The organism is Methylorubrum aminovorans (genome assembly GCF_022179725.1).
GTDB classification, from domain to species: Bacteria; Pseudomonadota; Alphaproteobacteria; order Rhizobiales; family Beijerinckiaceae; genus Methylobacterium; species Methylobacterium aminovorans.
Map to the genome: position 1 here is coordinate 169,820 of NZ_BPRC01000005.1, position 89,257 is coordinate 259,076.

Consider the following 89,257-nt stretch of genomic DNA (forward strand, 5'->3'; position numbering starts at 1 on the left):
GACGCGGTCGGCGGGCGCCTCCGCGTCGAAGGGAAGCCAGGCGGCGCCGGATTTGGCGATGCCGATCTGCGCGATCAGCAGTTCGGTGCCGCGGGCCATCCATAGGCCCACCACATCCCCCGGCCCGATACCGCGGGCGGACAGCCCTGCGGCGAGGGCGTCGGAGCGGGCATCGACCTGCGCATAAGTCAGGACCGGGCGGGGACCGTCCGCGCCGGGCGCGGCGGCGTCGATCAGGCAGGGCGCATCGGCCCGCTCCCGCGCGCTCGCCCGGAACAGGGCGGCGAGCGTCTCCCGGCGGATCAGGTCGGGGCGCGCGGCCCCCCGCAGGATAGCCCGGCCGCCGCGGCTTCCGCCCGGTCCCTCGTCGTGCCGCCCCGCCTCGGCGAGGCCGCCCCTCCGATGCTCTGCTGCCGATTCCACGTGCTGCTCATTCCCGGATCGGTCGAACCTCGCGCCGACGCTCACGGCGCGCGCGGTCACCCGCCCCATGATCGGCACCCTTGGCGGTTTTACGACAGGATCGGGCCCAACGAATGATCGTGGGCCGGCAACCCGCCCGGATGTCCCGCACGCTCTTCCTATACGGGATGGGCGGCCAGGGAACCGGTGCTGCCGAACACGCCGAAGCCGCGGCGCATGCGCGGCTCACCCGGTCACGAGGTGCAGGGCCCGCTCGGCCGGTGCGATCCGCACCTGTCGGCCCCAGCCGAACCCCAGAAAGTCCTGCTCGATCCCGTCGGCGAAGACCACGCCGCCCTCGTTCATCCGCGAGGTGACGTGCAGCGGCGTGTCGGTGATCTTGCCGGCCCGCAGCCGTGTGGCGGTGGCAACGCTGGGGAACGGCTCGCGCACCCAGTAGCCCACCGCTCGCTCGCCGGGGGCGAGCGACAGGTCGAGCCCGGTCGCCTCACGGATCGAGCGGGCCCAGCCGGTGGCGCCGGTGCCGGAGGCGACGATGAGCCCGCTGGAGGAATGCTCCTCGCCCTCCTCACGCGCCTCCATGCCCTCTTGCCCGACCTCGATCCGGTAGCGGGCGGATTGGTGGCTGCGGTGGCCGACGAAGATCTCGTTGAGGGCGAACAGGCGCTCGGTCCCGTCGATCACCGCCTCGACCATGGTGCGTCGCTCAACGGCCACATCGCCCGCGACGCTCGCCGGCAGCAGCCGGGAGAGCCGCTCGACGGGGTTGCGGACCAGCACGCCGTCATAGAGGTCGGGCGCCGGGTTCACGCCGATCACCGGCTGCGCACCGAGATATTTCGCGACGTTGGCGATCAGACCGTCCTGTCCAACGGCGACGACCACGTCGTCGGGGCCGAACAGGAAGCGGTCGAGATCGGCCCGCCGCACCAGAGCCTGGCGCCACTCGCCCGGCACCGCGGCCCGCGCTTGCGCCAGCACCGCGTGGAAACGCTCGTGGCGCGCCTCGACCGCGGCGAGCCCCTGACCACGGCTCTCCAGGAAGAAGCGGGCCTGTCCCCTGGTGGCGTGCCGGGCGATCAGGAGTTCGTAATCGGTCTCGCGGGTGACGAAGACCGCCCGCGGGGTGAGCGCGGCCATGGAGCCCTCCTTCAGCGGGCCGGGAGGCCGGGGGATCGGCGGACCTCGCCGAGCAGGCTGGCCAGCAGGTCCGGGGTGACGTTGACGTGCTCGATCGTGTCGAGCTTGCCCGCCAGGGCCTGGGCGGCGAGGCCGAGCAGGGTGCCCGGCGCCACGTCGCGGTAGATCGCGACCCGCGCCCGCTCGGCCTCGGCCCGCGCGCCCTCGACCATGCGGATGCGCTCGGCCTCGGCGCCGGCCTCGATCCCTTCCGCCCCGGCCCGTCCTTGCGCCCGGTTGCGGGCGTTCTGCGCCTCCTCGGCGATCAGCAGGCTCTCGCGCCGGGCGAGTTCGGTCCGGGTGGCGAGTTCGTTCTCGGCGATGGCGCGTTCCTTCTCCACGGCCAGCGCCCGTCGGGCGAAGGTCGCCTCGTCGGCCTTCTGCTGCAGTGCCTCGTAGGTCGGCGTCTGCAGCGCGCGCTCCAGCTCGCTCGACGGGGCGAGATTGGTGAGCCGCACCGAGACCACGGCGACGCCGATCTCAGCCAGCGACGGCTCGGCGGCGAGCGCCGCCTGCAATTGCCCGCGCAAGGATTCCGGCCCGGCATCGAGCAGCGCACGCACCGGCGCCTGTCCCAGAAACTGCAGCACGGTCTGGTTGGCGAGCCCGGCGATGCGCGCCTCGATCCGCTCGACCGGCTCGCCCTGGAGCCGGCCGGTGCGCAGGTCGAGGGAGAAGTCGATCCGGCTCGCGAGCCGCTCGGGATCGGCGACGTGCCAGCCGATGCTGCCCTGGACCGCCACGGTCTGGAAGTCGCTGCTGCGGCCGCGCACGAACAGCGTCATCTCGCGGTCGTCCATCGGCAGTTCGCTGATGCTCGCGGTCTCCGGCCGGAACCAGAAGACGAGGCCGCGCCCGCTCTGACGCGGGCGGCCGTCGCGGTAGCGGACCACGTAGTGGCTGGCCTCGCTCCGAAGCTGGGAGAGAACGCCGAAGCGGCGGATCGTGGCCATGTCAGTCTCCTTTCGAGAGCGTTTGCGAGGGGGTTTGCGAGGGGATTCGAAGAAAGCGGTACAGCTCGGCCGGGCGGTAGGACGTGCCTGTCTCGAATTGGCCGGTGGGTTCGAGCCAGCCGCGGTCGAGCATGCGGCGGCGGAAGGCGGGCTTGTTGAGGCGCGTGCCGAGGATCGCCTCGTGCACGTCCTGAAGCTGGCGCAGGGTGAAGAGCTCCGGCAGCAAGGCGAAGCCGACCTCCGAATAATCGAGCTTGCCCTGCAGCCGCCGCAGGGCGAGGGCGACGATCTCGGCGTGGTCGAAGGCGAGGGTGAGCGCCGCGCCGTCGGCCGCGCGGACCGTCACGGATCCCTCATCCGACGCCGTGACCGTGCCGGGCTGCAGGGCCGGGGCCCGCGCCAGCGCCTCGGCGAAGGCCGCCTCGGTCAGGAGCGCGAGATGGGCGACCGTGACGATGCGCATGCGCGGATCCCGCTCGACGGCGCCGAAGGTGTAGAGCTGCTCCAGATGCGCCCGCGCCCCGCCCGCCTTCTCCACCAGGACGCGGGCGGCGGCGTCATCCAGCGACTCGTCGATCCCGACGAAGCCGCCGGGCAGCGCGTGTCGCCCCGCATGCGGGTGGCGGTCGCGCCGCAGCAGCAGGAGGGCGGGACGGCCGCCGGAGAGCCCCAGCAGAACCAGATCGACGGCGACGGCCGGCCGCGCGTAATCGGCGGGATCGTAGCGCGCCAGGAAGGCGGCCTCGGACTCGACGGGACCCATGGATGCGCTCTCGAACGATCTTATATTTGATATGCGAATTAGTTATTTTCATATCGCATATATGTCAAGGCCGACGACGACCGCCGACCGCATCGGTCCGGCCATGGGCCTTCGGTGGCGCGCAGGAGCGGCAGTACCAGCAGGCTTCGAACGTCATGACGCGCCGCAACCAAGCGGCGGTTTGGACCGTTCAGTGGACCGCAACCAACCCCGAGAACGGGAACCCGCCATGACGACGAAGACGAATCTCCTGCGCCTCACCGCCGCCACCGGCCTCCTCGCCCTGATGACGGGTATGGCCACGGCCCAGAACCCGGACCTGACCAAGAACCCGGAGAACACCGGCCGTGCGCCGAGCGCGACGGAGGCCACCAAGTCCAACAGCGACCTCAAGGAGTGGCAGGTCGCCAAGTCGGCCAAGATCGGCCTGGCCCAGGCCATCGCCACCGCCGAGGGCAAGGCCGAGGGCGAGGAGAAGGGCGGCAAGGCGATCGATGCCGATTTCGAGAAGGCCGACAGCAAGAACCCGGCGCGCTACGCGATCAAGGTCGTGTATCCGAGCGGCAAGCTCGTCGAGCACGGCATCAACGCCGACACGGGCGAACTCTTCAAGAGCGAGAACCAGCCGATCGAGCGCTACTTCACCCGGCTGAAGGCGAGCGACTTCCAGAATGCCAAGGTCTCGCTGAAGGACGCGATCGCGCTCGCCGAGGGCAAGGCGCCCGGCAGCAAGGCCTACGAGGCCGAGGTGGAGCGCGAGGGCAACGCGGTCGAGTACGAGATCAAGCTGGCGCTCACCGACCGCGAGCAGGAGGTCAAGGTCGGCCCGGACGGCACGGTGAAGAACGACTGATCCCGAAGGGGCGGCCGAAGGGACGACCGATCCCGCCCGACCCTCTCCTCACGGAGACGGGTCGGCGCATCGGACATCGCGAAGGGGCATTCGGGAACCGCGCGGAACCCGGATGCCCCTTTGCCGTCCGGTGAGACCCGCCGAGAGGCCCTTCTTATCGGGCCTCGTGGCCTTTGCCCTGGGCGCCGGGTGAGGCGCCGGAGCCGGCATCGTTGGGCCCCGTGCTGTTGGCCGTGCCGGATCGGCTCTTGTCGCCGGAGGTGGGGCCGCTTCCGGCCGCTCCGGGCGAGGCTCCGGAACCGGCATCGTTCGGCCCCGTCCTGTCGGCGGTACCGGAGCGGCTAGTGCCCGACCCTTCGGCGGCGAAGGCGGCAGGCGTGAGCAGGAGGGTGCTTGCGAGAGCGAAGGTCAGGGCCTTCATGGCGGATCTCCTTCTTTTCCGGCGTGATGAACCCTCGGGAAACCGGCGCTCCGGGACGCTGTTCCGCCCTGCCCGCTTCATCGCATTCCGGCACATCGACAGCACACCGGCGAGTCGCGACGCGGCCCCGAAACCTCGTGAGGCTTGGAAAAAAGCGCTCGTCCCGATCCCACCCGCCGGGCTCGCATGAGAATCGCGTCGTTGTGATGGATTGATCCGGAACGGCGAGGCGCGCGGAAACTTGAGCGGCGACGGCCCGCGACGTGGCCCTTGAAGTGGCCGGGCCGGCATCGATACGGAGACCGTCGGGGGTTCGGGCTCTCGGAGGGGCCGCGCACGATCCCGCTTGAACCGGGGCTCCCGCCATGGCGCCCTCCGCGCCGAGCCGACCCCGGTGACCCACCCCGCCACAAGGAAGCCCGACGCCGATGGGCGCGCTCATCCAGAACCCGAACGCGGCGACCTGGGGCATCGCCGCGCTCGCGACCCTCGGCGTGATCCTGCGCCCCTTCTCCTGGCCGGAGGCGGTCTGGGCGGTGGCCGGCGCGGCGCTCCTCGTCCTCCTCGGCCTGATCCCCTGGCAGGCCGCCCTGGAGGGCGCGGCCAAGGGCACGGACGTCTACCTCTTCCTCATCGGGATGATGCTGCTCTCCGAGATCGCCCGGAAGGAGGGGCTGTTCGACTGGCTCGCCGCCCACGCGGTGCGGGCCGCGAAGGGTTCGGCGACGCGGCTGTTCCTGCTCGTCTACGTCGTCGGCACGCTGGTCACGGTCTTCCTCTCGAACGATGCCTGCGCGGTGGTGCTGACGCCGGCCGTCTTCGCCGCGACTCGGGCCGCCGGCGTGAAGCAGCCCCTGCCCTACCTGTTCATCTGCGCCTTCATCGCCAACGCGGCGAGCTTCGTGCTGCCGATCTCGAATCCGGCCAACCTCGTCGTCTTCGCCGAGCACATGCCGCCGCTGGGGCAGTGGCTCGCGACCTTCACCCTGCCCTCCCTCCTCGCGATCGTGGCGACCTACATCGTCCTGCGCCTGACCCAGAATGCGCGGCTGAAGGCCGAGACGGTGGCGACCCGGATCGAGACGCCGGCCCTCGGGCGCGGCGGCGCGGTCGCGGGCCTCGGCATCGTCGCCACCGGCGCGGCCCTGATCGGTGCCTCGGCCGCCGGGATCGAACTCGGCCTGCCGACCTTCGTCGCCGGCCTTGCCACCACCCTCGTCGTGCTCGCGATCAACCGGGGCGGCCTGGTCGCGGTGGCGAAAGACGTGTCCTGGGGCGTGCTGCCGCTGGTCGCCGGGCTGTTCATCCTGGTCGAGGCCCTGGAGACGACCGGACTGCTCGCGCGGCTCGCCGACGTCCTGGGCCGGGCCGCGCAGGGCGATCCGGCCGCCGCGGCCTGGGCCGGCGGCGCCCTCGTCGCCTTCGGCTCGAACCTCGTGAACAACCTGCCGGCGGGCCTGCTGGCCGGCGCCGCGGTGCAGGCGGCCCACGTCCCGGAGAAGGTCGCGGGCGCGATCCTGATCGGCGTCGATCTCGGGCCGAACCTCTCGGTCACGGGCTCGCTCGCGACCATCCTCTGGCTCACCGCGATCCGCCGCGAGGGCGAGAACGTCTCAGCCTGGGCGTTCCTGAAGCTCGGCGTCCTCGTCATGCCCCCGGCGCTCGCCCTCGCGCTGGCCGCGCTGATCCTCGCCTGATCCCCCCTCGCTTGCCCCTTTCGCCTGCCCCTTCGCCGATCCGGAGGCCGCCCCCGTGAGTGCCGCCCTTCTCTACCCCTTCATCCTCCTCGCGGGCGCCCTCCAGGCCCTCGGCAATTCCATGAACGCGCAGCTGCGCGGACAGCTCGTCAACCCGTTCCTGGCGGCCTCCGTCTCCTTCCTGCCGATCGGCTTCGTCTTCGCGACGCTGTTCCTCGTGATGCCGACGCCGCTGCCGGGCCTCGACACGCTCGCAGGCATGCCGTGGTACGCGCCGCTCGGCGGGCTCGCCGGCGCGGTCGCGGTGTTCGGCGGCCTCTCCTTCGTCGACAAGGTCGGCGCCGGCCCCTTCAACGGGCTGACGCTGACCGCCAACACCTGACCTCGCTGGCGATGGATTCGCTGGGCCTGTTCGGGCTGCCGGGCGGCGGGTTTAAGCCGCTGCCCTGGCTCGGCGGCCTGCTCATGGCCGTCGGCGTGACGTTCATCGCCCGCGTCACCCCCGACAAGGGGTCGGAAGCGGGTGAGACTGAGACGGGCCACGGCCTCAATCCGAGGCTGCTCTACCCCTTCATCGTCGGGGCGGGCGCGCTGCAGGCGATCGGCGTGGTCTGGAACGCGCAGCTCCGCGAAGCCCTGGTCAATCCGTGGCTCGCGGCCCTGGTCTCGTTCCTGCCGGTGGTGTTCGTGTTCGTGCTGGTCTTCCTGCTGCGGCCGAAGCCGCTGCCGCAGCGGACCGACATCGAGGGGGTGCGCTGGTGGATGCCGCTGGCCGGCCTCACCGGGGCCGTGGCCGTGTTCGCCGGCCTGCTGTTCGTCGACAAGGTCGGCGCGGGCGCCTTCAACGGCCTGCTCATCACCGCCAACCTGCTGACCTCGGTGGCGCTGGATCATTTCGGCTGGGTCGGCATGAAGCGGGTGCGGGCCGGCGCGTCGCGGCTCGGCGGAGCCGCGCTGATGGTGGCCGGCATCCTCCTCATCTCGCTGTTCTGACGCGGCTCGGGGAGCCGGATCACGGCGGTCCGGGGGTCGGGATCGTGCGTCACCCCGTCCCCTCGCCAGAGGACCTCTTGCCCATGCGATGGCCGCAGCGTGCCTCGACCATCGGGCGGATCGAACGCAGGGACACCAACTTGTCTCGGACACATCATCCGGCAGACCTTGGACGCCGTGCGGCGCTGCCCCGAACCCAAACGGTCGTGCGAAGGCGGCAAAGCCACCCTCTCGATCTCCTGCCCTGATCGCTTGCCCTGATCGCTTGCAACGCGCGCGGCTCCAAAGCGCCTTCGTCGAGCCCTGCCAGCAAGCACACGATTTTTTGATCAGCAGATTCGATCGGACGAAATGCCTGGCAGCACTCCATTCTTGAACATGCATTTACTTAGGCAGATTTACGCACTATCCGGTCGCGTTGAACAGATTTTCTTGGGCCATTAGCCTAACGGCCAGACCGAATACGCACCAAGCAAGGAAGGACGATGCCGACCAACGACGCTGATGCCATCGCTGAGGTCGCCGCCCTGTGTGCAGCCGCCCGTGCGAAGCTTCCGGCATCGGGCTTCCGCCGGCTCCACGTCCTGCTCGACATGCTCCTGATCGACCTCGGTCACGCGCCTCCGCCCCCGACAGAGGCAGCATCGGATCTCCGGCCGGATGCGATAATGTCCGAGGATCGCCCCTGATCGGTCTCACACCAAATCCGATTGATCACCTTCGGGATGGCGGATTTGGCCGTCGGCGGGATCCCATCGCGCCCGCGCGATGGGCGCCTTCCTCAAGCGCCGCGCGGGCTGGCTGATCCGCTCCCCGCTCTGATCAAGCGGAGACCGTCTCAGCCGTCGTCGATCTGGCAGACGAGGCGGATCGTCATAACGCTCTCGCCGTCGCCGTTGCGGACGGTCAGAACCAGCGTGCAATCCTGGCTGTCCTCGGCCTCCGCGGCCATCAGGGTCGTCATCACCCGCAGAGCCTCGCGGCGCAGGGCGAGCGGATCGCGGATCTCGCGACCCACCTCATCCTTCAGATCCGTGCCGTCGTTGATGTCGAAATAGTAACGCGGCATCCGAGACAAGCTGTGTGAAAGAACCGTCCCGTCTCGATCAAGATCGAGACCGGCCCCAAGGACGAATCCTCCGAACCCGGCCCGGACAGAGCCCTACATCGTAGCAACGCGCAGGAAACAGGCCAGTTTCAGCGGCACAAGCGGTGAGCATACAGCCGGAACGTGCCATCGGGGAGAGCCGAGGACCGCAAATCCGCGTCAATGCGCGAGGATCTTCGAGAGGAACTGCTGAGCCCGCTCGCTGCGCGGCCGATCGAAGAAGGGGTCCTTCGGGACATCCTCGACGATCTCGCCGCGATCCATGAACACCACCCGGTCGGCCACCTTGCGGGCAAATCCCATCTCATGGGTCACGACCATCATGGTCATGCCGTCGCGGGCCAGCTCCACCATCACGTCGAGCACCTCGCCGACCATCTCGGGGTCGAGGGCCGAGGTCGGCTCGTCGAACAGCATCACCACCGGATCCATGGCGAGCGCTCGGGCGATCGCCACCCGCTGCTGCTGCCCGCCCGAGAGCTGGCCCGGATGCTTCTGCGCATGCGCCGAGAGGCCGACGCGGGCCAGCAGATCGAGGCCGCGCTTGGTTGCCGCCTCCCGCGATCGCCCGAGCACTTTGCGCGGGGCCAATGTCAGGTTGTCGATGACACTCAGGTGCGGGAACAGTTCGAAGTGCTGGAACACCATGCCGACCCGCGCGCGCAGCCGCGGCAGGTTGGTGGCCCTATCCCGCACCCGCGTGCCGTCGACGGTGATCTGCCCCTCCTGGAACGGCTCCAGAGCGTTGACGCATTTCAGCAGCGTCGACTTGCCCGAGCCCGAGGGGCCGCAGACCACCACCACCTCGCCCCGGTTCACCGCGGTGGAGCAGCCGGTGAGGACGCGGACCTCGCCGTACCACTTCGACACCGCCTCGATGGCGATCATCGGCCCGCTCGCGATGGCCGGCTGCGGGGCAGAACTTATGGGAGCAGAGGTCATGGGCCCGTCCTCATCGCGTTTGCCCTCTCACCGGACGATCGCCGTGCGGGCCTGGAGCCGGCGCACCAGCAGCGAGGCCGCGAAGCAGACGGCGAAGTAGACGAGCGCGGCGAACAGATACATCTCCACGAGCCGCCCGTCGCGCTGCGCGACCTTGGAGGCGGCGCCCAGGAAATCGGTCAGCGAGAGCACGTAGACGAGCGACGTGTCCTGGAACAGCACGATCGTCTGGGTCAGCAGCAGCGGCACCATGTTGCGGAAGGCCTGGGGCAGCACCACGAGCCGCATCGTCTGCGCGTAGTTCATGCCGAGCGCCTGGGCCGCCGCGCTCTGCCCCTTCGGGATCGACTGGATGCCCGCCCGCACGATCTCGGAGAAGTAGGCCGCCTCGAACAGGGTGAAGGTGACGAGCGCGGAGGCGAACGCCCCGACCTGGATCGGTGTGTCCGAGCCCGTCGCCCAGGCGCCGAGATAGGGCACGAGGAAGTAGAACCAGAAGATCACCAGCACGAGCGGCAGGGCCCGCATCAGCTCGACATAGAGCTTGGCCGCATGCGTGAGGCCCGGCACGCCCGAGAGCCGCATCAGCGCGAGCGCCGTGCCGAGCACGATGCCGCCGCTCGCCGCGAGCGCGGTCAGCGTCAGGGTGAACACCATGCCCTCGGCGAAGAGGTAGGGCAGCGCGTCGATGATGACGGAGAAGTCGAACTGCCCGAACATCAGCGCCCTCCCGGCACGGCCAGGCGCCGCTCCAGCAGGGTCGCGCCCGCGATCACCACGAGGTTGAGGGCGACGTAGAGCAGGGTCGCCGCGGTGAAGGCCTCGAACACGTGGAACGAGAATTCCTGCATCGAGCGGGCCCGCGCCGTGAGTTCGAGCAGGCCGATGGTGAGCGCCACCGAGGTGTTCTTGAGATTGTTGAGGAATTCCGAGGTGAGCGGCGGCAGAAGGATCCGGTAGGCGTTGGGCAGCAGCACGGCGCGGTAGGTCTGCGCCCGCGTGAGGCCGAGCGCGAGGCCCGCCTGCGCCTGCCCCCGTGGCAGGGCGCGGATGCCCGCCCGCACCTGCTCGGCGACCCGCGCGGCGGTGAAGAAGCCCAGGCACAGGACCGCCGTGTAGAACGGCGCGTCCGGCATCTGCTTGACGGCCGCGCCCAGGGAGGCGGGCAGGAGTTCCGGCAGCACGAAGTACCAGAGGAACATCTGCACCAGCAGCGGGACGTTGCGGAACACCTCGACATAGGCGGCGCCGACCGCGTTGGCGGTGCGCGAGGGCAGCGTGCGCATCACGCCGATCATCGAGCCGAGGGTGAAGGCGATCGCCCACGAGGCCAGCGCGGTGGCGATCGTCCAGGCCAGCCCCGAGAGGAGCATGTCGGCATAGGTGCCGGCGCCCTCGGGCGACGGCTCCAGGAAGATGCCCCAGTTCCAGTTGTAGTTCATCGGGCTCCCGTCATCGCAGGTCGGTCACCGCATGCCGTCCGGCGCGCTCGGCGTGCCTCACGAAACGCCCGGCCATTCCCCTCTGGCAAGAACAGTGCGGCGGGCGTTTCGTGTGAGAGACTTGCACCAAGCTCCATGGAACAGGACCGATGGCCCTCTTCCCTGCATCCGGCGGACGACCGCCGTCGCGCGGGCGCTCGGCGACGCGTCACGATCATCGCCGAGCGGTATCAGTAGGCCGCCGGATCGGCGCTGTCGCTCGGATTAGCGAAGGCCTTCTGCATCGGCTCGCTCATCGGGAGCTTCAGGTTGATGCCCCGCGGCGGGATCGCTTGCGTGAACCACTTGTCGTAGAGCGCCTTCCCCTCCGGGCTCTTGTAGAGGGCGGCGGTCGCCGCATCGACCACGGCCTTGAAGGGAGCATCGTCCTTGCGCAGCATGATGCCGTAGGGCTCGGGCTGCGACTGAGCCTCCGACGAGATCGTGTAGGCCTCGGGCGCCTTCGAGCCGGCGACGAGGGCGGCGAGCAGCACGTCGTCCATCACGAAGGCGTCGGCGCGGCCGGTCTCCATCATCAGGAAGGCCTCGGCGTGGTCCTTGGCCGGCAGGATCCGCATGCCGAGGCCGCGGGCCGCGTTGATCTCGTTGATCTGGCGGATGTTCGTGGTGCCCGAGGTCGAGACCACGGTCCGGCCCTTGAGGTCGTCGGTCTTGTCGAGCCCCTTCTCCTTCTTGGCGACGAAGCGCGTCGCGGTGAGGAAGTGGGTGTTGGTGAAGGCGGCCTGCTTCTGCCGGTCGGTGTTGTTGGTGGTCGAGCCGCATTCGAGGTCGATCGTGCCGTTGGCGATCAGGGGAATGCGGGTCGCGGAGGTGACGGGGTTGAGCCGCACGTCCAGCTTTTCGAGCTTGAGATGCGCTTTGACCGCGTCGGCGACCTTCAGGCAGATCTCGTAGGCGTAGCCCACCGGCTTCTGGTTGCCGTCGAGATAGGAGAACGGCACCGAGGCGTCGCGGTAGCCGATGGTGAGGGCGCCCGTGTCCTTCACCTTCTTCAGCGTCCCAGTGAGGTTCGGGTCCGCTGGATTCTGGGCGCGCGCCGGCGAGCAGGCGGTCGCGGCGACGAGAGCACTGAGCAGGAGCGCGGCCTTGAGGCGCATGGGCGGACCTTCTGAACACGTGCTTGATGCGCCGCAGCCCGGCGAGCGGCGGCGGAACCATAGTGAGGCCGGAACCCCGGCTTGTCATCCGCCCACGGCCATCATTCCCATGCACGGCGCGATTGCAGAGCGCCGCCACGCCCGGCTTCACGAGAAGCATATCCGGGTTTAATCCCGAAAAATCCAAGTACTTCCGAGATTTTGACCCGGACGTTGCAGACGGGGGACAAAGCGCCCGCGCATGGCAGCGATGAAATTTCGCGCCTTAAACCACTGATTTTACTCTGATTTGTACATCGACTGCCATGTGGAAAAGCAGTCCTCGACGGATACTCCGGCACAGCGTTGCGCCGACAAAATGCATCACTCGAAGAGCCAGTCCTTGCGCTGGTATACCAGACTAGGTGATTTCTCATCCCTCACGGACAAACTCTGCGAAAGAACAGGAGCGGCATGGTGAAGCAATCGGTTCTGTGCGCGTCGTTGCTTGCCGGCGCCTCCCTTCCCCTCCTCGTCGGCCCTGCGCTCGGCCAGAGCGGACGACTCGCCGACCTCCGGGGCACGCCTGCGCTGGCCGCCGCGGATGTCGCCGCCCCGGCGCAGGCGGCTAACGCGGCGGCCCGGACGAAGCAGGCCGGTCCGTACTTCGCGGCCGCGCCGGCCCAACCGCCGAACTTCCTCTACAAGGCGCTCGGCGAGCCGGAGAACTGGCGCATCAGCGGCTCGTTCCGGCCGCGGGTGGAGGGCATCGCCAACCAGTTCCGTCCGGTGCCGACGTTTGCGGCCAACGACATCCTGAACTCGTATCTCACGACCCTGCACGTGGAGTACGGGGTGAAGGGGCCGGTGCGCATGGGCGTCGAGCTGTTCGACAGCCGCGGCTACTTCCAGCAGCGCAACTCCTCCGCCTTCACCACGGAGATCAACGCCCTCGAACCCGGCCAGGCCTATCTCAACTTCGACACGGGCGATGTCGGCGGCGAGGGCTCGAAGAGCAGCCTGACGGTCGGCCGCTTCACCAAGAACATCGGCTCGCGCCGCCTCGTCTCGCGCCAGCAGTTCCGCAACACCATCAACGCCTATACCGGCGTGACCTTCGACTGGCAGGGCGCGAACCGGGACAAGTTCACCGCCCTGTGGGTGATGCCGCACACGCGGCTGCCGGACGACGTCAACGGCATCCTCGACAACGGCATCGAGTTCGACCGCGAGAGCCTGAACCTGCAGCTCTTCGGCGCCTCCTACACCTTCGCCGACATCCTCGGCGGCACGTTCGAGCTCTACGGCTACGGCCTCTACGAGCAGGATTCGGGCACCGGCCTGCGCTCGGTCCAGACCCGCGACCGGCGCCTGTTCACCCCCGGTCTGCGCCTCGCCCGCCGACCGCAGGTCGGCGCGTTCGACTACGATTTCGAGGCGATCTACCAGACCGGGCTGGCTCGCGAGACCGCGAGCGTCGCCGACCTGCGCGACCTGACGGTCTCGGCCTACTTCGTCCATGCCGAGGTCGGCTACACCTTCGACCACGAATGGAAGCCGAGGCTGTCGCTGCATTACGACCACGCCAGCGGCGACCGGAACAATGACGGCAAGTTCACTCGCTTCGACACCCTGTTCGGCGCCCGGCGCTTCGAGTACGGCCCGACCGGCCTCTACGGCCCGGTGCAGCGCGCCAACCTGATCTCGCCCTCGATCCGGGCGGAGATCACCCCGAGCAAGGTGTGGGACGCCTTCATCGCCTACCGCCCGCTCTGGCTGGAAAGCGCCACCGACACCTTCGCCGCAACCCTGATCCGCGACCGCACCGGCCGCTCCGGCACCTTCGCCGGCCACCAGATCGAGGGCCGCCTGCGCTACTGGATCATCCCCAACGAGATGATCCTCGATACCGGCCTCGCCTACCTCGCCAAGGGCGACTTCCTGCGCAACGCCCCCAATGCGCCGGACACGGGCGACACCTTCTACGGCTACCTCAACACGACGGTGTTCTTCTGATCCGCCCGCTCTTCCGATCCTCCGGCGGCGCCGGGCCGTCCGGGCGGATGCTGACGGGGCGGCGGTCCTGACACGTCAACCCGGCCATGCATGGTTGACAGTCGGGCAGACGCGGACCTGAACACCGGCCCGACGGGCACCGGCCGCCGAATCGAACATGCGGCTGGATCGCCCGACGCATCACGGCGTATCGGGGAGGCTTATCCGTGGCCAAGACCGCATCCGACACCAAGGCCAAGCGCACCCGTGGGGAGGCCGCCGGAGGCAAAGATGCAGCCGGCCGCAAGGGAGCGGCCAAGAAGGCCAAGAGCACGGACGTCAAGAGCACGGACGCCAAGAGCCCGAACGGCACGGGCAAGAAGACGGACAAAGCCAAAACGAGGGCCAAAACGGCAGCCAAGGCCGCGGCCCTCGTCGCGGCCGAGACGGCCACCCGCCCAGGCCCCCTCGGGGCGGCGGGAGCCGCCGAGGAGACGCCGGCCCGGGAGGAAGATCTCGCCGTCGCCACCGTGCGCAAGGTGGCGATGGAGGCCGCGCGGACGCGTTCCGAGCACGATTTGCTGGGCGACGGCGAGGTGCCGGCGGACGCCCTGTGGGGCATCCACACCAAGCGGGCGGTGGCGAATTTCCCGATCACCGGCGTGCCGGTCGGCCACTACCCGGATCTCGTGCGGGCGCTCGCTCTGGTGAAGCAGGCGGCAGCCCGGGCCAACCACCGGCTCGGCTACCTGCCGGAGGCGAAGGCGCGGATCATCGACGAGGCCTGCACCCGCGTCGCGACCGACCCGACCTACGCCGAATCCTTCGTGGTCGACGCGATCCAGGGCGGGGCCGGCACCTCGACCAACATGAACGCCAACGAGGTCATCGCCAATGTCGGCTTGACGCTGATGGGGCGGGCGCCGGGGGACTACGCCGCCTTGCACCCCAACGACGACGTCAACATGGCGCAGTCCACCAACGACGCCTACCCGACGGCCTTGCGGCTCGCGGTGATCTTCGCGACGCAACCGCTGGTCAAGGCGCTCGACGACCTCGCCTACGCCTTCAAGAGCAAGGCGGTGGAGTTCGCCGACGTCCTGAAGATGGGCCGCACCCAGCTCCAGGACGCGGTGCCGATGACGCTCGGCCAGGAGTTCGACGGCTTCCACGCCACGATCAAGGAGGACGTGGCGCGGCTGAACGAGATCGTCGGCCTCTTCCGCGAGGTGAATCTCGGCGCCACCGCGATCGGCACCGGCCTCAACGCCGATCCGCGCTACGCGGCGCTCGCCGTGGAGGAGCTGTCGCGGCTCGCCGGCCAACCGATGGTGCTCGCCTCCAACCTGATCGAGGCGACTTCGGATCTCGGCGCCTTCGTGCTGTTCTCCGGCACGCTCAAGCGCGTCGCAGTGAAATTGTCCAAGATCTGCAACGACCTGCGGCTCCTCTCCTCCGGCCCCCGCACGGGTTTCGGCGAGATCCGGCTGCCGGCGGTGCAGGCGGGCTCCTCGATCATGCCGGGCAAGGTCAACCCGGTCATCCCGGAGGTGGTCAATCAGGTGGCCTACATGGTGATCGGCCACGACCTCACGGTGACGCTCTGCGCCGAGGGCGGCCAGCTCCAGCTCAACGCCTTCGAGCCGACCATCGGCTACTGCGTGCTGAGTTCGCTGCGGATGCTGAGCGCGGCGATCGACACCCTGACCAAGCGCTGCGTCGAGGGCATCGAGGCCGACCGCGAGCGCTGTCGCAGCCTCGTCCAGGGCTCGATCGGCCTCGTCACCGCGCTGGCGCCGACGCTGGGCTACGAGGCGAGCTCCCGCATCGCCCGCCGCGCGCTGAAAGAAAACCGCGCGGTGGCGGATCTGGTGCTGGAGGAGGGCCTGCTGACGGAGGCCCAGCTCAACGAGCTTCTCGAACTCGAAGCGATGACCCACCCGACCCGGCGGCAGAAGGCCGGGCAGAGGGCCGGGACGGTGGGGTGATCCTTCGCGGGTCCGTTCAGGGAATGACCCGCTCGGCCCGCAGCCGGGCGAACAGGTCGAAGAAGGCGTCGTCCGAGGGCTGGTAGTCGAGGAAGCCGAGGCGCCGGCTCTTGCTCATGTCGGTGACGACCTCGATCGGGCGGCCGAGATCGGCATCGGTGTGCCAGGCCGAGGCCAGCCGGTTCAGGTCGGGTTCGATCAGGCCGTGGCGCGCCGCGATCTCCGCCCAGAGCGGGGCGGCGCCCGCCAACTGGTGCTCGAGCGGGTTGCTTTCGCCGTCGAAGGGAGCCGGCTCGACTCCGAACCATTGGGCGAGACGTCCCCACATCCATTGCCAGCGGAAGACGTCGCCGTTGACGACGTTGAAGGCCTCGTTATGCGCCGCCTCCGTCAGGGCTGCCCATTCGAGATGGCGGGCGAGCAGCCGCGCGTCGGTGACGTCGGTGAGTCCGTTCCACTGCGCCGCCGAACCGGGAAAGCGGAAGGGGCGCCCGGTCTCGCGGCAGAGCGTGGCGTAGACGGCGAGCGTCACGCCCATGTTCATGGCGTTGCCGAGCGCGTAGCCGACGATGGTGTGCGGGCGGTGCACGCTCCACGTAAAACCGTCGCGCGCGGCGGCCGCGAACACCGCATCCTCCTGCGCGTAATAGAAATTCTCGACGGGAAGCCGCGGCAGGTCCTCGCGGAACGGGGTCGGCGGCAGGCTGCCCTTCCCGTAGGCCTCGAACGGCCCGAGATAGTGCTTGAGGCCCGTTACCAGCGCCACGTGGCGCACGCTTGCCGCCGGTTGCAGGGCGTCGAGCAGGTTCGCGACCATTGCGGCGTTGACGCGGATGTTCTCGGCCTCGGTGGGCTGGCGCAGCCAGGTGGTGATGAAGACGTGACTCGGCGCATGGCCTTCCAGCGCGCGGGCGAGTGCGGCCGGGTCGAGCAGGTCGGCGGCGATCGGCGTCACCCCGGCGATGTCCGGTGGGCGCCGGGCGAGGCCCTCGACCGTCCATCCCCGCGCCACGAGGTGCCGGGCGAGGTTGTTGCCGACGATCCCGCCGACGCCCGCGATCAGTGCCGTTCCCGTCATACTATCCCTAGTCCCGTATCCGCCCGGCGCGCGGTCGGGAGCCCGTCCCGAACGACGCCGGGGCCGTCCCCTTCCGCTGGCAATCCGGCGGCGGCCCGCCTTTGTTCCGAGCGCTCGTCCGAGCCCACTCCTTCCGCCGGACGACCTCGCGGGCGGCGTCAGACCAAACCGGTCGCGTAGTAGACGCCGATCACGATGAACACGGCCACGGTCTTGATGATCGTGATCGCGAAGATGTCGCCGTAGGACTGGCGGTGGGTGAGCCCGGTGACGGCGAGCAGGGTGATCACCGCGCCGTTATGCGGCAGGGTGTCCATGCCGCCGCTCGCCATCGAGGCGACGCGGTGCATCACCTCGAGCGGGATGCCGGCGGCCTGTGCCGCCTCGACGAAGCGGCCGGACAGGGCGCCAAGCGCGATCGAGAGCCCACCCGAGGCCGAGCCGGTGACGCCGGCGAGCACATTGACCGTCACCGCCTCGTTGATCAGCGGGTTCGGGATCTTCGAGAGCGCATCCGAGATCACCTTGAAGCCGGGCAAAGCAGCGATGACCGCGCCGAAGCCGTACTCGGTGGCGGTGTTCATGCCGGCCAGAAGCGAGCCGGCGACCGCCGCCTTCGAGCCCTCGGAGAAGCGGTCCGCGAGGTTGCGGAAGCCGAGGATCACGGTGGCGAGGATGCCCAGCAGCAGCGCGCCCTGCACCGCCCAGATCGCCGCCACGGTCTTGATCTGGACCGTGACCGGGTTGGCGGCCATCTCCGGCGTCAGCGCGGCGCTCGCCTGCTCACCGTAAGCTGCGGTGATCCAGGCGAGCAGCAGCTTGTTGCCCACCCCGACGATGAGGAGCGGCAGGATCGCCACCATGGGATGGATGACGACTTTGTCCTCCACCGCCTGCGGCTCGTTGGTGTGGCCCTCGCCGTAGCCCTCGTCCCCGGCGGCACGGCGGCGCCATTCGAGATAGGCGACGCCGACGCCGAACACGAAGAGCGCGCCGATGATGCCGAGCCAGGGGGCGGCGTAGGCGTCGGTCTTGAAGAAGGAGGCCGGGATGATGTTCTGGATCTGCGGCGTGCCCGGCAGGGTGTCCATGGTGAAGGTGAAGGCGCCGAGCGCGATCGTGCCGGGGATCAGGCGCTTTGGGATGTTCGAGCGCCGGAACAGCTCGGCGGCGAAGGGGTAGACCGCGAACACCGCCACGAACAGCGAGACGCCGCCATAGGTGAGGATGGCGCCGACCAGCACGATGGCGACGATCGCCCTGCCCTCGCCCAGGAGCCCCGTGACGGCGCCGACGATGGAGCGGGCAAAGCCCGAGATCTCGATGAGCTTGCCGAACACGGCGCCGAGCAGGAAGACCGGGAAGTACAGCTTCAGGAAGCCGACGAGCTTCTCCATGAACAGCCCGGAGAAGAGGGTCGGCACGGCCGACGGGTCGGTGAGCAGAACCGCGCCCATGGCGGCGACCGGCGCGAACAGGATCACCGAGAAGCCGCGATAGGCGATCGCCATCAGGAAGAAGAGCGCCGCGAGGCAGATCAGGAAGCTCAAGGTCCGCGCCCTCCCCGCACCTCCCGCGGTGCGCGGGGATCAATCTGTCCCAAGCGCGGCCGTGTTCAATGGAGGCGGGGTTACAGGCTCCGGTGCATCACCAGCGCGTCGACCGGCCCGTGCCGGGGATGGCGGAAGACGCCGGGCAGGCGGCCGACCTCCCTGAAGCCGAGGCTCGTCCAGAGGGCGACGGCGGGGGCGTTGGTGGCGACGACGAGGTTGAACTGCATCGCGGAAAAGCCCAGCGCCCGCGCGGCCGCGAAGGAGTGCAGGCCCATGGCGCGGGCCACGCCCCGACCGCGCGCCGCCGGATGCGTGGCGTAGGTGCCGTTGGCGACATGGTCGCCGGCCCCGAGCTGATTGGCGCGGATGTAGGAGCTGCCGAGCACCGCGCCCGCCTCTTCCGCGACGAAGACGTGGTGGGCCGGCGCGAACCAGTAGGCGAGCGCCCGCGCCCGGTCCCACTCCCGCGGCAGGGCATAGGTCTCGCCCTCGCGCAGGATCGGCTCCAGGATCGACCAGATCGCGTCGTGGTCGTGATGTTGCGCCGGGCGGATCAGAAGGTCGGTCATCGCGCGTGGGTTGGGTCGGGTGGCCGGGAACGGTCCCGGTAGCACGGATCGATCGATGCTGGGGGGTTGAGTCGGGCGCGGGCTATCGTCCCGGATCGCGCCGCGAAGCCGGCTCAGCCGGAGACCGAATCGGTCGCCGGACGGCGCTCCGGTCGCGCGGTCGTCGGCGCCGCCCTATCGGCATCGCCGCCGGGGATCAGCGCGATCCGGCCCCAGCCCGGCAGCTTCAGGGCCGGGCGGCGCCAGTCGAGACCCGCCACCGCGCCGAGCAGGTTGAGTTCCAGCCCGTCGACCCAGCCGACGGTGAGGCCAACATAGCCCCGCCACGACAGGCGCAGGCCGGTGCCGCTCGGGGTGCGCTCGGCGAAGCGGCCCGGCGGCGTCCAGTCCTTGCCGAGCGCGGTGGGCGGCAGCGGCACGTCGTTGTCGGGGATGCGTGCGACGACGTGGGCGGCAAAGGTGTTCGAGTTCGGCCCCGGCCACGCCTGGTACGAGCCCTGGCTGCGGTAGGGGTAGTCCGCCACCGCCGCGCGGATCCGGGGAATCGCCCGCGCCGCGGCCTCGCCGTCGAGCCCGAGCACGATCTCGGGCGCGTTGCCGAACCAGCGCCCGTCCGGGGCGTAGGCGTCGGTGCGCACGGGCGTGCCCCAGCCGACCACGTCGTAGCGGGTGTAGCGGGGCGCGCCCGCCTCCTTGATCACCACCCAACTGTGATGGGCGAAGATGCCCCGCCAGCGCCCGACCCTCGCGGCGTAGACCCGCACCATCGCCTCCGGCACGGCGGCGGCCGGCGGCAGCAGGCCGGCGCTCGACCAATCCGCCGTCGACCAAGTGTCCGCACGTCCCCCTTTCGCATTCCACCACAGGGCGTGGGTCGCGAGGGGAACGAGGAAGAGAAGGACGAGGAGGGCGAGAGCGAGGAGGAGGAAGCGGAGGGCGGGCAGAAGCACGTCGGCAGGCATCGGGTTCCAGAAGACGACAGATCCCGACAGACGGCACCCGCCCCAGGAACGAGCCCCAATGTCACGTCCGGTCCCGCTCGGCACAAGCACCCGCGACGCCGCGACCGCAGGGCCCGCGGCGCGTCTCGTGCACCAGCGCACGGGACGCCGGATGATGCGGCCCGGTCACACCCCGCCGCCGTAACCGATCCTGAAGCGGATAAGCCTTGCAACATTGTAACATTCCGATGATGAAACATTGTAACGTGACAAGGCTGGATCGACGGGAATGCGACGCGGACGCTCGGGACGGATGCTTCTGGCGGCGGGAGTGGTGCTGACGGTCGCGCCCGGCACCATCGCCGCAGCCCAGGCGCAGGCGACGGCCACCCTGGACGAGATCAGCGTCACCTCGGTCAGCCCGGTCCAGGCCCGGCCCGCCGCCCCGGTGGCGCCCGCCGCCGCCGCGCCGTTCGCGCGGGCGGCTGAGGTGCTGCCGGTGGCGACCAGCACCTTCTCGCCGGTCACCGTGGTGCCGCAGGAGCGGATCGCCCGCGACCAGCCGCGCACGCTCGGCGACGCCCTATTCGACCGGCCCGGCATCTCGGCCTCGACCTACGCGCCGGGGGCGGCCTCGCGCCCGATCATCCGCGGCCTCGACAACGCCCGGGTGCGCATCCAGGAGAACGGCATCGTCAACGGCGGCGTGTCGGATCTCGGCGAGGACCACGCGGTGCCGGTCAACCCGCTGAATGCCGGCCGGATCGAGGTGATCCGCGGGCCCGCGACGCTGCGCTACGGCTCGGGGGCGATCGGCGGCGTGGTCTCGGTCGAGAACAATCAGGTGCCGACCTTCATCCCGGCCCGCGGCGTCACGGGACAGGTCACGACCGGCTACACCACCGTCGATAACGGCCGGCTCGGGGCGGCCAGCGTCGATGCGGGCGCGGACGGCATCGCGGTCCATGCCGACGGCTTCAAGACCGCCACCGATTCCTACGCCATCCCCGGCGGCATCCAGCGCAACTCGGCCACCGAGTCGCAGGGCGGCTCCGTCGGCATCTCGGCGGTGGGCGAGCGCGGCTTCCTCGGCCTGTCCTACAGCCACTACGACGCGATCTACCAGATCCCCGGCGGCGAGGCGGAAGAGGCGCGCACCCGGCTCACCCCGAACCAGGACCGCCTGCTCGCCCGCGGCGAGGTTCGGCCGCTGAACGGACCGTTCGAGGTGCTGCGCTTCTGGGCCGGCGGTTCGGTCTACCGCCACGAGGAGATCGGCATCGGCGAGGACGGGGTCGATGGGGTCCAGGCGATCTTCAAGAACCGCGAGGTCGAGGCCCGCTTCGAGGCGCAGCACGTCCCGGTCGTCACCGCGCTCGGCACGCTGACCGGCGCGGTCGGCGTCCAGGCGGGCCGGCGCGTGCTGAACTCGCAGCTCGAGAGCTTCCTGCCGCAGACCGAGTCGCGGATGCTGGCCGGCTACCTGTTCGAGGAACTCGCCGTCGGCAACGGCCTGCGGTTCCAGGCGGCGGGCCGGATCGAGGGGGACCGGCTCAACAGCATCGCCACACAGTTTCCCGCCAGCTACCTACCGACGGACGGTGACCCGGCAAGCTACGCCCTGACCCGCCGCTTCGCCCCGAAGAGCGCCAGCCTCGGCGCCCTGCAGGATCTGCCCTACGGCTTCGTGGCGAGCCTCAACGGCTCCTATGTCGAGCGTGCGCCGACCGGCTACGAGCTGTTCTCGCAAGGCCCGCACGACGCCACCGCGACCTTCGAGATCGGTGACCCGACCCTGCGGCTGGAGCGGGCCCGCACGGTCGAGATCTCCCTGCGCCGGGGGGAAGGGCCGCTGCGCCTCGACGCCACCGGCTACGTCACGCGCTACACCGGCTTCATCTTCAAGCGCGACACCGGCAATCGCTGCGACGACGACTTCGCCTCCTGCGGCTCCGGCGACGAATTGCGCCAGGTCGTCTACTCGCAGGCCAACGCCACCTTCACCGGCGCCGAGATCGGGGCGCAGCTCGACCTTTTCGCGGTCGGCGACGGCTGGGCCGGGATCGAGGCGCAGTACGATTTCGTCCGCGCCCAGTTCGACGACGGGAGCTACGTCCCGCGCATCCCGCCGCACCGGCTCGGCGGCGGCGCCTTCGTGCGCGCCAACGGCTGGTTCGCGCGCATCAACCTGCTCCACGCCTTCGACCACACCGAGATCGCCCCGTTCGAGACGACGACGCCGGGCTGGAACGACCTGCGGGCCGAACTCGCCTACACGCAGGCGCTCGACCCGGCGGTCTACGGCGCCACCGAGGTGACGCTCGGGCTGCAAGGCCGCAACCTGCTCGACGACGACATCCGCAACTCGGCCTCGTTCAAGAAGGACGAGATCCTGCTGCCGGGCCGCAACCTCCGCCTGTTCCTCACGGCGCGGTTCTAACGCGCCGCTCCGCAAGCTTACTTGCCGCGGGCCGGCTTTCCCGCCGGCCGCTCGGGCGGCGTGACGGCGCCCGCCACCGTCCAGTGGCACACCGCCGTCCCCTTCAGGGTGAGGCAATCGTAGGCGCGGCCGTTGAGGGCGACGTGGTCGGCGAGCCCCAGGACCGCGGCGCGCTCGACGGGGCTGCAGCCGAGATCGGATTTCGGGTCGGTCGCGACCGCGAGCGCGGCGGTCCGGTCCTCCCCCGTGCTGCGCAAGAGGCTGCGCAGGTTGGCCAGCGAGGTGCATCCGACCACGGCAGCCGGCCTCTGCGCCTCGGGCCTTGCCGGCCCCTTCGGATCGCCGGAGCGATTGCCGGAGGCCGTGCCCTGCGCCGCGGCGGACCCGGCAAGGCCGGCGGCGCAGAGGCCCATCCCGGCGAGGATCAGGACGGCGGACCGGGACAGGCGAGACGATGGACGGGGCATCGGCGGCTCACGGGCGAAGAGCGCAATCAAGAGCGCGACCATAGCATGAAGCCCCTCGCGTGACGGCCCGCCCTCACGGTTCCGTCCGCGCCCGCAGCTTGGCGTAGCGCTTGAGCGCCCGGTCGCGGCGCAGCCGGCTCAGCCGGTCGATCCAGAACAGGCCGTCGAGCTGGTCGATCTCGTGCTGCAGGCAGGCGGCGCGCAGGCCCTCGGCCTCCTCCTCCCGCTCGGCACCGTCGAGGTCGCGGTAGCGCACCCGGATCCGGGCCGGCCGCTCCACCGGCTCGACCACGCCCGGCATCGAGACGCTCCCCTCCGGATGCGCGGCCCGCTCGGGCGAGGCGAAGACGACGACGGGATCGATGTAGACCGCGTGCGGCTCGTCCGGCTGCAGGCGGATCACCACCACCCGCTCCGGCTGCCCGATATGGATCGCGGTCAGTCCCATCGCCGAGACGGCACCGAGGGTATCGAGCACGTCCGCCGCGAGCGCGCGCAGCGTCTCACGGGGGGCGGTGACCGGACCGGCGGCCATGTGCAGGCGCGCATCGGGATAGAGGATCAGCGGGCGGACGGGCATGCGAGCGGATTCCGGAGCCTGAACCAGGACGGGCTGGACGATGGTCGCCGTGGCCGAAGAGCCGGGGGCGGGACATGCGTCGCTCGAACCCCATACCAGAAGCCGGCCGGCTCGACGCTTCTTCGATGTCTCGCCGATGAGCGCGCCACCACGCGGAGCCGGAAGAGGATCTGCGACAGAGGATCGGCGGCACGCATCAGCCCGCCGGCCGCGCCAGCCTCTGCGTCGACCGTGACGCAGCCGAAAAGCAAAGATGGAGAAAACCCGCTTCCGCGGAGAGTTGCGCCGGTCGAGATCAGTCTATCCCAACGAATCGACGGACCCCGACAATGCCGGAACCCAGGCATGGCCGGTGCATTAGACCTGAAATCCTTCAAGGAGCATGTTGGCATGATGAAGACCCTGACGACCCTTCTCGCCGGCACAGTCGTGGTGGCGACGATGGTCGCCGCGGTGCCGGCTTCCGCGCAGTCGATCACGATTGGCCCGAACGGTCCCGGCTTCGATCTCCGATCGCGGGGCCAGCGCGAGCGCGATGACCGCCGCGAGATGCGCAGGCGCGACCGGGACGACTATTACCGTGAGCAGCGCTTCCGCGATCGCGACCGGTTCGACCGTGGTGGCTACAACCGCCGCGGCTACGATTACTGATCGAGGACCGTTCCTGAATCGCCTCGGAGCGCGCGGCGGTCGCTCACCGTGAAAGCGCAGCCTCCGAGGCGGACGTGACGAGAAGGGCCGGGAAACCGGCCCTTCTCTTATGGCTGCTTTACAGGAGCGTGAGCGCACGGCCCGCGGACAACGTCAGGCGCAAGCGCTCTTGCAGAAAGCGCTCTTGCCGAAACAGCGAAGCGCGGGAAATCCGGGATGGCCGACGCGATCGTTATGCCGGGCGCGGCCACGCCCGTGGCCATCGTCGACCACGCAGGCCAGATTCCAAGGCCGAATCATTCGTATCGAGACCGCCCCTGGCTGGTGCGCAACAAATGTTATTTGCACAACAATGTTAGACAACACCGAGAGGACACGGATCGTCAGATCAGCATCCTACTCGTCCTGAATGGCCAAGTTTCTGCCACGAATTTCCACCTCGGACGGCGGGCTCTGTTCCAGTGAAACCTTTGCCCCGCTTGCGAGGTTGCATCACCGAACATAACTATGCCTTGTCGATCGGCGGCCGCCCCTGACGAGGCCTTCGATGCCTCCGGAAGGGACGCGGCACCGGCTTATTTCCTCGGTCGCTCCGACGAACGGGACGGCCTTTTCGGCCGAGAGCGGGACGCATTTCACACGGGGAGCCGCGGCGAGCGCAGGAGGAACCCGGATGCATACTGGTACCGTGAAGTGGTTCGACGAGATCAAGGGCTACGGGTTCATCCAGCCCGATACCGGCGGCAAGGACGTGTTCGTCCACATCTCCGCCGTCCAGCAGGCGGGCCTGCGCGGCCTGGTCGAGGGACAGAAGGTGACCTTCGACGTCGAGAACGACCGCCGCAGCGGCAAGCCGGCTGCGGTCAACCTGCAGGCCTCCTGAGGCTGGATCTTTCCGGATTCCCGCCCTAAATCTGCTTCCGTATCGCAACAGGCCCGAAAATGTTATCGGAGCCGCCCCGAACAGGGGCGACATCTGTTGCGTGTTGCGGCGCACTCGTGCATCGACTGCGCCGGTCTATTTGACTCAGCGCCGAATCCCGACCGCCCGGCATTAGGATTGATCCGGCCGTCGGTCGTGTCACCGTATGAGAAAGGTCATATGAGCGCATTCGACTTCAGGAACTTCGAAGACCGCCGTCAGAACTCCCAGGCCGCCAAGGCGGCATTGCTCGAGAAGTTCAAGGCCCGTCCGCCCCTGGACGATCCGGAGATGATCGCCAAGGCCCAGGCCCGTGCCGAGGTCGCCCGCGCCCGCGACGAGCGCGCCCGCGAGCGTGAGCGCATCCGCATCGAGACCGAGCGCAAGGCCGCCGAGGAGAAGCGCCTGCGCGAGGAGGCGGAACTGGCCGCCCAGCTCGCCCGTGAGGCCGCCGAGGCGGCTGCCCTTGCCGAGCGCAAGGCCGCCGAGGCCGCGGAGAAGAAGGCAGCCCGCGATGCGCGCTACGCTGCTCGCAAGGCCAATGTGAAGATCCGCCGCTGAGCCGTCGGCGCGGCTCCCGCCTCGCGAGAGCTGCGTGGAACGCTTTGCCCGGCGGGCACCGACCCGAGACGACCCCACGCGCCGGATGCTTCGAGCCCGGCGCGTTTTCTTTTGCCTCGTTGAAGAGCGGCACTGACGCGTGGCGCGCCGCGATGCATGCTGCAGGGCACAAAGCCGCGCGAGGCCGCCACGATGCCCCGGTCGACGGCATTCCTTGTGGGCAGACTACGCAGTTCCGGGCCGGGATCGACCGGCAACGCTTGGCAAGCCGGCTTTCCCCGACATTAGAGTGCCGGACGCTTCGATGATGCGCCACCGCGCCGGGGTGAACAGGGAGGGCCAGACCGTGCGTATCCTGACCGTGCGTATCCTTGGCCACCACCTCGGCGCGCCGGCTCGGCGGCGCGGTCCGAGTGCGGCCGGCCTGTGTCTCGCTGCGCTGCTCGGATTGAGCGTCGGAGCGGGCCTGGGGCTATCGCCGGCCGTCGCGCAAGGAGAGCCGCCGATCCGCAGCGCGGAGGATGCCTTCTGCCGCAGCGAGGCGCGGGCACAGGTCTTCTCCGCCCCGGATCCGCTCAATCTCGGCCTGCGCGAGATCGGCCGCCGCATCTGGGCAAGCTGCATGGATCGGACCCAGCGGAAGGGACAGGCCAAGGGGCAGAAGCCCCGCAAGCGCCGTCACCGCTGAGCACGGTGCTCTCGCGGCGGAGCGAGGCCATCCCCACATCCTGCCGGAACGAGGCAGGAGGCGAAATGATGGGTTTTCTCGACGGGCTTCTCGGGCACGGCAGCGATCTCTCCGCGGACGAGGTGGACCGGCAGCTCGCCGGGGTGCTGGCGCCGGGCGAGAGCGTGCGCGTCGCCTTCAAGGTGATCCGCGACCTGATTATCTTCACCGACCGGCGGCTCATCTTGGTGGACCGCCAGGGCATGACCGGGCGCAAGGTCGAGTACCTCACCGTTCCCTATCGGGCGATCACCTCGTTCTCGGTCGAGACGGCAGGCAGCTTCGACATGGATTCCGAGCTCAAGATCTGGATCTCGGGCCGACCCGAGCCGATCCAGCGCACCCTCAAGCGCGGCGCCGACATCCTGGGGATTCAGCAGGCGATTGCTAGTTCGCTGAGATAGAGCAGCCCCATGTGCGTCGCGATCTACCGCCTGGCGCCCAGCGACGTGGCCAGAATGCGTGCTGAACACCCTGTTCGGCATATATGAATAATAATGAGTTTTGATGTTAAATTATTATAAACGACTCTTAAGCTTAACCCAGCAATAGCTTATATAATTACATGTAAATCTAATTCTTTTTGCTCAGTGTTCGGTCGTTTTACATGCATGCTTCGAATTGCGTCTTCAGTCGAAATAGACCAATCCTCATCCAGGATCCACTTAGTATGAATTTCATTCATTCTATGCTCTTCTATCATCAATATTTGTATCATTATAAGCAAAAGTCTTACATTGTGATAGAATTGCGATATACCAGGATCATCGTCTGGAATGTACTTCGATCCCTCGCCCCAGTCGAGCGGTTCAGGTTTACGTATATCACCATGAATGACTGCGTTCCTGAATTCTCTGAGATGCTCCGCAGCTACGCCAGCAAGTGACCCGGCTCTTAAAATGCGTCGCATTTCTGGTGTCTTAAAAAATTTGTCCTCAGCACTCCTCGTTCCAGTTGCCATATAAACGAAATTCCTGATGTGCGGAAATGAATTGTTTTCACCTAATTTCAGAATTATTTCTCTCCCTCGCGCTCCTCTTTGCTGTTTTATTTCCTTATGATATTCACTAATTATATCAACAGCGCCTTCGTATGCAGTCCATGTTAAACTAAAAACGATGAATCCCGCGAGATATTTTTCCGACAATTCGCTGTTTGCGCTCTCGTATTCGGCAGCAGGAGCACACCACCCACTGTCGCCTTGCAAGTCAGTGTCGGCAAAAATGTCATTTATAGACGCCGCCAATCTCAGGTTCTCGCTTACTATCGTCCACCCTTCGAATACCTGAGCAAATTCATTTGATGCCGACCATAAAAGCGTCATATGTTCGCGCAAGTTGATTACAGACAGTCCTTCGCTAGCTTGACAATTCCAAAGTGGGTCAATGGCGGAATATTTATTTTTTATAAAACCATCCATTAAGGAATCATAATCAATTCTTCCTGAAGATAGAAGCTTAAATTCCTCTCCCTGCCTGAGTTCGATGTTTTTCCTTCTGAAATCAGGCGCCGCCTCCTCTACACGTTTCCGATAAATAAATCTTGATATACGAGATTTACTTAATTTACTGGCGACGGCGTCCATAAAATTCTTCATCGATACTCTTTCGTCTTAGGAAGGCTGCGACTCCGACAGATATCGGCTTTCCCCGTTTGGCGCATTGCAGTCCGATGCCTTTCGAGGCTTCACAGGCATCAATGGGGCTTGACCTACATGTAACAAGTAGTTAGTGCGCGGCCTTCGCGTTCGCTCCGGCCGGGGGCTGAACGGACGGTGCCGTTCGCGGCATAGGATTTCTTCGAAAAGTCCGTCGTCCGGTGTCTCCGCCTTCGATCAACCGCTCGGGCCATCATCACGGCTCGAAGGGCTTGGCGCCGAGAGAATGCGAGAGAACCGGCCCGATTCAACCCGCGATCCGCGGGCGGGCTTCCTTATGGCAAGGAAAGGCCCAAAAATGCCTCTCTACGAGCACGTCTTCCTGGCGCGCCAGGACGTGACGGCCCAGCAGGTCGAGACCATGGTCGAGACCTACAAGGGCGTCATCGAGGCGGGCGGCGGCACGGTCGAGAAGATCGAGTCCTGGGGCGTCAAGTCCCTCGCCTACCGCATCAAGAAGAACCGCAAGGCGCATTTCACGCTCCTCAACATCTCCGCCCCCCCGGCCGCCCTGGCCGAGATGGAGCGCCAGATGCAGATCTCCGAGGACGTGCTGCGCTTCATGACCGTTCGCGTCGAGCAGCTGGAGGCCGAGCCTTCCGCGATGATGCAGAAGCGCGACCGCGACGACCGCAAGGATCGCGACCGCGGCGACCGTCCGCGCCGTCGCGACGACGATTTCGGTGGCGGCGATCGGGGTGATCGCGGCGACCGTCCCGAGCGCAACTTCGGCGGGGAGAACTGATCATGGCCTTCGGTGCTGGTGGTGGCGGCGGTGGCCGTCGTCCGTTCTTCCGTCGTCGCAAGAGCTGCCCGTTCTCGGGCGAGAACGCTCCCAAGATCGACTACAAGGACGTGAAGCTGCTCTCCCGCTACGTCTCGGAGCGCGGCAAGATCGTGCCGTCCCGCATCACTGCGGTCTCGGCCAAGAAGCAGCGCGAGCTCGCCCAGGCGATCAAGCGCTCGCGCTTCCTCGGCCTGCTGCCCTACGTCATCAAGTAGGACCTCCGGCCGGCCCGCGCGCGGGCCGGCCATCATCGCCAGGGCGGCTCTCTTTGAAAAACGAGCCGCCGGATCGTTGGGGCGTCGTCTTCAGCCCCTAACCCTGCCCAAGTGGGACAGCGGGACAGCGGACTTCATGACCAAGGACATTTCTGTTGGCGCCGGTGCCGGCCTTGTCGCGGCGCTGCTGTTCGGCGTGCTGCTCAAGGGCAGCGCGCTCGCCATCCTGCTCTACCTGCTCGCCCCGCTGCCGATCCTGATCGTCGGCTTGGGCTGGAGCCACCGCGCGGCGCTCGCCGCCGTCGTCTCGGGCGCCCTGGCGTTGGCGCTGTTCGTCGCCCCCTCTCTCAGTTTGGCGTTTGCGGCCTACCTCGCCATCCCCGCATGGTGGCTCGCCTATCTTGCCCTTCTCGGCCGTCCCAAGGCGGACGGCACGGCGGACGGTGCGATCGAGTGGTATCCCACGGGGCGCCTGCTCGCCTGGGTCGCGGGCACCGCCGCGCTCGCCTTCATCGCGATCGCCGTCATCGCCGCGCCCGACTACGACACCTTCCGCTCGCAGCTCAGCACGATGAGCCGGCGGATCGTTCAGGTCCAAGTCCAGCGCGGCCGCATTCCGCCGCCGGCCCAGAACGCCCCCTCGAATGAGGCGCCGGCCGGCAACGCCGAGCGGCCCGCGGAGCCGGCCGCTCCGCAGATGCAGGGCGGTGAGCAGCCCAAGTCCGGAACCACCGGCGAGACCAAGGCCGACGAGACCAAGCCCGACGATCTCGCCAGCGAGGTCGCCGACGCGCTGGCGAGCGCCGCGCCCGCGATCGCCGCCCAGGGTCTGACGATCCTGTTCACCTTCTATCTCTGGGCCGCCGCCCGCATCGTGCAGATCTCGGGGCGCCTGCTCCGGCCCTGGCCCGACCTCCCCTCCACGATGATGCCGCGGTCCGCCCTGTTGGTCTTCGCCGCAGCGCTCACCCTGGCGATGGTGCCCGGCTATCCCGGTGCCCTCGGCATCGCCCTGATCGGCGCCTTCAGCGCGGCCTTCGCGCTCCAGGGGCTCGCCGCCTTCCACGACCGCAGCCGCGGCCGGCCGGGGCGCTTCGCCCTGCTCGCCGGCCTCTACGTGCTGCTGTTCCTCACCCAGGGCGTGGCCATGCTCGCCCTGATCCTGTTCGGCATCGCCGACACCGCTCTCGACCGGCGCCGCCCGAAACCTCACGGCGACGCCTGAGACGAACCTTCCAACCCGCTCAAGGAGAAACCCGATGGAAGTCATCCTGCTCGAACGCGTCGCCAAGCTCGGCCAGATGGGCGAGACCGTGAACGTGCGCCCCGGCTACGCCCGCAACTTCCTGCTCGCCCGCGGCAAAGCCCTGCGCGCCACCGAGAACAACAAGAAGCACTTCGAGGCCCAGCGCGCCCAGCTCGAGGCGCGCAACCTCGAGCGCCGCAACGAGGCCCAGACGGTCGCCGAGAAGCTCGACGGCCAGAGCTTCGTGCTGATCCGCCAGTCCGGCGAGACCGGCGTCCTCTACGGCTCGGTCTCGACCCGCGACCTCGCCGAGGTCGTCACCAAGGAGGGCTTCAGCGTCGAGCGCGGCCAGTTCGTGCTCAACCAGCCGATCAAGACGCTCGGCCTGCACACCGTGCCGGTCACGCTGCACCCCGAGGTCGAGGTCAAGGTGACCGTCAACATCGCCCGTTCGCCGGAAGAGGCCGAGCGTCAGGCCCGCGGCGAGTCGGTGACCGAGCGCGAGCAGTTCAACCTCGACGACCTCGGCCTCGAAGTCGGCCAGGCGCTGGCCGATGCCGGCGAGGGCGCCGACGACCGCGGCTGAGCCTGGGTTCCCAAAGGGATCATCCCTTTGGCGGGGTCTCGGGGCAGCGCCCCGAGCTCCCTTCACCAGGGCTCCGCCCTGGACCCTATGAGAAGGGCCCGCCCTTTCGAAACCTGTGACTTCGCGGTGGAGAACGGGGATGCGCCGGGCTTCGGCGTTGACTTGTTCTCAATCCGTTCCAGCATGACGCCCGCGATTCCCGCCGCCCGGGAGCCGCGGGCGTCTCGCGTTTTACAAGGCATCGTCCCGAAAGGTGGCCCCCGGCTTTCGACGATGCCTCAGGCGTATGGCGTGCGTGTTGCAGCCGGTTCGAACCAGGTCGGCTAAGGAAGGCTTCACCATCCCGAGGCAAGGTCCGGCGGGCATGAAACGGGGCGGTTAAGCCGCCCGGAACCGGAGCGACGGACAAGCGCCATGGCCCTGCCCAACGCCCTCACGGCCAATCTCGAGACGGTGCAGCCCGAATACCGGGTGCCGCCGCACAACATCGACGCGGAGCAGGCCCTGCTCGGCGCGATCATGGTCAACAACGACGCCTATTACCGCGTCTCGGACTTCCTGCTGCCCGAGCACTTCATGGAGGCGGTCCACCGCCAGATCTTCGAAGTCGCGGTCTCGCTGATCAAGGCGGGCAAGCTCGCCACGCCGATCACGCTCAAGACCTATCTGGGCGATGCCGATCTCGGCGGCGTCACGCCGATGCAGTACCTCGCCCGTCTCGCGGCGGAGGCCACCACCGTCATCAACGCCGGCGAGTACGGCCGCACCATCTACGATCTGGCGATCCGCCGCCGCCTCATCACCATCGGCGAGGATCTGGTCAACGGCGCCTTCGAGGCGCCGGTCGAGTCCCGGCCCCGCGACCAGATCGAGGCGACCGAGCGCCGGCTCTACGAACTCGCCGAATCCGGCAAGTACGACGGCGGCTTCCAGAAGTTCTCCGACGCGCTGACCGCAGCCATCGACATGGCGGCGAAAGCCTACCAGCGCGACGGCAAGCTCTCGGGCATCTCCACGGGGCTGACCGACCTCGACGCCAAGATGGGCGGGCTGCAACCCTCCGACCTGATCATCCTCGCGGGGCGCCCGGCCATGGGCAAGACCTCGCTGGTGACCAACATCGCCTTCAACATCGCCAAGGCCTATCGCGGCGAGAAGCAGCCCGACGGCACCATGCAGACCGTCAATGGTGGCATCGTCGGCTTCTTCTCGCTCGAAATGTCGGCCGAGCAATTGGCGACCCGCATCATCGCCGAGCAGTCCGGCGTGCCCTCCTACAAGATCCGCCGCGGCGACATCCGCCCCGAGGACTTCTACAAGATCACCGATGCGGCGCGGGACATGCAGACGATCCCGTTCTACATCGACCAGACCGGCGGCATCTCGATCGCCCAGCTCGCCGCCCGCGCCCGGCGCCTCAAGCGCCAGAAGGGCCTCGACCTCCTCATCATCGACTACCTTCAGCTCCTCTCCGGCTCCGGCAAGAAGAGCGACAACCGCGTGCAGGAGATGACCGAGATCACCACCGGCATGAAGGCGCTGGCCAAGGAGCTGGCGGTGCCGATCATCGGCCTGTCGCAGCTCTCGCGTCAGGTCGAGAACCGCGACGACAAGCGGCCGCAGCTCTCGGACCTGCGCGAATCCGGCTCGATCGAGCAGGACGCCGACGTGGTGATGTTCGTGTTCCGCGAGGAATATTACGTCGGCAACAAGAAGCCGCGCGAGGGCACGGAGGAGTTCTTCGCCTGGGAAGCCGAGATGCAGCGCGTCCACGGCAAGGCCGAGGTCATCCTGGGCAAGCAGCGCCACGGCCCGACCGGCACGGTGGAGTTGCAGTTCGACGCCAACATCACCCGGTTCTCGAATCTGGCGCAGAGCGACCGGATGCCCGAGCAGATGTGATAAGGTCAATCAGGATTGATTGATCGGAGCTTCCCTTGGCTCTCGCACCGCAGGCGCGGCCACCCGCGCCACCGACGCTGAACGAGGTCTTCGAGGCCGAGCAGCAGCTTGTCGGGCTCATCCTGGCCGAGCCCGCCGTCTATGGCCGGATCGCCGCGATCCTGCGCGACGAGGATTGGACCGAGCGGCTCCATCGCGGTGTCTTCGAAGTGGCATGCCGCCTCCTCGAAGAGGGCCGGCCTGTGTCGCCCGGCTCGGTGCTACCGCGGGTCAGCGACGTGGCGCCGGATGGAGGTCCGGCCGATCGCTACCTCATCGCGCTTGTCGCAAAAGCTCCGCCTTCGGCCCTCGCCGAGCCCCTCGCGCGTCTCATGGCCGAGGCCGCGCATGCCCGCACGGGGCCCGACCACCTCGACCGTGACCTCTATGCCTGGGCCTACGAGCAGGCTCAGGCGCTCCGCCGCGGGCAGTTCGCCGCCCTGGATGCGCTCAATCTGGCCGAGGAGATCGAGGACTTGGGCGGCGAGATCTACAACAAGCTGGAGAGCGCCTTTCGGATCATCCTGATGCATCTCTTGAAGTGGGATCATCAGCCCGAGCGGCGTTCGCGAAGCTGGACGGTCTCCATCCGCGTCAAGCGCGTCGATGCCGAGCTTCTTCTCGAACGTTCCCCGAGCTTGAAGCATCGCCTGCCGGGCGCCGTTCGCGATGCGTATCGCCGGGCGCGTATCGAGGCAGCCGGCGAGACCGGCCTCGACGACGACGTTTTTCCGGTCGAATGCCCCTACACCTTTGAGGCGATCATGAAGCGGCCAGTGCCCTGGCCGCCGGAGGGCGGGGAGTCCTGACCATTTCCGGAGACCGCTTCGTGTCGCCAGGCCACGGCGCCCGCCTGACCGTCGATCTCGCGGCGCTGACCGCGAACTGGCGAACCCTCGCGGCCTGCGCGCCCGAGGCGGAGTGCGGCGCCGTGGTGAAGGCCGACGCCTATGGCTGCGGCCTCGCCGCGGTTGCGCCGGCCCTGTGGCGGGCGGGCTGCCGCACGTTCTTCGTGGCGCACCTCTCCGAGGGCGTCGCGGCGCGGAAAATCCTGCCGGAAGCGGTGATCTACGTCCTCAACGGTCTGCCTCCGGGCAGCGTCGAGGCGTTCCGGGCCTACGACCTGCGCCCCGTCCTCGGCGACCGTGACGAACTCCTCGAATGGGCCGCCGCCACGGACGGCGCGTCGCCGGCCGCGCTCCACGTCGATACCGGCATGAACCGGCTCGGCCTCCCCGTCGCGGAGGCTCTGGCGCTGGCCGGCGATCCGGTGATCGCGCGGGCCGGCATCGACCTCGTGATGAGCCACCTCGTCAGCGCGGAAGCACCGGACGACGCCCTCAACGCGCGGCAAGCCGCCGATTTCGCCCGCATCCGGGCCGCCTTTCCAGGCCTGCGCGCCTCGCTCGCCAATTCCTCGGGCACCTGCCTCGCGGAGGCCGCCCGCCACGACCTGCTGCGGCCCGGCTACTCCCTGTTCGGCGGCAACCCGGAGCCCGGACGGGCGAACCCGATGCGGCCGGTGGTGCGATTGGAGGCGACGATCCTGCAGGTCCGCGACGTCGCGGCCGGCGAGACCTGCGGCTACAACGCCCGCTGGCAGGCCCCTACCTCCCGGCGGCTGGCCACGCTCTCGCTCGGCTACGCCGATGGCTATCCCCGCTCCGCCAGCAACAGCGGCCACGCGCTGGTCGGTGGCGTGGCCTGCCCGATCGCCGGCCTGATCTCGATGGACCTCATCATCCTCGACGTCACCGATGCACCGGAGGCGCGCCGCGGCGGCACCGCCACACTGATCGGCGATGAGCTCGACATCGATACAGTGGGCCGCGCCGCGGGCACGATCGGCTACGAGATCCTGACGGGGCTGGGTTCCCGTTATGTTCGCTCTTATGTAGAGTGACCGACGCCGACCCGCCGGCCTCCTTCACAGACGCCCTCCTCCCCGAATGGCCAAGATCCAACAGACCTTCGTCTGCCAGTCCTGCGGGGCGGTCTACAACCGCTGGCGCGGGCGCTGCGAGGCCTGCAACGGCTGGAACACGATCCAGGAGGAGGTCGCCTCCACCGGCCCCCAATCCGGCCCGGCCGCGACCCGCCCGTCGCGGGCGCGGGGCCGCGTCTTCCCCCTCGAAGGGCTGACCGGCGAGGCCAAGGAGGCGCCGCGCACGGCCTCCGGCATCAACGAGCTCGACCGGGTGACCGGCGGCGGCTTCGTGCGCGGCTCGGTGATCCTGCTCGGCGGCGATCCCGGCATCGGCAAGTCGACGCTGCTGATGCAGGCTTCGGCCGCCATGGCGAAAACCGGTGAGCGCGTCGCCTATATCTCCGGCGAGGAGGCGGTGGGGCAGGTGCGGCTGCGCGCCGAGCGGCTGGGCCTCGCGAAGTATCCGGTGGAACTCGCCGCGCAGACGAATGTCGAGGACATCGTCGAGACGCTGTCGCAGGGGCACCCGCCGGCGCTGACCATCATCGACTCGATCCAGACCATGTGGACCGAGACGGTGGAATCGGCACCGGGTACCGTCACCCAGGTGCGCTCCTCCGCCCAGGCCCTGATCCGCTTCGCCAAGACCACCGGCACGGCCGTCATCCTCGTCGGCCACGTCACCAAGGACGGGCAGATCGCCGGGCCGCGCGTGGTCGAGCACATGGTCGACGCGGTCGCCTCCTTCGAGGGCGACCAGGGCCACCATTTCCGAATCTTACGCGCGGTGAAGAACCGCTTCGGGCCGACCGACGAGATCGGCGTGTTCGAGATGACCGATGCGGGGCTTGCCGAGGTGCCCAACCCCTCCGCCCTGTTCCTGGCGGGCCGCGACCACGCCGCGCCGGGCACCGCGGTCTTTGCCGGGATGGAGGGCACGCGACCGCTGCTCGTCGAAATCCAGGCGCTGGTCGCCCCCTCCTCGCTCGGGATGCCGCGCCGGGCCGTGGTCGGCTGGGACCCCAACCGCCTGTCGATGGTGCTCGCCGTGCTGGAGGCCCATGGCGGCATCCGCCTTGGGGGCCACGACGTCTACCTCAACGTCGCGGGCGGGCTTCGTATCTCCGAGCCCGCGGCCGATCTCGCGGTCGCCGCCGCGCTCGTCTCCTCGCTCTCCGAGTCGGCTCTGCCCTCCGATTCAGTCTATTTCGGTGAGCTCGGCCTGTCGGGGGCGGTGCGGCCGGTCTCGCAGGCGCCCGCCCGGCTGAAGGAGGCGCTGAAGCTCGGCTTCGGCAAGGCGATCACCCCGCAGGGGCGCGGCGAGACCGGCGACCGGGCGCTGCCGACGGACGCCTTGCGCCACATCGCCGATCTCGTCGCCGGCATCGCCTCGGGCGCGCCGCGGCGCGGCGGAGGTCGCCAGCGGGCCGTGCGCCACGAGGAGGAGATGTAGCGCGATCGAGAGCATCGTCTTTTTCGAAAAAAGCCGGCGGCCGGCCTTCGGGACGATGCTCTATTCCGGCGCGGGCCGCGCGGCGAGGTGCGGCCGCAGGATCGTCAGCATCCGCTCGGCCGAGGTGCCGGGCGGGAAGAAGCCGAGATAGGCCCCCGAGCGGTCCATCAGATAGATGAAGGCGGAATGCTCGACAGCCCGGCCGCCCTCGGGGCGCGGGCTCGTCTCGTAATAGACCTTGTAGGCATCGGCGGCACGGCGGATCGCCGCCTCGCTGCCCGTCAGGCCGACCAGACGCGGATGGAAGTTCGGCAAGTATTCCGCCAGCAGCGCGGCCGTGTCGTGCTCGGGGTCGAGCGTGATGAAGATCGGCTGGACGGCGTCGGCCTCCGGGCCGAGCAGCGTGAGCGCCCGGCCGATCTCCATCAACTCCGTGGGGCAGACATCCGGGCAGGCGGTGTAGCCGAAGGTGACGAGGAGGAGGCGGCCACGGAAATCGGCCTCCGTGCGGGGCCGACCGGCCTGATCGGTCAGCGCGAACGGACCGCCGACCGGCTCGCGGTTCCACATCAGGACGTCCATCAGTTCGGCGGCCGAGCGGCGCGGCGGGGTCTCGCCGCGCGCGGCCCCGGCCATGCCGAGCAGGCCGAGCAGCACGGCCGCGAGCGCCCGGTTACGCACTGAAGACGAGCCGGCTGCCGGTCGTCGGAACGATGACGTTCTCCGGCATCTGCGCCTGCGCCTCGAGCGCGAAGTTCAGGCCGCTGCAATGCATTGGGATCACCACATCGGGCTTGAGGGCGCGGATCTCGCCAACGACCTGGGTCAGGTACTCCTTCGGCGCGGGGCCGAGATGGAAGCCGCCGACGATGGCGTGCACCTTCTCCACGCCGGAAACCTCCTGTGCCTGCCGCACCGAGTTGACGATGCCGACATGGCCGCAGGACGAGATCACCACGAGGCCCTTGCCCCGCACGTTGAAGCAGGTGGCGTGCTCGTGGACGTGCTCATCGGGGATGATCTTCCCCTGCAGTTCGGCGGGCGAATAGTGGCTGGCATCGCAGCCGAGGCCGTCCTTGATGCCGCGCTCGACGAAGGTGTTGGGCAGGATGCGCTCGATGGAGGAGCGCTTAATCTGCCCCGTGGTGAAGGCGTGGCCGGCGACCACCGTCGGCGTCTCGCACAGCACGGTCGAGATCCGCTGCGCCGTCAGTTCGCGCCGGTCGAGCTGGCCGAAATCGGTGAACTGCCCGGTCGTGCCGACGGGGCTCAGGCGGTGACAGAAATTGTCCTCGCCGCCGGCATAGAGCTTCAGGTCGGGCGCCAGCGCGCTCCGGTACTTGTCGAGGAAGCCGGTCAGGCCGCCGTAATGGTCGTGATGGCCATGGCTGACGATCAGCGCATCGACCTTGGTCGGATCGACCTTGAGGATCTCGATATTGTTGAGGAGCGCCTCGGGGCTGTAGCCGAAATCGAGCAGGATCGTACGCGCCTCCTCCGCCCGCCAGGATTCCGCGAACAGGGACAGGCCCCACTGATTGTGCAGCACCCGGCGGTAATCGGCACCGCGGCCGTTGCCCGGCGGCTGGTGCAGCACGCCCTGGACGGTCGCGGGCTTCAGGAACTGGTCGTGGGCCGAGTCGATCAGGACGCGCAGGGACAGCTTATCGACCGTCGGCACCGCGATCGGCGCGGCGCTGGCGATCTCGATGCAGGCGAAACCGGCGGCGGCGCCGGCCGCGAAGACCGCGGATCCCCGCAGGAAGCCGCGCCTGTCGATCGTACCGGCCATCCTCGTCAACCCTCGTTCGTATCTTGAATACTTCGGTTATAGCCGAGATTGCTTGGAAGAAGCTTTTCACTTTCAACGGATTCGTGAAACATCCTGCGCGCCAGTAAGGCGGAGGCGGGAGAGCTTGCTCTCGTGATCCGATTTCTTCGAGGATCGGATCCGGGCCGGAATGCCGATCCCGGGGGCCGAGCTCCGGCGCCCGGCCCATGCGGGCTTCGGCTCGCCCGATCGCCCCGGGCGGTTCGGGCCGGACTGTTCGGACACGCCCGCACGAACGCGCACGCCCCGAAGGTGACGGCCGAGGTTCGCCGGGGTATATGGTTAAAGACCAGAGCGGATGCGCGGCCCGGGGGAGCCGTCGTCGTCCGGGCAAGGCTGCCCCGTCCCGCCCCAGCGAACCATATCCTGCGATGCCGTTTTCCGTCCTCGACCTCGTGGTGCTCGGCATCGTGCTCGTCTCGGCGCTGCTCGCCGCCGTGCGCGGCGTGACGCGCGAGGTGCTCGCGATCATTGCCTGGGTGGCCGCCGCCGCCGTGGCGTGGTCGCTGCACCCGCTGCTCCTGCCCACCGTCAAGCAGCACATCTCCAGCGACACCGTGGCGCTGGTGGCCTCCATCGCCGCCATCTTCCTCGCCACCCTGATCGTGGTCTCGCTGGTGACGGTGAAGATCTCCGACCTCGTGCTCGATTCGCGCATCGGCGCCGTCGACCGCTCGCTCGGCTTCCTGTTCGGGGCCGGCCGCGGTTTCCTGATCTGCGTGATCGGCTGGGTGTTCCTGGCTTGGCTGGTCCAGGGCAAGGTTCCGGACTGGGCGGCGCAGGCCAAGAGCCGGTCGCTGCTCGAAAGCTCGGGCGAGGCGCTGGTGGCGCAGTTGCCCGACAACCCGGAAGGCTTCCTCAAGCAGTTCCGCAAGCCGAAGGGTGACGGACCGGCCGAGGAGCCGCCGCCGGAGACCGATCTCCCCGCCCAGCGCCGCAGCGATGCGGGCCCGGCGCCGAAGCGCTGAACCACGGCTCAAATCCGAAATCTGCGTTGCACCGGCAACGCAGCCGGATTGCGCACGATATGCTGGAATCGGTCTTGGTTGCGACGCGATCCGAGCCTAGGTAACGGTTTCACGACGGTCCCGGCGTCATCCCTCGCGGCAGAGGCTGCGGGCGGAGGCGCCTTCGGCCGTTTCCCGCCGTGCCGGACGTGAGGCTGCGGTTCGCTCCGCGCCTCCAGGATTCGAGATCGACATGTCAGCTGTCAGCGCGAGCGCCGACGTCCGGGATCTGGACATCGACGGGGACACGCTTCGCGAGGAATGCGGCGTCTTCGGCATCTACGGGCACGACGACGCCTCGGCGATCGTGGCGCTCGGCCTGCACGCCCTGCAGCATCGCGGCCAGGAGGCGGCGGGCATCGTCTCCTACGACGAGGGCGTGTTCCACTCCGAGCGCCGCCAGGGCCTCGTGGGCGACAACTTCTCCGACCGCGGCACGATCGAGCGGCTCGCCGGCCGCTCGGCCATCGGTCACGTGCGCTACTCGACCACCGGCGGCACCATCCTGCGCAACGTCCAGCCGCTGTTCGCCGAACTCGCCAGCGGCGGTCTAGCGGTGGCGCATAACGGCAACCTGACCAACGCGCTCTCGATCCGCCGCGACCTCGTGCGCGACGGCGCCATCACGCAGTCGACCTCGGACACCGAGGTGATCCTGCATCTGGCCGCCCGCTCGCGCAAACCGCGGATCGTCGAGCGCTTCATCGACGCGCTGCAGCAGATCGAGGGCGCCTATGCCATCGTCGCGCTCACCAACAAGAAGCTGATCGGCGCCCGCGATCCACTCGGCATCCGCCCGCTGGTGCTCGGCGAACTCGACGGCCGCTACATCCTCGCCTCCGAATCCTGCGCGCTCGACATCATCGGCGCCCGCTTCATCCGCGACGTCGAGAACGGCGAGGTGGTGGTGATCTCGGAGGAGGGCGTCGAGTCGGTCCGCTTCGCGGAGGCGCGGCCGATGCGCCCCTGCATCTTCGAGTACATCTACTTCGCCCGCCCCGACTCGGTGGTGAACGGCAAGAGCGTCTACGGCGTGCGCAAGGCCATCGGCCAGGAACTCGCCCGCGAGGCCCTGCCCGAGGCCGACGTGGTGATCCCGGTGCCGGATTCCGGCGTGCCGGCGGCACTCGGCTTCGCCCAGGAAGCGGGCCTGCCCTTCGAGATGGGTATCATCCGCAACCACTATGTCGGGCGCACCTTCATCCAGCCGACCCAGACCGTGCGCGAACTGGGCGTCCGGATGAAGCACTCGGCCAACCGCGCCGCGGTCGAGGGCAAGCGCATCGTGCTCGTCGACGACAGCCTCGTGCGCGGCACCACCTCGGTGAAGATCGTGCGAATGATGCGCGACGCCGGCGCCCGCGAGGTGCATTTCCGCATCGCCTCGCCGCCGATCACCTATCCCGATTTCTACGGCATCGACACGCCCGAGCGCGAGAAGCTCCTGGCCGCCACCCACGACCTCGAGGCGATGCGCAAATATATCGGCGCCGATTCGCTGGCCTTCCTGTCGATCCCCGGCCTCTACCGGGCGATGGGCGAGACCGAGCGGAACGCCGCCTGCCCGCAATACACAGACCATTGCTTCACCGGCGACTACCCGACCGGCCTGACCGATCTGGCCATAGCCGGGCCGAAGCGCTTCGCGATGCTGGCCGAGGCGGACTGAGCCGATGGCCGAGAAGATCCTCGACGGCCGCGTCGCCGTCGTCACCGGCGCCTCGCGCGGCATCGGCCGCGCCGCCGCGCTCGCGCTGGCAGGAGCCGGCGCCCACGTCGTCGCGGTGGCCCGCACGCAGGGCGGGCTGGAAGAGCTCGACGACGCGATCCGGCAGGCGGGCGGCCAAGCGACGCTGGTGCCCCTCGACCTCACCGATTTCGATGCGATCGACCGCCTGGGTGCGGCGCTCCACGAGCGCTGGGGCCGGCTCGACGCGGTGGTCGGCAATGCCGGCATCCTCGGCAACCTGATGCCGATCTCGCACGTGACGCCCAAGGCTTGGGATCAGGTGATGGCGATCAACGTCACCGCCAACTGGCGCTTGATCCGCTCGTTCGATCCGCTCCTGCAGCGCTCGGATGCGGGCCGCGCGATCTTCGTCTCATCCGGCGCAGCGGCGAAATGCCGGGCCTATTGGGGGGCCTACGCCGTCTCGAAGGCGGCGCTGGAGGCGATGGTGCGCACCTACGCTGCCGAGAACGAGCGCACAGGGGTGCGCGCCATGCTGCTCAATCCGGGACCCTTGCGCACCCGCATGCGCGCGGCGGCGATGCCGGGCGAGGATCCGGCCACGCTCAAGACCCCGGAGGAGCTGGCCCCGCATTTCGTGCGTCTCGCCTCGCCCGCATGGAACGAGACGGGCAAACTCTACGATTTCCCCAGCGACCGGGTTCTGGATTTCCAGTCTCCCCAGTAAGGGGGGCCGGGGCCAAGGCCCCGGCGGGTGACGGCGGAGCCTGTCTTCTTAGGCCCATCCTCTTCGGCCCCTCCTCTTCGGCTTGTAGGGTTTCAGCCATGATCGACGTCCGCTGCATCTGCGCCATCGGCCAGCGGGGCCAGCTCGGCCTCAACGGGCACCTCCCCTGGGAGGGCAACACCGATCCGCTCTTCGTCGAGGACGTGACGCGCTTCTTCGCGCTGACCATGGGCCACGTTCTGATCGCCGGGCCGAAGACCGTGGCCTCGGTGCCGGAATTCGCGTTCAAGGACCGCACCATCGACGTGATCCGCTCGCACGAGGACCCGGAAGCGGTGCTGGCCCGCTATCCCGGCCGCCGCATCTTCGTCGGCGGCGGCATCGCGGTCTGGAACGTCTACGCCCGCTACATCCAGCACTGGGACGTCACGCGCCTCCCCTACGACGGCGAGGCCGACCGCTGGTTCGACCCGGCCTGGCTCGTCGGCGGTCCGCTGCGCGGCTGAGGTCTTCCTCGCACTCTGCATCCCCGCTGCCGCATGGCGGTTCGATCCGGCATTCGCTAAGGAGGCTCGGCCGAAGCCGTGGACGGCTGCGGGGCGAGCGCAGGGTTAGGATCGGATGAGCGGAACGGACGCGAGGGCCGGCGACACGGACGCCACCGCCGATTTCGGCTACGAGCGCGTGCGGCTCTCCGAGAAGCAGGCCCGGGTCGACGACGTGTTCCGCTCGGTGGCGCGCCGCTACGACCTGATGAACGACCTGATGTCGGGCGGGCTGCACCGGGCCTGGAAGTCGCACCTGATCTCGATGCTGCGCCCGTCGCACACGCGGCCCTACCACCACCTCGACGTCGCCGGCGGCACCGGCGACATCGCCTTCCGCACGCTCGCGGCGGGCGGCCCCGAGACCCACGTCACCGTGCTCGACATCAACGAGGCGATGCTGCGGGTCGGCGCCGAGCGCGCGGGGCACAAGTACGACGGCCGCATCGACTTCGTGACCGGCAACGCCGAGACGCTGCCGCTGCCGGCGGGTCACTTCGACAGCTACACCATCGCCTTCGGCATCCGGAACGTGCCGCGCATCGACGTGGCGCTCCGGGAAGCGCACCGGGTGCTCAAGCCCGGCGGGCGCTTCCTGTGCCTGGAATTCTCCCGCGTCGACCTCCCCGTGCTGGAGAAGATCTACGACGCCTACTCCTTCCACGTGATCCCGCGCATCGGCGAGCGGGTGGCGGGCGACCGCGACTCCTACCAGTACCTCGTCGAGTCGATCCGCAAGTTCCCCTCTCCCGACGCGTTCGCCCGGATGATCGAGGCGGCAGGCTTTGCGCATGTCAGCCACCGCCGGCTCTCGGGTGGCATCGTCGCGATCCATTCCGGCTGGAAGATTTCTTGATTCTTTTCCGGTCTCAGGTGCTGGCACCCGTCCCCGCGGGGGGCTCCGCAGGATCGGGCCTCGCGGCGCGGGGCGCTCTTCGCGTCGGCCTCCCAGCGCGCCCCTTCTTCGAGCGATCAGCTTGCAGGTTTCGCGGATGCTAGGCGCCGTCTTCCACCTCGCGCGCGGCGCCCATGTCGGCTTCGTGCTCGCCCGCGAGGGCGGGCTCGCCCTGATCGACCCGGCGCAATTGCCGCCGCATCTGCGGCTCGCGCTGAAACTCGGCCGATCCCTGGAGCGGCGCGGCGTCGCCGAGGCGCCGGGTGCCAGCCCGCTGGAGCGCGCGCTGACCCGGCTCGGCCCCTCCTACGTCAAGTTCGGCCAGTTCCTGGCGACCCGGCCCGACATCGTCGGCATGGCCGCCGCCCGCGACCTCGAGCGGCTTCAGGACCGGGTGCCGCCCTTCCCGCAGGGCGTGGCGATGCGGGTGGTCGAGGCGGAACTCGGCAAGCCGGTCTCGGCCCTGTTCACCGCCTTCAGCGAGCCGGTGGCCGCGGCCTCGATCGCCCAGGTCCACAAGGCGACCGTGCTCGATGCCGACGGCACGCAGCGCACCGTCGCCGTCAAGGTGATGCGGCCCGGCGTGCGCGAGCGCTTCGCCAAGGACCTGCAGGCGATGCGGTTCATGGCCCGCATCGTCAACGCGCTGCTGCCCGACGCCGAGCGGCTGCGCCCGCGCGAGGTCGTCGAGATCCTGGCCCGCTCCGTCACCATGGAGATGGATTTCCGGCTCGAAGCGGCGGCGATGTCGGAACTCGCCCAGAACACCAAGGGCGACACCGATTTCCGCACGCCGCGCCCCGAATGGGCGCTGACGGCCCGCGACGTGCTGACCTCCGAGTGGATCGACGGCGTGCGCCTCAACGACCGCGCCGGCATCGTCGCGGCGGGCCACGACCCCAAGGCGCTCGGCCGGGTGGTGATCCAGTCCTTCCTGCGCCAAGCGATCCGCGACGGGTTCTTCCACGCGGACATGCACCCCGGAAACCTGTTCGTCGATCCGCAGGGGCGGCTCGTCGCCGTCGATTTCGGCATCATGGGCCGGCTCGGCCATGCCGAGCGGCGCTTCCTCGCCGAGATCCTGCTCGGCTTCATCACCCGCGACTACCGCCGCGTCGCCCAGGTGCATTTCGAGGCCGGCTACGTGCCGCGCCACCACTCGGTGGACGATTTCGCGCAAGCCATCCGGGCGATCGGCGAGCCGATCCACCAGCGCCGGGCCGACGAGATCTCCATGGCCAAGGTGCTCACGCTGCTGTTCGACGTGACCGCCCTGTTCGACATGAGCACCCGCACCGAGCTGGTGATGCTGCAAAAGACCATGGTGGTGGTGGAGGGCGTCGCCCGCTCGCTCGATCCGCAGCTCGACATGTGGACCGGCGCCGAGCCGGTGGTGCGCTCGTGGATCACCCGCCATCTCGGCCCCGTCGGCCGGCTGGAGGGCGGGGCACGTGCCGCGATGACGCTCGCCGAGGTCGTCTCCGACATCCCCGACATCGCGCAACGCATCCGCCGCATCATGATCCGCCTCGACGAGGAGGGAACGCGCGACACCAAGGCGATCGAGCGCTTGGTCAAGCTGGAGCGCCGTCACGCGCTCCTGACCACCCTGGCCCTGTGGGGGATCGCCGTGGGGGCGCTGGTGCTGGCCTTCCGGTGAGGGCCCTTCTCAGCCGCCGGATTTCCCCTACACTCCCACATCATGACCGACCTTCTCGACAAGGCGATCACCGCCGTCCGCAACCTGCCACCCGAGGCGCAGGACGCCATCGCGCGCTTGGTGTTGAGCTATGCGAGCGAGGAACAGGCCGTCTACCGCTTCACTCCGGAGGAGGAGGCGGAGCAGGATGAGGCCGATGCCGCCGAAGCACGCGGCGATTTTGCGACCGACGACGAAGTGCGCGCGATCTGGGCCAAGTACGGTCTGTGAGCAGTGTGACTTGTGAAGCTGCGCCTCACACGCCCTGCCGCGCGTCAACTCGATCAGGCACTCGCTTATGTTGCCCAGCATAATCCGCAGGGTGCGAACCATGTGCAGGCACGCCTGCAGGATCTGATGCTTCTGTTGCTAGAACATCCGTCTGCAGGGCAGGCGACGACAAGGCGCGGCGTCCGGCGCATCGTCGCGTCACCTTATCCTTACGTGCTAACCTATCGCATCGGAAACGGCGAAATCATCATCCGCAGCGTGCGGCACACCGCCCGCCGACCTCTTTTCTGAAGCTTCAGCTCACGCTGCGTCGAATATCCTCCCCTTGACGCGCGCCCCACAAATCCCCGTTCTGCGCCGATGTCGTCTCCGCTCGAAAAACCCCTCGCCGGCCGCCGTATCCTGCTGATCGTCGGCGGTGGGATCGCCGCCTACAAGGCGCTCGACCTGATCCGGCGCCTGCGCGAGCGTGGGGCGCAGGTGCGCCCCCTGCTCACCGACTCGGCCCAGGAATTCGTCACCCCGCTGGCCGCCGCCGCGCTCGCCGGGGAGCGGACCCATACCGACCTGTTCGATCGGGAGAGCGAGGCCGATATCGGCCACATCAAACTCGCGCGGGACGCCGACGCGATCGTGGTGGCGCCGGCCACCGCCAACCTGATGGCGCGGATGGCCACCGGCCACGCGCCGGACCTCGCCTCGACGGTTCTGCTCGCCACCACCCTGCCGATCCTGATCGCCCCGGCGATGAACGTGCGGATGTGGCTGCATCCGGCCACCCAGCGCAACCTCGCGACGCTGAAGGCCGACGGCGTCGCGGTCGTCGGCCCCAACGAGGGTGCCATGGCCGAGGCCGAATTCGGTCCAGGGCGGCTGGCCGAGCCGCACGAGATCGCCGACGCCCTCGAAACCCTGCTGGCGCAGCGTACTGAGGGCCCCGGCCTCGGCTTCCTGGCCGGGCGCGAGCCGTCCAAAAAACCGCTGGCGGGGCGGCACGTTCTCGTCACCTCGGGGCCGACCCACGAGCCGATCGATCCGGTGCGCTACCTCGCCAACCGCTCCTCGGGCCGCCAGGGCCACGCGGTCGCCGCCGCCGCGGCGCAAGCCGGTGCGCGGGTCACGCTGGTCTCGGGGCCGGTAACAATCCCCGATCCGGAGGGCGTCAGCGTGGTGCGGGTGGAGAGCGCTCGCGAGATGCTCGCCGCGGTCGAGGCGGCGCTGCCAGCCGATCTGGCGATCTTTGCCGCCGCGGTCGGCGACTGGCGCCCGGCCGAGATGCGGGCGGGCAAGATCAAGAAGGACGGCACTGCGCCGGCACCGCTGCAACTGGTCGAGAATCCCGACATCCTCGCCACCATCGCCGGCCGCACCGAGGGGCGCCCGCCCCTGGTCATCGGCTTCGCCGCCGAGACCGACGCGGTCCTCGACAACGCGCGGACGAAAATTGCGCGCAAGGGCTGCGACTGGATCGTGGCCAACGACGTCTCGGCGGAGGGCGGGGTGATGGGCGGCACCGAGAACACGGTGCATCTCGTGGGGCGCGAAGGCGGCGTCGAGACGTGGCCCAAGCTCGGCAAAGAGGAAGTCGGACGGCGGCTGGTGGCGCGGTTCGCGGAATTGCTGGCGGCCCAGTCGCACTGAGCAACGCCTATCGACGACCAGGCAAGAACGCGCCGCTCGCCTGGGATGCAAAAATGTTCCTCGGCGAGAGACCTTTAAGTTTTCTTCTGCTCAGCTTGCTCTCTTCGGTCCAGTGCCCAGATCGTTCCTCCACGCCACTCACAGCGACAGGAGCGAGATCATGGCCAAGGCCGACCGGCACAGCATGGGCCCCGGCGCGCAGGGCAAGGGCGACGGCAGCGGCGCGATGACCGATCTGCCCGAGGGCATCCTCGGCGAGAACGAGGTGCTGAGCAACCGCGACAAGTCCCGGCACTCCGACGAACGCGGCCTCGACAGCCGCCACGTCCAGACCGAGCAGTACCACGACCATGTCGGCGCCCGCCAAAGCGGAGGCCGTGCCGGCGAGGAGGAGGCCAATTCCAGCGGCCCCGCCGGTCCGATGACGAACACCTCGGGCGACACGAGCAGCCTGCGCTCGAAGCAGCGGGGTTGAGCCGCGACGCAAGGCTCGCGACTTCGTCAGGGCAGGGGTGCCGCAGACCCCTGCCCTTCTGCCCCTGCCCTTCTGCGTTCAGACCGAGCGCAGGAACAGGGCGGTCGCGGCGGCGCGGCGGACGAAGGTGTTGCGCGCGTAGATCCAGGTCGGGCCGCCCTGAACCACGTTGCGGCTCAAGGCTCGCTTGAAGTCGAAGACGCCGCGGTTGTCGGCCGGATCGACGCCGCCGAAATCGAAGCGGCTGGCGCCCTCCTCGCGGGCGCGCTCGACGATCCGCCACACGGCGAAGCTGGCCGCGCCGGTCGCCCGCGCCCGCTCGTTCGAGGCGGTGAAGAAATCGGTCCAGCGGTCCCGCGCGGTGTGGACGATGCGCACCAGGATCGGCTCCCCGCCCTCGCGGATCTCGAGGAAGAGCAGGTGCGGATCGGACGCCGCGAGGTCGCGATAGGCGTTCGTGTCGAGATCGTTCGAGAAGCCCTTGCGCTGCTGCAGGGCGGCATACATCCGCACGAAGGTGTCGAAGGCCCGCAGGCGCTCGTCCGGATCCGTCAGGAAGACGGCGGTGAGATCGGGCTGGCCCTCCGCCTTCTTGACCTCCCGGCGCCAGCGCCGGTCGGACGCGGCCAGGAGCGCGGCCGTGCCGGGCGTCAGGTCGAGCTCGATCGTGTGATCCTTGGCCGTGACCACGGGCACGAAGCGGTGCGACAGGAGGGCGGTGACCCCTTCCGGATCCTGGGGCCGGTAGCTCTTCACCGCGAGCAGATCCGCCGGGCGCAGGGCGAGATGGTCGAGGAAGGCGGCGAGCACCGCCTCCGCCCGCGACTGACCGCGCGGGGTGAGAACCGGCCCGCCCTGCACGAGAACCCGGCGGAGCGGCCCGCTGCGGCGCTCCTGGTACTGGATGTAGGCGAGATCCTCACCGTTGTCGCACAGGGCCACCCGCCGGACGTTCCAGCCGAGCCGGCCCTTGTAGGCGCCCCAGCTTCGCGACGCGTAGATGTTGGCGGCGGGCTGCTGCCAGAGAGCCTCGTCCCAATCCGCGGCCTCCGAACGGTCGATGACCGCGACCTGAGCTGCCATGAACCGTCATCCTCTCTCCGCGCGTCCCGTGCGCCCGCCCCCTGCGCCGGTCGTCCGATCCGCCGCACGACCTATCGACCGAGTCGGCGCGCCGCGTAAACTTGGCCGTAGCACGAGCCTGGGTCGCCAACGCCCTTGAACGCCGATGTATCCGCGCTCCGGACAGCCTCTGCGTAGTCTGCGTCGGCCCGACCCGACCACGGGGACCTGGCGCCGGGATCGACGGCTCGGGCGGGGAGAGGCTTGCGGGCGAGCGCTCCGAACGGCTTGATGCGGCGAGCGAGGACGCCGCGGGGGAGGTTCGTCATGGTGGATCGGGATACGGACGAGCGGGCCAAGACGCGGGCGGACCGCTTGGCGCGGTTCCAGCCGGCCTCCGGGATGGTGACGCCGCGCTTCTCCGGGCTCGCGAGCTTCATGCGGCTTCCGGTGCTCGATCCGGCCGAGGCGGCGGATCAGGTCGAGATCGGCCTGATCGGCATCCCCTTCGACGGCGCCACCACGGGCCGGCCCGGCGCGCGGCTCGGGCCGCGGGCGGTGCGCGAGGCCTCCACCGGCACGCGGGCGCTCAACCACGCCACGGGGGTGGCGCCCTATGCCCTGGCGCCTTGCGCCGATCTCGGCGACGTGCCGGTGAACCCCGTGGACGCCGCCGAGACCGCCCGGCGGATCGAGGCGTTCTACCGGCCGCTCGCGGAGGCGGGGATCGTGCCGCTTACGGTCGGCGGCGACCATTTCATCACCTATCCGGTGCTGCGGGCGCTTAGCGCCGCCCGGCCGGTCGGGCTGATCCACATCGACGCCCACAGCGACACCGACGACGCGCAGTATGGCGGGTCGCGGCTGACCCACGGCACGCCGTTCCGGCGCGCCGTCGAGGCGGGCGTGCTCGATCCGCGCCGCTGCATCCAGATCGGCCTGCGCGGCAGCATGGACGCGGCCGACGAGCGCGACTGGGCGCTGGCGCAGGGGATGCGCATCCTCGCGATGGAGGAGGTCTGCGCCCGCGGCCTGCCGGAGGTGGCCGCGGAAGCCCGCGCCGTGGTGGGCGAGGGCCCGACCTATCTCAGCTTCGACATCGACGCCCTCGATCCCGCCTTCGCCCCCGGCACCGGCACGCCGGAGATCGGCGGCTTCACCACGCGGGAGGCGCTACACCTGCTGCGGGCTTTGCGCGGCCTCGATCTCGTCGGGGCGGACGTGGTCGAGGTCGCCCCCTCCCTCGACCCCGCCGGCATCACGGCACTGGCGGGCGCGGGCATCGCCTTCGAGATCCTGTGCCTGCTGGCCGAACGGGTCGCGGCGCGGGTTTGACCGGCCCGAGAAACCGGATTTCGAAAAGGTGAGCCTTTTCGCGGGTCCAGGGCAGAGCCCTGGAAGAATGCAGAGGCTCCACCCCGGCGCCCCGCCAAAGGGATGATCCCTTTGGAAACCCTGGGATCAGCCCAGCACGGAGGGTCCGCCGGCGGCGCCCCCGGCGCGGGCGATGATCGGGCGGTAGACCCGCAGCAGGTCGGGATCGAGCTGGCCGGCCTGAGCATCCATGATCGCGGCGGCCTCGGCGGCGGACAGCGGCGGGCGGTAGACCCGGCGCTCGGTCAGGGCCGAATGCACGTCGCAGATCGCCACGAGCCGCACGAGGTCACCGATCTGCGCGCCCCTCAGACCCTCCGGGTAGCCGGACCCGTCGAGGCGCTCGTGATGGTAGCGTACGACGTCGAGGATGTCGGACCCGAACGTGGCCTCCCTGGCCAGCAGGTCGGCGCCGAGCGCGGCGTGGGTGCGCATCACCGCCATCTCTTCGACCGTGAGCGGGCCCGGCTTGTTGAGGATGGCCTGGGGGATCAGCGCCTTGCCGACATCGTGCAGGAGCGCGGCCTTGGCCAGGCGCTGCCGGTCGGATCGGGAGAATCCGAGTTCGGCGGCGAAGGCGGCGGCGAAGCCCGCCACGCTCAAGGAGTGCTGGTAGACCTGGATGTCGTGGCGCCAGACGAGGTCGAGCCAGGCGCGGATGCCGATCTCGGAGACCGTGTCGAGCACGATCTGCGTGCCCTCCTCGGCCTCCGCGGGAGCCGGCGGCCGGCCGGCGGCGGCGCTGTCGAACAGATCGGTGACGAGGGCGGTGGCCCGCTCCACCCGCATCTCGGGGGGCCCGCCGGCCGCCGCGGGCACGCCGCCGCGGGCCGTGGCGCGCCCGCCCCTCGCCTTCCCCTGGGCGACGAGGCGTTGAAGCGTCGGGACGATGCCGGCGGATTGGCGCGGATCGATCACCGTCGGCGCACCGAGCAAGGCCGCCGCCGCCGCATCCTGGGCCGCGTTGCCGCGGGCGAGATAGAGGCAGGGCAGCCCGCTCTCGCGGATGTTCCTGGCAAGCCAGGTCATCCAGGCGCGACTCCGATCATCGGCCCGGTCCGCGGAGAGGTCGGTGGCGAGATCGACAACGAAGGCGAGGGGCCGGCCGGCCGGCAAGCCCGCGCCGGGCTCGATCACGCGGCAGGGCAGGACGAGGGCAATGCCGCGGGACAGACGCTCCGCCCGCTCGCGACGATCCGAGACGAGGACGACGACATCCTCGGGGCGTTCGTCCCGGCGCCGTTGGCTCGCGTCTTGGCGCCCGTCTCGGTCTCGCGGTTCCCGCATCGGTCATCCATCGGCCGCAAGGCCCGTGGTGGACGCGAAGCGGTGTCTTGGCCCGGATACATCAAAAGTGTTGCAAAAAGCTTCGCGCTCTCCCGGTCATACAACCCGAGCGTATTCGAGCAATGCATAGCCTGATTGCCGACGCAGATGTAGCCTCCATGAAACTTCACCGTGCTTCGCTTCGGAGGTGAGGCCTGAAACGATACTCTAGCCCCCTGTTTCACCAATTTATCTCAAGACAACCCCGTTTTCGTCTCCCTATTCCATCTCGGGGCGTCACTCCGATTGCCGTCCGAAAACGGCCACCCACCCGGACCAGCACTGATACAATTCGTTCGATCTGTTTGCATTGCCGATTCCGCGCCTCGCACGAACGGGATCACTCGGCGGCGGTCGGCCTCCGGTCGAGCCCGCCAAGGTTGGCCGGCGGGCCCGGACGATAGGCCTCCTCCTCCCCTCCGCCCTGCCCCGCCTCCGGCTCGTCGGCCTCGCCGACGAAGCGGCCGAACAGGCGCACGAACAGCCGCGACAGGTCGTCGACCAGCAGGAAGATCGCCGGCACGAACACGAGCGACAGGCCGGTCGAGACGATCAGACCGCCGATCACCGCCACCGCCATCGGCGCGCGGAACTCGCCGCCGATGCCGAGCGCCATCGCCGAGGGCACCATGCCGGCCGCCATGGCGATGGTGGTCATCACGATGGGTCGCGCCCGCTTGCGGCCGGCATCGACGATGGCGGTGACGCGATCGACGCCGCGGGCCATCTCCTCGATGGCGAAATCGACCAGCATGATCGCGTTCTTGGTCACCACGCCCATCAGCATCAGGATGCCGATGACCACCGGCATCGAGATCGGCATGTGGAAGATCAAGAGCCCGAGGATCGCCCCGCCGATGGAGAGCGGCAGCGAGAACAGGATGGTGAGCGGCTGGAGGAAGTTGCCGAACAGCAGAACGAGGACCCCGAACACCATCATCAGCCCGGCGCCCATGGCGAGCGCGAAGCCCTCGAACACCTCGCCCATCACCTCGGCATCGCCCGTCTGGCGGATGGTGACGCCCTCGGGAAGGTTCGTGGCGGCGGGGAGCGCCATCACCTGCTCGATGATCGAGCCGAGCGCGTCCGAGCCCTGAAGGTCGCCCTCGACGGCGACGCGCACCGTGCGGTCGTAGCGCTCGATGGCGGTCGGGCCGCGCCCGAGTGTCAGGTCGGCCACGGTGGCGAGCGGCACCGCCGCGCCGGCCTTCACCGGCACCTTCAGGCTCGCGATCTCCGGCAGTTGCCCGCGCAGGCGTTCCGGCAGCATCACCCGGATCGGGACCTGCCGGTCCTTGGCATTGAACTTGGCGAGGTTGGCGGCGATGTCGCCGATGGTGCCGACCCGCACCGTCTCGGCGATGACGTCGGTCGAGACGCCGAGGTCGGCGGCGACGCCGGCCTTGGGGGTGATGCGGATCTCGGTGCGGTCGAGCGGCGCGGTCGACATCACGTTGACGAGGTGGGGCACGCCCGCGGCCTCGCGCTGGAGCCGGGCTGCGACGTCGGCCACCACCGTCTTGTCGGGCCCCGACACGATCAGCGCGAATTCCCGCTGCCCGCCCTCCTGCAGCGACCAGAAGCGGATGTCGGGTACTTGGCGCAGGACGTTTGAGATCTTGAGATCGACCTGCTTCTGGGTCAGCGACCGCTCGCTCTTGGGCACGAGGTTCACGGTGAGGCTCGCCAGCCGCACCTCCTTCTTGCCCGGAAGCTGGCGCCCCCCATCGACGAAGACGCTCCGGACCTCGGGCATCGTCCGCAGGGTCTCGACGATGCGGTCGGAGACGCGGCTGGTGTCGTCGAGACGGGCGCCGGGGGGCAGTTCGACCACGAACATCGTGCGCGCGGCGTCCTCCGCCGGGATGAAGCCCGCGGGCAGGAGCCGGGTCGAGGCGATCGAGCCGGCAAAGCAGGCGAGGCCCAGGATCAGCGTCAGGTACTTGTGCCGCACCGACCACGCCACGAGGCGGGTATAGGCCCGCATCACCGGGCCCTCGTGCGTGTGGTCCGGGCCGTGATCGCGCAGGAAGTAGGCGGCGAGCAGCGGCGTGATCAGGCGCGCGACGAGGAGCGAGATGAACACCGCCGCCGCGATGGTGAGCCCGAACTGCTTGAAGTACTGGCCGGCAATGCCGGGCATGAAGGAGACGGGGGCGAAGATCGCGATGATGGTCGCGGTGATGGCGATCACCGCGAGCCCGATCTCGTCGGCGGCCTCGAGCGCGGCGCGGTAGGCGGATTTGCCCATCCGCATGTGGCGGACGATGTTCTCGATCTCGACGATGGCGTCGTCGACGAGGATGCCGGTCACGAGCGTGATCGCGAGCAGGCTGACCGCGTTGAGCGAGAAGCCGAGCGCGCTCATCACCCAGAAGGTCGGCAGCACCGAGAGCGGCAGCGCCACCGCCGCGATCAGGGTGGCGCGCCAGTCCCTCAGGAACAGGAACACCACGATCACCGCGAGAGCAGCGCCCTCCAACAGGCCGATCATCGCCGAATGGTAGTTGCCGATGGTGTTGACGACGCTGGTGTCGATCAGGTCGAAGCGCACGCCCGGATTCTCGGCGTGCAGCGTCTCGATGCGTCGGGCCACGGCGACCGCGACCTCGGCGTCGCTCGCCCCCATCGCCCGGGAGATGGCGAAGCCCACCACCGGTTCGCCGTTGAAGCGGGCGAAGGTGCGCGGCTCCTCGGCCGCGTCCATCAGGCTCGCCAGCTCGTCGAGGCGGACCTTGCGCCCGCCCGGCACGACGATGGAGGTGGCCCCCAGCGTCTCCAGGCTCGCCGAGGCACCGAGTGTGCGGATCGACTGCTCGCCGCCGGCGAGCTCGCCGCGCCCGCCCGCCATGTCGGCGGAGGTGAGGCGCAATTGCCGGTTCACGTCCGCGGCGGTGATGCCGAGTGCGAGCAGCCGGTCGGGTTTCAGGGTTACGCGGATCTCGCGGGCGACGCCCCCGAGCCGCTCGACGCCGCCCACCCCCTTCACCCCCTGGAGCTGGCGGGCGACCACGTCGTCGACGAACCACGACAGGTCCTCCGGCGTCATGGCCGGCGCCGAGGCGCCGTAGATCATGATCGGCAGGCCGGCGATCTCGACGCGGCTGATGATCGGCTCGTCGATGGTGCGCGGCAGGTTGATGCGGATCTTCGAGATCGCATCCTTCACGTCGTTGACGGCGCGGTCCTGGTTCACCTCCAGGCGGAACTCGATCGTGGTGATCGAGGCGCCCTCCGAGATGGTCGAGAGGATGTGCTTGACCCCCTTCACCCCGGCCACCGAATCCTCGACCCATTTCGTGACCTGGGTCTGCAGTTCGGCAGGTGCGGCGCCCGATTGCGTGATCGTCACCGAGACGATCGGGATGTCGATGTTGGGAAACCGCGTGATCGGCAGGGACCGGAAGCTGACGAGGCCGAGCACGATCAGCACGAGGAACAGCACGAGGGAGGGGATCGGCTTGCGGATCGCCCAGGCCGAGACGTTGAGGCGCATGCGATGATCCTCAGCGAGTCCCGGCCGCGGCCTGGGGGCCGGCGGGGAGCACGGGCCGCACCCGGTCGCCGTCGCGCAGGAACGAGCCGGCGCGGGCGACCACGGCCTCTCCCGCCGCGAGGCCGGAGCGGATTTCGGTAAACCCCTCGGCCGAGAGGCCGGTCTCGACCCGGCGGGCGGAGACGCGGCCGTCCGCGACGGCGAGCACGCTGGCCGAGCCGTCGGCGGCGTAGAGCACGGCGGCAAGCGGCACCCCCACGCCCTCGCGCCGGGCGACCTCGACCCGGCCGCGGGCGAAGGCGCCGATATGCAGCGCCGGATCGGCGTCGAGGCGGATGCGGACCCGGCCGAGGCGGGTCGCCCGGTCGACCTCCGGATAGACCCGGCGCACGGCGCCGGGCGTGACGCGCCCGTCCTCCCATTCGAGGCGGGCCGGGGCATCGACCTTGAGCCGCGGCAGGGCGAATTCGGGAACCTCGCCCTCCAGCTCGATCTCGCCGCGGGCGATCAGGCGGAACAGCGGCTCGCCGAGCGCGCTCGCGGTAGCGCCGACCCGCGCCGTGCGGCGGCTGACGATGCCGGCCTCCGGGGCGCGGATCTCGGTGCGGGCCCGGCGCAGGCCGATCTCGCGGCCTTGCGCCCGCGCCGCGGCGAGATCCGCCTCGGCGAGCGCCAGCCCAGCGCGGGCCGCGTCGAGCCGGCCGTCGGCGCCCTGCGCCGCCGAGACCCGCTGCTCCAGGGTGACGGCGGTGGCGTTGCCGGTCCTCACCAGCGCCTGCGCCCGCTCCAGGGCCTGGCGCGCCTCGGTCTGGACGGCCTGCGCCTGGACGATCTGGCTCCGCGCCTGGATGATGGCGGCCTCGGCCTTCGCGGTGGCGGCGAGGTTGGCGGCCTCCTGCGTCTCGATCATCTCCAGCGAGAGCCGCGCCAGCACCGCGCCGCGCTCGACCCGGTCGCCCTCCTCGACCAGCAGCGCGACGATGCGCAGGCCCTCGACCTCGGGGGCGACGAGGATCTCGTCGCGGGGCACCAGCGTCCCGGTCACCACCGCCCGCTCGACGATCTCCCGCCGCTCGGCCGGCACCACGCTCACCGCAGGGAGCAGCGCGGCCGGATCGGGTACGGAAGAGGCGGGCGGGGCCTCGGCGGCACGCGCCGGTAGCCAAACGGGCCAAGCGAGGCAGGCAGCGGTCAGCAGGACCGCGACGGAACGGGACAGAGAACGGATCGACATCGCGAATCGCCTTACGAGCGCGCCGATGCGCCGCAGCCTGCTTCCGTGCAGCAACCGGCGATTTCGTGGCGAGCCCGATCGCCGGGGCCGCGCCAGCCGGCGCCGTTGCGCCGAAGCATCATCGTGTTTTGCGCGGCGGGAGCGAAGCTTTCGTCTGCCTCCACAAGCGGGAACGGTGCTCGAATCAGTTCTTCCTGCCCTCGGCCCTGCAACCGGACCGGTTTCACTGGGTTGTTCCCTCACGAGATTTTCGATGACGGGCGGTTCACCATGAGCATCTTCCAGATCCGGCAGAAGACCAGCGGCGCCATCCTCTGGACCGGCAGCGCCGACGACGAGCGCACCGCCCTCGACGCCATGGCACGCGAGGCCGGCTATCCCGATTCTTCCGCCCTGCCCGATACCCTGCGGGCGGGCGGCTTCGAGACGGCCAAGCTCGACCTGATCTCCTGACGCCGGTCGGAACCGGTCCGATCTCTCTTTCAATCGACTGGTACGGTCTCCGCCTGATCAGAGCGGGGAGCGGATCAGCCAGCGCGCGGCGCTTGAGCGACGGCCAAAGCCGCCATCCCGAAGGGATCAACCGGATTTGGTATGAGTCATCGACGGGGGCGTCCACCATGCGGGCGCCCCTTCGTCGTCGGGCCGTGATCGAGCCTTGAAGCGGGTCTCGGCGCCCTCAGGCGCAGCAGCCCTCTCCGGAGGCGAGCGGGGACGGCGCCGTGTCCGCCCGGCGGTGCCCGCAGCCGCGTTCCGCGGCGGGCTGCACCAGGCGGCGGACATGGAGGCGATCCCGGCCCTGACGTTTCGCCTCGTAGAGCGCCGCGTCGGCCGAAGCCGTCAGGGTTTCGAGCGACAGGTCCGGCTTGGCCAAACCCGCGGTGAACAGGGCAGCGCCGATGCTCACCGTGGCGCCGGCCGGCAGATCCCGGCGGCGCGCGCGGGCCATGCGGGCGCCGATCGCCGCGCCCAGCGCCTGGACCGCCGCCTCGTCCAGTCCCGGCACCAGGATCACGAATTCGTCCCCGCCGAGCCGCGCCGGGATCGCCTCCCGTGTCGGGCCGGCTTCGAGCACCTCTGTCAGCACCTCCGCGAGCGCCACCAGCAGCCGGTCGCCGGCGGCGTGGCCGAAGCTGTCGTTGACCGTCTTGAAGCGGTCGATATCGAGCAGCAGCAGCGCCCCCGGCCGGTGCCGCGCGGCCATGGCGTCAAGCGCCGCCTGCGCCCGGCTCTCGAAGGCGCGGCGGTTGTAGAGGCCGGTGAGGGCATCGCGCTCGGCCAGCGCCGTCATCGCCTCCTCGCGGCGGCGGCGCACGGCGGCGGCCATCAGCAGCGCGAGCAGCACCTCGACGACGATGCCCTCCACCAGCGAGACCTGGATCAGCACGCCCTTGAAGCCGACGATGCTGACGAAGGCGCCGGGCAGGGGCACCATCAGGGCCTTGGCGGCGTAGAAGGCACCGTGGATGGCGAAGACGAAGCCGAGGCCGTCCGAGGCCGCGGTCCGCTCCTCGAACGGCGCGCCCGAGCGGGACAGCAGGCCGTGGGCGGCCTTCAGCGCGACGAGGGCGACGAGGGTGGAACCCGTGATCGCGAAGACGGGGGTGGGGTCGATTCCCTCCGGCAGGATCAGGAGCCCGGCCCAGGGCAGCAGCAGGCCCCACCAGAGCGGCGCGACCCGGCGCCCGGTGAAACGGGCGACGCCGAACAGGAACAGGAGATGAGCCACCACGAGCAGGCCGTTGGCAAACCAGACCCCGACGAGGAAGGAATAGGCGCGCAGCAGCGACAGCGAACTGCCGAGGACGATGACGGCGAAGCCGGCGCTCCAGAACAGCAGCACCCGGTTGCGCAGGGTCCGCCACTCGAACGCGAGAAAGCCCGCGGCGGCGGCGGCCGCCACGAGGCTCATGAACAGCATGGTGACCACGTCCATCGCGATCAGGACCTCATGCAACGCGAGAGCATCGGGCTGGATACCGGATCCAGCGCGATGCTCTCGTCTCTTGTTCTTGCATCATCTTTCTCCGAAAGGCGGCGGCCACCTTTCGGGACGATGCTCTAACGTTGCTGCACCTGATAGCGGTCGCGGTTGAACAAAGCGTTCCGCGGCGGGATCGTTACGCTTCCGGCCCGACGGGCGGAACGACGGTCAATTCGCGTGGCCGATCCGCATGCGGTAGGCGCCGTCGGCGCTGCGCTCGAACACCTCGGGGATGCCGGCATGGCGCAGGGCCTCGCCGGAGGTGTCGGGCACGAGGTTCTGCTCGGAGACGTAGGCGACGTACTCGCTGTCCGCGTTCTCGGCGAGCAGGTGGTAGAACGGCTGGTCCTTGCGCGGCCGGACCTCCTCGGGAATGGCGAGCCACCATTCCTCGGTATTGGCGAATTCCGGGTCGACATCGAACACGACGCCGCGGAACGGATAGATCCGGTGCCGGACCACCGCCCCGAGGCCGAATTTCGCGGTTCTCATGCTGGTCTGGGTCATGACCGATAGATAGGCCTCGCGCCCCTTCCGTTCCAACGCGAGGCCACCATCCGCGACGATCAGGGCAGATTGTAGACCTTGGCGAGATCCGGATCCTTCTCGGCCACGAGGCGCGCGAGGTCGACGATGACCTTGGCCTGCTTCCAGGTGGCGTCGTCCTGCATCTTGCCGTCGATCATCACCGCGCCGGTGCCGTCGGGCATCGCCTCGACGATGCGGGCGGCGAAGTTCACCTCGGCCGGATCGGGGGCGAACACGGTCTTGGCGAGCGCCACCTGGCTCGGATGCAGGGTCCAGGCGCCGGCGCAGCCCATCAGGAAGGCGTTGCGGAACTGCACCTCGCAGGCGGCCGAGTCGGAGAAGTCACCGAACGGGCCGTAGAACGCCTTGATGCCGTTGGCCATGCAGGCATCGACCATCCGGGCGATGGTGTAGTGCCACAGGTCCTGCTGGGCGGAGGCGCGGGCTTCCTCGCCCTTCGGATCGCTGAGGACGCGGTAATCCGGGTGGCCGCCGCCGACGCGGGTGGTCTTCATGCCGCGCGAGGCCGCGAGATCGGCCGGCCCCAGGCTCATGCCGTGCATGCGCGGACTTGCGCAGGCGATGGCGTCCACATTGGCCACGCCCTCGGCCGTCTCGAGGATGGCGTGGACGAGGATCGGCTTCCTGACGCCGTGGCGCGCTTCGAGCTGGGCCAGCAACTGGTCGATGTAGTGGATGTCCCAGGGGCCCTCGACCTTGGGCACCATCACCACGTCGAGCTTGTCCCCGACTTCCGCCACGAGGGTGAAGAGGTCGTCGAGGATCCAGGGCGAGTTCAGGGCATTGATGCGGGTCCACAGGCCGGTGCCGGAAGCCGCGAAATCGGTGGCCTTGGCCATCGCGACGAAGCCGTTGCGCGCCGCCTCCTTCTGGTCGGCGGGCACCGCGTCCTCCAGGTTGCCGAGCACCACGTCGACCGTCTTGGCGAGTTCGGGCACGCGGGCGCGGACCTTCTCGTTGTGGGGCGGCACGAAGTGGATCATCCGCTCGAGCTTGATCGGCAGGTCGCGGAACGGCTCGGGCGCACCGGCGGCGAGCGGCTGGAAGAAGCGGCGCGGCAGTTTCATCGGCTCTCGGTCTCCGGCTTCGCGAAAGGCCTTTCGTGAAGGGCTTGGCGTCTGCCCTCCGCCTTATGTCCCTGGCGTTAGAGCACGGCGCCCCCCGGCGTAAAGCCGACCTTGGTCCTCCCCCTTCACCTGTCCGCGCGCTTCGCCTGCTGCGGTGGATTGTGCGCCTGCGCACGAATCGTCACGGATCGAGGCGGCGCATCCGCCGGCGGGTGATCCGAAAGCGAAGATTGCGCCGCGATCCGAATTGGAGGAGAATTTCCGAAGGTTCAGGCGTTTTCATCAAGACGTTTGTTGTCTTGGCAGCTGCGGCCCGGCTTCCAAGACAGTCTCGAGGCCTGCGGCAGCGTGGCCGCGGGACACGCGAAACGGCAAAGCTTGCCCGGCGAAGCTTTCGGCGCCGGGCCGGCAGGACGGAACGGACCGCCACGACCCGTGTTTTCCGGCCGAGGCGGGCTGTCGAACACCGTCGGGAGACGTGCGTCGATGCCGAAACTGTTCCATGAACCGACCCTGCCGATCCGCCCGTGGCGGGTCGGCCGACCCCTGACCGGCGTTCTCGTCGCGCTGGCCCTGTCGCAGGGGGCGCTGGCCGCACCGGCCGCGAAGAAATCCACCGACGAGCGGCCGGACTACACCGCCGCCCAGGCCGCGACCGCGCGTCCGGCGGGCCTGCCGGCCTCGGTCAGGATCGCGGGCGACGACGTGCGCGCGTTCCAGGCCCTGATCGACGGGGCGGCGCGCGCCGCCGATCCCTGGCTGGTGCTCTCCGGGGGCGGGGAGAACGGCGCGTTTGCCGCCGGCCTGCTGTCCGGCTGGTCGGAGCGCGGCGACCGCCCCGAATTCGGCGTCGTCACCGGCGTCTCGACCGGCGCGCTGATCGCGCCCTTCGCCTTCGCGGCGCCGACGCTGGGCGACAAGGCCGACGCGGCGCTGCGCGCGAACTACACCGAGATCTCGGCCGCCGACGTGTTCGAGTTCGGCGGCACGCCCGATTCCCTGACCGACACCTGGCCGCTGAAAGAACGGATCGGGCGCGCGGTGACACCGGCCCTGCTCAAGGCGGTGGCGGCCGAGCATGCCAAGGGCCGCCGCCTGCTGATCGCCACGACGCAGGTCGACAGCGAGCGGCCGGTGCTGTGGGACATGGGCGCGATCGCCCAGCGCAGCGCCGAGACCGGCGACCCGCGGGCGCTCGCCCTGTTCCGCGCGATCGTGCTCGCCTCGACGGCCGTGCCCGGCGTCTTCCCGCCGGTGGCGATTCCCGCCGAGGCGAAGGATGGGTCCAAGGACGGCACCAAGACCAAGACCTTCGCGGAGCTGCACGACGACGGCGGGGCGATGGCCCCGTTCTACCTCGCGCCCGCCGCCGCCCTGGACGGGGAGGCGCGGCTGCGCCTGCCGACGCACCGGGTCTACCTCGTCGTCAACAACCGGCTCGAACCGGAATTCCAGATGGCCTCGCGCACCACGCTCTCGGTGCTCGGCCGCACCATGTCGGCGGCGATCAAGGCGCAGACCCGCGCGGCACTCGCGCTCTCGAAGGGCTTTGCCGAACGGACCGGCCTCGATCTCCGGATCGCCCTGATCGACGGGCGCTTCGCCAAGACCTCGGAGAAGCCGTTCGACCAGCCTTACATGAAGGCGCTGTTCGCCCACGGCGAGGCCCTGGCCCGCGACGGCAGCGCCTTCGCCCAGGCCCATCCGCCCGCCGCGGCCCTCGGACTAAACCTGGATCGGCGCGAGGCCGCGGAATCGACCGGCTCCGTCACGGCCGCGCGCTGAGGGCGCCGCCGCTTTCACGAGAGAAACACACGAAGAGGCGGCTCCCGAAGGAGCCGCCTCTTCGCGTTTCAGGGCAGCAGCGGACGAGAGAGCCCTATCCTTCCTCCGCATCGGCCGGGGCGTAGACGGCCTCGCCCAGCCGCTTGAGCGGGCCGCCGGGGCCGGAGCGCTTCCAGAGCCGGGTGTTGAGCGCTGCCACTGGATCCTGCCCCGGCAGGGAAAAGCCCTGCTCGGTGATCCGCGCCAGGATCTCGCTGGCATGCAGCGGACGGCCCGCCTCCTCCAGGACGGCGAGGGCCGCCTCGATCACTGCCCGGCCGTAGCGGCGGGCGAGCACGGTCTCCGACAGGGCGGCCTCTCCCTTGTCCGGCGCGACGAGCGCCGGCGCAGGCGGTTTCGCGCGCTCGGCGGCGGGCGGAGCCGGAGGAGCAGAGGCCGGGGCCTGAACCGGCTGCGAAGCGGGTTGCGGAACCGGGATCGGGGCGGGCGCGTCCACTCGCTCATCCGGCGCGGGCGCGGCCGGACCGCCGAGCCGGCGGCCGAGTTCGAGGTAAAGCAGGAGATCGGCGATCTGCCGCTCGATCGCGTCACGCTGCCGACGCAGCGCCTCCAGCCGCGCCAAAGCCTCGGCTTCCGACAGGACCATTCCGGTCTTCCCGCTCATCCATTCCCAGCAAGGGAACACATTTGGAATGGAACATGGCATGGCTCAAACAGGAATGCGAGGGCTTTCCATTCCGTATGGTTTCTTCCCTGGCAAGCCGGGGCGATGAAGCCTGTTCGCGCGGTTTCAGGGAAAGACCACCGCTCCTGATGCTGGGGTGCCGAGCGAACGCTCAGCCTCGAAATACCCCGGAACGGCTGTTCCCACGGCCCTGCTGCGGCCGGAGAGGCGTTGCGGCGTACTTCGGCGGCTGCTGCCGCAGCAGCTCAGCATGAGGAGACTTCAGGCTGCCGGAACAGGCGGGTCGAACGGGCTCCAAGACGGAATGAACCAGCCCCTCGTCCCTGGGCCGGAAGCCCCCTCAATGGAATATTCCATTATATCGTAGGAGGCTGAATTGATGATCAGGAATATTCCAATTAGGAAAATTCCGGGCCGCCGTCAGGCGCGGGCCGTCGCTGCTATCGCGCGCGCGGAGCGGGCGGCCTTGGGCGGCACCAGAAGGCTGCCGGGATCGGCCGGGTGGAGCAGCATGCCGCCCTCGTCGAGGTCGATCCGCAGCCGCGGGAACACCTCCAGCAGGCCGGCGAGATCTGCCTTGAAGGCTTGGCGGAAGCTGCGCAGGCTGGCGTTCTCGGCGCCGAACTGACGGTGCAGATTGTCCCAGGTCAGCCGCAGGGGGCGCTGCAGGGCGCGCAGGCGATAGCCGGTCCAGAACAGCAGGTCGAGCTTGCGCGCCGAGCCGGAGAAGGCGCGCGCGGCGCGGATATCGACCGGCAGGGCGTGGCGGATCAGGCTGTCGTAGAAGTCCTGGTGGAACGAGACGGTGCGCTGCCAGACCAGGCCGTCCTCGCCCCGCCGCCAGAGTTCGAGCTGGCGGAAGGGGGGCACGTTGAGGGTCGAGGCCTGCCCCTCCCCGTCCCACAGGCCGAGCTGCATCGAGCAGGCGGCGAGCCGGTTGAGCTGTTCCTTGAAGGCGCCGATGGTGCCGCGCTCGCCGCCGGTGACGGCGAACCCCATCGCCTTCATGAAGCCGGAGAGGCTGTCGGCGACCTCGATGGTCGGGCTTCTCTGGCGCACCGCCTCGGTGCAGAGATGCAGGAGCACCAGCCGGGCCTTCGGGCCGTAGGGCAGGCCCTGCAGCTCCATCTCGCCGGTGATCGGGTTCTTGAGGCGCCCGGCCGAGAGGCTCAGCGAGTTGCGGCCGTATTCGCGCACGAAGTCGCGGGCGTCGCCGGGATCGCGGTAGGGCAGGCCGCACAGCGCCAGCACCGAATGCAGGTGCTGGAGGTTTTCCGGGCCGGTGGGCTCGCTCTCGATCACCTCGCGCACGGCGTCGCGGCGGCGGCGGTCGCGGCCCATGGCCTCGCGGGCCTCGGCCTGCGCCCCCTCTTGCGCCCGGGCGGCATCGCGCTCGCGCTGGCGGTACAGCAGGTGCTCGACGATCGGCGCGAACAGGAACCCGCCCCGCGCCGCCTCCAGCTCCGCCAGCAGATCCGGGTCGCGGATCGCGGCGATCTTGGCCTCAAGCCCCGACATGGCGCGCCCTCAAACCCTCCCGCTGCGTGTCACGTCGTGTTCGCCTTCCTCGCCTCCGGCTCCGGACGGAATCGTCGGAAGCACCCTCAGGGCCGCAACCGATCTGTCACGATTCGGCTCCGCGGAGTCCCGTGCCCTTTCGGAGTTTTCCCGGGAATCCACGCTTAGGGGCCAGAGTCCTGCACAGGCCCGTGGGTCGAGACCGGCGGTGGTGCCGATTTCGGCCACGCAGAGTTCCATACGCAAGCCGGCCGACCCAAATCCGCCCGCGCAGAGTTCAATACGCCCCCTGTCCGGCCCCTGGCCCCGGACTTGTCCCCGCTCTTCCCCGGCCAAACCGCTTTTGCACGCCGAATCCGGTACGGGCCCGCGCAGAATCCGATGCGGATGGCCTCACCGAACGCGCAGAATCCGATGCAAGGCCCCGCAGAGTTCGATGCTGTCTCGCGCAGAGTTGGATGCGCGAAAGCCCCTTAAACCACGGTGTAAGCGAGGCTTTTTCGGACACCCTATAACCTGCTGAACTGACTCCCTGAGAATCCTTAACAGATAGCTTTCCTAGGGAGGGTAGCGCTGCGTTCGCTAAACCGAACGACGGCTTTTTCGCTTCTTTTCAAAAGGAATAAAGGGAATTCTGCACAGGCTATGCCCCTCTCCTCCCCGCTCTGAGAGAGCAAACCGGCGCTGTGCCGTCGCCGCGAACGGTCTATGAGCGGTGGCTTGCCCGAAGGCGGGCTTGCGATGCGGGACGGGGCTCAATGGATGAACGAAGCGCCGATCGACAGGCTGCTGGCGCTGATGGCGCGCTTGCGCGATCCGGAACGGGGCTGCGCCTGGGACGTGGCGCAAAGCTATGAGACCATCGTCCCCTACACGATCGAGGAGGCCTACGAGGTCGCCGATGCGGTGGAACGCGGCGACCGGGGGGATCTGCGCGACGAACTCGGCGACCTGCTGCTCCAGGTCGTGTTCCAGGCGCGGATCGCCGAGGAGGAGGGCGCCTTCCGCTTCGACGACGTGGCCGAGGCGATCTGCGCCAAGCTGATCCGGCGCCACCCGCACGTCTTCGACGCGTCCGGAACCTTCCTGCCGCCCGAGCGGCGCCCGACCGACCCGGCGGCGATCCAGGCGGCCTGGGAGACGATCAAGGCGCGGGAGCGCGCGGAGAAGGCGGCGGCCGGTAGGGGGGAGGCGGCGGGACCGCTCGCCGGGGTCTCCCGCGCCCTCCCCGCCCTCGCCCGGGCCGATCGGATCTCGAAACGCGCCGCCGCCGTCGGCTTCGACTGGCCGGATGCGGCCCAGGTCCTGGCCAAGGTGCGCGAGGAGACCGACGAGGTCGAGGAGAGCTTGGGTGCGGGCGAGCCGGAGGCGGTGTTCGAGGAGATCGGCGACCTGCTGTTCTCGGTCGCCAACCTCGCCCGTCACGCCGGCGTCGATCCGGAGGAGGCCCTGCGCCGCGGCACGCTCAAGTTCGAGCGCCGCTTCACCGCCATGGCCGCCCGGCTCGCCGCCGAGGGGCAGGCCCTGGAAGACACCGCCCTCCCCGCCATGGAAGCCGCCTGGCAGGCGGTGAAGCGCGCCGAGAAAGTCTGAAGCGGGTTCGGGGATTCCAAAGGGATCATCCCTTTGGCGGGGCGCCGGGGTGGAACCCCGGCATCCCTTCAACCAGGGCTCTGCCCTGGACCCGCGAAAGGACGCGTCCTTTCGAAACCTCTTACTTGGCGGTCCTCGGGTGGCCCTTGCGCGGCGGCTTGGATGCCTTCGGCTTCAGGCGCTCCACGACCTGTTCCAGGGCGCGCTCGACCGCCGCCTGCTCCGGCGGCGCGGCACCGTCCTGCGGGCGATTCGTCGGGTTCGAGTCGCGGCTCTTCGGCATGGGCGCGAGCCTAGACAGGGTTACGGGGTGAAGACCACCGGTTGAGCCCGTCCCGATACGCTGCCGACGCCGTTTTCCTCAGCGAAAAGCCTTGTGTCCTGTCGGGTTAATCTTAACGAGATACTCCGGTCTCGCCGGTCTTTCATGCCGTGAAGGGCCAATCGACGGCGTGGACGGCGTAGAGCGCCCACCACACCATCACCGGCTGAAGCGCGAGCCGAGGGCCGTGATACCACCACGTGTCGGGGATCGGCGGTACGGCGATGCCCTCCACGGCCTGCTTGATGTTGGCCGGGAACACGCAGACCGCGTAGAGCGCCAGCATGATGCCGGCCAAGCGCCGCAGGCGCGGCACGAACAGCGCCCCCGCGCCGGCGATCTCGCACAGCCCGGTGCCGATCACCACGAGGCGCGGCTGCGGCACCCAGTCCGGCATGATCGGCAGAAAGCGGTCGGTCGCCGCGAGGTGCACGACGCCGATGAAGCCGTAGAGGCCGGTCAGGCCAAGGCGCAACCAGAGGCGGTCGTCGCGCATCGCCGAGCCGTCAGGCGGACCGGTCGTCCCCGGAATCCGTCTTGCTCTCGCCCGACTTCGTGTTGCCGCGCGCCGCTTCCTCGGCCTCGGTGCCGGCGCGCTCCATCGGGCCCTGTTGCGATTTCAACTGGCCCGTCGCCGGGTCCTTGGGCGAAACCGCGGCCCCGCTGCTCTGGTCGCGCTGCTCCTCGGCCATCCGTTCCTCGCCCGCTTCGGTTTTCGGTGACGGGGCAACGTTTCCGCGCGGGCGGTGGTTCGCCCTGCCCTACACCGCGATGCCGTGCAGATCGTAGGCGTCGGCCCGCTCGATCTTCACGGTGACGATGTCGCCGGGCCGCACCGGGCGGCGCGAGGCGACGTGGACGCTACCGTCGATCTCCGGCGCGTCCGCCTTGGAGCGGCCCCGCGCCCCGCTCGGGCCGGCCTCGTCGATGATCACTTGGAGACGCTTGCCCACCTTCGCCCGCTGCAGGCGCAGCGAGACATGGCTCTGCGCCTCCATGAAGCGGCGCTTGCGCTCGGCCTTCACCTCCGGCGGCACCAGCAGGCCGAGGTCGTTGGCGGGTGCGCCCTTCACCGGCTCGTACTCGAAGCAGCCGACGCGCTCGAGCTTGGCTTCGCGCATCCATTCGAGCAGTTCCTCGAACTCGGCCTCGGTCTCGCCGGGGAAGCCGACGATGAAGGTCGAGCGGATGGCCAGCTCCGGGCAGATCTCGCGCCAGCGCCGGATGCGCTCCAACTGCTTCTCCTGGTTGCCCGGCCGGCGCATGCGCTTGAGCACCGAGGGGCTGGCATGCTGGAGCGGCATGTCGAGATAGGGAAGGATTTTGCCCTCGGCCATCAGCGGGATGACCTCGTCGACATGCGGGTAGGGGTAGACGTAGTGCAGCCGCACCCAGGCCCCGAGCTCGCCGAGTTCGGAAGCCAGGTCGTAGAAGCGGGCGCGCACCTCGCGGTCGCGCCACGGGCTCGTGGCATAGCGGGTGTCGATGCCGTAGGCGCTCGTGTCCTGCGAGACGACGAGCAGCTCCTTCACGCCGGCTTTGACCAGCTTCTCGGCCTCGCGCAGCACGTCGCCCGCCGGGCGGCTGACGAGGTCGCCGCGCAAGGACGGGATGATGCAGAAGGTGCAGCGGTTGTTGCAGCCCTCGGAAATCTTCAGATAGGCGTAGTGGCGCGGGGTGAGCTTGACCCCCTGCGGCGGGATCAGGTCGAGGAACGGGTCGTGGGCGGGCGGCACCGCCTCGTGCACGGCGGCGACCACCGACTCGTAGGCCTGGGGCCCGGTGACGGCCAGGAGGTTCGGATATTTCTCGCGGATCTCGTCCGGCTGCGCGCCCATGCAGCCGGTGACGATCACCCGGCCGTTCTCGGCCATGGCTTCGCCGATGGCCTGGAGCGACTCCGCCTTGGCCGAATCGAGGAAGCCGCAGGTGTTGACGATGACGACATCCGCCCCGTCGTGTCGGCGCGACAGCTCGTAGCCCTCGGCGCGCAGATGGGTGAGGATGCGCTCGGAATCGACGAGCGCCTTGGGGCAGCCCAGCGACACGAAGGAGATCCGCGGCGCGGCGGCGCCCTTGGTGTCCGAGGGGGAGGCGGTTGCGGTCATGACGGCCCGTTGGGGCGGCGCTTCCGGATCGGAAGCCCGCGCGTCCTGCATCGATGGCGATGGAGGCGCCGATATAACGGCATTGGGGCGCGGTTGCGAGCGTGGCCGGAAACAGGAGCGATCGAAAACGAATGGAGTGCGACTGCACCTGGATCAGCCTGCGCATCCGGCATCCGAGCCGGCCGGCGGCGGACCTCTGCCGCGCCCTGCCCTTCGCGCAGAGCCGGACCTGGGACGTCGGGGCTCCGCGCACGAACCCCAAGGGCGTGCCGCAGCCCGGGCACTTCGCGGAAACATACGCCACCTTCCCGCTGAGCGAGAGCGCCGGCCCACCCGCCGAGGCCGTTTCGGCCGCTGCCGAACGGGTCGCGCCGTATGGCGACCGGCTCCGAGCGTGGCAGGCGGAGGGTGGCGCATGCGCGTTCTTCGTGGGCTGGTTCATGGAGGGCGGCCAATCCGGCGATCTGTTCGAGCCCGAGCTACTCGGCCGGCTCGGAGCGCTCGGCATCGGCCTGTCGCTCGACATCTATTCCGGAGCGGATTTGTAGAACGATCTCAGGGCAAGAGACACTCGCTTCATCAATTACTTGAGCATGTATCCTGAGCCATCGGTTGAACGGCATCGCCGTCGTTGCGCATACCTCTCACGCGAGCCCGGAAGGTGGGGGCGATTGACGGACGGCCGCCCTACGCCCTTGGGTAAATCCAAATGAGCGCCGCACGAGGCACGACGGCCGAACCCATGGTCTGGACCCGCGAGATCCCCTTCATCGACCCGGTCGCGGCCGCGGCGCAGCTCGCCCGGCTGCCCGGGCTCGCCTTCCTCGACAGCGCCATGCGGCACGACACGCTGGGCCGCGTCTCGGTACTGGCTGCCGACCCGTTCGGGCGCTTCCGCTATCGCGACGGCCGCGCCACACTCGACGGGCGCGCGGTGCCCGGACGGCCGCTGGAGGCGCTGCGGGCCTGCCTCGCACCCTACCGTCTGGCGCCGCAGGCCGAGCTGCCGGCCTTTCCGGGGGGGGCGATCGGCTACTTCGCCTACGATCTCGGCGCGAGCCTGGAGCGGGTTGCGGCTCCGGCGCGCCGGGCGGAGCTGACCGACGACATCGCCTTCAACCTCTACGACACGCTGCTCGCCGTCGATCACGGCCGGCGCAGCTGCCTGCTGATCGCGACGGGCTTTCCCGAGACCGATCCCTTCGCTCGGGAAGCGCGCGCGAAGGAACGGCTCGACGCCTTCGCGGCGCGGCTCGCCGCACCGTCCGAACCTCTGCCGAAATGGGCCAGAGCCAAGCTCGCGTGGCGCTCGAACTTTTCGCGCGAAGCCTATGAAACCGCTGTCGAAACGGTTCGAAATTACATTCGTGCCGGCGACATCTATCAGGCCAATATCGCTCAGCGCTTCTCCGCCGACTTGCCCCCCGGCTTCGACCCGTTCGCCTTCTACCGGCGGCTTCGCGAGACCAACCCGGCGACCTTCGGGGCCTATCTCGATTTCGATGGCCTGACGGTGGCTTCCTCCTCGCCCGAGCGCTTCCTCAAGTTGGAGGGGCGGGCGGTCGAGACCCGGCCGATCAAGGGCACGGTGGCCCGCGATTCCGATCCCGCCCGCGACGCCGAGATCGCTGCCGCCCTCCAGGCCAATCCGAAGGAGCGGGCCGAAAACATCATGATCGTCGATCTGCTCCGCAACGACCTGTCGCGGGTGTGCGAGCCCGGCAGCGTGCGGGTGCCGACCCTGTGCGGGGTGGAATCCTATGCCGGCATCCACCATCTCGTGTCGGTGGTGACGGGCACCCTTCGCGACGGCGCGGACGCCCTCGACCTCATCGAGAAGACCTTTCCCGGCGGTTCGATCACCGGTGCGCCGAAGCTCAGGGCCATGGACATCATCACCGAGATCGAGGGGGACGCGCGCGAGCTCTATTGCGGGGCGATCGGCGCGCTCGGCTTCGATGGATCGCTCGACACCTCGATCGCGATCCGCACCGTCGTCATGGACGACAGACAGGCGGTGCTCCAGGCGGGCGGCGGCGTGACGCTGCTCTCCGAGCCCGGCCCCGAATACGAGGAAACGCTGACCAAGGCGGCCCGCGTCTTCGCGGCTTTCGAGACGGCCTCCGAGGAGGGCGCATGATCCTCGTCGTCGACAACTACGATTCCTTCGTCTTCAACGTGGTGCGCTACTTCGAGGAGCTGGGCGAGACCGTCGAGGTCGTGCGCAACGACGCGCTCGATGTCGCCGGCATCCGCGCCCGCAACCCCGAGGCGGTGGTGATCTCGCCCGGCCCCTGCACCCCGGCGGAGGCCGGCGTCAGCCTGCCGGCGATCCGCGAACTCTCCGGCGAAGTGCCGATCCTCGGTGTCTGTCTCGGGCATCAGGCGATCGGCGCGGCCTTCGGCGGCCGGGTCGAGCGGGCGGGCCGCCCGCTGCACGGCCACGCCACACCGATCCGCCACGGGGGCGAGCGGCTGTTCGAGGGGCTGCCGCAGCCGATGCAGGTCGGCCGCTACCATTCGCTGATCGTGGCGCCGACGCCGGAGATGGAGCGCCACCTCACCGTCGATGCCGCCTCGGGGGAGGGCGAGGTGATGGCGCTGTCGCACCGCAGCCACCCGACCTGGGGCATCCAGTTCCACCCGGAATCGGTGCTGACCGAGAACGGCCACGCCCTGTTTTCCAACTTCCTGAAGGGCGCCCGCGCGTGGCGGGCAGCGGGCGCGCCGGAGCGGACGGACAGGCTCGCCGATGCTGTGGTCTGACGGACGGCTGGTCGAGGGCGGCACCCTCCCCTTCGCCATGGCCGACCGCGGCCTGCTGCTCGGTGACGGGGTGTTCGACACGGCGCTCGGCGTCCAGGGCCGGGTCGCGTTCGAGGGCGCCCATGTCGACCGCCTCACCGCCGCCGCGGCGGCACTCGGCTTCTCCGCCGAGCGGGAGCGGATCATCGAGGCGATGCGGGCGCTCGCCGGCACCGCGCCGCTGGCGGCGATCCGCACCACGCTGACCCGCGGCCCCGGCCCGCGCGGGCTCGCCCCGCCGCCCGAGCCGGCACCGTTCCTATTCGGCAGCGCCGCGCCGGCTCGCGCCGTCCTGTTCTTCGCGCCGCTGCGGCTGGCGCTCACACGAATCGCCCGCAACGACACCTCGCCGACCGCGCGCCTCAAGACGCTCGGCTATCTCGACGCGGTGCTCGCCGCCCGCGATGCGCAGGCGCAGGGCTTCGACGAGGCCCTGTTCCTCAACACCCGTGGCCGCGTGGCCTGCGCCGGCACCGGCAACCTTTTTGCGATTTTGGAAGGGACGCTCGTCACCCCGCCGCTGGAGGAGGGCGTGTTACCGGGCATCGTCCGGGGCGAGCTTCTCGCCCGGATCGCGCCGAGCCTCGGCATCGCGGTCGAGGAGCGCCCTCTCCTGCCCTCCGATCTGGAGGCCGCCGAGGCCCTGTTCGTCACCAACTCGCTGCGCCTGCTCGCGCCCGTGGCGGCGCTCGGTGCGCGAGCCTACGACAGTGCCGGGCACCCGGCTGTCCAGCGTCTGTGCGCGGCGCTGCGGGCGGCGGTCGCGGCGGAATGCGGGGTCGGGCTGGACGCGCTCGACCCGTGATCCGGTAATCCTGGGATTTCAGGCAAGCGCGTCGCTGGCCACGCGTCCGACCCCTGCCCGCTCCATCGCCTCCCAGGCCCCCGCCAGCGAGCCGTCGAGATCGATGCCGCGCACGGCATCCTCGACCACGATCACCTCGAACCCGGCGGCGCGGGCATCCAGCGCGCTCCAGAGCACGCAGAAATCGGTGGCGAGGCCGGCGAGGAACAGGCGCGTCAGACCGCGCTCGGTGAGGTAGCCGGTCAGTCCGGTGCGGGTCCGGCGGTCGGCCTCCATGAAGGCCGAGTAGCTGTCGATGCCGGGGTGGTACCCTTTGCGGATCACCAGCTCGGCCCGCTCCGTCCTCAGTTCGGCGGCCAGCGCGGCCCCGCGCGTGCCCTGCACGCAGTGCTCCGGCCAGAGCACCTGCGCGCCGTAATGCAGGTCCGTTGTGTCGAAGGGCGCCTTGCCCGGATGGGTCGCGTGGAAGGAGGCGTGGCCGGGCGGGTGCCAGTCCTGGGTGAGAATGACGTGGGGCAGACGCGCCGCCAGCCGGTTGATCGGCGCGATCACCGCATCGCCCTCGGGCACGGCCAGCGCCCCGCCGGGCAGGAAATCGTTCTGCACGTCGATGACGAGCAGAACGTCATGGTCGGTCAGTTTCATCGCCAGGTCCGAGGGTTCCGAGGGACAAGTCCCGCGGCGGGTCCGGGCAGAGCCCGGAATCCTTTGATCCTATGAGCGGTGGATCACGGCGTCATCACCGTCGTGCCGGTGGTCTGCCGCCCGGCGAGGTCGCGGTGGACCTGGCCCGCGTCGGCAAGCTTGGCCCGGGCGTGGATCGGGATCTTCACCGCCCCGCTCGCGACCACCTCGAACAGTTCGGCGGCGTTGGCGTCGAGGCTCTCGCGGGTGGCGATGTGGGTGAACAGCGTCGGGCGGGTGGCGTAGAGCGAGCCCTTGGCGGCGAGGATGCCGATATCGAAGGCGTCGATCGGCCCGGAGGACGAGCCGAAGCTCGCGAAGATGCCGAAGGGCTGCAGGCAATCGAGGGAGGCGGGGAAGGTCGCCTTGCCGACGCCGTCATAGACCACCGGTACGCCCTTGCCGCCGGTGATCTCCTTCACCCGGGCGGCGAAATCCTCGTCGCGGTAGAGGATGACGTGGTCGCAGCCGTGTTCGCGGGCCAGTTCCGCCTTCTCCTCCGAGCCGACGGTGCCGATCACCGTGGCGCCGAGATGCTTGGCCCATTGCGTGGCGATGAGCCCGACGCCGCCGGCGGCGGCGTGGAACAGGATCGTGTCGCCGGGCTGCACCCGGTAGGTCCGGCGCAGCAGGTACTGCGCGGTGAGGCCCTTCAGCATCATCGCAGCGGCGGTCTCGTCGGAAATCGAATCCGGCACGTGGACGACGCCCTTGGTGTCGACCACCACCTCCTCGGCATAGGTGCCGACGGCGCCCGCATAGGCGACGCGCTCACCGAGGCGGAAATCGGTCACGCCCTTGCCGAGCGCATCGACCACGCCCGCGCCCTCCTTGCCAAGGGTGAAGGGGAGCGAGGGCGCCTTGTAGGCACCGGAGCGGAAGTAGATGTCGATGAAGTTGACGCCGATGGCGGTCTGGCGGACGCGGATCTGGCCCGGCCCCGGCTCGGGCGAGGGCACGTCCTCGTAGACCATCGCCTCCGGCCCACCGTAGGCGTGCACCCGGATCGCCTTCATCGCGTTCTCCCGCGTTCTTTCAGTCTCGAATACGGGGCGAGATATCGGTCCGGCGGAGCGAAGCAAGGGGCAAGCGCCGCCGCTTTGCGCTTATGCCCGAAGCGCACCGGCCGGGCGCGGGGACAAAGACTCGGGAATTGCCTCGGAACAGCTTCGGAGCGGGGACCGGGCGAGGGCCGCTATCCCTCCCGAACCGCGACCTGCATGCCCATGCCCGACAGGCAGCGCTCGATGCGCTCCGTGAGTTCGGGCGTCAGCTCACGCACGTGGACGTGCAGGGTGCCGGTATCCTCCGGGCGCACTGTGACCCGGTAGCGCAAACCCTCGGCCTCCATCTGGCGCAGCAGGTTGCCGCTCGCCGTCGTCATCGCGGTGATGTGCTGCTCGACCAGTTCGGGCTTCATCATCCGCGGCCATCCCGCCCGTCGTTGCGCCGAGATGCGCAGGCGCTCTCGCCCTCATCGCGCGGCCGGACGTTCTGGACCGGCGGGAACAGGCGCTCGAGCCCGCGCGCGACGCCCGAGAGCACGGGATCGAAGGCCGATCCGATCCGTGTCCGGCTGGTCTCCGGCTGCGAGGTGATGAATGGCTTCATGAAACGCCCCCCTCAGACGTCAATGATCGTTGCGGCAACGGAGCGTGCGGCGAGAGCGCGCACGTTCCTCAACATAGGTTGGCAATGCAGCGCGCCGGATTTGGTTTCATTTCGATTCGATCCGGCCGCGCTCGGCCCCCGGTCGCGCTCGGATCCTTCCGCCGCACTTGACCCGGCGGCAGCCGCGCCTCTGTAGGAAGTCGGCCTTCGGTCTTCGCCCGGAGGGCACTTCTCATGGGCATCTCAAGGAGTCTTCCGTCGTGACGGTCCCGGTGCAGACCTCCGTGCAGACCTCCCCCGCCCGCCCCTCCCCGGCTGCGCCGCCGCGCTTCGCCGTGGCGGTGGTGGGAGCCGGGGCGGCGGGGCTCGCCGCCGCCCTGGCGCTCGCCCGCGACGGGGTGGAGACCGCACTCGTCGGGCGTCATGCTCCGGTGGCGGACGGGCGCACCGTGGCCTTGCTCGACGGCTCGGTGCGCTTCCTGACGGCGCTCGGCGCCTGGTCGGAGATCGCGCCGCATGCGAGCCCGCTCGCCGAACTCCAGATCGTCGACGACACCGGCAGCCTGTTCCGCCCGCCGCCTGCCCGCTTCTCGGCCGCCGAGATCGGCCTCGACGCCTTCGGCTGGAACGTCGAGAGCGCCCGCCTCGTCGAGACCCTGCGGAGTCAGGCCCGCACCACGCCGGGCCTGACCCTGTTCGAGGCGGATTCGGCCGGGATGCGCCTCGCCGACGGCGCGGCCGTGCTGGATCTGGAGGACGGGCGCGCGCTCTCGGCCCAGCTCGTCGTCGGCGCCGACGGCGGCCGCTCGCCGCTGCGGGCGGCCTCGGGTTTGCGCACCCGCGAATGGTCCTACCCGCAGGCGGCGCTCACCACGCTCCTCGCCCATGACCGGCCCCATCGCGACATCTCCACCGAGTTCCACACCCGCAACGGGCCCTTCACCCTGGTGCCGCTGCCCGGCGGCCACCGCTCCAGCCTCGTCTGGGTCACGGCGGAGCGGGCGGCCAAGCGCCTCTCGGGGCTCGACGATGCCGACCTTGCCGCGGCGGTGGAGCATCAGGCCCGCTCGATGCTGGGTGCCATGCGGATCGACGGCCCGCGCGGGCTGGTGCCGATGCGCGGACTCTCGGTGGAGCGGCCGGTCGCCGACCGCCTCGCGCTGATCGGCGAGGCCGCCCACGTCTTCCCGCCGATCGGGGCGCAGGGGCTCAATCTTGGACTGCGCGACGCGGCGGCCCTGCGCGACGCGGTGTTCTCCGCCCGAGAGGCGAACCGCGATCCGGGGGCACCGGCCTCGCTCGCGGGCTTCGGCCGGACGCGGGGCGTCGATGCGCGCCTGCGTGGGGCGGCGGTGGACATGCTCAACCGCTCGTTGCTCACCAGCCTGTTGCCGGTCGATGCCCTGCGGGGCCTCGGCCTCGTCGCGCTGAGCGCGATCCCGCCCCTGCGACGCATGGTGATGCGCGAGGGCGTGCAGCCGCGCCTCGGCGCGCCGAGCCTGATGCGTTGAATGGTTTGGGACTTCGACTTGTGGCCTCTGAGGGCGCTCGGCCGAAGTGTTTGGAAAAATTACAAAAAATCGCCGTAGAGATCGACCGTCTCGAAGCCACGCGGGGCCAGCCGCTCGGACAGCACCCGGCGGTGGCAGCGGGCGGGGTCGCGCTCGAAGCAGAGCAGGCAGACGGGGCGCTCGGCGGCCAGTTCCGCCAGGGCGTCGAGGGCCAATCCCCCGTCGGCGGTGTCGAGCACGTCCTCGCAATAGATCCGGCGCATCAGTCCGGCATCGTGGGCGCGGGCCGCCTCGCGGCCGGATTTGGGGGTGCCGAGACTCCGGAAATGCTCGTAGCCGAGCCCGGCCTCCGTGAGGCCCACCTTCAGGGCGCCCTTCGAGAAGCCGCGCTTGCGCGAGTTGGCCACCGCTCGCACGTCGGCGAGCACGGCCACGTCCGCCGCCTTCAGGGCGGCGTGCAGGCGCTCCGGCGACAAGCCTTCGTATCCGATGGTGAACAGAGTCTTGCGCATCGCGGGGCTCAGGGAAAATTCAGGATCGGCAAGGTTTTAGATGGGGGCGGTCCGGCCGCCGGCCAGCGTCCGCGGCGCCTATGTGCCTGTGGTGCAACGCCTTCCGGAATTCCGCCGCAATGCCAGCAAAGTTCTGTTAACCGGATCAAGGGCATCGAATACCCATTGAAGTCGCACGCGAGAAGTGGCGGGCCGTCGATGTCGCTGGACACCGAAATTTCCTCGAGGCCCGCATCGGCTCCGCGCGGATGGCTCAAGCGCGGGCTCGCCGCGCTTCTGCTCTCCGGGCTCGCCGCCTGCGCTGCGCAGAACGACTTCTACCCCACCAAGGGCGACGTGAAGCCCCATCCCGGCGTGGCGCGGGCCAAGAGCCACCCGATTCAGGGCATCGACATCTCGAAATGGCAGGGGCCGATCAACTGGGCCTCGGTCAAGGCGGCCGGCACGCAGTTCGCCTTCATCAAGGCCACCGAGGGCGGTGACCACGTCGACGAGCGCTTCCGTGAGAATTGGGAGGGCGCGGGCCGGGCCGGCGTGCCGCGGGGCGCCTACCATTTCGTGTTCTGGTGCCGCTCGGCCGAGGACCAGATGGCGTGGTTCAAGCGCAACGTGCCGAACGATCCGACCGCCCTGCCCCCGGTGCTCGACGTGGAGTGGAACGGCCACTCGGCCAAGTGCCCGAAGAAGCTGCCCAAGGCCCAGGCGCTGGCGATGATCCGCTACATGCTGGACGAGATGGAGGCCTATACCGGCAAGCGGCCGATCATCTACACCGACATCACCTTCCACAAGGACGTGCTGGAAGACGAGCTGCCCGATTATCCCCACTGGGTCCGCTCGACCGCGGCCGAGCCCGAGCAGCGCTACGCCAACCGCAAGTGGATGCTGTGGCAGTTCACCTCGACCGGACGCGTGCCCGGCGTGCGCGGCGACGTCGACCGCAACGCCTTCTACGGCAGCCCGACCGAGTGGGCCTCGTTCCTCGCCACCGACTGCGACCCGCGCGAGCACCGGCGCCTGTCGAACCAGGGCCTCTGCACCGGCAAGTAGACTGCGCCCGCGGCCGGCCGAGTGGACCAGCAGGGTGGCTTCCAAGTCGACCGGAACGGGCGATCGACGCCGGCCCGTGTCGCCCCGTCGGCGCCACAGGTAAGTGAAACCTATGTTATGTTGCCTCTCGGCGCACCTGCGTAGAGCCGCAGGGCTCGACTTGGCCATCACCTGAATTTTTGGGGATTCAACGGTGGATATGTCTACTTGTAGACAGACTTCTGCCCAACCGTTGCGTTAGGAGCCCTGCCGGCGACCCTACGGACTTCGAGTTGTACATGCCTTCGGCCACAGAGCGCTGCTTCGAAGGCAATCTGCTCCTGAACTGTCTGAGCCCTGGGGATCGCGGCCTGCTTCTGCCGGACATGGAACGGCTGGAGTATCAGCGCGGCGAGACGCTGTTCGCCGCCGGTCGGGAGGTGGATTTCATCACCTTTCCCCTCGAACAGACCGTCGTCACCCTTCTGATCTCGATGATCGACGGGCGCAGCGCCGAGACGGCCACGATCGGCCGCGAAGGGGCGGTCGGGGGCGTGGTGAGCAACGGCGGATTGCCGGCCTCGACCCATGCCATGATCCAGATCGGCGGCCCGATCCTGCGGATGGAATCGATACGGCTGCAGGAGGCCAAGCGGCGCTCGGAATCGCTGCGCAACCTGTTCACCCGCTACTCCGACTGCCTGTTGGCGCAGGTGCTGCAATCGGTGGCCTGCAACGCCCTCCACCCGATCGAGGAGCGCTGCCTGCGCTGGCTCCTGACGCTTCAGGACCGGCTCGACAGCAATGTTCTGCCGATCACCCAGGAATCGCTGGCCGCGATGCTCGGCGTGCAGCGCACCTATCTCACCCGTATCCTGCGGATGCTGCAGCAGCAGGGATTGATCGAGGTCGGGCGCGGGCGGATCACCATCGTCAACCGGGCGGCGATCGAGGAGGTCGCCTGCGAGTGCCATGCCTGCGTCAAGCGCCATTACGAGACCGTGCTCGGCGCGGTCTACAGCCCGAGCGGGCGGCTCATCGCGATCGAGCCGCCCGAGTAGGATGCTCTCGGACTCGACCGGACACCTCGAATTTTCCATCGGGCGGCATGACGATCGCGGCCGATGTCTTGTGCCCGAAGCGTTGCCGATGCACCATCGCCGCCGTCCGGTCGGCCGGCCGCCGCAGGCGGCTTCGGAGGAAGGGCGCCGCGATCACCCGGCTTGCCGGGTTCGTCCTCGCTGGGTTCGTCCATGAGCCGACCGCCCGACGATCTCGCGAGCCAAGGTGAGGCCGAGCGGCTGGCCGCGCTGGCCCGCTACGACATCCTCGATACGCCGGCCGAGGACGCGTTCGACGATGCCGTGGCGCTGGCCGCCCAGCTCTGTGCCGCGCCGACCGCCCTCGTCAGCCTGCTGACCGACGACCGGCAATGGTTCAAGGCGCGGCTCGGTTTCGCACCCATCGAGACCGGGCTCGACCGCTCGATCTGCGTTCACGTGCTGGCCGGGCGCGACGTCCTGGTCATTCCCGACCTCGCCGCCGACCCGCGCACCCGCGCCAACCCGCTGGTGACCCGCGAACCGGGGATGCGCTTCTATGCCGGCGCCCCCCTGGTGACCCCGGAGAGGGTCGCGATCGGCACCCTGTGCGTGCTCGATACCCGGCCGCGGCCTGGGGGGCTGAGCGAGGCGCAGCGGGCGGGCCTCAGGGCGCTCGCCCGCACGGTGATGACGCAGCTCGAGCTGCGCCGGGGCATCGCGGCGCGCAGGATGGAGGCTGCAGCCCTGGCCGACAGCGAACTGCGCCTGCGGCTCGCGATCGAGGCGGCCGGGACCGGCATCTTCGACTACGACCTCGTGACGGGGATCCTCTCCTGGGACGGTCGCACCCGCGCCCTGTTCGGGGTCGGGCCGGATGAGGCCGTGAGCTACGCCGGCACCTTCCTGGCCCGTCTCCACCCCGAGGACCGGGCGCGCACCGACGCCGCCGTGCAGGCGGCCCTCGACCCCGCCGGGCCCGGCCTGTTCGACGCCACCTACCGCACGGTTGTGGGCGATGACGCGGGTGAGGTGATCGCCTGGGTCGCGGCCCGCGGCACTCTCGTCGTCGAACGGGACGGTGCGATCCGCCGGGCGCATCGGCTCGTCGGCACCGTGCGCGACGTGACCGCCGAGCGCACGGCGCAGGCGGCCATCGCCGCGACCGAGGAGCGCTACCGCCTCGTCACCCGCGCGACCAACGACGCGATCTGGGATTGGGATCTCGCCGCCGACCACGTGCTGTGGAACGAGGCCCTGCAGGCCGCCTATGGCTGGGCGCCGGAGGCGGTCGAGCCGACCGGCCGGTGGTGGCTCGATCATGTCCATCCCGAGGACCGCGCCGGCGTCGAGGCGGATATCCACCGCATCATCGCCGGCGAAGGGCACGACTGGCACCACGAATACCGGTTTCGCCGCGCTGACGGCTCCTACGCGGACGTGCTCGACCGCGGCTCGATGGTGCGCGGGCCCGGCGGCACGCCGCTGCGCATGATCGGCGCGATGCTGGACCTGACCGAGCGCAACCGCGTCGCCGCCCAGCTTCGGGCGGTGGTCGAGGGCGCCAATATCGGCATCGTGCAGATCGATCCGCGCACCATGGTCGCGCTGGAGGCCAACCCCAAGCTCTGCGCGATCTGGGCTGCAGAGGAATCCGACATCGTCGGACAATCCATGGTCAAGTGGACGCCGGAGGCGGATGCGGCGGAGCGCGATCACCTGCACCGCCGGCTCGCCGCGGGCGAGATCGTGCGCGAGACCCTGGAGAAGCGCTTCCGCCGCAAGGATGGGCGCCTGATCTGGTGCCGGGTCAACATCGTCTCGCAGGTGCGCGGCGAGGCGATCCAGGCCACGGCGATGATCGAGGACATCACCGCGGAGAAGGCGGCCGAGGCGCGCCAGACGGCGCTGATCGAACTGGGCGACGGATTGCGCGACGCCGCCGGCCCCGCCGAGATTCACAGGATCGCGGCCGGACTCCTCGGCCGCACCTTCGCCCTCGCGGAGGCGGGCTGCACGGCCATCGAGGCCGCTGCCGACGGCCTCGCGATCGCGCGCGGGGAACCCGCGCCGTTTCCGGCCACCCTCGCGCGGCTGCGCCGCGGCGAGATCCTCGCCGTGCCCGACCTTGCCGGCGACCCGGCCCTCGCGCCGGATGCGGCCGGCTACGCGGCCATAGGTGCCCGCGCCCTGCTCGGCGTGCCGCTGATGCGGCGGGGCGACCTCGTCGGCCTCGTCTATGCCCACGCTCCCGAGCCCCGGCCCTGGGAGCCGGGCGAGGTCGATTTCGTCCGCGAGGTGGCCGGACGCGTCTCCGTGGCGCTCGCCCGCAGCCAGGCCGAGGAGCAGCAGCGCTTCCTCAACCGCGAGCTGAGCCATCGCCTGAAGAACACCCTGACCATGGCCCAGGCCATCGCCTCGCAGACCTTGCGCAACGTCACCGACATCGCCGCGGCGAAAGAGGCGCTGGTGGCCCGGCTGGTGGCGCTGGGCAAGGCGCACGACATCCTGCTCTCGGGGGAGGGCGAGGGCGCGGCCCTGGAGGCCGTGATCGCCGGCGCGCTCGCGATCCACGACGACGGCGAGCCGGGCCGCATCCACCTCGCCGGACCGGCCCTGGAGGTCGGGCCGAAGGCCGCCCTGTCGCTGGCCCTGATGATCCACGAACTCGCCACCAACGCCGCCAAGTACGGCGCCTTCTCGGTTCCGGGCGGGCGCGTCGGCGTGGACTGGGCCGTCTCGCACGTGCGCTGGCGGGAGGAGGGCCGGGACGGCACGCGGGACGAGGCGCGGGAGATCGAGCCGGTGGTGACGCTGACATGGGCCGAGAGCGGCGGGCCGCCGGTCGCCGCCCCGACGCGCAAGGGCTTCGGTTCGCGCCTGATTGAGCGCGGATTCTCCGGTGCCGTCGGCGGCGAGACCCAGATGATCTACGCGCGGGAGGGCGTGACCTGCCGGATCAGGGCCCCCCTGAAAGGTCTTCTCGAAAAAGAATAAGGCCAAAAGCGACGCCGCGGGGCAACGAACCGGGCCGCTCGCCGCTTGTCGGCAGGACGCCCGGGCACCGGCCTGGGCGCTTGCCTGGGGACCTGCCTGGGTTTTTGCCTGGGTATCTGCCTAGGACAGTCGGGACGCTTCATGGATCTGCCCGCTCCCCCTTGCCCCGCACGGCGATGGGCGGCCGTTGGCTCTCGTCGTGGAGAGCGAGACGGGGCCGCGCATCAAGACGGCGGACCGGCTGGCCGGGGCCGGCTTCGAGGTGCTGGAAGCCTGGAATGCGCAGAGCGCGCTCCTCCAGATCGAGCGCCATGCCGGGCTGCGCCTCGTCATCGTCGATGCCGACCCGCCGGGGGCCGACACCCGGTTCGCGCTCATCCGTGAGATCGCCCGGCACCGGCCGGATCTGATCCTCATCGCCCTCTCGGCCCGTCCCTCCCCCGAACCCGGCGCGCTGCCCGAAGGGGTGCGCTTCGCCGCGAAGCCCCTCACGCCGACGCTCGCGCAGGAGGCGTTGGGGGAGCTCTCGGCGTAACCGGCGCTCCTCACGCCGTCGGCACCGCCTTGCCCTCCGCCCCGCTCGTGTCTTCCCCGCTCTCCGGCTCACCGCGCAGCCGCTCGGCGGCGACGTAGAAGACCGGGGTGACGAACAGGGTCAGGATCGTGGCGACCAGCAGGCCGCCGATCACCACCGTGCCCATGGAGAGCCGGGCATTCGCCCCCGCGCCGCTGGCGATGGCGAGCGGCACCGAGCCGAGGATGAAGGCGAACGAGGTCATCAGGATCGGACGCATGCGCATCCGCGTGGCGTGCCGGGCCGCCTCCAAAGCATCCTCCCCCTTGGCGCGCAGCTCCTCGGCGAAGGAGACGAGCAGGATCGAGTTCTTGGCCGCCAGGCCGACGAGGAGCAGCAGGCCGATCTGCCCGAAGACGTCGAGCGGCATGCCGCGCAGGGCCAGGAACCCCACCGCTCCGAAGATGGCGAGCGGCGTGGCCAGCAGGATCACCAGCGGCAGGCGCAAACTCTCGTACTGCCCGGCCAGGAAGCAGAAGATCATGAACACGCCGAGCGCGAAGACCAGCGGCGCGATGTTGCCGGCGATCTTCTCCTGATAGGCGATCTCCGACCACTCGATGGAGGTGTTGCGCGGCAGGTCCTCGGCCAGTTCCTCGATCGCCGCGATCACCGTGCCGGAACTGGAGCCGGGGGCGACCGTTACCGCCACCTCGATCGCCGGATAGGTGTTGTAGGAGAGGACCGCCGTCGGCCCCGTGGTGAACTTCGCCTGCACCAGCGACCCGAGGCGCACCGGTTCCCCTTGCGCGTTGAGGACGGTGAGCGCCTCCAGATCCTGGAACAGGCGCCGCCCGGACGCGTCGCTCTGGACATAGACCTGGTAGACGAAGCCGAACCGGTTGAAGAGGTTGACGAAGCTCGATCCGACATAGGTGCCGAGCGCCTCGAACAGCCGCGCCAGCGGCACGCCGAGCTGCTCGGCCTTGGCCCGGTCGATGTCGAGGCGGAGCTGCGGCACACCCCAATCGGTGGTCGGCGTCGCGCTCGATACGCCCGGCAGCGCCCGGATCTTCTCGATGAAGTCGGTGGCCGTCCGCGCCAGACCGAGACCGCCATTGCCGGAGCGGTCCTGGATCTCCAGCGTCAGGCCGCCGCGGGAGCCGAGCCCCGGCAGCGGCGAGGGATTGGCGATGCGCACCTGCCCGTCGGGATCGTGGCGGAAGCGCTCCTCCATGTCGCGGATCAGGTCGTCGACCGTGGTCTTGCGCTCGTCCCAGGGCTTCATCACCGGGATGTTGAAGCCGTAGAACGGGGCGACCGTATCGGCGAGGAAGGAGCGCCCGCTGACGCCGATGGTGTGATCGACGTCGTCGCGGGCGCGGAGCGCCTCGCCGAAGCGGGCATTCATCGCCTCCGTGCGCTGCACCGAGGCGCCCAGCGGCATCGCCACTTCGGCGTAGAGGTAGCCCTGGTCCTCGTCCGGCACGAAGCCGGTGGGGCGCTGCATCAGCAGCAGCAGGGTGGCGCCGGCAAACAGCGCGAAGGCGACGAGCGTCAGCACGACGTGGCGGGCGAGCCAGCCGATCGTGCGGGCAACGAAATCGGCCGAGCGCTCCAGGGCGACGTTGAACCAATCGAGCGGCTTGCGCCACCAGCGCGTCTTCTGGTGCTCGTGCGGCTTCAGCAGCAGGCCGCACAGGGCCGGCGTCAGGGTCAGGGAGACGACCGCCGAGATCAGCACCGAGATGGCGATGGTGAGCGCGAACTGGTTGTAGAGCTGGCCGGTCAGGCCGGGGATGAAGGCCACCGGCACGAACAGGGCGGCGAGCACCAGCGTCGTCGCGATGACGGGGCCGCCGATCTCGTTGACCGCCTCGCGGGAGGCGGGCTTCGGTTCCATCCCCTCGGCCATCAGCCGCTCGGTGTTCTCGACGACGATGATCGCGTCGTCCACCACGAGCCCGACCGCGAGCACCAGGCCGAGCAGGCTCAGCGTGTTGAAGGAGAAGCCGAGCAGCGCCATCGGCCCGAAGGTGCCGATCAGCGCGATCGGCACGGCGATGGTCGGGATCAGGGTGGCGCGCCAGTTCTGCAGGAACAGGTAGGTGACGACCGTGACGATGAGGATCGCCTCGATCAGGGTCCGCACCACCTCGTAGATCGCCTCCTTCACGAACTCGGTGGAGTCGAGGGCGATGGTGTAGTGCAGCCCCGGCGGAAAGCGCTTGGCGAGATCCGCCATGGTCTCGCGCGTCCCGTTCATCACCTCGACCGCGTTGGCGTCGGGGTTCTGGAAGATGCCGAGCGTGGCCGAGGACTTGCCGTCGAAGTTCGAGGTGACGCCGTACTGCTCCGAGCCGAGCTCCACCCGCGCCACGTCCGAGACGCGCACCACCGAGCCGTCGGGATCGGCCCGCAGGACGATGTTGCCGAACTCCTCCGGCTTCATCAGCCGGCCCTTGGTGACGAGCTGCAGCTCGAACGGCGTGGCGCGGCCCATCGGCAGCTTGCCGAGCGAGCCCGTCGTCACCTGCGCGTTCTGCGCCTGGACCGCCTGGAGCACCGTCTCGGTCGAGAGGGAGAGCGCCTCCATCTTCGCCGGATCGAGCCAGATGCGCATGGCGTAGCGCATGTTGGAGAAGTTCAGGATGCGGCCCATGCCGGTGACCCGGCGCAGGGGCTTGATGACCTGGGTTTCGGCGTAGTTGGCCAGGAACAATTCGTCGAAGCCGGTGCCCTCATCGGCGTAGAGCACGACGTTGCCGAGTCGCTGGCGCGACGATTTCTGGATCTCCAGCCCCTGCGCCCGCACCGCCTCGGGCAGCTTGGCCTCGGCGCGGCTCGACCGGGTCAGCACTTCCGCCGCGGCGGCGTCGAGGTTCGAGCCGACCTCGAAGGTGGCGTCGATCGAGACGCTGCCGTCGGTCGAGGAGGTCGACTGGATGTAGATCAGGTTGGGCGCGCCGTTGATCTCCTGCTCCAGCGGGATCGCGATCGACTCGTAGGCCTGCTGGGCCGAGGCGCCGGGATAGGTCGCCTGGATGTTGATGATGGGCGGGGCGATCTCAGGGTACTGCGCCACCGGCAGCGTCAGCCCGGCGACGAGGCCGATCACCGTGATGATGAGGGAGATCACGCCCGCGAGGATCGGCCGGTCGACGAACGTGGCGAACATTCGAGGGGCCGCCTCCGAAAATTCAACGGGGCCGTGAAGGACCCGCGTGCAACGTCTTGGGACTCCGCGTGTTCCCTCCGGTGCCGCGCCTGGGACAGGCCGGGCGGCCGGCTCCCGTCCCGCTCTCGGAGAATGGCTCTCGTGCGCCAAGGCGTCGGCTTCGTCATCACCGGTCTCGTCGTCGGCGCGCTCGGGATCGCCGCGGGCGCGTGGTGGGGGGCGGGGCATCCGATCCCCGGCTTCCTCGCCCATCATTTCAAGGTGGCGAGCCGCGCCGACACCAAGCGCGCCAGGGAGGAGCCGCGGCTGGCGGTGAAGGCGGTGCGCGCCAGCAGTCAGGAGGTGCCGGTCGCCTTCGAGTATACCGGCACCATCGTCTCGCCCCGCGACGCCGCCCTGCAGGCCCGCGTGACCGGCTTCGTGGTCGAGCGCCCGTTCGAGCCCGGCGGCCACGTGAAGAAGGGTCAGGTGCTGTTCCGCATCGACCCGCGCCCGTTCGAGGTCGCCCTCAAGTCGGCGCAGGCCCTGCGCGATCAGGCCAAGGCTACCCTCGACTTCGCGCAGGCCGAGGTGAACCGCACCGAGCAGCTCGCCGACAAGGGCTTCGCCACCGAGCAGCGCGCCCAGCAGAACCAGTCGAACCTCGCCACCGCGAATGCCAAGCTCGAAGAGGCGGAGGCCGCCATGGCCCGCCAGCGGCTGAACCTCGAATACGCGGTGATCCACGCGCCCTTCGACGGGCGCTCCAGTCTGTCCATGGCCAATATCGGCGACATGGTGATCGAGAACCAGACCAACCTCGTCTCGGTGGTGCAGGTGAACCCGATCGACGTGCAGATGGCGCTCTCCTCCGAGGATGCGGAGGCCGTGCGGGTGGCTCAAGGCGAGGGGCGGGTGAAGGTTCAGCTTCTCGACGTCCAGCGCCAGCCCGTGCGCGAGGCCACGATCTACCGTCTCGACAACCGCTTCGATCCCCGCACCGGTCGCCGCCTGATCCAGGCTTGGCTCGACAACGCGGACGAGCGCTACCTGCCCGGCCGCTTCGTCCGCTCGCGCATCGAGGTCGGCCGGCAGGAGCGCCTGCTGGTGCCGACGATCGCGCTCTCGGCCCAGCTCGACCAGCAGGTGGTCTGGACCGTGGACGAGTCCGGCACCGTTCACATGACCGCGATCGAGGTCGGCGACGTCTATGGCGACAACACTGCCGTGCTCAAAGGCCTCAAGCCCGACACGCTGGTGGTGACCGACCATCTCCAGAGCATGCGCCAGAACCTCAAGGTCGAGCCGCGGATCGCCGAAGAGGTCAGCGCCGTGCACGACACCCCCGCCCAGGGCGAAGCGCGGCACTGAGGCCCGGGATTCCAAAGGGATCATCCCTTTGGCGGGGTCTCGGGGCAGCGCCCCGATCGCCCTTCAACCAGGGCTCCGCCCTGGACCCTATGACAAGGGCTCGCCCTTTCGAAACCCCAATTCAGGCCGCCCGGACCTGGGCGAGGAAGCCGCCGACCTCCCTGCGCAGGGCCGTCGCCTGACGGGCGAGGTCGCTCGCCGCACCGAGCACCTGGCCCGAACCGGCGCTGGCCTCGTCGGCGGTGCGGGCCACGCCCGCCACGTCGTTCGAGGCGCGGCGCGCGCCTCCCGAGGTCTCGACTGTGGTGCGGGCGATCTCGGCGGTGGCCGCGCCCTGCTGCTCGACCGCGGCGGCGATGTCGCCGGAGATCCGCGATAGGTCGCGGATCGTGCGGGCGATGCCGGTGATGCCTGTGACCGAGGCGCCGGTGGCGGCCTCGATCTCGGCCATCCGCCCGGCGATCTCGTCGGTGGCCCGCGCCGTCTGGGCGGCAAGCCCCTTCACCTCCGCCGCGACGACGGCAAAGCCTCGTCCCGCTTCGCCGGCGCGGGCCGCCTCGATGGTGGCGTTGAGCGCGAGCAGGTTGGTCTGGCCGGCGATCTGCGAGATCAGCCCGACGATCTGGCCGATGCTGCCCGCGGCTGCGGCGAGGCGCTCGACCTCTCCGGCGGTGCGGGCCGCCTCCTCCTCGGCGGCACTCGCCGCCAGCGCCGAGGAGCCGACTTGGGCCGAGATCTCGCGGATCGAGGCCGACAGCTCCTCGGTCGCCGCGGCGATGCCGTCGGAGGAGCGCGCCGCCTGCGCCGAGGCCTGCGCGGCGGACGCGCTGAGCGCCGAGGTCTCACCCGCCGCCGTGCTCATCGCTCGGGCGGCACCCTCCAGTTGCTGGGCCGCCGCCGAGACCGCCTCGACGATGCCGCCGACCCGCGCCTCGAACCCGTCGGCCACCGCCATCATCGCCGCCTGGCGGCGGGCCGCCTCCTCCTCGGCGCCGCGCTCCTGGGCGGCGCGGATGCGGGCGCGCTCGGCCACGCTGTCGCGGAAGGTCAGGGCTGCGGCGGCGATGGCGCGCACTTCGCTCGGTCCCCTCACCGGGATCTCGACCTCGGTCTCGCCGCGCCCGATCGCCGTGAGCGCCCGGGCCATCCGGCTCATGGGGCGGGCGATGGCCGAGCCGAGGCCGAAGGCCAGCGCTCCGGAGAGCAGCAGCGTGGCCAGCGCCGCCCCGGCCCAGAGCGCGACGGCGCGCTCGGCCTGCGACCGGGCCGCGCCCGCATCCCGGGCCAGATCGGCCGTCAGCCGGTCCTCGATGGCCTTCAGCCCGTCGATGCGCTGGGTGGCGAGCCGGAACCAGCCCTTGGCGTCGGTGAAGGCGGGCGTCTGTCCGGGCGCCGTGTCGAGGGCGAGGGTGCGGATGCGGGCTACCTCGCGGGCGGCCTCGGCGGCATTGGCGGCATCCAGGGCTGCGACATCCCCGGCCGGGCTCCCGGCCCGGAACAGCCCCTCGAAGGTCGCCTGATCCGCCGCGAGCCCGGCGAGGCGCCGCAGGCCGGCGAGATCCATCGCGCCCGCGGCGAAGACGGCGGAGGCCGCCGCCCGCTCCTGGCCGGCGAATTCCTTGAGCGAGAGGAAGGCCGAGAGGGCGGAGACCCGGGCGCCGAGGGCGGGATCGGCGGCGACCTGCGCCACCTCGCGCACCGCGCCGAGCGCCTCGGCGATCACGCCCGAATAGAGGGCGAGATTGGCGGGCACGGAGGTCTCCAGCCGGTCGACCGCGCCGCGGTGCCGGTCGATCTCCGCGAACCGCGCGCGCAGGGCCGCCGCCCGGGCGGAACGGCCGGCGCCGGCGTCGAGTCCGGCGAGGAGGGCGGCCCGCGCGGTGTCGGTCAGCCGGCGCTGCGCGGCGAGTTCGGGGGCGAACTGAGCGCCCTTCGACCCGAGATAGAGGCTCGAGGCCCCGCGCTCCTTCTGCGCCTCGTGCACGAAGGCGCCGATCCGGACCGACAGGCCGACCCCTTCCTCGGTCCGGGCCATGGCCCTGCCCTGCCCCGCCCGCTCCGCAACCGCTACCCCCGCCGCGGCACCGAAGGCGAGGCAGGGGATTAGCGCCACGGTGACGATACGGGCGCGCAGGGACGAGGGCAGCTTCATGACGGAACGTTCCGGACGGTTTGCGCCGCACCGTGACCAGCGAACGTAAAGTAAGGATTTCGCCCTATCTGCGTTGCTTAATTTTAGTGCATTCGTGCTACGATTTCATCAATCTGGCTGCGCCCAAACCGTCTCTACAGCACGAATACGTTCCGGAGTGTCGTGGCAGGCTATAGGCGCCGCATACCAAATCCGGCCGATCCCCTTCGGGATAGCGGATTTGGCCCTCGCTCAATCGCCGCGCGGGCTTGCTGATCCGCTCCCCGCTCTGATCAAGCGGAGACCGTATCATTCGACCTGTTGTTCGATCACGCCGCGCCAGCCGAGCCCGCGATAGGTCTCGTAGCCGGGCGTTTCGTGGAAGGCGACGAGGCGGTCCCGCTCGTCGCGGTAATGGCCCTGGGATCGTCCGTCCGCGCGCAGGCGGTAGGTCTCGCTTAGCACCCCCTCGCCCCGGGAGCAGGCGATCACGCGGTTGCGGGCGTCGAGCAGCATCACGCGGGTCCGCTCCCGCTCGCCCGCGCCCAGCCGGACGCCCTGGACGATGGCGCGGGCCTGCGGCTGCCAGTCGAAATGGATGGCGAGGATGCCGAGCGGCGCCCCCTCCGGGCGACCGCCGCCCCGCACGCTGGCGCAGTAGGTGGCGACCTGCGCCCCGCGCAGGCGCGGCTCGGTCCGCACGTCGACCGCCGTGAAGGCGTCGCCGCTTTGCAGGGCGCGGGCATCCCGGAACCACGCCTCGGCCTCGACCTGCGCCCCGACGACGCCGGGATAGGTGTCGGGCCGGCCGCTGGCGATCACCCGGCCCTGGAGATCGCACAGCCAGAGATCGAGATAGACCGTATAGGCCGAGAGAATCACGCCGAGCCGCTCGGCCGCATAGGCCGCGGCCTCCGGTGCGGGATGCTGTGCGCAAGCGACCAGGGCGGCGTCGGTCGCCCACCAGCGCACGTCGCAGGTGCGCTCGTAGAGATTGCGGTCAATCAACTCGACGGCGTTCAGCGCGAGGTCCACGCAGCGGGTGGCGCGGGCCTCGCCTGCCAGCCGCGCGACGGCCCCGGTGAGGTCGTCCACGCCGGTTCTGAGGCCGAGCCCGAGCGCGGCAGCCAGGGTCTCGACCTCGCCCGAGACGGTTCGGACTTCCTGCGCGACGACCGAGAAGCCCGCCCCCTTCTCGCCCGCATGGGCCGCCTCGATGAGCGCGTTCAAGGCCAGCAGCTTCATGCGGCTCGCAATCGACTGAATGGCACCGAGATTCGATGAGGCCTCGTTCTTCAGGGCGCGCGCGGACGCACCAACCACCTCGGCAAGGGACAAGTCGTTCATGCAACCCCCGGGAGCACTCTACGGCCGTGCTTCTTAGCATTGATCAGGCTGTGCTGAGATTTAGCGATATTATTCTTAAATTACTTCTAAAATACCTTTCAGGTTGCTTGACTATTATTTTGGCGGTTGGCGTGTTTTTGAGCGCTTCCATCGGGTTTAGGCTTGGGCCGAGAGGCATTGGCCCGCGATAGGCGCACGGCGGACCGGATTGAGGCGATCGACCGGCCGGATTTCCTGGCCGATCCGCAGGCCACCGCGATCGACGACACGATGCGGGCCGACGGCAGGGCGAATCCGAAGGTTTCGACCCCGGAGGCCGTGCGGACGCGCGATGCCGGAACCCCGGAGGGGGCTGGGGCCGAATCCGGCTCGGCTCAGGCCGGAGGCCCGGCTAGAGCCGTGCCCTTTCAGGTTGGCTCATAGGCATCGTATCCAGCAGCGGTGATGTAGTTTCGGCACTCATCCGGTCGGACAGCGGCGAACGCGTCCTCGATGGCGGTGGTCAGGTCGGCGGCGGTCCGTGCTGCAGCCGTTCGGAGGAGGGCTTTGGCCTTGGCAAAGACCTGCTCGATCGGGTTGAAGTCGGGACTGTAGGGCGGGAGGTAGAGAACCCGTGCGCCGACCGCCTCGATGGCCTCGCGCACCCCGGCGACCTTGTGGGCATTCAGATTGTCGAGGATGACGGTGTCACCGGGCCTCAGCAGC

At 69.5% G+C, this 89,257-nt stretch carries 84 protein-coding genes and 1 pseudogene (1 of these 85 only partly in view); 44 read left to right on the forward strand and 41 right to left on the reverse strand.

Annotated elements, in window-relative coordinates; genetic code table 11:
- From MFF24_RS09920 to MFF24_RS09935, 4 genes are all read right to left on the reverse strand, one after another.
- A protein-coding gene (locus tag MFF24_RS09920; protein ID WP_238224311.1) for a Pls/PosA family non-ribosomal peptide synthetase crosses the window boundary here: on the reverse strand, positions 1 to 423 show its 5' end (the start). Its footprint begins 3,684 nt before the window's first position; the window shows 423 of its 4,107 coding nt (coding positions 1-423); it begins with the start codon at positions 421 to 423; its stop codon lies off the left edge, out of view.
- Positions 424 to 648: 225 nt separating this feature from the next.
- Entirely contained in the window at positions 649 to 1,563 is a 915-nt protein-coding gene (locus tag MFF24_RS09925; protein WP_238224313.1) for an NAD(+)/NADH kinase, read from the reverse strand.
- An 11-nt stretch (positions 1,564 to 1,574) separates the two neighbouring features.
- Complete coding sequence (locus MFF24_RS09930; protein WP_238224315.1) at positions 1,575 to 2,555, reverse strand: SPFH domain-containing protein; 981 nt, start codon at positions 2,553 to 2,555, stop codon at positions 1,575 to 1,577.
- A gap of 1 nt (position 2,556) precedes the next feature.
- Complete coding sequence (locus tag MFF24_RS09935) at positions 2,557 to 3,318, reverse strand: NUDIX hydrolase (protein ID WP_238224330.1); 762 nt, start codon at positions 3,316 to 3,318, stop codon at positions 2,557 to 2,559.
- Positions 3,319 to 3,547: 229 nt separating this feature from the next.
- On the opposite strand from MFF24_RS09935, the gene MFF24_RS09940 reads away from it, so the two are divergent.
- Positions 3,548 to 4,171, forward strand: coding sequence for a PepSY domain-containing protein (locus MFF24_RS09940; protein ID WP_108941709.1), 624 nt, complete (start codon positions 3,548 to 3,550; stop codon positions 4,169 to 4,171).
- 154 nt (positions 4,172 to 4,325) lie between these two features.
- Here MFF24_RS09940 and MFF24_RS09945 read toward each other — a convergent pair whose 3' ends face one another.
- The gene (locus tag MFF24_RS09945) at positions 4,326 to 4,592 is read right to left on the reverse strand and encodes a hypothetical protein (RefSeq protein WP_108941708.1); all 267 of its coding nucleotides are present in this window, start codon (positions 4,590 to 4,592) and stop codon (positions 4,326 to 4,328) included.
- A gap of 428 nt (positions 4,593 to 5,020) precedes the next feature.
- Here MFF24_RS09945 and MFF24_RS09950 point away from each other — a divergent pair, with 428 nt between their 5' ends.
- Both MFF24_RS09950 and MFF24_RS28965 read left to right on the forward strand, forming a co-directional pair.
- The gene (locus MFF24_RS09950; protein ID WP_238224332.1) at positions 5,021 to 6,289 is read left to right on the forward strand and encodes an arsenic transporter; all 1,269 of its coding nucleotides are present in this window, start codon (positions 5,021 to 5,023) and stop codon (positions 6,287 to 6,289) included.
- Positions 6,290 to 6,344: 55 nt separating this feature from the next.
- Positions 6,345 to 7,282: pseudogene (locus tag MFF24_RS28965) on the forward strand (DMT family transporter).
- A gap of 838 nt (positions 7,283 to 8,120) precedes the next feature.
- Here the strand turns inward: MFF24_RS28965 and MFF24_RS09965 are convergent.
- From MFF24_RS09965 to MFF24_RS09985, 5 genes are all read right to left on the reverse strand, one after another.
- On the reverse strand, positions 8,121 to 8,351 hold the full coding sequence (locus tag MFF24_RS09965; protein ID WP_108941704.1) for a DUF6894 family protein: 231 nt from the start codon (positions 8,349 to 8,351) through the stop codon (positions 8,121 to 8,123).
- A 198-nt stretch (positions 8,352 to 8,549) separates the two neighbouring features.
- Entirely contained in the window at positions 8,550 to 9,278 is a 729-nt protein-coding gene (locus tag MFF24_RS09970) for an amino acid ABC transporter ATP-binding protein (protein WP_238224415.1), read from the reverse strand.
- Positions 9,279 to 9,359: 81 nt separating this feature from the next.
- The gene (locus tag MFF24_RS09975; RefSeq protein WP_108941702.1) at positions 9,360 to 10,052 is read right to left on the reverse strand and encodes an amino acid ABC transporter permease; all 693 of its coding nucleotides are present in this window, start codon (positions 10,050 to 10,052) and stop codon (positions 9,360 to 9,362) included.
- On the reverse strand, positions 10,052 to 10,774 hold the full coding sequence (locus MFF24_RS09980; protein WP_108941701.1) for an amino acid ABC transporter permease: 723 nt from the start codon (positions 10,772 to 10,774) through the stop codon (positions 10,052 to 10,054). Before MFF24_RS09980 ends, MFF24_RS09975 begins: the two co-directional genes overlap by 1 nt.
- Positions 10,775 to 11,004: 230 nt before the next feature.
- Positions 11,005 to 11,931, reverse strand: a complete 927-nt coding sequence (locus MFF24_RS09985; protein ID WP_238224339.1) for an amino acid ABC transporter substrate-binding protein — start codon at positions 11,929 to 11,931, stop codon at positions 11,005 to 11,007.
- 456 nt (positions 11,932 to 12,387) lie between these two features.
- Here MFF24_RS09985 and MFF24_RS09990 point away from each other — a divergent pair, with 456 nt between their 5' ends.
- Together MFF24_RS09990 and MFF24_RS09995 are read left to right on the forward strand one after the other, a co-directional pair.
- Positions 12,388 to 13,926, forward strand: coding sequence for an alginate export family protein (locus MFF24_RS09990; RefSeq protein ID WP_238224416.1), 1,539 nt, complete (start codon positions 12,388 to 12,390; stop codon positions 13,924 to 13,926).
- Positions 13,927 to 14,132: 206 nt separating this feature from the next.
- Positions 14,133 to 15,893, forward strand: coding sequence for an aspartate ammonia-lyase (locus MFF24_RS09995; protein WP_238224341.1), 1,761 nt, complete (start codon positions 14,133 to 14,135; stop codon positions 15,891 to 15,893).
- A 16-nt stretch (positions 15,894 to 15,909) separates the two neighbouring features.
- Here the strand turns inward: MFF24_RS09995 and MFF24_RS10000 are convergent, their stop codons facing one another.
- The 4 genes from MFF24_RS10000 to MFF24_RS10015 form a co-directional block, all read right to left on the reverse strand.
- Positions 15,910 to 16,971, reverse strand: a complete 1,062-nt coding sequence (locus MFF24_RS10000) for an SDR family oxidoreductase (RefSeq protein ID WP_238224343.1) — start codon at positions 16,969 to 16,971, stop codon at positions 15,910 to 15,912.
- Between the two features lie 158 nt (positions 16,972 to 17,129).
- A complete protein-coding gene (locus tag MFF24_RS10005; RefSeq protein ID WP_238224345.1) occupies positions 17,130 to 18,521 on the reverse strand; it encodes a GntP family permease in 1,392 nt (463 codons plus the stop codon).
- Between the two features lie 80 nt (positions 18,522 to 18,601).
- Positions 18,602 to 19,093 carry a GNAT family N-acetyltransferase gene (locus MFF24_RS10010; protein WP_238224346.1) on the reverse strand — a complete coding sequence of 164 codons (492 nt, stop codon included), beginning with the start codon at positions 19,091 to 19,093 and terminating at the stop codon, positions 18,602 to 18,604.
- 113 nt (positions 19,094 to 19,206) lie between these two features.
- Positions 19,207 to 20,055, reverse strand: coding sequence for a DUF3750 domain-containing protein (locus tag MFF24_RS10015; protein ID WP_238224348.1), 849 nt, complete (start codon positions 20,053 to 20,055; stop codon positions 19,207 to 19,209).
- Positions 20,056 to 20,347: 292 nt separating this feature from the next.
- Between MFF24_RS10015 and MFF24_RS10020 the strand changes: the two genes are divergently transcribed.
- Positions 20,348 to 22,474, forward strand: a complete 2,127-nt coding sequence (locus MFF24_RS10020) for a TonB-dependent receptor (protein WP_238224417.1) — start codon at positions 20,348 to 20,350, stop codon at positions 22,472 to 22,474.
- Positions 22,475 to 22,491: 17 nt separating this feature from the next.
- Here MFF24_RS10020 and MFF24_RS10025 read toward each other — a convergent pair whose 3' ends face one another.
- Together MFF24_RS10025 and MFF24_RS10030 are read right to left on the reverse strand one after the other, a co-directional pair.
- Positions 22,492 to 22,941: a hypothetical protein gene (locus tag MFF24_RS10025; protein WP_238224350.1), complete on the reverse strand. Its 450-nt coding sequence runs from the start codon at positions 22,939 to 22,941 to the stop codon at positions 22,492 to 22,494.
- A 73-nt stretch (positions 22,942 to 23,014) separates the two neighbouring features.
- Positions 23,015 to 23,521: a peptide deformylase gene (locus MFF24_RS10030; RefSeq protein WP_238224352.1), complete on the reverse strand. Its 507-nt coding sequence runs from the start codon at positions 23,519 to 23,521 to the stop codon at positions 23,015 to 23,017.
- A 393-nt stretch (positions 23,522 to 23,914) separates the two neighbouring features.
- Here MFF24_RS10030 and MFF24_RS10035 point away from each other — a divergent pair, with 393 nt between their 5' ends.
- From MFF24_RS10035 to MFF24_RS10060, 6 genes are all read left to right on the forward strand, one after another.
- Positions 23,915 to 24,172 carry a hypothetical protein gene (locus tag MFF24_RS10035; RefSeq protein ID WP_238224418.1) on the forward strand — a complete coding sequence of 86 codons (258 nt, stop codon included), beginning with the start codon at positions 23,915 to 23,917 and terminating at the stop codon, positions 24,170 to 24,172.
- A gap of 216 nt (positions 24,173 to 24,388) precedes the next feature.
- Positions 24,389 to 24,637, forward strand: a complete 249-nt coding sequence (locus MFF24_RS10040; protein WP_238224354.1) for a hypothetical protein — start codon at positions 24,389 to 24,391, stop codon at positions 24,635 to 24,637.
- 208 nt (positions 24,638 to 24,845) lie between these two features.
- Entirely contained in the window at positions 24,846 to 25,055 is a 210-nt protein-coding gene (locus MFF24_RS10045) for a cold-shock protein (protein ID WP_108941692.1), read from the forward strand.
- Positions 25,056 to 25,274: 219 nt separating this feature from the next.
- Positions 25,275 to 25,655: a DUF6481 family protein gene (locus tag MFF24_RS10050; RefSeq protein ID WP_108941691.1), complete on the forward strand. Its 381-nt coding sequence runs from the start codon at positions 25,275 to 25,277 to the stop codon at positions 25,653 to 25,655.
- 361 nt (positions 25,656 to 26,016) lie between these two features.
- Positions 26,017 to 26,343, forward strand: a complete 327-nt coding sequence (locus MFF24_RS10055) for a hypothetical protein (RefSeq protein WP_238224419.1) — start codon at positions 26,017 to 26,019, stop codon at positions 26,341 to 26,343.
- Positions 26,344 to 26,411: 68 nt separating this feature from the next.
- Positions 26,412 to 26,786, forward strand: coding sequence for a PH domain-containing protein (locus MFF24_RS10060; protein WP_238224420.1), 375 nt, complete (start codon positions 26,412 to 26,414; stop codon positions 26,784 to 26,786).
- Between the two features lie 149 nt (positions 26,787 to 26,935).
- On the opposite strand, the gene MFF24_RS10065 is transcribed toward MFF24_RS10060, so the two are convergent.
- Complete coding sequence (locus MFF24_RS10065; RefSeq protein ID WP_238224356.1) at positions 26,936 to 27,979, reverse strand: hypothetical protein; 1,044 nt, start codon at positions 27,977 to 27,979, stop codon at positions 26,936 to 26,938.
- A 358-nt stretch (positions 27,980 to 28,337) separates the two neighbouring features.
- On the opposite strand from MFF24_RS10065, the gene rpsF reads away from it, so the two are divergent.
- The 8 genes from rpsF to radA all read left to right on the forward strand — a co-directional run bounded on the left by rpsF (position 28,338) and on the right by radA (position 36,194).
- The gene (gene rpsF / locus MFF24_RS10070) at positions 28,338 to 28,784 is read left to right on the forward strand and encodes a 30S ribosomal protein S6 (protein ID WP_108941688.1); all 447 of its coding nucleotides are present in this window, start codon (positions 28,338 to 28,340) and stop codon (positions 28,782 to 28,784) included.
- Positions 28,785 to 28,786: 2 nt separating this feature from the next.
- Positions 28,787 to 29,041 (forward strand): 30S ribosomal protein S18, encoded by a 255-nt coding sequence (rpsR, locus tag MFF24_RS10075; RefSeq protein WP_004446294.1) that lies wholly within the window; start codon positions 28,787 to 28,789, stop codon positions 29,039 to 29,041.
- 136 nt (positions 29,042 to 29,177) lie between these two features.
- The gene (locus MFF24_RS10080) at positions 29,178 to 30,266 is read left to right on the forward strand and encodes a DUF2232 domain-containing protein (protein ID WP_108941687.1); all 1,089 of its coding nucleotides are present in this window, start codon (positions 29,178 to 29,180) and stop codon (positions 30,264 to 30,266) included.
- A gap of 34 nt (positions 30,267 to 30,300) precedes the next feature.
- The gene (gene rplI / locus MFF24_RS10085; protein ID WP_004446280.1) at positions 30,301 to 30,873 is read left to right on the forward strand and encodes a 50S ribosomal protein L9; all 573 of its coding nucleotides are present in this window, start codon (positions 30,301 to 30,303) and stop codon (positions 30,871 to 30,873) included.
- 414 nt (positions 30,874 to 31,287) lie between these two features.
- Positions 31,288 to 32,775, forward strand: coding sequence for a replicative DNA helicase (locus MFF24_RS10090; protein ID WP_108941686.1), 1,488 nt, complete (start codon positions 31,288 to 31,290; stop codon positions 32,773 to 32,775).
- A 35-nt stretch (positions 32,776 to 32,810) separates the two neighbouring features.
- Positions 32,811 to 33,623: a DUF29 family protein gene (locus tag MFF24_RS10095; protein ID WP_162940613.1), complete on the forward strand. Its 813-nt coding sequence runs from the start codon at positions 32,811 to 32,813 to the stop codon at positions 33,621 to 33,623.
- Positions 33,624 to 33,643: 20 nt separating this feature from the next.
- The gene (gene alr / locus MFF24_RS10100; protein ID WP_238224359.1) at positions 33,644 to 34,717 is read left to right on the forward strand and encodes an alanine racemase; all 1,074 of its coding nucleotides are present in this window, start codon (positions 33,644 to 33,646) and stop codon (positions 34,715 to 34,717) included.
- 46 nt (positions 34,718 to 34,763) lie between these two features.
- Complete coding sequence (gene radA / locus MFF24_RS10105; RefSeq protein ID WP_238224360.1) at positions 34,764 to 36,194, forward strand: DNA repair protein RadA; 1,431 nt, start codon at positions 34,764 to 34,766, stop codon at positions 36,192 to 36,194.
- Positions 36,195 to 36,254: 60 nt separating this feature from the next.
- Here the strand turns inward: radA and MFF24_RS10110 are convergent, their stop codons facing one another.
- Both MFF24_RS10110 and MFF24_RS10115 read right to left on the reverse strand, forming a co-directional pair.
- Positions 36,255 to 36,875: an SCO family protein gene (locus MFF24_RS10110; protein WP_238224361.1), complete on the reverse strand. Its 621-nt coding sequence runs from the start codon at positions 36,873 to 36,875 to the stop codon at positions 36,255 to 36,257.
- Positions 36,868 to 37,986 carry an MBL fold metallo-hydrolase gene (locus MFF24_RS10115; protein WP_108941683.1) on the reverse strand — a complete coding sequence of 373 codons (1,119 nt, stop codon included), beginning with the start codon at positions 37,984 to 37,986 and terminating at the stop codon, positions 36,868 to 36,870. Before MFF24_RS10115 ends, MFF24_RS10110 begins: the two co-directional genes overlap by 8 nt.
- 410 nt (positions 37,987 to 38,396) lie before the next feature.
- Between MFF24_RS10115 and MFF24_RS10120 the strand changes: the two genes are divergently transcribed.
- The 10 genes from MFF24_RS10120 (at position 38,397) to MFF24_RS10165 (ending at position 46,935) form a co-directional block, all read left to right on the forward strand.
- Complete coding sequence (locus tag MFF24_RS10120) at positions 38,397 to 38,993, forward strand: CvpA family protein (RefSeq protein WP_108941682.1); 597 nt, start codon at positions 38,397 to 38,399, stop codon at positions 38,991 to 38,993.
- A 232-nt stretch (positions 38,994 to 39,225) separates the two neighbouring features.
- Positions 39,226 to 40,701, forward strand: a complete 1,476-nt coding sequence (purF, locus tag MFF24_RS10125) for an amidophosphoribosyltransferase (protein ID WP_238224362.1) — start codon at positions 39,226 to 39,228, stop codon at positions 40,699 to 40,701.
- Positions 40,702 to 40,705: 4 nt separating this feature from the next.
- The gene (locus MFF24_RS10130; protein WP_108941680.1) at positions 40,706 to 41,449 is read left to right on the forward strand and encodes an SDR family NAD(P)-dependent oxidoreductase; all 744 of its coding nucleotides are present in this window, start codon (positions 40,706 to 40,708) and stop codon (positions 41,447 to 41,449) included.
- A gap of 98 nt (positions 41,450 to 41,547) precedes the next feature.
- Entirely contained in the window at positions 41,548 to 41,955 is a 408-nt protein-coding gene (locus MFF24_RS10135) for a dihydrofolate reductase (RefSeq protein WP_231344032.1), read from the forward strand.
- Positions 41,956 to 42,070: 115 nt separating this feature from the next.
- Entirely contained in the window at positions 42,071 to 42,850 is a 780-nt protein-coding gene (ubiE, locus tag MFF24_RS10140) for a bifunctional demethylmenaquinone methyltransferase/2-methoxy-6-polyprenyl-1,4-benzoquinol methylase UbiE (RefSeq protein WP_238224363.1), read from the forward strand.
- Between the two features lie 136 nt (positions 42,851 to 42,986).
- On the forward strand, positions 42,987 to 44,549 hold the full coding sequence (gene ubiB / locus MFF24_RS10145) for a 2-polyprenylphenol 6-hydroxylase (protein ID WP_238224364.1): 1,563 nt from the start codon (positions 42,987 to 42,989) through the stop codon (positions 44,547 to 44,549).
- Positions 44,550 to 44,591: 42 nt separating this feature from the next.
- The gene (locus tag MFF24_RS10150; protein WP_108941676.1) at positions 44,592 to 44,819 is read left to right on the forward strand and encodes a hypothetical protein; all 228 of its coding nucleotides are present in this window, start codon (positions 44,592 to 44,594) and stop codon (positions 44,817 to 44,819) included.
- Positions 44,820 to 44,831: 12 nt separating this feature from the next.
- Positions 44,832 to 45,110 carry a type II toxin-antitoxin system RelE/ParE family toxin gene (locus tag MFF24_RS10155; RefSeq protein ID WP_108941675.1) on the forward strand — a complete coding sequence of 93 codons (279 nt, stop codon included), beginning with the start codon at positions 44,832 to 44,834 and terminating at the stop codon, positions 45,108 to 45,110.
- A gap of 69 nt (positions 45,111 to 45,179) precedes the next feature.
- Positions 45,180 to 46,460 (forward strand): bifunctional phosphopantothenoylcysteine decarboxylase/phosphopantothenate--cysteine ligase CoaBC, encoded by a 1,281-nt coding sequence (gene coaBC, locus MFF24_RS10160; RefSeq protein ID WP_238224365.1) that lies wholly within the window; start codon positions 45,180 to 45,182, stop codon positions 46,458 to 46,460.
- Positions 46,461 to 46,620: 160 nt separating this feature from the next.
- On the forward strand, positions 46,621 to 46,935 hold the full coding sequence (locus MFF24_RS10165; RefSeq protein WP_166060532.1) for a hypothetical protein: 315 nt from the start codon (positions 46,621 to 46,623) through the stop codon (positions 46,933 to 46,935).
- A 78-nt stretch (positions 46,936 to 47,013) separates the two neighbouring features.
- Here MFF24_RS10165 and MFF24_RS10170 read toward each other — a convergent pair whose 3' ends face one another.
- Complete coding sequence (locus tag MFF24_RS10170; RefSeq protein ID WP_238224367.1) at positions 47,014 to 48,018, reverse strand: lipid II:glycine glycyltransferase FemX; 1,005 nt, start codon at positions 48,016 to 48,018, stop codon at positions 47,014 to 47,016.
- A gap of 306 nt (positions 48,019 to 48,324) precedes the next feature.
- On the opposite strand from MFF24_RS10170, the gene speB reads away from it, so the two are divergent.
- The gene (gene speB, locus MFF24_RS10175; RefSeq protein WP_238224369.1) at positions 48,325 to 49,332 is read left to right on the forward strand and encodes an agmatinase; all 1,008 of its coding nucleotides are present in this window, start codon (positions 48,325 to 48,327) and stop codon (positions 49,330 to 49,332) included.
- 126 nt (positions 49,333 to 49,458) lie between these two features.
- Here the strand turns inward: speB and MFF24_RS10180 are convergent, their stop codons facing one another.
- The 3 genes from MFF24_RS10180 to MFF24_RS10190 all read right to left on the reverse strand — a co-directional run bounded on the left by MFF24_RS10180 (position 49,459) and on the right by MFF24_RS10190 (position 55,427).
- Positions 49,459 to 50,658, reverse strand: a complete 1,200-nt coding sequence (locus MFF24_RS10180; protein WP_238224371.1) for an HD-GYP domain-containing protein — start codon at positions 50,656 to 50,658, stop codon at positions 49,459 to 49,461.
- 379 nt (positions 50,659 to 51,037) lie between these two features.
- The gene (locus MFF24_RS10185) at positions 51,038 to 54,193 is read right to left on the reverse strand and encodes an efflux RND transporter permease subunit (protein WP_238224373.1); all 3,156 of its coding nucleotides are present in this window, start codon (positions 54,191 to 54,193) and stop codon (positions 51,038 to 51,040) included.
- 10 nt (positions 54,194 to 54,203) lie between these two features.
- Complete coding sequence (locus MFF24_RS10190) at positions 54,204 to 55,427, reverse strand: efflux RND transporter periplasmic adaptor subunit (protein WP_238224375.1); 1,224 nt, start codon at positions 55,425 to 55,427, stop codon at positions 54,204 to 54,206.
- 270 nt (positions 55,428 to 55,697) lie between these two features.
- Here MFF24_RS10190 and MFF24_RS10195 point away from each other — a divergent pair, with 270 nt between their 5' ends.
- Positions 55,698 to 55,880 (forward strand): hypothetical protein, encoded by a 183-nt coding sequence (locus MFF24_RS10195; RefSeq protein WP_108941668.1) that lies wholly within the window; start codon positions 55,698 to 55,700, stop codon positions 55,878 to 55,880.
- 226 nt (positions 55,881 to 56,106) lie between these two features.
- On the opposite strand, the gene MFF24_RS10200 is transcribed toward MFF24_RS10195, so the two are convergent.
- The 3 genes from MFF24_RS10200 to MFF24_RS10210 all read right to left on the reverse strand — a co-directional run bounded on the left by MFF24_RS10200 (position 56,107) and on the right by MFF24_RS10210 (position 59,027).
- Positions 56,107 to 57,384 carry a GGDEF domain-containing protein gene (locus tag MFF24_RS10200; protein ID WP_238224377.1) on the reverse strand — a complete coding sequence of 426 codons (1,278 nt, stop codon included), beginning with the start codon at positions 57,382 to 57,384 and terminating at the stop codon, positions 56,107 to 56,109.
- Between the two features lie 195 nt (positions 57,385 to 57,579).
- On the reverse strand, positions 57,580 to 57,918 hold the full coding sequence (gene hspQ / locus MFF24_RS10205; protein WP_231344020.1) for a heat shock protein HspQ: 339 nt from the start codon (positions 57,916 to 57,918) through the stop codon (positions 57,580 to 57,582).
- Between the two features lie 59 nt (positions 57,919 to 57,977).
- On the reverse strand, positions 57,978 to 59,027 hold the full coding sequence (locus MFF24_RS10210) for an HpcH/HpaI aldolase/citrate lyase family protein (protein WP_238224379.1): 1,050 nt from the start codon (positions 59,025 to 59,027) through the stop codon (positions 57,978 to 57,980).
- 486 nt (positions 59,028 to 59,513) lie between these two features.
- Between MFF24_RS10210 and MFF24_RS10215 the strand changes: the two genes are divergently transcribed.
- Positions 59,514 to 60,812: a patatin-like phospholipase family protein gene (locus MFF24_RS10215; protein WP_238224380.1), complete on the forward strand. Its 1,299-nt coding sequence runs from the start codon at positions 59,514 to 59,516 to the stop codon at positions 60,810 to 60,812.
- A 94-nt stretch (positions 60,813 to 60,906) separates the two neighbouring features.
- Here the strand turns inward: MFF24_RS10215 and MFF24_RS10220 are convergent, their stop codons facing one another.
- Complete coding sequence (locus MFF24_RS10220; protein WP_238224421.1) at positions 60,907 to 61,458, reverse strand: winged helix-turn-helix domain-containing protein; 552 nt, start codon at positions 61,456 to 61,458, stop codon at positions 60,907 to 60,909.
- 459 nt (positions 61,459 to 61,917) lie between these two features.
- Positions 61,918 to 63,015, reverse strand: coding sequence for a replication protein RepA (locus tag MFF24_RS10225; RefSeq protein ID WP_238224381.1), 1,098 nt, complete (start codon positions 63,013 to 63,015; stop codon positions 61,918 to 61,920).
- A 762-nt stretch (positions 63,016 to 63,777) separates the two neighbouring features.
- Between MFF24_RS10225 and mazG the strand changes: the two genes are divergently transcribed.
- A complete protein-coding gene (mazG, locus tag MFF24_RS10230) occupies positions 63,778 to 64,608 on the forward strand; it encodes a nucleoside triphosphate pyrophosphohydrolase (protein ID WP_238224382.1) in 831 nt (276 codons plus the stop codon).
- Between the two features lie 121 nt (positions 64,609 to 64,729).
- Here the strand turns inward: mazG and MFF24_RS10235 are convergent, their stop codons facing one another.
- The 4 genes from MFF24_RS10235 to rimO all read right to left on the reverse strand — a co-directional run bounded on the left by MFF24_RS10235 (position 64,730) and on the right by rimO (position 67,038).
- Positions 64,730 to 64,891, reverse strand: coding sequence for a hypothetical protein (locus tag MFF24_RS10235; protein WP_238224383.1), 162 nt, complete (start codon positions 64,889 to 64,891; stop codon positions 64,730 to 64,732).
- Positions 64,892 to 65,033: 142 nt separating this feature from the next.
- The gene (locus MFF24_RS10240; RefSeq protein WP_238224384.1) at positions 65,034 to 65,426 is read right to left on the reverse strand and encodes a DoxX family protein; all 393 of its coding nucleotides are present in this window, start codon (positions 65,424 to 65,426) and stop codon (positions 65,034 to 65,036) included.
- 10 nt (positions 65,427 to 65,436) lie between these two features.
- Positions 65,437 to 65,622, reverse strand: coding sequence for a hypothetical protein (locus MFF24_RS10245; protein WP_108943043.1), 186 nt, complete (start codon positions 65,620 to 65,622; stop codon positions 65,437 to 65,439).
- Between the two features lie 69 nt (positions 65,623 to 65,691).
- A complete protein-coding gene (gene rimO / locus MFF24_RS10250) occupies positions 65,692 to 67,038 on the reverse strand; it encodes a 30S ribosomal protein S12 methylthiotransferase RimO (RefSeq protein ID WP_238224385.1) in 1,347 nt (448 codons plus the stop codon).
- A 131-nt stretch (positions 67,039 to 67,169) separates the two neighbouring features.
- On the opposite strand from rimO, the gene MFF24_RS10255 reads away from it, so the two are divergent.
- The 4 genes from MFF24_RS10255 (at position 67,170) to MFF24_RS10270 (ending at position 70,648) form a co-directional block, all read left to right on the forward strand.
- Complete coding sequence (locus tag MFF24_RS10255) at positions 67,170 to 67,586, forward strand: hypothetical protein (RefSeq protein ID WP_238224386.1); 417 nt, start codon at positions 67,170 to 67,172, stop codon at positions 67,584 to 67,586.
- Positions 67,587 to 67,747: 161 nt separating this feature from the next.
- Positions 67,748 to 69,178 (forward strand): aminodeoxychorismate synthase component I, encoded by a 1,431-nt coding sequence (pabB, locus tag MFF24_RS10260; protein ID WP_238224388.1) that lies wholly within the window; start codon positions 67,748 to 67,750, stop codon positions 69,176 to 69,178.
- Positions 69,175 to 69,804, forward strand: coding sequence for an anthranilate synthase component II (locus MFF24_RS10265; protein WP_108941657.1), 630 nt, complete (start codon positions 69,175 to 69,177; stop codon positions 69,802 to 69,804). The genes pabB and MFF24_RS10265 overlap by 4 nt, the downstream gene beginning before the upstream one ends.
- A complete protein-coding gene (locus tag MFF24_RS10270) occupies positions 69,791 to 70,648 on the forward strand; it encodes an aminotransferase class IV (RefSeq protein WP_238224389.1) in 858 nt (285 codons plus the stop codon). The genes MFF24_RS10265 and MFF24_RS10270 overlap by 14 nt, the downstream gene beginning before the upstream one ends.
- Before the next feature lie 18 nt (positions 70,649 to 70,666).
- Here the strand turns inward: MFF24_RS10270 and pncA are convergent, their stop codons facing one another.
- The 4 genes from pncA to MFF24_RS10290 all read right to left on the reverse strand — a co-directional run bounded on the left by pncA (position 70,667) and on the right by MFF24_RS10290 (position 72,943).
- The gene (gene pncA, locus MFF24_RS10275) at positions 70,667 to 71,293 is read right to left on the reverse strand and encodes a bifunctional nicotinamidase/pyrazinamidase (protein WP_238224390.1); all 627 of its coding nucleotides are present in this window, start codon (positions 71,291 to 71,293) and stop codon (positions 70,667 to 70,669) included.
- Positions 71,294 to 71,376: 83 nt separating this feature from the next.
- Entirely contained in the window at positions 71,377 to 72,348 is a 972-nt protein-coding gene (locus tag MFF24_RS10280; RefSeq protein WP_238224391.1) for a quinone oxidoreductase family protein, read from the reverse strand.
- A gap of 179 nt (positions 72,349 to 72,527) precedes the next feature.
- Complete coding sequence (locus tag MFF24_RS10285) at positions 72,528 to 72,755, reverse strand: hypothetical protein (protein WP_108941653.1); 228 nt, start codon at positions 72,753 to 72,755, stop codon at positions 72,528 to 72,530.
- Positions 72,752 to 72,943: a hypothetical protein gene (locus MFF24_RS10290; protein ID WP_238224392.1), complete on the reverse strand. Its 192-nt coding sequence runs from the start codon at positions 72,941 to 72,943 to the stop codon at positions 72,752 to 72,754. Before MFF24_RS10290 ends, MFF24_RS10285 begins: the two co-directional genes overlap by 4 nt.
- Positions 72,944 to 73,203: 260 nt before the next feature.
- On the opposite strand from MFF24_RS10290, the gene MFF24_RS10295 reads away from it, so the two are divergent.
- Positions 73,204 to 74,454: a UbiH/UbiF family hydroxylase gene (locus tag MFF24_RS10295; RefSeq protein WP_238224394.1), complete on the forward strand. Its 1,251-nt coding sequence runs from the start codon at positions 73,204 to 73,206 to the stop codon at positions 74,452 to 74,454.
- Between the two features lie 59 nt (positions 74,455 to 74,513).
- Here MFF24_RS10295 and MFF24_RS10300 read toward each other — a convergent pair whose 3' ends face one another.
- The gene (locus MFF24_RS10300; RefSeq protein WP_238224396.1) at positions 74,514 to 74,966 is read right to left on the reverse strand and encodes a DUF488 domain-containing protein; all 453 of its coding nucleotides are present in this window, start codon (positions 74,964 to 74,966) and stop codon (positions 74,514 to 74,516) included.
- Between the two features lie 198 nt (positions 74,967 to 75,164).
- On the opposite strand from MFF24_RS10300, the gene MFF24_RS10305 reads away from it, so the two are divergent.
- The 4 genes from MFF24_RS10305 (at position 75,165) to MFF24_RS10320 (ending at position 80,567) form a co-directional block, all read left to right on the forward strand.
- Positions 75,165 to 76,016, forward strand: coding sequence for a glycoside hydrolase family 25 protein (locus MFF24_RS10305; protein WP_133089292.1), 852 nt, complete (start codon positions 75,165 to 75,167; stop codon positions 76,014 to 76,016).
- 278 nt (positions 76,017 to 76,294) lie between these two features.
- Positions 76,295 to 77,056, forward strand: a complete 762-nt coding sequence (locus MFF24_RS10310) for a Crp/Fnr family transcriptional regulator (RefSeq protein ID WP_108941648.1) — start codon at positions 76,295 to 76,297, stop codon at positions 77,054 to 77,056.
- Positions 77,057 to 77,248: 192 nt separating this feature from the next.
- Positions 77,249 to 80,032 carry a PAS domain S-box protein gene (locus MFF24_RS10315; RefSeq protein ID WP_238224398.1) on the forward strand — a complete coding sequence of 928 codons (2,784 nt, stop codon included), beginning with the start codon at positions 77,249 to 77,251 and terminating at the stop codon, positions 80,030 to 80,032.
- A 187-nt stretch (positions 80,033 to 80,219) separates the two neighbouring features.
- Positions 80,220 to 80,567 (forward strand): response regulator, encoded by a 348-nt coding sequence (locus MFF24_RS10320; protein ID WP_238224400.1) that lies wholly within the window; start codon positions 80,220 to 80,222, stop codon positions 80,565 to 80,567.
- 10 nt (positions 80,568 to 80,577) lie between these two features.
- On the opposite strand, the gene MFF24_RS10325 is transcribed toward MFF24_RS10320, so the two are convergent.
- The gene (locus MFF24_RS10325) at positions 80,578 to 83,724 is read right to left on the reverse strand and encodes an efflux RND transporter permease subunit (RefSeq protein ID WP_133089295.1); all 3,147 of its coding nucleotides are present in this window, start codon (positions 83,722 to 83,724) and stop codon (positions 80,578 to 80,580) included.
- Positions 83,725 to 83,865: 141 nt separating this feature from the next.
- Between MFF24_RS10325 and MFF24_RS10330 the strand changes: the two genes are divergently transcribed.
- Positions 83,866 to 85,074: an efflux RND transporter periplasmic adaptor subunit gene (locus MFF24_RS10330; protein ID WP_238224402.1), complete on the forward strand. Its 1,209-nt coding sequence runs from the start codon at positions 83,866 to 83,868 to the stop codon at positions 85,072 to 85,074.
- 121 nt (positions 85,075 to 85,195) lie between these two features.
- Here the strand turns inward: MFF24_RS10330 and MFF24_RS10335 are convergent, their stop codons facing one another.
- From MFF24_RS10335 to MFF24_RS10345, 3 genes are all read right to left on the reverse strand, one after another.
- Positions 85,196 to 87,226 carry a methyl-accepting chemotaxis protein gene (locus MFF24_RS10335; RefSeq protein ID WP_238224404.1) on the reverse strand — a complete coding sequence of 677 codons (2,031 nt, stop codon included), beginning with the start codon at positions 87,224 to 87,226 and terminating at the stop codon, positions 85,196 to 85,198.
- A 288-nt stretch (positions 87,227 to 87,514) separates the two neighbouring features.
- Positions 87,515 to 88,552, reverse strand: coding sequence for a methyl-accepting chemotaxis protein (locus MFF24_RS28820; RefSeq protein ID WP_283214491.1), 1,038 nt, complete (start codon positions 88,550 to 88,552; stop codon positions 87,515 to 87,517).
- 407 nt (positions 88,553 to 88,959) lie between these two features.
- On the reverse strand, positions 88,960 to 89,257 hold a 298-nt coding region (locus tag MFF24_RS10345; RefSeq protein WP_238224405.1), incomplete at its 5' end, for a transposase.

Excerpts from the sequence above, each read along its gene's own strand:
- MFF24_RS09925 (WP_238224313.1), bottom strand. The coding sequence starts at position 1,563 with ATGGCCGCGCTCACCCCGCGGGCGGTCTTCGTCACCCGCGAGACCGAT.
- MFF24_RS09930 (WP_238224315.1), bottom strand. The coding sequence starts at position 2,555 with ATGGCCACGATCCGCCGCTTCGGCGTTCTCTCCCAGCTTCGGAGCGAG.
- MFF24_RS09935 (WP_238224330.1), bottom strand. The coding sequence starts at position 3,318 with ATGGGTCCCGTCGAGTCCGAGGCCGCCTTCCTGGCGCGCTACGATCCC.
- MFF24_RS09940 (WP_108941709.1), top strand. The coding sequence starts at position 3,548 with ATGACGACGAAGACGAATCTCCTGCGCCTCACCGCCGCCACCGGCCTC.
- MFF24_RS09945 (WP_108941708.1), bottom strand. The coding sequence starts at position 4,592 with ATGAAGGCCCTGACCTTCGCTCTCGCAAGCACCCTCCTGCTCACGCCT.
- MFF24_RS09950 (WP_238224332.1), top strand. The coding sequence starts at position 5,021 with ATGGGCGCGCTCATCCAGAACCCGAACGCGGCGACCTGGGGCATCGCC.
- MFF24_RS09965 (WP_108941704.1), bottom strand. The coding sequence starts at position 8,351 with ATGCCGCGTTACTATTTCGACATCAACGACGGCACGGATCTGAAGGAT.
- MFF24_RS09970 (WP_238224415.1), bottom strand. The coding sequence starts at position 9,278 with ATGATCGCCATCGAGGCGGTGTCGAAGTGGTACGGCGAGGTCCGCGTC.
- MFF24_RS09975 (WP_108941702.1), bottom strand. The coding sequence starts at position 10,052 with ATGTTCGGGCAGTTCGACTTCTCCGTCATCATCGACGCGCTGCCCTAC.
- MFF24_RS09980 (WP_108941701.1), bottom strand. The coding sequence starts at position 10,774 with ATGAACTACAACTGGAACTGGGGCATCTTCCTGGAGCCGTCGCCCGAG.
- MFF24_RS09985 (WP_238224339.1), bottom strand. The coding sequence starts at position 11,931 with ATGCGCCTCAAGGCCGCGCTCCTGCTCAGTGCTCTCGTCGCCGCGACC.
- MFF24_RS10000 (WP_238224343.1), bottom strand. The coding sequence starts at position 16,971 with ATGACGGGAACGGCACTGATCGCGGGCGTCGGCGGGATCGTCGGCAAC.
- MFF24_RS10010 (WP_238224346.1), bottom strand. The coding sequence starts at position 19,093 with ATGACCGACCTTCTGATCCGCCCGGCGCAACATCACGACCACGACGCG.
- MFF24_RS10015 (WP_238224348.1), bottom strand. The coding sequence starts at position 20,055 with ATGCCTGCCGACGTGCTTCTGCCCGCCCTCCGCTTCCTCCTCCTCGCT.
- MFF24_RS10020 (WP_238224417.1), top strand. The coding sequence starts at position 20,348 with ATGCTTCTGGCGGCGGGAGTGGTGCTGACGGTCGCGCCCGGCACCATC.
- MFF24_RS10025 (WP_238224350.1), bottom strand. The coding sequence starts at position 22,941 with ATGCCCCGTCCATCGTCTCGCCTGTCCCGGTCCGCCGTCCTGATCCTC.
- MFF24_RS10030 (WP_238224352.1), bottom strand. The coding sequence starts at position 23,521 with ATGCCCGTCCGCCCGCTGATCCTCTATCCCGATGCGCGCCTGCACATG.
- MFF24_RS10035 (WP_238224418.1), top strand. The coding sequence starts at position 23,915 with ATGAAGACCCTGACGACCCTTCTCGCCGGCACAGTCGTGGTGGCGACG.
- MFF24_RS10040 (WP_238224354.1), top strand. The coding sequence starts at position 24,389 with ATGGCCGACGCGATCGTTATGCCGGGCGCGGCCACGCCCGTGGCCATC.
- MFF24_RS10045 (WP_108941692.1), top strand. The coding sequence starts at position 24,846 with ATGCATACTGGTACCGTGAAGTGGTTCGACGAGATCAAGGGCTACGGG.
- MFF24_RS10050 (WP_108941691.1), top strand. The coding sequence starts at position 25,275 with ATGAGCGCATTCGACTTCAGGAACTTCGAAGACCGCCGTCAGAACTCC.
- MFF24_RS10060 (WP_238224420.1), top strand. The coding sequence starts at position 26,412 with ATGGGTTTTCTCGACGGGCTTCTCGGGCACGGCAGCGATCTCTCCGCG.
- MFF24_RS10065 (WP_238224356.1), bottom strand. The coding sequence starts at position 27,979 with ATGAAGAATTTTATGGACGCCGTCGCCAGTAAATTAAGTAAATCTCGT.
- rpsF (WP_108941688.1), top strand. The coding sequence starts at position 28,338 with ATGCCTCTCTACGAGCACGTCTTCCTGGCGCGCCAGGACGTGACGGCC.
- rpsR (WP_004446294.1), top strand. The coding sequence starts at position 28,787 with ATGGCCTTCGGTGCTGGTGGTGGCGGCGGTGGCCGTCGTCCGTTCTTC.
- MFF24_RS10080 (WP_108941687.1), top strand. The coding sequence starts at position 29,178 with ATGACCAAGGACATTTCTGTTGGCGCCGGTGCCGGCCTTGTCGCGGCG.
- rplI (WP_004446280.1), top strand. The coding sequence starts at position 30,301 with ATGGAAGTCATCCTGCTCGAACGCGTCGCCAAGCTCGGCCAGATGGGC.
- MFF24_RS10090 (WP_108941686.1), top strand. The coding sequence starts at position 31,288 with ATGGCCCTGCCCAACGCCCTCACGGCCAATCTCGAGACGGTGCAGCCC.
- radA (WP_238224360.1), top strand. The coding sequence starts at position 34,764 with ATGGCCAAGATCCAACAGACCTTCGTCTGCCAGTCCTGCGGGGCGGTC.
- MFF24_RS10115 (WP_108941683.1), bottom strand. The coding sequence starts at position 37,986 with ATGGCCGGTACGATCGACAGGCGCGGCTTCCTGCGGGGATCCGCGGTC.
- MFF24_RS10120 (WP_108941682.1), top strand. The coding sequence starts at position 38,397 with ATGCCGTTTTCCGTCCTCGACCTCGTGGTGCTCGGCATCGTGCTCGTC.
- purF (WP_238224362.1), top strand. The coding sequence starts at position 39,226 with ATGTCAGCTGTCAGCGCGAGCGCCGACGTCCGGGATCTGGACATCGAC.
- MFF24_RS10130 (WP_108941680.1), top strand. The coding sequence starts at position 40,706 with ATGGCCGAGAAGATCCTCGACGGCCGCGTCGCCGTCGTCACCGGCGCC.
- MFF24_RS10135 (WP_231344032.1), top strand. The coding sequence starts at position 41,548 with ATGATCGACGTCCGCTGCATCTGCGCCATCGGCCAGCGGGGCCAGCTC.
- ubiE (WP_238224363.1), top strand. The coding sequence starts at position 42,071 with ATGAGCGGAACGGACGCGAGGGCCGGCGACACGGACGCCACCGCCGAT.
- ubiB (WP_238224364.1), top strand. The coding sequence starts at position 42,987 with ATGCTAGGCGCCGTCTTCCACCTCGCGCGCGGCGCCCATGTCGGCTTC.
- MFF24_RS10150 (WP_108941676.1), top strand. The coding sequence starts at position 44,592 with ATGACCGACCTTCTCGACAAGGCGATCACCGCCGTCCGCAACCTGCCA.
- coaBC (WP_238224365.1), top strand. The coding sequence starts at position 45,180 with ATGTCGTCTCCGCTCGAAAAACCCCTCGCCGGCCGCCGTATCCTGCTG.
- MFF24_RS10165 (WP_166060532.1), top strand. The coding sequence starts at position 46,621 with ATGGCCAAGGCCGACCGGCACAGCATGGGCCCCGGCGCGCAGGGCAAG.
- MFF24_RS10170 (WP_238224367.1), bottom strand. The coding sequence starts at position 48,018 with ATGGCAGCTCAGGTCGCGGTCATCGACCGTTCGGAGGCCGCGGATTGG.
- speB (WP_238224369.1), top strand. The coding sequence starts at position 48,325 with ATGGTGGATCGGGATACGGACGAGCGGGCCAAGACGCGGGCGGACCGC.
- MFF24_RS10180 (WP_238224371.1), bottom strand. The coding sequence starts at position 50,658 with ATGCGGGAACCGCGAGACCGAGACGGGCGCCAAGACGCGAGCCAACGG.
- MFF24_RS10185 (WP_238224373.1), bottom strand. The coding sequence starts at position 54,193 with ATGCGCCTCAACGTCTCGGCCTGGGCGATCCGCAAGCCGATCCCCTCC.
- MFF24_RS10190 (WP_238224375.1), bottom strand. The coding sequence starts at position 55,427 with ATGTCGATCCGTTCTCTGTCCCGTTCCGTCGCGGTCCTGCTGACCGCT.
- MFF24_RS10195 (WP_108941668.1), top strand. The coding sequence starts at position 55,698 with ATGAGCATCTTCCAGATCCGGCAGAAGACCAGCGGCGCCATCCTCTGG.
- hspQ (WP_231344020.1), bottom strand. The coding sequence starts at position 57,918 with ATGACCCAGACCAGCATGAGAACCGCGAAATTCGGCCTCGGGGCGGTG.
- MFF24_RS10210 (WP_238224379.1), bottom strand. The coding sequence starts at position 59,027 with ATGAAACTGCCGCGCCGCTTCTTCCAGCCGCTCGCCGCCGGTGCGCCC.
- MFF24_RS10215 (WP_238224380.1), top strand. The coding sequence starts at position 59,514 with ATGCCGAAACTGTTCCATGAACCGACCCTGCCGATCCGCCCGTGGCGG.
- MFF24_RS10220 (WP_238224421.1), bottom strand. The coding sequence starts at position 61,458 with ATGGTCCTGTCGGAAGCCGAGGCTTTGGCGCGGCTGGAGGCGCTGCGT.
- MFF24_RS10225 (WP_238224381.1), bottom strand. The coding sequence starts at position 63,015 with ATGTCGGGGCTTGAGGCCAAGATCGCCGCGATCCGCGACCCGGATCTG.
- mazG (WP_238224382.1), top strand. The coding sequence starts at position 63,778 with ATGAACGAAGCGCCGATCGACAGGCTGCTGGCGCTGATGGCGCGCTTG.
- MFF24_RS10235 (WP_238224383.1), bottom strand. The coding sequence starts at position 64,891 with ATGCCGAAGAGCCGCGACTCGAACCCGACGAATCGCCCGCAGGACGGT.
- MFF24_RS10240 (WP_238224384.1), bottom strand. The coding sequence starts at position 65,426 with ATGCGCGACGACCGCCTCTGGTTGCGCCTTGGCCTGACCGGCCTCTAC.
- MFF24_RS10245 (WP_108943043.1), bottom strand. The coding sequence starts at position 65,622 with ATGGCCGAGGAGCAGCGCGACCAGAGCAGCGGGGCCGCGGTTTCGCCC.
- rimO (WP_238224385.1), bottom strand. The coding sequence starts at position 67,038 with ATGACCGCAACCGCCTCCCCCTCGGACACCAAGGGCGCCGCCGCGCCG.
- MFF24_RS10255 (WP_238224386.1), top strand. The coding sequence starts at position 67,170 with ATGGAGTGCGACTGCACCTGGATCAGCCTGCGCATCCGGCATCCGAGC.
- pabB (WP_238224388.1), top strand. The coding sequence starts at position 67,748 with ATGAGCGCCGCACGAGGCACGACGGCCGAACCCATGGTCTGGACCCGC.
- MFF24_RS10265 (WP_108941657.1), top strand. The coding sequence starts at position 69,175 with ATGATCCTCGTCGTCGACAACTACGATTCCTTCGTCTTCAACGTGGTG.
- MFF24_RS10270 (WP_238224389.1), top strand. The coding sequence starts at position 69,791 with ATGCTGTGGTCTGACGGACGGCTGGTCGAGGGCGGCACCCTCCCCTTC.
- pncA (WP_238224390.1), bottom strand. The coding sequence starts at position 71,293 with ATGAAACTGACCGACCATGACGTTCTGCTCGTCATCGACGTGCAGAAC.
- MFF24_RS10280 (WP_238224391.1), bottom strand. The coding sequence starts at position 72,348 with ATGAAGGCGATCCGGGTGCACGCCTACGGTGGGCCGGAGGCGATGGTC.
- MFF24_RS10285 (WP_108941653.1), bottom strand. The coding sequence starts at position 72,755 with ATGATGAAGCCCGAACTGGTCGAGCAGCACATCACCGCGATGACGACG.
- MFF24_RS10290 (WP_238224392.1), bottom strand. The coding sequence starts at position 72,943 with ATGAAGCCATTCATCACCTCGCAGCCGGAGACCAGCCGGACACGGATC.
- MFF24_RS10300 (WP_238224396.1), bottom strand. The coding sequence starts at position 74,966 with ATGCGCAAGACTCTGTTCACCATCGGATACGAAGGCTTGTCGCCGGAG.
- MFF24_RS10305 (WP_133089292.1), top strand. The coding sequence starts at position 75,165 with ATGTCGCTGGACACCGAAATTTCCTCGAGGCCCGCATCGGCTCCGCGC.
- MFF24_RS10310 (WP_108941648.1), top strand. The coding sequence starts at position 76,295 with ATGCCTTCGGCCACAGAGCGCTGCTTCGAAGGCAATCTGCTCCTGAAC.
- MFF24_RS10315 (WP_238224398.1), top strand. The coding sequence starts at position 77,249 with ATGAGCCGACCGCCCGACGATCTCGCGAGCCAAGGTGAGGCCGAGCGG.
- MFF24_RS10325 (WP_133089295.1), bottom strand. The coding sequence starts at position 83,724 with ATGTTCGCCACGTTCGTCGACCGGCCGATCCTCGCGGGCGTGATCTCC.
- MFF24_RS10335 (WP_238224404.1), bottom strand. The coding sequence starts at position 87,226 with ATGAAGCTGCCCTCGTCCCTGCGCGCCCGTATCGTCACCGTGGCGCTA.
- MFF24_RS28820 (WP_283214491.1), bottom strand. The coding sequence starts at position 88,552 with ATGAACGACTTGTCCCTTGCCGAGGTGGTTGGTGCGTCCGCGCGCGCC.